This window comes from Pseudomonas sp. S3_B11 (assembly GCF_054667715.1).
In genome coordinates this window covers 3,147,706-3,262,746 of the sequence record NZ_CP162749.1, presented here as the reverse complement: position 1 = coordinate 3,262,746, position 115,041 = coordinate 3,147,706, and the positions used below count along the sequence as shown (strand labels likewise).

Genomic DNA, 115,041 nt, shown 5'->3' with positions numbered 1-115,041 from the left:
GTGGTGCCTTTGGGGAACACCGTGTCGCGATGGCCCAGCAACAGCACCGGCTTTCCAGAGGCGCCTGGCACTTCGGCGAGCATCACGTCGCCAAAATCACCGACCGGCATGCGCTTGAACAGGATGCCGTCGGCTTCCAGTTCCTCCGCGAGCAGCGCGCCCACCGCGTCGACGCCCGCCTTGTCATAGCTGTTGGAGTCGGTGTCGACGATACGCTGCAGCAGCGCTTCCATGGCGGGGCGCTGGTCGGCAAGCCAGTCCAGCGCCTGTTGTGGCGTGGCACTCATTGCGCCTGCTCCCGCAACTGATGCTCCTGAGTCAGGCGTGCCGCGTCGTTGCCCAGGTCCCAGAACAGACCGGCCATGATTTGCAGGCTTTCCTTGACCACCGGTGCCAGCAAGTGCTCGTTCGGCGCATGTTGCGAGCAGGCCGGGTACGAGTGCGGCACCCACAATGTTGGCAGGCCGAGCACGTCCGCGAACACGTCGTTGGGCAGCGAGCCCCCGAGGTTTGGCAGCAGCGCAGGTTTTTTGCCGGTGGTCTGCGTCAAGGAGCTGAGGGCCCAATTGACCCACGGGCTTTGCGGGTCCAGCCGAGTGGCATGCATCACATCGATGCGGCTTGGCTTGACCTCGACATTGCTGAAACCATGAGCATCCAGGTGGGTACGAACAGCCGGGATGAAGGTCGTGTAGTCGCTGTTCACCACGAAGCGGATATGGCAGTGGGCATTGGCTTTACCAGGGATCGCATGCACGGGGGCGTCCGGGTTGCCGGTCTTGAAGGCGATGACGTCGAGGGTGTTCCAGCCGAACACCTTTTCGCTCAGCGAGAGCTGCGGGTTACCCCAGTTGGCGTCGATGTCCGGATCGCCCGGCCCGCCACCCACGTCAATGTCGGCCAGCGCCTGGCGAACCGGCTCCGGCAGTGTCTCGGGCTGCAGGCCTGCCACTTTCACCCGACCGTGTTCATCGATCATGCTGGCGATGGCATTGGCCAGAATGATGCCAGGGTTGGCCAGCAAGCCGCCCCAGTTGCCAGAGTGATGGGCGCCTTCGCGCAAATTGACCACCAGCTCGAAGTTGAACACCCCGCGTGAGCCGAGAAAAATCGTCGGTCGGGATGCCGCCAGGCGCGGGCCGTCCGAGGCGATGAAAACATCCGCCGCGAGCTCTTCGCTGTGGGCGGCACAGAACGCATTCAAGCCCGGAGAGCCTTCTTCTTCGCCCATTTCCAACAGCAGTTTGACGTTAAAACCCAGCTTGCCGTCGCGAGCCTTGAGCGTTTGCTCCAGCGCGGTCAGGTTGATCAGGTGCTGGCCTTTGTTGTCCGCCGTGCCGCGGCCATACCAGCGATCGCCTTCGACCGTGACTTGCCACGGTGACAGGCCTTCACGCCATTGCGCCTCATAGCCGCGCACCACATCACCGTGGCCGTAGCTGAGTACGGTCGGCAGTTCTGGATGCTCGATGCGGGTGGCGATCATGAAGGGCCCACGCTCTGCCACCGGGTTGTCATAGATATTGACGCTGAAGCCCATCGCCTTGACGTGGGGGGTGATGAAGTCATTGAGGTAGCGATACAACTCGGGCTGGCTGTCCGTTGCCTGGCTTTCGGTGGGCAAGGCGACGCTACGTTCGAGCAGATTGAAAAAGGCGCCGTTGTCGAATTGCTCTGTGGTGTTGCTGATGGCCAATGAACGACTCATGAGTGGACAAGCTCCAGTGTTTGGGCAGGATTGTCGTGAAGGTGGCAACGCACGTTGCCCCCGATAATGGAATCATTGGCCGGGTAGGCCGTTTTGCACGGTGCGAAGCAGCTCGGGCAGCGCGGGTGGAAAGCGCAACCGGACGGCGGTGACATCGGATTGGGAAAGGTGCCGTGCAGGCCGATATCGGGAATGCCCAGGTGCGGATCGGGCGTGAGCACCGAATCCAGCAAGGCGCGGGTATAGGGGTGGCCGGGTTCAGCAAACAACGATTCGCGCGTACGCTCTTCGACGATGCGCCCCAGGTACATCACCGCGACCCGGTCGGCGAGGTGTTCGATGACCGCGAGGTTGTGGCTGATCAGCAGATAGGTCAGGCCGAATTCGCGCTTGAGGTCTTGCAGCAGGTTGAGAATCTGCGCCTGCACCGACACATCCAGTGCTGAGGTGGGCTCGTCGCAGATCAGCACATCGGGGCGCATGATCAGCGCCCGTGCTATCGCGACTCGCTGGCGTTGTCCGCCGGACAGCTGGCTTGGGTAGCTGTCGATCACCCGCTTGGGCAGACCGACCACATCAAGCATCGCTTCGGTCTTCTTGCGCCGCTCGGCGGGGCTGCCGATGTCATGCACGATCAGCGGCAGGGTAATGATCTCGCGCAGTGTCTTGCGTGGGTTCAGCGAGGAATACGGGTCCTGGAATATCGGCTGAATGTGCCGGGACATTGCCTTGCGATCAGTCGCCGCCAGGTGTTTGCCGTTGACCAGCACATCGCCGCTGGTAGGCGGCAGCAGACCGAGCAGCAGCTTTGCCAGGGTACTTTTTCCGCAACCGGACTCACCCACCAGGCCGAGGGTCTCGCCACGCATCAGGCGCAGGGAAACGCCATCCACGGCTTTCAGGGTGGCGGCGGGTTTGAAAAAGCCCTGGTTGATCCGAAACTCGCGGCGGATGTCACACAGCTCCAAAACGATGTCTTTTTTCATGACCGTGCACGCTCCTGAAGGCGAATCGGTGCTGGCGCCGGTGCAGCGAACAGGCAGCGCGCCATGTGTCCGTCCTGTTCGACTTCGGGGATGTTCTGCGCGCAGGTCGGTATCGCCTGAGCACAACGATTGCGAAACGCACACCCTTGCTGTTCGCCTACCAGGCTCGGCACCAGGCCTGGAATCGAACCCAGCGCCTCACCCGGCCTGGTCTGGCCAGGGATTGGAATACTGGCCAGCAGACCACGGGTGTACGGATGCTGCGGGTTCTCGAACAGTTGCAGGGCAGGGGCGGTTTCGACGATCTCCCCGGCATACATCACGGCGACCCGATCGGCGATCCGTGCCACCAGCCCAAGATCGTGGGTGATGAAGATCACCGCCAGGCCGAGTTCTTTCTGAATGTCGCGAATCAGGCGCAGGATCTGCGCTTGAATGGTCACGTCCAGTGCAGTGGTGGGCTCATCGGCGATGATCAGGTCCGGTTCGCACATCAACGCCATGGCGATGATCACCCGTTGGCGCAAACCGCCAGACAGTTGATGCGGATACTGCCGCAAGCGCTCGGTGGCATTGCTGATACCGACTTTCTCCAGCATCTGCCCGGCGCGAACCAGAGCATCCTTGCGCGACACCTTGCGATGCCGGGTCAGCACTTCGCTGAGTTGATCGCCAATGCTGTAGGCTGGGTTCAGCGAAGTCATCGGTTCCTGGAAGATCATCGCCAGGCGATTGCCGCGCAGGTCGCACATGTGCCGTTCGCTCTGGCCGATCATGTCGATACCGTCCAGCGTCAGCCGGGACGCGGTACGTTTGGCCTTGCGTGGCAACAGGTCCATCAGCGCCAGCGACGTCAAGGATTTACCGCAGCCTGATTCGCCGACGATGCACAGCATTTCACCGCGCTCGACTTCAAAGCTCAGACCGCGCACTGCATGCAGCGTGTCATCCGGCGTCGGGCTGTTGCCCATGGGGATATCCACGCGCAGGTTTTCTACATGGAGTAGTGCCATGTTCGGTACCCTCTATCAGTTACGGCGTCTATCAGCTACGGCTGTCTATCAGTTACGACCGTCGGGCAGGATCAGATCGCGCAGGCCATCGCCGACCAGGTTGATGCCCAGCACCAGAATCATCAGGGCGACGCCGGGAATGGCGATGACCCACGGGGAAAAGAACATGTAGGGTTTGCCTTCGGCGATCATCAAGCCCCAGGACGGCGTCGGCGGCTGCACACCCACCCCGAGGAATGACAGTGCCGACTCCAGCAGGATTGCGTGGGCCATTTCCAGCGTCGCGACGACGATCAGCGCGCCGACCAGATTGGGCAGGATTTCACTGGCCAGAATGCGCAGGGTCGAGCAGCCCAGCGCCTGGGCCGAGGCCACGTATTCCGCATCGCGAATCTGTTGCACCGAAGCCCTGACCACCACCGCGAAGCGATCCCAGAGCAGGCAGCCGAGCAGCACAATCACCACTTTCAGCGAGCCGCCCATCAGCGAGGCCGAGGCCAGCGCGACCATCACGACCGGCATCGCCAGCCGGGTGGTGATCAGGTAGCTGATGAATGCATCGACCTTGCCGCCGTAGTAACCCGCCAACAGCCCCATGACGGTGCCGATAAAGCCGGAGATAAGCGCCGCCGCAATGCCGATGAACAATGAGATACGTGCGCCGTAGAGCAGTCGTGACAGGTAATCACGGCCCAGCTTGTCGGTTCCCAGGAGGTATTCCCAGGTGCCGTTGGCCATCCATACCGGCGGTTTCATACGCAGCATCACGTCTTGCGCATAAGGGTCATAAGGTGCCAGCCACGGCGCGAAGAGCGCCCCCGTGAAGATCATCAGCAACAACACCGTGCCGATGGCGAAACCACGATGACGAAAGCTCTTGCCAAGTACGCGGCTCAGGCTGCTGGGGGGTGGCAGGTAGTCATTGATCGCGAGGGTAGTGGGGGTGCTCATGTAAGCCTCCTAGCGCACGCGAATGCGCGGGTCGAGCAGTGCGTTGAGCACATCGGCCAGCAAGGTGAGGATGATGTAGATCACTGCGATGAGCAGGACCACGGCCTGTACGACTGGAAAGTCATCACGGGCGATGGCGTCCCAGGCGAGTTGTCCGATGCCTTGCAGGGAGAACACGGTTTCGATCACCACCGAACCACCGAGCATGAAGCCAAACTCCACCGCCGCCAGGGCGACGACCGGAATCAAGGCGTTGCGCAGTGCATGCTTGAACAACACGCGGGCAGGGCGCAGGCCCTTGGCGCGGGCGGTGCGGATGTAATCGGAACTGAGCACATCAAGCATGCCTGCACGGGTCAGGCGCATGATTGCCGGAGTCGCGTAATAGCCCAGGGCAATGGCCGGCATGACGAAGTGCAGCAGGGTCGAGTTGCCGGATACCGGCAGCCACTTGAGCGTCACCGCGAACACTACGATCAGCATCAGCGCAAACCAGAAACTGGGCATTGCCTGACCCAGCACCGCGATGCTCAAGGCCAGTCGGTCAACCCAGGTGTCGCGTTTGACTGCGGCCAGCACGCCCAGTGGAATCGCTACCAGCAAGGCGATAGCCAGCGCCATGGCGCCTAACCCGAGGGTGATCGGCAAGCGGCTGGCGACGAGGTTGTAGACCGACTCCTGAAAGAAAAACGAGTTGCCCAGGTCCAGCCGCAACAAATCGCCCAGCCAGTTGAAGTACTGGGTCGGTAGCGGTTTGTCCAAACCGTACTGCACGCGGATCTGTTCGATCTGCTCGCTGGTGGCTTCCGGTCCGCCGATGGCCGTGGCCAGGTCGCCGGACAGGTGCAAAAGGGAAAAGCTGATCACCGATACGGTAATGGCAACGCAAATGGCGATGCCCAGACGGCGCAGAAGGAATCCAAGCATGGCAAGTTTCCTCATATCCAATGGATGACAGGTATGGGGACGTGTCCGTGGCGCGGGTCAGTCCGCAAGCCACGGCACCTCTCGATCAATCCGCTCGGTGGCGGATTACTTCCAACTGGACTGAACGAAACGCGGCAGCTCATCCGGGTACGACGTGAACGCCAGCTCGGAGGTGTAGGCGTAGTTCATCGAGTAGTTGAACAGCGGCGCCCAGTACGCCTGTTCGCTGATGCGCTGCAACGCCTTGCGGTAGTTGTCCTTGCGCAATTGCGGGTCGAGGGCGTTGTCAGCGGTCTGCAACCAGCTCTGGACTTGCGGATCCTTGATGTTGTCGTCCGGATTGCCCTTGAACCAGGTGCCGGCCGACGCCGAGGTGTCGAGGATCGAGAACGAGCCCCAGGCCTGAAACGACATGGGTACCTTGCCGCCACGTTGCTGATCGCGCAGGGCGGCGTACTTCAAGTAGCGCAGCTTGGCGTTGATGCCCACGGCCCGCAGGTTGCCGATGATGGCTTCGACGTAATCCCGGTCGCGATAAGCGAAGATTTCTGTCTCGAAGCCATTGGGGTAACCGGCTTCGGCGAGCAACGCCTTGGCCTTGGCCGGGTCGTAGTTGTAGACCGTGGCCGCGGTGGTATCGCAGCCGAACTGGCCTGGATAACAGGCCACCTGCAAGGGCTTGGCTTCGCCCCCCACCAGTTGCGTGGCCAGCGCGTTGCGGTTGATCGCATGGTTGATGGCCTGACGCACCTTGAGCTGCTTCATCGGCGAGTTTTCCGTGGAGGTGCCTCGAGCATCGAGAATCAGGAAGCCGATGCGCATGGTTTCGCCGCTGGTCACGGTCAGGTTCGGCATACCTTTAAGGTCGACTGCCTGATCCGGGGTCACACGCCACGTCCAGTCGACACCATCGGTCATCAACTCGGCCAGACGGGTTTCTGCATCCGGAATCACCCGGAACTTCAGGTGGCCGATATGCGGCTTGCCTTGTGGGCTGTCTGGAAAGTAGTCCTTGTTGATCTCCATGGTCACGCCTTCGCCAGCCACCACCGACACGGCTTTATACGGCCCGGTACCCACTGGCTTGCGGCTGAATTCAGCCAGGCCGACCTTCTCGAAGTACTGCTTGGGGAACATGGGAACGGCGTTGGACAGGTATTCCAGTGCCGGAGGGAAAGGTTTTTTCAAATGCAGGCGGACGCTGTAGTCACCGGTTTTTTCGGCGCTCTTGATCCAGTCTACGTTTTGCACGGTAACGACTTTCGCTTCGGGCGACACCACGTAGTTGAGGGTGAACACCACGTCGTCGGCGGTGAAGGCATCGCCGTTGTGAAATTTGACGCCTTTGCGCAGCTCAAAGTCGATGGTGGTGTCGTCGACCTGTGTCCAGCGGGTGGCCAACATGGGTTTGTATTCGCCGCTTTTGGGATCGCGGTAGATCAGGTTGTCCCAGATCAGCCGGCCGAGAATCACACCTTCGCGTAGATCGTTGTGATAGGGGCTGATGTTTTCAGGCTCGCTGTCGGAAGCGTAAACCAGGGTGTCGTTGGCTTTACCGGCATGCGCCGGAAAACTGCTGATGAGGCCCATCAGCGCAATACTGCAGGCGAAACCTTTGATGCCCATGCCGTCGTCTCCGTTGGCGAGAGTGGTTGAATCAAAGGGCAGCGAATCGCAAATGCGGTAAACGAGGAGGAGAAGCTCAGGCGTAGTTTTTTTTGGTCTGGACACGAATGTAGGGAAAGGCTATCAATGCCACAAGAATAATATTTCGATACTTGCGTTGCCGAAAAGGCAATCCATGGGGGCACCGATGCAACTGTATGGTGTGCAGTCCACGGCACTGCGTTATTTTCTGGAAGTCGCGCGATGCGGATCGATCAGCGATGCTTCCGTGCGCTTGAATGTCGCCGCGTCAGCAGTGAGCCGACAGATTGCCAAGCTCGAGTTGGCCCTGGATGCCAGCCTGTTTGAGCGTCGTGCCCGAGGGATGGTGCTCAGCGAGGCGGGGGCGCGACTGGCGGCCTATGCGCGCAAGTCGCAGCTTGAGGCTGAGCAGGTGGTGCTGGAGATTACCGAACTGCATGGCTTGCAGCGCGGCCATGTGCATGTTGCCTGTTCGGAAGGCTTTGCACTGGAATACATGCCCAGGAGCATCAGCGCGTTCAGGCGTGAGTATCAGGGCATTCATTTCACCTTGGAGGTCTGTGCGCCTGCCGAAGCGACCGAGAAGGTGCGTTCCGGCGAAGCCGATCTGGCGATGACTTTCAGCCTGACGCCGCAGAAGGAAATCAAGGTCGAACATGTCCTGAGCGGGGCGATTTTTGCCGTGGTTGCCAATTCCCATCCCTTGGCCGGACGTGAAGCGGTCAGCCTCGCCGAGTTACAACCCTGGCCCATTGCGTTACCCAAGGCCGACACCACGATACGGCAACTGTTCGACATCTGTTGCGGTGTACAGGGATTGTTGTTCGACCCGGTGTTGACCACCAACTACGTTGCCGCGCTCTATAGCTTCGTGCGCGAAGAAGGCGTTATCAGCCTGGCCAGCGAAATGACCTTGCAAAAGCAGGTGGCGGACGGGGTCCTGCAATGCGTGCCGATCCTTGACGAAGGCATGAAGGCACGCCGCATCGAACTGCAAAGCATGGCCGGCCGCAATCTACCGGCAGCGGTTTGTGCCTTCAGGGATTTTCTGATTGCGGATCTGGCGAAAGCGAAGCGCTGAGTCGGGTGAATTTTTGAACATCAGCCGCCGCGCTGTATCTGCTCCAGTATCAGGTTGTCGGTGATGTTCATGTCGTCCAGCAGCAGAAACATCTTGCTCAACACCTCGGCCATTTTCCTGTCGGTGTCGGCGAACGGCAGGTAGAACTCCGTGGAGCTGCTGCCTGCGGGCACGATGCACAGGTAGTTGCCAGGTTCGATATGGATGGCCGCGCTGCCCAGATGAATGCGGTAGTTCGCACGCTGGCCGGTAATGTGCAGAAAATGCCCTTCACATTTAACGTTTCGCAGCCCTAGCCCTTGAACCAACTCACCGACCAGTTCGGCGCGGCGTTGCAGGGTTTCTTGGCTGGTGCTGTAGTCGTCTGCGGTGTGGGCCACGGAGACCAGCAGGTCGGCGTCGCGCATGATTTCCGAGAACAGCAGCGGTGGTACTTGCTCAAGGGGTAGGGCTTTTTGGTCGCGGTGGAACGCAATCGTGTCGAAGGTAAAGTGTTCTGTTTCCGAGAGATAATGGCCGGTATCCAGAAAGTTGAACATGGCGTATATGCCGTGCTCTTTGCTCTCGTAGTAGATGTCCTCGACGCTTGAGATCGACCAGTTGCGGACCTGCAGCAACCGGGCGGCGACTTTGCCTTTGAGGCGGTGGCCGGCAAATCGGTTGGACCACAGGCCGGTGTCTCGCTCAGCAGGTGTTAACAGGTACAGCTCGCGAAAGGCCTGTTTGAACGGCTGCACGCGGCGCTGGGTCACCACTTCTTTCTGCCAGGCCGACAGTTGTCCGGCCGTGAACAGATGAAAAGGGTGAGCGATACGCAGAGTCTTTTCAACGACGTGTTGGCGGCCTTCCAGGTCAGTCACCGTCAGCGTTGCGGCATCGAGCCAGCCCAGCGCAGCGTCGTCGGCTTGCACAATCAGCTGTTCGAGCAGCAGGCGAACCGCGGGCATTTTCAACAGCGGCTTCAGGTCGTCCAGAGCCAGGATTTCGCCGCTGCTCATCATCGTTTCCAGGGTGCGGCAGAAGCGGGCGATCTGTTCCTTGAGCTGGGTCTGCTGCGTTTTGAGGGTGATGAAGTCTGGGTTTTTGCGCACCGCAGGCGGCGCGGTCTTGAGTGTCTTTCCGGCTTTGCAGATGTGCAAGGTGGGCGACAAGCCGTCGATGACGAGCGTGATGTCATAGCCATCGATGGTGGCGGTCGTCAGCGCGGATTCGGCGATCTGCGATTCCATGGCCCATTCCAGGCGAATCGCCGAGGGGTAACCGGCGACACGCGCCAGGTTTTCCAGGCCTGCCTGTACCGCTGCGTGGGAGTTGGCCTGGCGTTGAGCGCCGTATTTGCGCACCTCTTTGTGCAGTTTCTTGAGGGTCAGATAGCGTTGGCGTACGTCGTCCGCATCCTTGACGGGCAGCACGCCATAGATGCGCATGGCCGGCTGTGCGTGGCGGGTCAACTTCTTTTCCAGCGCCGGTCGACCGATGCCCTGGTAGGCGTCGAGCAGCACACGCGTCTCGGGAAATGCCCAGTGCGAGGGTTCAAGTGCCGCGAGGTATTCGCGCAGGTGGTCGGGGTCGGCTTCGGCCAGTGCCTTGCCCAGCAGGTAGCGGTCCACCACACCCACGGTTTCATCCAGCGTATTGGGCAGGTCAGTGCCCCAGCCGGACTGAGGTGCCAGGGCAATGTTCAGGTATTCACGCTGGAAGGCTTGCAGATCACTCCAACCGAGCGCGTCGAGCACCACACGGCTGGCTTGTCCGGCGTAGGGCAGGGCAGTCAGCAGGCTGTTTCTGGAAAAACCGGTCAGCGCCGGGAGCAGCTCTGCCGACGGGTGCTTGGGCAACGCCTGAAGCGACAGGAAGCGTTCGAGCACCGCGGCCGTGTAGCCGGATCCGTCGAGAAAGTTATCCGGCGTCATGCCCAGTCGTTCGACGACCGCCAGGGCCTGCAGCAACCAGCGGGTCTGATACACCTCGACCGAACGGAAGGTGTCAGCCAGCTTCTCGGCGTTAGCGGGCAATCCAGCCAGGGCGTCCTCGACATAACGAACGGTGAAGTTCACCAGTTCAGGGGGCACCGCAGCAGCTTCTTCAGTGGGGGGCTCACCGCTCTGGGACGACTCATCATCGAGGCCTTCGTCTTCCGCGGCCTCGTCGTTTGAATCGTTCTCGTCGAACGCTTCCTCGGCGTACCGATCCAGGTCCACATCATCGCTGTCCAGCCCGGCGTCGTCGGCGTAGAACATCATGGCGCGGCCCCAGGTATTGGCTGCCCGGACGAAGCGAGGGTAGTCGAGGCGGCCCGCTTCCAGCAGGCCCAGCGCGATGCGCTGGATTTCCTTGTGCCCGTAGATATACGCGTCGGCGATTTTCCTTTGTTCGTCACCGGGCGCCGAAGGGGGCTGCTCGCGGTTCCAGCTGCCGTCCAGCAACCATTCGGCGAAGGTCTGCCAGGCTGGGGTGGGCGGGTAATTGCTCAGGCGACTGATGCACGCCGGGACGTCAGGCAAGGCCCAGGCCTGGTCCGGGCTTCTTCGGTAATAGGCCGGGCCATCTTCGTCAGTGGGCAATGGATAGTCACTGTCCTCGAAGGCAAATTGCAGCATGTGCTGCAGCCGCGCGCAGATCTGCTCCAGTGAATAGGCATCCGGGTGAGCCGTGATCCAGGCATCGCAGAGTCGATACTGCAGGCCATAGCGCTGTTGATCGCGGCGGTCCTCCAGATCGTCCCAAACGGTCGGGAACACAAAACCATCAGCCAGCGCTTTGGGCCCCTCCTGGGGATGCTGCCTGACCCAGTCATCGGCTATGCGCAGGCAGTCGATGCCGTCCCAGAAATCGGGCTCGAATTGGTCATATGGGCTGAGCTCGGGATAGTCATCCAGCGCTCTATCACAGAATGCTCGCAGCGCAGCGAGGCGTGTGGCTTGTTCGGGCACAGGACGGCGTGATTGCATGAGGGTATCCGAGGAAGAGAGTGACGAGGATCAACCGCCAATCAGCGGCACCAGGCGGATAAACGCGAGGGTGGAAGGGGGGCTCAATTCGATTGTCTCATCGAGACTTTGCAGCATGACGCCGTTGTGCAGGACGCGGAACGCACGGGCCTCAAAACCCTTCAGGGCTCGCTCGACCTCAACGCCGACATCCAGGTCTGGAGGTGCGCTGGCTTGGGGCATGACCACCGCACCTTCACTGGCTTGCTGAAGAACGTCCCGCTCGTTCAGGTATTGGCGGTCGAGCACTTCACGCAGCGACACGTGTTCCAGCCAGTGCTGGACCGACAGCGCGGCGATCTGCTCGGCAACGGTCAGGTGAATGAGCTCGGCGACCGTCAAGGTCAACGAGCTTGGTGTCAGGGTGACAGGGGGCAGCAAAGGCTCCTGGCGTGCGCCTTTCAGGCAATAGCTATGAACCACGAACTCCATGACGCATTCCTTGCAAGCCAGGCCAACCGGGGGGATGGCGCCTTAGCATATCCGGCTCTGCAATAAATTTCATCGCGCCGCGCGCTCAGGCGTCGTAATAGAAGCCTGACAGGTGCTGGTTTACGACATTACTTTTTCACAATAGCCATCCGGCGACCACTCATGAAGCACAGCAGGCCTCCAATCGCGGTCAGCGCGCTCAACGCATAGAACATCGTCGGTGCCGGGGTGTGCATCAGCAGGTATCCGCAGATCACCGGGCTCAGGGCGCCGCCGAGCGCTGCCAGGTTTTGAGCTCCGTAGTAGCTGCCGCGCAGTTCTTCCGGGGCCAGGGTATCGACGAAAAGGAATTCGGCCGGGTAAATGATCATTTCACCGAGGGTGAAAATGAACATCGCCACGCACCAGCTCACCATGTCGTCCGCCAGGCTGAAGCCGATCAGGCCAAGCATGAACAGGCTGGTGCCCGCGGCAATCCAGTAGCGCAACTTCTCGCGATCGAGGAACCGGCCGATCTGGTATTGCAGCACAATTACGGTGATGGCGTTGCAGGCGAGCAGGGCGGCCATGATGTCCAGCGCGTGTTTGGAGTCGTGGGTCACCAGCAGGTATTGCGACAAGTAGAGGGTGAAGCGTCCATGCACCACGGTGCTGAGCAGGCAGCCGCACGTGAACATGATCAGGGTACGGTCGCTTTTCAGGGTCTTGAGCGTCTTGAGAAAACTGGGCGGTTGACCAATGGCCGCTGGCGGCGCGGCATCCCTGGGGATGCCGGTCATCAGGAAGATGCTGAAAAACGCGATGCCAGCGGCGATCAGGAACGGCGCTATCGGGTAGACACCGGCAATCACCACGCCGAGCATGGGGCCGGTGGCATAGCCGATGTTGGTCAGGGTGTAGCGCAGGGAAAATGCCTTGGCGCGCTGGCCCATGGGCAGGTTTTCGCTGAGGATCGCTTTCGAACCGATAAGGAACAGCGCTGACGCGGTCTCGGTGATCACCACGGTCATGGTGGTCAGGTAGAGGTTTTCGGCAAAGGTCAGCAGGATGAAACCGATGGCACTGGAGAGCATCGCCAGGATCAGCAGTCGGCGCTTTTCCAGGCGATCGATGACATAGCCGCCATACAGCGCCAACAGGGTGGCGATGAACACTGCGATACCGAGCAGCAAGCCGACATCCTGTTGGTTGAGGCCCAACTTGTTGCTCAAAAATAGCGTGAGCAATGGACTGGTAATGGCGCGGCTGACGACGATGGTCAGTGAAACGATCATCAAGCGTCGGATAACGAGCGAGTAAGTGGCCACGGTGGTGCAAATATCCTTATTCAGATGTTTGGCGTTCGCCGCAATACCGCGTCGCGGCTATCGCGGACAAGCCACCGATCCAGTGTGCGTACCGATTGCAGTTCTTCAATGCGCCGCAGTTGCTCCAGCAGTCCTTCAGCCTGTTCCCGCGGCATCACCCGCATCGCCAGGCTGAAAAACTTCTGTTCCAGCGCCACATCGGTCAGCGGATTGCCTGGTGCGCCCAATGGCACTTCTACGCACAAGCTCGCCTGCCGGCTATCCACGGTCCGCAGCGTCACCATGGGCTCGCCATCCTCGGACAGGCGCGGGTCGACTTCAAGGTGAATGCGCGACAGCCATCGGGTCATGCGCGGATCGTTACGTTGTGAATCGTCATACGCCTGCAATCGACAATGCCCTTGCACCAGTCGTGCGGCCAAGGCATATGACAGGCTCATTTGCGCCGCTGCAAGGGTGCTGACGTCCCGGCCGCCACACATGTTGTGAAGAAACCCGCTCAGCCGCACCTGCACGTCTTCAACCTGGTCGACCTGTGCATTCAATTGATCCAGCAGCAGCCCCAGGGCGTCGATGGCCGAATGGGTCCCGCGGCAGGAGGCATAGGGTTTGATCGAGCAGCGGGCGAGCTTCCAGGCCACGCCGAGGTCCGCATCCAGCGCTTCGGGCATGGAGGTCTTCGGGGCGAGGGTTCTCAAAAAACCACCCCAGACCTCATCGAACAACTGCGTCGGCCCGCTGATGCCCTGTTGGGCAAACCGCGCCGCCAGTAGCCCACCTTCTGCGGCACGTCCGCTGTGCAGCTTCTTGCTTTGCGAGCCGTCGTGGATGAAGGCCCACAGGCCACCGCTGAAGCTGCCGGCAATGCCTAGCGCCGCGAGGGTTTGCCGCGCATCCAGGCCCAGGATCCGCGCGCTGGCTGCTGCCGCACCGAACACTCCACAGGTCGCGGTGGAATGCCAACCGGCGCCGTTGTGGGCTGAATAGCCACCGCATGCTTCGAGCACCCGACGGCCCACTTCATAGCCGATCACTACGGCGCTGATGAGTTCACGACCACTCACTGGCCGTGCAAGCTGCGAGACTGCCGCCATCACCGCTGGCAGCACAACGGCACCGGAATGATCGCAGCCACCGGTGTCGTCCAGCTCCAGGGCATGGGCGGCAACACCGTTAAGCATTGCTGCCTGAGCCGCGCCAACCTGCAGATCAGTGCCCCAAACCGACACCTCACCCGTTTCACCGACAAACACCTTGCGCGCCTGTTCTGCGACACCGCTATCAGCTCCGGCCAGCGTTGCGCCGAACGTATCGAGAATGTGCCGCTTGGCTTGCGCTACCAACGCAGGCGGCAAATCTTCAAACCGCAGGTCCACACAGAATTGCGCGACACGTTGCAGACGTTCGCTCATAAAACGTAATCCCGATAATGTCGCTCGTAAACTGACGCCGGATGATCCTCGGCGACCGGCGTTGCGGTTTCTGCCCACCACTGCGCGACCTCGGCACCCGTGGCGATCCACACGTCATCGTGCTGTTGAATGCCCTCGATCAACTCGCGCAACACGCCTATCCGTCCCGGCGTGGCGATGATTTCCGGGTGCAGGCGAAGCACGTAGCACAGGCCAAAGCGATGAAACCCGGCGAAGTCCATTTGCAGATTGCCCAAGGTGTGGCTGTAGGACGCGATCCGCGATTGCCCCGGCGGCACCGCCGGGCTCAAGTTGAAGGCGAAGTAAGGCTCGTCTTCCAGTTCATAATGCAGAGGCAGTTCAATGACGCTGGGTGCCGTCGGGTGAGCGAATGGCAAGTCATCGCCGCGCCATGACGAGGACCAATGAATGCCCTGGGCTTTCAAGGCCTCGATGAACCCCGGCGCACCATTGCCCGCCGGGATTCTAAAGCCGAGCGGACGCTGGCCGGTCAGCCCGGCCAGGGCCTCACAGCCCTTGGCGATGTCATCGCTTTGCGCGGCCAGGTCCAGCGTGTCGTAGTCCTGATGACGATAGCCAGCGCAGGCGATTTCATGGCCGTCGGCCTGGATCGCCTGAATGTGTTCGGGGTTTTCCTGCGCAACGATACCGGGGACAAACCAACTGCTGGAGACCCCGAGTTCCTTGAACAGGCCGAGCAACCGCTCCACGCCGCGTTGGGTGCCGTAGCGCCATACCGACAAGGTCTTGTCACGTCCGGCGACTTCCGGGGCTTGGGTCAGGATGCCGTGGATGTCGTTGTAATCGACGGTCAGTACCACGGCGCAGCGATAGCCTTTGGGCCAGAGAGTGGAATCAGCCATGGTGATGCTCCTTCAGCCACCACTGGGCGACGTCGCGGCAGGTGGCGAACCACACGTCGTCGCGCTGGCGCATGTGTTCGAAGAGTTTTTCCAGCAGCAGGATGCGCCCCGGCTTACCGGTAATCTTGGGGTGGAACAGGGTGGTCAGGCATAACCCTTCGTCCATCGCGCCGTCGTATTCGCGGCACCAGTTATCCAAGGTCAGCGCGTAGCTGGCCGTGCGGTCCAGCCCGGATGGGAAGTTCGGCGCGCGGGTGTAGGCGAGGGAGGCGTAGTCGTCCATTTCCCAGCGGCCAGGGATTTCCACCAGCGGCGTATCGAACCCCGGTACGTTCACCAGGTACGGTCGATCATCACCGCGCATGCTGCTGGAGTAGGTAACACCGGCCTCCACCAGCATTGCCGGGGTTTCGGCACGCCAGTCGCCGGACGGCGTACGAAAACCTTCGGCGCGAATATTCAGGTGTTTCCAGAACACCTCGCGGGAGGTGTTCATCACCTCTTTTTGCTGATCCAGCGTCAGGGCGTAAAAAGATTCGTGTTTGTAGCCGTGATAAGCCACCTCATGCCCGCGCTCGACAATCGCCTGGCACTGTCTCGGCCAGTTCTCTACGACCCAGGCCGGCACGAAGAATGTCGTCGGGATACGGAACTCGTCGAGCAGATCGAGCAGGCGTGGTAGCGCCCGGTAAGGGCCATAGCCACCGAAACCGAAATACTCGGGCTTGCGCCAGATCGAGCCGTTGAGCATGGCGTCACCGGTCGGGCCATCGAGGTCGAAGGCCAGGGCCAGGCAGGCCTTGTATTCGTCAGGCCAGGTGGGTTGGGGCGAGGGGGACATCTGTAGTGCTCCAATAATCTTTCAAATACACAACCCATCCCTGTGGGAGCGAGCTTGCTCGCGATGAAGCCGGCACATTCAACATCTGCGCCGGCTGATACACCGCTTTCGCGAGCATGCTCGCTCCCACATTGGATTCAGGTTGCCTGCGCGGTTATTTCCCGGCGTTGATGGTCACGGTCTTGATCGCACCCAGTTCCAAGTCCCACTTCTTCAGGATCGCCTGGTAGCTGCCGTCATCGATCATGCTCTGCAGCGCAACTTTCACCGCTTCGCTGAGTTCGGGTTTTTTCTTGCTCACACCCATCCCGCTGAACTGCTTGGAGATCGGCAGGCCGACGGTCTTGTACATGTCCTTTTCCTGGGTCTTGAGGTAGGGCAGGGTTTCGCTGCCCTGCATGGCCGCGTCGATGCGGCTCTGGCGCAGTTGCGCACGGGCGTCGGCCGAGCCTTCGGTGCCGATCACATTGATCGCAGGCTTGCCGGCGGCTTCACAGTTGGCCTTGCTCCACTCGGCGATTTCCGTCGGGAAGGTGGTGCGGCGACTGGTGCCGACCTTCTTGCCGCACAGGTCGACGATCTCGTTGGTGTCCTTGTTTTTCTGCAGGGTGTAGAACTGCGGACCGCTGGTGAAGTAGTCGATGAAGGTCACGCTGGCCTGACGTTCGGCGGTGTCGGTCATGCCCGACAGCACCATGTCCACGCGGTCGGTGGTCAGGGCGTTGATCATTTGTTCGAAGCCGGTTTCCTGCCACTTGATCTTCACGCCCAGGCGTTCGGCCAGGGCATTGCCCAGGTCGTAGTCCAGGCCGGTGAGGGTGTTGGTGGCCGGGTCCTTGAAATCCATCGGCGGGTAGTTCGGCATGATCGCTACGACGATCTCGCCCTTGGCCTTGATGCTGGCCGGCAACTCGGCGGCGAAGGTGAAGCCGGATGCCATAACGCCTGCGAGCAATGCTGGAATAACGAAGTTCTTCATGGTCGTTCTCTTTTGAGTGTTGTGAGCGCCAACGGGCGCTTAGGTTCGAACGGCAGAAATGAAGCTTTGGGTGCGAGGGTTTTGCGGACTTATTAGTATTTCTTCGGGGCTTCCAGCCTCCACGATCTGCCCGCCGTCCATGAACACCATGCGGTTGGAAACCTCGCGAGCGAAGCCAAGTTCATGGGTGACGACGATCATGGTCATGCCGGTCTGCGCCAGATCGCGCATCACCGACAGCACCTCACCGACCAGTTCCGGGTCGAGTGCCGAAGTGGGTTCATCGAACAGCATCAGCTTGGGACGCATGGCCAATGCGCGAGCAATGGCGACGCGTTGCTGCTGGCCACCCGAAAGCTCGATCGGGTAGCTGTTGCGCTTGTCAGCCAGGCCGACGCGGGCGAGCAGCTCCAGGGCTTCTTCATTCGCCTCTTTGGGTGAACGCTTGAGTACCTGGCACGGCCCTTCGATGATGTTCTGCAGCACGGTCATGTGCGGGAACAGGTTGAAACGCTGGAACACCATGCCGGTGGACAGGCGTTGGCGGGCGATCTGCGTTTCGTTGAGTTCGTGCAGCTTGTTGCCGACGATCCGGTAACCCACCAGTTCGCCGTCGACCCACAGGCCGCCTTTGTCGATTTTTTCCAGCTGGTTGACGCAGCGCAGCAAGGTGCTCTTGCCCGAGCCGGACGGGCCGATGATGCACAGCACTTCGCCTTGCTCGACTTCGATGTCGATGTCCTTGAGTGCGTGGAACTGGTCGTAATATTTATTCAGGCTCACGGCCTTGACGATGCTTCTCATGTGGGGCTCCTCAAGAACGCTTGCCGGCACCGCGGGCGAAACGACGCTCCAGGCGGCTTTGACCAAAGGACAGGACAGTGACGGTGGCCAGGTACCAGATACCGGCGACGATCAGCAGCTCCATCACGCGGGCGTTGGCGTAGTAGATGTTCTGGGCGTTGTAGAGCAGTTCCGAGTACTGGATGACGCTCGCCAGCGAGGTCATTTTCACCATGCCGATGAACTCGTTGCCCACCGGTGGAATGATGATGCGCATGGCCTGGGGCAGGATGATCCGACGCAGCGCTTGCAGGCGCGGCATGCCGATCGACTTGGCGGCTTCATACTGCCCGGTGTCCACCGAGAGCAGGCCGGCACGCACCACTTCGGCGGTGTAGGCACCCTGGTTGATGCTCAAGCCAAGCAGGGCCGCCACGAATGGGCTCATCAGGCTCACGGTGTCCATTTCGAAAAGGCCCGGGATACCGATAGTGGGAAAGATCAGCGCCAGGTTGAACCACAACAGCAGTTGCAGGATCAGCGGCGTACCGCGAAACAGCCAGGTGTAGGTCAGCGCCACATAGCGCAGGATCGGGTTGGCCGACATGCGCATGATCGCGGTGATCACGCCGAACACGATCCCTAGCGCCATCGCCAGCACCGCCATGACGATGGTATTGAGCAAGCCCCACATGATCGCCTGGGAGGTCAGGAACTGGCCGATGTACGACCATTCGATCTTGCCTTCGGCGAAGGCGCGCACCAGGCCGATGAGTGCGATGACGATCACCGTGGCGAAGAAGATCCGCCCGTAGTAGCGCCGGGGCACATGATCGTACTGGGTGATGTCGAACTGGTTTTCCGCCAGCTTGCGCTCCGCCTGGAGTCGTTCTGCCTGTGTCTGGCTCATGTTTGGTTCTCCATACTCGGTTTCGGCGCTATCGCTGTGGGAGCGAGCTTGCTCGCGATAGCGGTGGGTCAGTCCACGTTGATGTTGAATGTGAAACCGTAATCGCGAGCAAGCTCGCTCCCACAGGTTTTGTGTGCAGCTTCAGAGGCGGAAGCCCTGATAGTCCTCGGTCCATTGCTGCTGGGCGGCGAGGGCGGTTTTCAGCCGGCCGATCTGTTCGCGCACCTGTTGTGGCGCGGTCCCGCCCCAGCCGCTGCGGGCAGCGATGGCGGCTTCGAGGGTCAGGCTTTCGCGTACTTGCGGTGTGAGGCGCGGGTCGATTTCCGCCAGCAGCGCGGGGGAGGCTTCCCACAATTCGATGTCGTGTTTCTCGCAAGCCTGGACCAACGCACCGGTGATCTCGTGAGCTTCCTTGAACGGCACGCCGCGCACCGCCAGCCAATCGGCGACTTCGGTGGCGAGGGTGAAGCCCAGCGGTGCCTGGCGACGCAGTTCTTCGACGTTGACCTTCATGGTCGCAACCATTCCGGCCATGGCCGGCAGCACCAGCAGCAGGGTGTCGACGCTGTCGAGCACGCCGTTCTTGTCTTCGCTCAAGTCGCGGTTGTAGGACAGTGGCAAGGATTTGAGGGTGGACAGCAGGCCGGTCAGGTTGCCGATCAGGCGTCCCGCCTTGCCCCGTGCCAGTTCGGCGATGTCCGGATTCTTTTTCTGCGGCATGATCGAACTGCCGGTGGCGTAGGCGTCATCCAGCGCGACCCAGCGGAACTGCCGCGACGACCACAGGCAAAACTCTTCGGCCAGGCGCGAGATATTGATGCCGAGCATGCTGGCGATGAACAGGAACTCGGCGACGTGATCGCGGCTGGCCACGGCGTCGATGGAGTTTTCGCAAACACCGCTGTAGCCCATTTCCTTCGCCGATTGCTGAGGCAGACGCGCGATAGCCGAGCCAGCCATGGCCGCCGCACCCAGTGGCGACAGTGACGTACGCACGTCCCAGTCCACCAGGCGCTGCACGTCGCGCAGCATCGACTGGGCGTGGGCCAGCAGGTGATGAGCAAACACGATCGGTTGTGCCTGTTGCAGGTGGGTGAAGCCGGGGCAGATGCTCTCGATGTGTTGTTCGGCCTGGTCCACCAATGCCTGCTGCAAACCCAGCACTTCAACGGCCAGGGTGCGCACGTGGTCACGCAGGAACAGCCGCAGGTCGTTGGCGGTCTGGTCGTTGCGCGAACGACCGGCACGCAGCTTGCCACCCAGGGCGCCGAGGCGTTCGGTCAGCAGGCGCTCGATGAAGGTGTGGACGTCTTCGTCATCCAGGGTCGGGGCGATGCTGCCAGCGCGAAAATCCGCGCCGATGCGTTCCAGGGCGTCGAGCATGGTCAGGGTTTCCTGCTCGCTCAGCAGCCCGGCGCGCTGCAATTCCCGGGCATGGGCCTTGGAGCCGGCCAGGTCGTACGGGGTCAGTCGGAAGTAGCGTTCAGGGCAACGGGACAGGGCCGCCAAGGCTTCGGAAGGGCCGCTTTTGAAGCGAGCACCCCAGAGACGGTCGGTGGGTTGGGACATTGTTGTTTTCCTCGTCGGTAACGCGAACTGAAATGGGTAATCCAGGCCGAAACGTCGCTGAAAAATAGGCGAGCGAAATCAGGCCAGAGCAGTTTTCAAGGGGGCAGTTGCAACGGAGCGAGAGCTGATCGAAGTGTCAGCTTTTAATGTTTCGAGATCAGTGGTTTGGCACTGATACCGGGGATTTATCGGCGGTTGCCAAGCCTGCTTTTCTGTGTTCATTATTATTAGGCCAGCTATTTTTTTTGTTGTTGGACACAGATTGTTGAATAGGGCGCCAGAGGTAAATAAGCATTATGGAAACCCCACTTTCCAATTCCGGAAACCCGCCGCCGAAACCTCAGCAACGGGCACCGTTAGCCCTCAGTGGGCTGGACTTCAAACTGCTCAAAGTGTTCAAGGCCGTGGTCGAGGCAGGAGGCTTCAGTGCTGCGCAAAATGAGCTGAATGTGGGGCTGGCAGCCATCAGCAAACAGATTTCCGACCTGGAGATTCGTATCGGCATGCGCCTTTGCACGCGGGGTCGAGAGGGCTTTCACCTGACAGAAGAAGGGCGTCTGGTGTATCAGGCGTCAATAGATTTATTTGCCTCGGTCGACAACTTTCGCGACCGTCTTAGTTTCGCGCAAAATGAACTTGTCGGCGATCTTGGTGTGGGGGTTATCGACAATACAATCTCCGACGATAATTCACCGTTAGTTGCCGCGCTTAAGCGTATAAATGAACAGTCGCCCAAGGTCAGGTTTCAACTTCAGGCCACGCAACTTGATGAGGTTGAAAGAGGTGTCGTCGAGGGGCGATTGGTGGCGGGAATTGTGCCGATTTATCAGAAGCGCGAAGAGTTTGATTACTACGCGTTATATGAAGAGCGCTCGGAGGTTTATTGCGCGCTCGGCCACCCGCTGTTCTCCATGGCGGACGCGGACATGGGGGAAAATGTGCTCAAGGATTACGAGTGCATCAACCATCGCTACGCGATTCATCGCGACAAACTGAAATTTGCCCACTACGACAGCTTTTCCGCCTCGGCAACCCAGGTGGAGGCCGTTGCACTGCTGATCAAGACGGGGCGTTTCCTGGGGTTCCTGCCCCAGCATTACGCCGCGTCGATGGTGGCGCGGGGAGAGTTTCGCGCGGTGCGCCCGGACCTGTTCAACATCGTCACGCCGTTCAGTCTGATACTGCGCCATAACATTGTGCGCAGTCCCCTGGTCAAGGCATTTGCCCAGGCATTGGGCGTGGACTTAAAAGCCCCGGTTTGATTGTTTTTCGCGTTAAGCACTAACGGACACTGATGGCGAACAAGAGCGATAGACCAGGCTTAAAGCTCCAGCATTTACAGCAATACTAACGCTGTACTATTGGGCCTATCTGTCGTGTCGACTGATTGAGTCCACAGCCGGTTGCTGTCAGTCAAAACGCGCCGATGGCTGAGCCTGCTTTCGCCTCGGATCGTCACAACGCTTAGACCCTCTTTTTATTTAGGCGGGACTTTAGGCGAGGTCCCCCCTGATCCGATCGTCAGACTGTCATTGCACGATTCATGGCGACAATTTGCTCATGTGTGAACTGACTGCCGGGAGCCATGAACTTGGCCAGAAGCCTGTCCCGGTTTCGAGGCGCTCTCATTTGATCAGCTGCACATAAAGCCGATTTCAGCTCCGGCAACGTGAGTTCCGTGCAGTACGCAGGCGTGCCTGGTTGCTGATGCCACGAGCTCTCGAGGCTACCAGCGGCAAGCGCGGTGAAGCCGGTATCCTCGACAAGATCCTGCGCGATTGCCTCAGCCTTGATGTCATTCCCAGCTACAGGCAAGGCGATGCGTGCTAAAGACCCGGCGGGTTGGCCTTTGTCGGCAAGCGTCGCTGCGAGAACGGCGTTCCATGCCTTAACGACCGGACGGCCAATTTGCTCGCTTACCCAGACACTCTCGGGTTTGCCGTCGTCAACCTCTTTGATCGCCCCGTCACGTCCGGGATAGTAATTGGATGTGTCAATGACGACGACTTTCTCGGGAGCATTACTCAATGTCTGTTTGAGATCAGGGTATTTAGCGAAGGGGATCGAGAGGATAACAACGTCCACCTCGGACACAGCCTCTTCCTTGGTCACCGCCTGTACACCGATTCCTTTGGCAAGATTCTGAATGCTCTGAGGGGCCTTCGAGTTTGCCAGTTTAACTTCGTGGCCGCATGCAGCGAGTTTACGGGCAAGGGTAGCCCCAATGTTGCCTGCGCCAATAATTCCGATTTTCATTTCAATAACCTCCTCGCATATCAACAACTATCCAGTTACCCGTTTGGCTGGGTGTGCAAATGAATTGAGCGTGTCGCGAAGATCCAGCAATTCTCCAGGCGTCAGCTGACAGGCGGATTCAATCTTTTCAGTAACGCCCCAAAGCTCATGCCGAAGCGCCTCGCCTGCGCGAGTGAGCGCGATGAGCACGCGACGCTCATCTGTTCGGTCACGCGTTCGAGTCACAACGCCGAGCAGCTCCAGCCTCTTCAAAAGCGGCGTGATGGTGCCGGTGTCCATGCCGAGCTTTGTACCGAGATCTCCCACGGCACGAGGCTCAGCAGTGAAAAGCTCCAGCATCACAAGGTACTGGGGGAATGTCAGGCCAAACGGCTCCAAAAGCGGCTTATGCAGCCGCGCCATTCGGTTCGCTGCGCTGTAGAGAGCAAAAGACAATTGCTGGCCTACCTCGCGTTTCTGGAAATCATCTTGTTTTGGCATTTGTCTAGTCGGCTATTATCTAGTGCGCTAGATAAGCTAGCGCACATGTCTCAACACATCAACCACACTGAGTAGGAATCTCCTTCAGGCGCTATTCAAACAAGCGGTGCCGTCGAGGCAGGTGCTGCCGACACGGTTAACATCATTCTGCCGGTGCTTTGTATCCCGCCAGCATGTTCAATACCTCATCATGTGCACCGTTCGCTTCGGCAAACCGTAATGGTTTGGCACGTTCGACGACAAGTTCGCGTGGGGTCGGGGTGTTCTCGAGTAGCTCGAAGATTTCATTCAAGAACTCGTCCAAAGGCATGGCGTGTTCGTCATTTTCCTGCCCAAGCAACGTGGTGCGCACACCCGGTGGCGCAAGCTCGATAACCTCGACTGACGAGTCCTCCAGCTGCACGCGAAGACTTTGAGTGAACGAATGAACGGCTGCTTTGGTCGCGCTGTAGGTCGGTGTCGCAGGCAGCGGGACGAATGCCAGAGCCGAGCTGACATTGATGATCGTTGCACTGGGCTGCTTGATCAGTTGGGGAGTCAATGCGTAGACCATGCGAATCGTGCCAAGCAAGTTCGTGGTCACGATGTCTTCGGCGGTGCTCAGGTTTTGCGGATCGGTAAGATCCTCCCAGTGCATGATGCCAGCGTTGTTTATGAGCACGTTCAGATTCGGGTGACTGATCGCCAGCGCTTCGCTGGTGCGCTGTATGGATTGTGGATCGCAGACGTCCAGCAATACCGATTCAATACCTGGATGTTCCGACATGATCTTGTCGAGCAGCGCCTTGCGACGTCCCGCGATGATGACGTTGTTTCCCGCCTTGTGAAGCCTGAGCGCCAGGCCAAGGCCTATGCCTGAAGTGCTGCCAGTAACCAGAATCGTGTTGCCTGTGCTGTTCATAGTAAACTCCGGTAAGGGTATTCAAGCGGACAGATGTCCACTTACAAAAAACTACCGGACAATTGTCCGCTTTGCAATGCAGCGAAGGAAAAAACTTTGCCCAGGAATGACGAATTGGCGATGCGTTCTGACGCCAGGAAAAACCGAGAACGAATTCTGAAGGTCGCAGTGGCAGAACTGACACTCGATCCCGCGGTCCCGCTGAGTGCGATCGCGAAGAAAGCCGGCGTGGGGCAGGGCACGTTTTATCGCCATTTCGCCAGCAGAGAGGAGCTGGTATTCGAGGTCTACCAATTCGAGATGCAGCAAGTGGCCTCGTTGGCGGAACAACTGCTCGCCACAAAACCCCCTAAGGAGGCCCTCCGAGAGTGGATGGACTGCCTCGTTGAATATGCAATGACAAAGTCGGGACTTGCGGCCGCGATACGGCAAGCAGCCTCTACTTACGAGTTCCCAGGGAAGTCGGGATACGCGCCAGTCCAGGCAGCGGCCGAGTTGCTTTTGAGGGCTAATGAAAAGGCCGGAACGATTCGTGGCGGGGTTACCCACGACGACTTTTTTCTAGCCACTGCCGGAATATGGCAAGTAGATTCCCAGAGCGAATGGCGCTCACGTCTTGCCAGATTGATGGACCTGGTGATGGATGGGTTATGCGCTGGCAGCCCCGAAAGCCTGAAGAAGAGAGACGTGTAGCATTCAAGTTAGCGGTCGGCGAACAGCGTGCCTACAACGAGCGATGCAAAGGCGCTAGCATGAGCGCTTACTCATAGTAGGGAACATCATGAGAAACCTCCCTCCTTCTTCGAGCCTGCGGGCCTTTGAAGCCGCTACCCGGCACGCCACGTTCACTGCGGCAGCAGAGGAGCTGCATGTCACACAGAGCGCAGTGAGCCACCAGCTCAAGCATTTGGAACAGCTCTGGGGATTGCAGCTGTTTCATCGCAGCAGCTCGCTGCACCTGACCTCGGCGGGAGCCGCGCTTGCACCCATCGTGCGGGAGTTCTTCATGAAGCTCGAGGCCACCCTGGCCGATTTGCGAGAGCAAAACGGCAGGCAGCGGCTGAGCGTCAGCACGACCTATTCCTTTGCCTTGAAGTGGTTGCTGCCCAGGCTGCCGGACCTGGCGCAAGCACATCCGGAAATTCTGCTGACGCTGGACAGTACCGATAGTGTCATTAACTTCTCGACGACAGACCCGGACGTTGCGATCCGCCTGGGCAGCGGTCATTTCCCGTCGCTGTTTTCAGAGTTTCTGTTTCGCGAGCAGATTTTTCCTGTCGCCAGCCCGGCTTTGCTTGCGCGCTTTGGTACGCCTCAAATGGCCGCCGAATTGCTGCGCTATCCGCTGCTGACGCGCGATGGTGCAGCGCTGGTGCCGAAATGGGAGCAGTGGTTTGCCCAGATGGGCGTCGAGGTCACGACCTTGAAGGAAAGCATTCGCTACGCGGACACCAATATGACCATCGAGGCGGCGCTGTTGGGACAAGGTATCGCGCTGGCACGCAGTGGGCATGTTGAGGCCGAGCTCAATGACGGCCGTCTTGAAAGACTTTTCGAACTGCCGTTCGCATCCCCTCTGGCGTATTACTTTGTCTGCCCCAAAGGGATCGAGACTCAACCTCATATTGCCAGCTTTCGTCGTTGGCTGGTCACGCAGGCCGTAGGTGCGCAACACGCTTATGCGTGAGGTTTTATTCATGCCTGGATGAAGAGACTTTGCTTTTATAGCCTGACTTGAGCGGTCTAGGATGATGCATGCCTCTATACATCATCTGCCTCGTCTTGTTCGCCGCGCTGCTGCACGCCAGTTGGAATGCCATGCTGCGCGGAGGCGCCGACCGTTTGTGGTCGATGACCATCATGTGCATGGCGATAGCCCTGGCGAGCCTCATCGTGGCGACGCTACTGCCTCCGCCCGCCCGTGCAAGCTGGTTCTGCGTCGGACTGTCCGCGGTGTTGCACGTGGGTTACAACCTGTTCCTGGTGCGCAGTTACAAGTCTGGAGACCTGGGCCAGACCTATCCCATTGCCCGCGGTGTCTCTCCAATCCTGATTGTCCTGGCCGCTTCGGTGTTCGCCGGTGAGCGGGTGTCGCCGAGTGGGCTGCTAGGCGTTGCGTTGGTGTCGACTGGAATCATCTCGCTGGCCTATACCGGGCGCCGGCGGGCGTTGCCTGACTTGCCCTACGCATTGGGAACCGGTTGTTTCATTGCCGCTTACAGCGTGGTCGATGGCATCGGCGTTCGCCTCTCCGGGGCGCCATTGGCCTACACCGCCTGGATGTGCCTGTTGTGGGGCGTGATGATGCCCGTGGTTTATATCGGACTGCGAGACGCCAAAAGCCTCTTTGCCTTGCGGCCAGGTATCGCCGTGGCCTCCGCTGGCGGGCTGGTTTCATTGCTGGCCTATGGGGTCGTGATCTATGCCATGGCCCATGCACCGATGGGGGCGGTGTCCGCCCTGCGGGAAACCAGCGTCATGTTCGCCGCTTTGATCGGATATGCATTTCTTGGCGAAGCATTGACCTTGCGCAAGCTGCTGTCCTGCGCAGTCATTGCCCTCGGTACGCTGGTTATCGGTTGACGTTGCTTGTTTTCATTTAGCCGTGAGGATTGATCATGAATGATGATTCGCAAAAGCCGGTGATCCTGATCACCGGAGGCGGGCGCGGGATCGGGGCGGCGACTGCCATGCTGGCCGCTGAGCAAGGTTACGACGTCGTGCTGACCTACATCGCCGATCAAGCGTCGGCGTTGGCGGTGGCAGAACAGGTCGAGGCCAGGGGCGCCCGTGCCTTGGCGGTACGTGCCGATAACGCCGATCCGGCACAGATCGCCGAACTGTTCGCCACCGTTGACCTGCGCTTCGGACGAATCGATGTGCTGGTCAACAACGCTTCGATCCTGGCACAGCAGTCTCGCTTGGAGGATCTCGGCTTCGAGCGCATGCAGCGAATATTTGCGGTCAACACGTTGGGCCCGATGCTCTGCGCGCAGCAGGCTACCCGGCGCATGGCCTATCGTTATGGCGGGCGTGGCGGTACCGTCATCAACATCTCCTCGGCGTCGGCCCGACTCGGTAGTCCGAATGAATACGTGGACTATGCGGCGTCCAAGGGAGCGGTAGAAACGTTCACGACGGGCTATGCCAAGGAAGTGGCTCGGGAGGGTATTCGGGTCAACTGCGTTCGCCCCGGGCATATCTACACCCAGATGCATGCCAGTGGCGGAGAGCCGGGCAGAGTCGACCGGGTGAAGGAAACGATCCCGATGGGGCGTGGAGGCCAGCCGGAGGAGGTGGCGAGGGCCGTTCTCTGGTTGGCGGGACCGGATGCTTCGTTTGTGACGGGTACCTTCCTGGATGTGACCGGAGGGAAGTAGACCGGCTATCAGGGCCGTCATTTCAAATGAAACACCCGATATTGCCGCTGCACTGCGGCCGGTCATGCCGTACTCGGCGTGGCATGACCGGGGCGCTTTGCGGACTACTTTTGCGCCAGCAATGCCTTTCTTGCTGCCTTGTCGTGTTTCATGGCGGCGATTTCACGCTCGCAGGCCTCGACATCGAACGAGTTGTCCCACTTGGCAATGGCGATGGTGCCAATGCCGTTACCGATCAAGTTGGTCACCGCCCGCGCTTCGTTCAGGAACCGGTCAATCCCCAAGAGCAAAACGAGGCCGACCAGAGGAATGGAGTGGATGGTTGTGAGCGTTGCGGCAAGCGTTACGAAGCCCGCGCCCGCCACGCCAGCCGAGCCTTTTGAGGTCAGCAGGAATACGCCCAGCAGAATCATCTGGTCCACAAATGTCAGCGGCGTATTGGTCGCCTGGGCGATAAAGATGGCGGCCATGGTGAGATAGATGCAGGTGCCGTCCGCATTGAAGGTGTACCCGGTTGGCAACACCATGCCTACGACGGATTTTTTGCAGCCAAGCTTTTCAAGCTTCACCATCATTCGCGGCAGTACGGCTTCGGTTGAGCAGGTGCCAAGCGTGATGAGAATCTCATCTTTGAAATAACGAAGAAATTGCATCAGCGGCATGCCCGACCATCGAGCAACCGAACCCAGCACGACCACGATGAAAATCAAGGTCGTGATGTAGAGCGCGACCAGCAATTGGCCGAGTGACAGCAAGGTTCCAATCCCGTACTTGCCGATAGTGAAAGCCATGCCGGCACCGGCACCAATCGGAGCCAGGCGCATGACCATTGCAACGACCTTGAACAAGCCTTGCAGGAACAGATCAATGGTGTTGATCAACGGCTTGCTGGTTTCGCCCATTTGAACCAGGGCTATACCCATCAATACCGAAAGCAGGATGATCTGAAGCATCACGCCATTGGAGAAGGCGCCGATGAAGGTTTGCGGGATGATATTGAGAAAGAAATCGATGGCGCCGCCTTGCTCACTGGCAGCTTGGCTGTATTTGCTGATGGCACTTCCATCAAGCGCGCTGGCGTTGATGTTCATACCGACGCCAGGCTTTACGATATTGACCACAATAAGGCCAACGACCAGGGCGATGGTTGAAAGAATCTCGAAGTAGATCAGCGCTTTTACGCCAATCCGTCCGACTTCTTTGATGCTGCCCATCTTGGCGATACCGACAACGACCGTACCGAAAATAATCGGCGCCAACAGCATTTTGATCAGTTTGATGAAGCCATCGGCAAAGGGCTGGAGCTTGGCTCCGATATCTGGCAGGAAGTAACCGATTGCTGCACCGATCACGATGCCGATGAGTACTTGCACATACAGCTGGCCATACCAGCGGGATTTGGAGATTTCCACGGAAGCACCTCATTTTATTTTTGTGATGGGCATGTGGCTTGACGTTGGTGGGTGACGCCTGCCTGGTGCTGCGGCCTCTTTCACAGAGACCGCAGATCGAGGGTGGTCAGCCTTCGCCCAACTCACGCATTACGGCGTACAAAGCGGACTTGGCTTCGAAGCCAACACCTGGAATATCCGGCAGCCCGACATAGCCGTTTTCCACCTGGATCCCGTCAGCGAAGCCACCGAAAGGCTGGAACACATCCGGGTACGATTCGTTACCCCCAAGGTGCAGACCTGCTGCGATGTTCAGGGACATCTGGTGACCGCCATGCGGAACTACGCGGCGAGAAGACCAACCCATTTCTTCCATCACCTTGAGGGTGCGCATGTACTCCACGAGCCCGTAGGACAGCGCGCAGTCGAACTGGAGATAGTCGCGATCAGGGCGCATGCCACCGTGGCGCAGCAGGTTGCGCGCATCCTGATGGGAGAACAGGTTCTCCCCGGTAGCCATGGGCAGTTCATAGTGATTTGCAAGTTCAGCCTGCAAGGCGTAGTCAAGCGGATCGCCGACCTCTTCGTACCAGAAGAGGTTGTACTTCTTGATGGCTTGCGCGTAAGCAATACCGGTCTGCAGATCGAAACGACCATTGGCATCGACCGCCAGTCGACGACCGTCGCCAACCACTTCGAGTACCGCTTCGATGCGACGGATATCTTCGTCCAGTGGCACCGCGCCTATCTTCATCTTGACGACGTCGTAGCCACGATCCAGATAGCTCTGCATTTCCGCCTTGAGCTTGGTCTGGTCTTTGCCTGGGTAGTAGTAGCCGCCCGCTGCATAGACCCAGACCTTGTCATCGGCCACGCCGTTACGGTAACGGTCGGCCAGCAGGCGATACAGCGGTTTGCCTTCAATCTTGGCGACGGCATCCCATACGGCCATGTCGATGGTGCCAACGGCAACCGAGCGCTCACCATGGCCGCCTGGCTTTTCGTTGGTCATCAAGGTTTTCCAGATGGCGAACGGGTCCAGGTTGTTGTTGGCATGGTCGATGAGCGTGTCTGGATCAGCTTCCGTAATACGCGCCAGGAAACGATCACGCATCAGTGCGCCCTGGCCATAGCGACCATTTGAATTGAAACCGTAGCCGATGACAGGCTTTCCGTCGCGAATCACATCCGTGATGACAGCGACAACCGAGCAGGTCATTTTCGAGAAGTCGATGTAGGCGTTAGCGATTGGGGAGGCAATGGAAACAGTTTTTTCACGAATGTCTACGATGCGCATGGCGGGGTCCTCTTGTTGTTTGTAGCCCCACGTTAGGCTTTGCGATGTCACCCGCCCAATGCTATTAATGCCGCACCCTATGCACAGGAGGCATGGCCCTTGGAACTCGTTTGGCTTGAGGATTTTTCAGCGCTTGCGGAGTACGGCAGCTTCGTTCGGGCGGCTGAAGCGCGGCACGTTACCCAGCCGGCATTCAGTCGCAGAGTGCGCTCGCTGGAGAGCTGGATGGGGGTGCAATTGTTCGTTCGAACGCCTCAAGGCGCGACACTGACTGAAGCCGGGAGGCAAATTTTGCCTAGTGCCCAGGAGGCTGCCAGGCGCTTGTACAGAATGCGCAACGAGGCTCAAGAGGTTGCTGGGATGGCTGCCAGGTCGCTTCAATTTGCGGCAACGCATTCCCTGTCGTTCACATTTTTCCCCAGGTGGCTTCGAAGCTCGGAGAGCGGTGCCCCCATCGAGGCTGTGCAACTGCACTCCGATAGCATGGCTGTCTGTGAGCAGATGCTGATACATGGCCAGGTTCAGTTTCTGCTCTGTCACCGTCATCCCGATGTTCCACCTTTGCTCGCCCCAGATCAGTTCATCGGCAAGAAGGTGGGTGAAGACGTGCTCGTTCCCCTGGCGAGTGCTTCTGCCAATTTCGGCACCTCGCCTGCGGCATTGCCATACCTGGCTTACACCCATGAGTCTGGACTGGGGCGTATCGTCGCCCACAGGCTGCGCGGCAAAGAAGATTACCTTCACCTCAAGCCACTTTTCAGCAGCCACCTTGCCGCGGTGCTGATGTCCATGGCCCTGGAAAGCAAAGGCGTGGCCTGGTTGCCCAAGAGCCTCACCGAGCAGGAAATGCTGGATGGGCGCTTAGTCAGGGCGCTCGACGAAAGCTGGGATATACCGCTGGAAATTCATCTGACCCGTCCGTCGGCACCGCTCAGTCAATCTGCCGAAGCGTTCTGGGCTCGGGTAGGGCCGTGACCAAGTGCGTTTCAGGTGACGCGCTGCATTGCTCAACAGGGAAGGGGGACGTGTCGCATGGCTGCCTGGCGACACGTCAACGGACCCAGAAGGTCAAGGCAATGAGGTTGGGCTATACGGACTGACCTCGAACTCCTCCAGAGCATCCAGCAGCGCGTCGTTGAAGTATTGCTTCGAGGCGCGATCCCACAGGATATGAAAAGCCGGTGCCTCCATACTTCCCGTATGGATCACGATCACATTGATCCGCGCCGCCGATGTCTGCGCCACCGCCCCTGGCTTGAAGGCCGGGAAGCTGAGGTCGACCCCGCAGAGCTTGGCCATCACCCGGGCAATCGCACCCCCGCTGAGCACCAGGCAGGCGTGACTGTCCTGGCGGGGCAGCAGGTAGTTGGCGTGGTGGTCGAGTTCCCAGCGTGCCTCTTCATTGGCAATCCGCTGACCCTGATCCTGGGGGCTGCCCAGCAACACATATTCGGTCTGGGACAGGCGCGCCACCCAGCTACCGTCGGCCTGGGCGGTGGCGCGGTTGGGGGCGTCCGGCAGGGTGAAGCCGCGCGCTGTGAGGTACTCGGCACTGTGGCTGCCACGAAAGCCGACTCGGGGCAGGTCGGTCTGGTCGACCAGGTGGTACGGTTGCGTGAGTGTCTCGTGGTCTTTCAGACTGGTCATGGCTTAACCCTCCTGGCGTTGGTTGGTGGGGTCGAAGAAGGGCAGTTGCACCACTTCGGCCTGGACGATGATGCCGCCCTCGACGCGAATCGGAATGTGCTGTTCCGGGGCACTCTGCTCGATACCGGCGTAGGCCAGGCCGATGATTCGGCCCAGCGTCGCGGAGTATTCGCAGGAGGTGACGTTGCCGCTGATGTCCGGGCCGTTGAGTACCAGGTGGCCTTCCAGCGGTTGTACGCTGCCCTTGGGCAAGGAGAAACCCACCAGTTTGCGTTTCAGCGGTTGGGCTTCGAGGATGTCCACCGAGCGCCGGCCGACGAAGAATGGTTTGTTGCGGCTGACCGCCCAGCCCATGTCGATTTCCGCCGGATGGGTCATGCCGTCGGTGTCCTGACTGATGATCACGTGGCCTTTTTCCAGGCGCAGCAAACGTTGGGTTTCGACGCCGAAGGGGCGGATGTCATGGGCCTTGCCGGCCTCCATCAGCGCGTCCCAGAGCATGAGCCCGTGACGCGCCGGCACGTGGATTTCATAGCCCAGTTCGCCGACAAAACCCACGCGCAGCAAACGGGCCTTGATGCCCGCCACGGTGCCCTGGCGCACGCCCAGATAAGGAAACGCTTCGGCGCTCAGATCCAGGTCGGTGCAGACCTGCTCCAGCACTTTGCGCGAATCGGGCCCGGCGACGTTGACCGCGCAAATAGCCGCGGTGACGTTGGCGACGTCCACGTCGAGGCGCCATTGCGCGTTCCACTTGAGCATCTGCTGGTAGATCCGGTCGACACCACTGGTGGTGGCGGTGACGTAGAAGTGATTTTCGGCCAACCGCGCGCAGACACCGTCGTCGATCACCACCCCGTGCTCGTTGGTCATCAGCGCATAGCGGGAGCGGCCGACCGGTTGCTTGAGGAAGGCAAAGGTGTACATGCGGTTGAGCAGCTCGGCGGCGTCCGGGCCGCGCACATCCAGGCCACCGAGGGTCGAGACATCAATGATGCCGACCTTGTTGCGCACGTGCAGGGCTTCGGCCTGCATGCAGGCTTCGCGATCCTTAGCGTTGCCATAGTAGGCCGGGCGTTGCCAGATGCCCGCAGGCATCATCTTCGCGCCAGCTTGCAGGTGACGAGCGTGCATCGGCGTTTGCCGGTACGGATCGAACGCGCGACCGGCGACATGCGCCAGTTTTTCGGCCACAAACGGCGGCCGTGCCGTGGTCACTCCGGTTTCGCTGATGTTGCGTTGGGTGGCCCACGCCACCAGCCGGGCGGTCGGCAGCGCCGAGTGACGACCCTGAGACGGGCCCATGCCGACGGTGGAGTAGCGCTTGACCAGTTGCACGTCGCGATAGCCGATCTTGGTCGCGTTGACGATGTCGGCCACTTGCAGATCCTCGTCGAAGTCGACGAAGTCCTTGCCTTTGGGATGCGGGAAGATCGGCCAATTGAAGTTGACCCGGGCTTCACCGCTGAACGATGCGCGTTGCGTGCCGACTGTCAGGCCCAGCGCGAGGGCGGCTTCGGCACCGGCATTCACGCCATCGGCAATCACGTTATCCAGCTGATGACGACCGTTGACCGAACCGGCGATATTCAGATTCCGTGGCAGGCCGCTGAGCGTGAACTCGGCACGTTGATCGTCGTAGGCCAGTTTGCCGCCGGCCTGGCACAGCAGTTGATAGACCGGCATGTAACCGGCGGACATGCACAGTAAATCGCATGCCAGATATTGCCCGCTCTCGGCGACCTGGCCCTGTGCGGTGATCTGGCGCACATCGACGCCGTTGATATGGCGCATGCCTTTCTCGTGCAGGGCCTCATAGACGGTGCTGTTGCCCTGACGATAGATCTTGCGTTGCGCCAGCGCGCGTAGCAGGGATTCGTCCGAAGGCCCTTGGCGCAGGTCCACCACCGCGACGACATCTACGCCCTGGTCATGCAGGTCCAGCGCGGCGAGGTAACCGTCATCGTTGCCCGTCAGCACCACGGCGCTGTTACCCGGTTTGACCGCATACAGCTTCATCAGCCGTTGCGCGGCGCTGGTCAGCATCACGCCCGGCAGGTCGTTGTTGCGAAAGATCACCGGCTGATCGAACGCGCCGCTGCAAACCAGGCATTGGCGAGCGCGCACTTTGTACAGGCGTTTGCCCTGGATCACTGGCAGGTAGTTATCGGTGAACCAGGCGTTGCACGTGGCTTCGGTCAGGATCTGGATATTGGTGTGTTGCTCGACCGCCGCGAGCAGTTCGCGGCGCAGGTTTTCAGCCTTGTTGCCGTCGATATCGAAGCGGGCGTAGGTGAGCGACCCGCCGAGAATCGGCTGTTGTTCGATGAGCAACACCCTGGCCCCCGCGTTGGCGGCGGTCAGGGCTGCGTGCAGCCCGGCGGGACCGGCACCGATCACCGCCACGTCGGTAAACAGGTAGGCCTTGTCGTAGTACTCAGGCTGGAACTTCAGGTCGAGCACACCGAGACCGGCCTTCTTGCGAATGATCGGCTCCCAGACCTTCCACATGCCCTTGGGCTTATAGAACGAGCGGTAGTAGAAGCCCACCGGCATGAATCTGGAGAACTTGCCCAGGTAGGCGTCGCGGTCGTTATCCAGCGAGCCGTTGACGTTCTGCGCCGTCACCTGCAACCCCGCGGACAAGGCGTGAGCATCGGCCAGCACATTGGGTTCCTGGGGCAGTTGCACCAGGCTGTTGGCATCCTGGCCGGCCATGGTCAGCGGGCCGCGCGGGCGGTGGTATTTGAACGAGCGAGAGATCAGGAAACGCCCGTTGGACAACAGGGCGCTGGCGATACTGTCGCCTTGCAAGCCTTGGTAGTGCTGCCCGTCGAAACTGAAATCCAGCGGCTGATCGCGGTTGATCAGCAGGCCCATGGGGGCGGGTAGGCGATTCATCCTGCTATCTCCTTGGGGGCGGCGTTGAATTCGACACGGCTGCTGAAGAGCTCCTTGGGATCGAAGGTCCGCAGGATTTCGTCAGTGACGGTGTGCCGCTCCGCGAGAAACCAGTAGCTGGAGGGGTTGTGCATCCACCACTCGCGCACCACGCCGGCGAGGTTGTCGGTGTTGAACACGTAATCAGCCCATTCGCCGTCGCTGCACGTAATCGGGTCGGGCATGGGTTTGAGTTCACCGCCATAGGTAAACTCGCTGATATTGCGCGGCCCGTTGAGCGGGCAAGTCATGATTTTCATAGTCCGCTCTCCGTCAGTGACTGGCCGCCGTAGCGCCCATTTCGTTGACTTGCTGGAAGGTCGAGAAACGTTCGAGGCCGAACGGCTTGATCAGGTCTGGCACCTTGCCGCCGCTGGCGACCAACTCGGCCATGGTCTTGCCGCAGATCGGCGTGGCCTTGAACCCCCAGGTGCCCCAGCCCGCGTCGAGGTAGTAATTCTTCACCGGCGACAGGCCCATGATCGGACTGTAGTCCGGGGTCATGTCGGTGATCCCGGCCCATTGGCGCATCAGCTTGGCGTTGGCCAGGAACGGGAACATCTCGATGGCATGGGCCAGCAGGCTCTCCTTCAAATCGAGCGTAGAGCGGGTATTGAACAGCGGATAGGGGTCGGAGCCGCCGCCAAACACCACCTCGCCACGACTCGTTTGCTGCACATAGCAGTGCAGGGCAGAGGAGCTCACCAGCGGGTCGAGGAACGGCTTGAACGGCTGGGTGACCATCGCTTGCAGCGGGAAGGTCTGGATCGGTGACCGGATTCCGGCCTTGGCCATCAGCAATGAACTGTGCCCGGCAATCGCCTGCACCGCGCAACCACACTTGATGGTGCCGCGGTTGGTCTTGACGGCGGTGATGGCGCCATTCTCGATGATCAGGTCCTGGACTTCGGTGAGCTGATGGATTTCCACACCGCGCTTGGCGGCTTGTTTGGCGTAGCCCCAGGCCACGGCGTCGTGGCGCGCGGTGGCGCCGTCGATGTGCCACAGGCCGGCGAGCACCGGCAAGTGGCCGGGATCGAGGTTGAGGCTGGGCACCAGTTCGCGGATCTGCTGGCGGTCGATCATCTCGGTGCGACCGCCGAAGTGCTTGTTGACCTCGGCCCGCTGGCGGAACGAGCGCACCGTGGCATCGGTGTGGGCCAGGGTCAGTTGGCCGCGCTCGGAATACATGATGTTGAAATCGAATTCGTTGGACAGCGACTGGAACATCCGCACCGACTCGGCATAAAAGCGCACGCCTTCGCTGGTCAGGTAGTTGGAGCGGATCACCGCCGTGTTGCGTGCGGTATTGCCGCCGCCCAGGTAGGACTTCTCCAATACCGCGACATTGGTGATGCCGTGGTACTTGGCCAGGTAATAAGCGGTGGCCAGGCCGTGGCCGCCGGCACCGATGATCACCACGTCATAGCTCGATTTGAGTTCCCGTGGTGGTGGCAGATCCACTTCCACCGGGTACTCCGAACTCAGCCCGTATTTCAATAGATTGAATGGCATAAGGCCTCCGATTGGCTGCGTAGGGCCCGGTGTTGCGCAAGGGCTGCGGTGACGGTGTTTTTCATCAGGAAGGCAATGGTCATCGGGCCGACACCACCGGGTACCGGGGTGATCGCCGCGACGTGCGCCAGGGCGCTGTCGAAGTCGACGTCGCCCACCAGACGGCTGCGGCCATCGTCGTCGATACGGTTGATGCCAACGTCGATCACCACGGCGCCAGGCTTGAGCCAACTGGCGTCGATCAACCGCGGGCGACCCACGGCGGCGATGACGATGTCGGCCTGCCGGCACAGCGCCTGGGGATCCGGGCTGCGCGAATGCAGGACGGTCACTGAGCAATCGGCCTTGAGCAACAACGCGGCCATGGGTTTGCCAACGATGTTCGAGCGGCCGATCACCACCGCGTGCTTGCCGCGCAGATCGCCGCAGGTTTGTTCGAGCAAGTACAGACAACCACTGGGGGTGCAAGGCGCGAGTACCGTGCGACCCTGGCTGAGGCCGCCGACGTTCTGACTGTGGAACCCATCGACGTCCTTGTCCGGCGCGATAGCCTCCAGTGCCCGTAATTCATCGATATGGGCAGGCAGCGGCAGTTGCAGAAGAATGCCGTGGATCGAGCGATCGGCATTCAGTCGAGCGATCAGGATGAGTAGCTGTTCAGTGCTGGTGTCCGCAGGCAGCCGATGTTCCAGCGAGCGGATACCCACCTCTTCGGCGCGCAGGATCTTGTTGCGCACGTAGACCTGGCTGGCCGGGTCGCTGCCCACCAGGATCACCGCCAGTGCCGGTTCAATGGCCTGCTCGCGCAGGCGCACCACGTCCTCGCGGACCTGTATCAGCACGCGGGCGGCGCTGGCTTTGCCGTCGATCAGTTTGTGCGTGTTCACCGGAAGATCACCGTTCTGTCCTGGTTGAGGAAAACCCGGTGCTCCAGGTGGTACTTGACCGCCTTGGACAGGGCCACGGTTTCGGTGTCACGGCCGGTGGCCACGAGATCGTCGGGCAGGTAGACGTGATCGACGCGCTGCACTTCCTGCTCGATGATCGGTCCTTCATCGAGGTCGCTGGTGACGTAGTGAGCGGTGGCGCCAATGAGCTTCACGCCACGCTGGTAGGCCTGGTGATACGGCTTGGCGCCTTTGAAACCTGGCAAGAACGAATGGTGAATGTTGATCGCCCGCCCCGAGAGTCGCTTGCACAGGTCATCGGAGAGGATCTGCATGTAGCGCGCCAACACCACGAGTTCGGTGCCGGTGTCGTCGACGATCTTCATCAGTTCGGCTTCCTGCCGGGCCTTGGTGTCCTGGGTCACCGGCAGGTAGATGAAGCGAATGCCTTCGCGTTCGGCCATGGGGCGCAGGTCGAGGTGGTTGGAAACGATGGCGGTGATGGTCATGTCCATCTCGCCCTTGTGGTAGCGGTAGAGCAGGTCGGTCAGGCAGTGGTCGAACTTGCTGACCATCAACAACACGCGCATCGGCTCGCGGGTGTCGTGCAGTTCCCAGGTCATCTCGAACGCCCTGGCGACGTCGGCGAAACCGTCCTTGATCTGTTGAATGTTGCCCTGATGACCGTCGTTGAAGCGGAACACCGCACGCATGAAAAACCGGCCGCTGAAATCATCATCGAATTGCGCCATCTCCCCGATGTAGCAACCGTTGTCCGCCAGGTAAGTGGTGACGGCCGCGACGATGCCGGACACCGCGGGACAGGTGATCTTGATGATGAAATGGTTTTTTTCGTGTTGCATGACACGTCCTCGGGATGATGGCGGCAGTTCATCGCATAGCGAAAAATGTCTGAGGACAGCAGGCTCATTCCTTGAGCGTATTTTCTTGTAGGGAATAAAATATTCCTGAAGTGGCTTTATAGGGGAGTGGAGGCGGGACGTCTAGGGGGTTGGGAAAGTTTTTTAACTGAGGGGAATTTTTTGTGGGGGGCGGCGACTCGTTTCCGTCGGTCGAACGCGGTCAAAAATGTGGGAGCGGGCTTGCTCCCACAGGTTGATCTTCATGCTTCGGGAGGGGGGCGTTATTCTTTGTCGTTGCCGTAGTTCATGATCGACAAAAGGCGGATAGGCACCTGCACCAGTTGCTCGGGGCCATGGGGGATTTCGCCTTCGAACGTCAGGCTGTCGCCAGCCTCCATGCGGTAAAGCTGATTGCCGTGGCGATAGATCAGTTCACCTTCCAGCAGGTGAAGGAATTCGGTGCCGGGGTGAGAGAAGGTCGGAAACTCTTCACTCGCGTCATCCATGCTGACCATGTAGGCCTCGAAGCTTTTCTTCGGCCCGCGGGTGTGGTTGAGCAGATGGTAGGTATGGCCTTTCTCGGTGCCACGGCGCACCACTTCCATGCCCTGGTCAGCCTTGACCAATAGCGCACTGCCGTCTTGCTGGTCGTATTCGCTGAACAACTTGGACAGTGGCAGGCCGAGCACGTCGCACAGGCGGCTCAGGGTATCGAGACTGGTGGACACCTGGGCGTTTTCGATCTTGCTCAACATGCCTTGGCTGATATCGGCGATCTTGGCCACGTCAGACAATTTCAGATCCTGAGCCTGGCGCTGGCGCTTGATCTGCAATCCCAGGTATTGCTCAAGCTTGAGGCGCGGGGCGGTTTCGGTCGACATAGTCATCAATCCTGCACACTTTCCGTTCAGTAATATTAGTTTCGCACTGAGAAAGTGCAAATAGCGGCGTTCCGCTCGCGTCTGTCGAGCGATATTCCCACGGGGAAAAGAATTTTCCCATATATACAGCACAAAAGCGCTTTCTGAAGAGCGTCGGCGTTTCACTCGCGAATCTGGCAAGGGCCTTGCATTCCTATTGGGAAACTAACTTTCTTTTTAGGAATAAAAAGTCAGTCCAGGCCCATCCACAATGTTTTGCCCTTTCGCGAGGAGTGACGAGCAATGTTGCCAGCAGAAACCCAGCGCATCATCGACAAGCACGCAATCAAATACGTGCTTGCGCAGTTTGTGGATATACACGGGGCGGCCAAAACCAAATCGGTGCCTATCTGTGGGCTCAAGACCGTTGCCGAAGAGGGGGCTGGTTTTGCCGGATTCGCGATCAGCGGCATGGGCATGGAGCCCCACGGGCCGGACTTCATGGCCCGTGGCGACCTGTCCACCCTGACCCCGGTGCCCTGGCAGCCGGGTTACGGGCGAGTAGTGTGCATCGGCCACGTCGACGGCAAGCCGCATCCATACGACAGCCGTTATGTGTTGCAGCAACAAGTGCAGCGCCTGGCAGAAAAGGGTTGGACGCTCAACACCGGCCTGGAGCCCGAGTTCAACCTGATGCGCCGCAACGAGCATGGCAAACTGCAACTGGTGGACCTCAGCGACAACCTGGACAAGCCTTGCTACGACTACAAAGGCCTGTCGCGCTCCCGCGTTTTCCTTGAGCGGCTGACCGAAGCCTTGCAGGCCGTGGATTTCGAGGTCTATCAAATCGACCACGAGGACGCCAACGGCCAGTTCGAGATCAACTACACCTACAGCGACGCCATGACCTCGGCGGATCGCTTCACGTTTTTCCGCATGGCCGCTGGTGAAATCGCCAATGACCTGGGCATGATCTGCTCGTTCATGCCCAAGCCGGACCCGAAACGCGCCGGCAACGGCATGCATTTTCACCTGTCGATCAGCAGTGCCGAAAACAAGAACCTGTTCCATGACGCCAGCGACCCCAGCGGCATGGGCCTGTCGAAAATGGCTTATCACTTTGCCGCCGGCTTGCTGGCCCATGGTCCGGCGCTGTGTGCCTTCGCCGCGCCGACGGTCAACTCCTACAAGCGTCTGGTGGTCGGCAATTCGTTGTCCGGCGCGACCTGGGCGCCGGCCTTTATCGCCTTCGGCGCCAACAACCGTTCGGCCATGGTGCGGGTGCCTTACGGCCGCCTGGAATTCCGCCTGCCGGACGCTGGCTGCAATCCCTATCTGGTCAGCGCCGCGATCATCGCCGCCGGCCTGGATGGCATCGATCGCCAGTTGGAAATCGACCACGTCTGCAATGAGAACCTCTACAGCCTGAGCCTGGAACAGATCGCCGCGCGGGGCATCAAGACCCTGCCGCAATCGCTCAAGGAAGCCTGTGACGCCCTGGAGGCCGACCCGCTGTTCGCCGAAGTGCTGGGCCCGCAGATCGTGGGCGAGTTCATCAAGCTCAAGCGCATGGAATGGGTGGAGTACAGCCGCCACGTCTCCGACTGGGAGATCCAGCGCTACACCGAATTTTTCTGACTCTCAGTGTTTTTACAACCATTCGGGCACCCGGCACGGCGTCGAGTGTTCAGTGCCTTCGAAGGAGACTTTGTTATGTGTGGGATCGTAGGTCTTTACCTGAAAAACCCGCAGCTGGAATCCCAGCTCGGCAAGCTGTTCGAACCCATGCTGCAGGCCATGACCGACCGTGGGCCGGACAGTGCCGGGTTTGCCATCTATGGCGATGAAGTGGCGGACGGTTGGGTCAAGCTGACCCTGCAGGCAACCACCGAAGGCTTCGATTGGAAAGCTCTGATGGGCGAACTGGAAGGGCGTCTCGGCTGTTCGCTGGACTGGTTTCAGAACGCCAGCGCTGCCGTGCTCAAAGTCAATGCCCAAGAGGCGCCGGTACGTCTGGCCCTCGCCGAACTGGCGCCGAGCGTGCGCATCATGAGCGCTGGCCAGAGCATCGAAATCCTCAAGGGCATGGGCTTGCCCCAGGAAATTTCCCAACGTTTCGGCCTGGCCGGCATGAAGGGCAGCCATATCATCGGCCACACCCGCATGGCCACTGAAAGCGCGGTGACCATGGAAGGCAGCCATCCGTTTTCTACCGGCGCCGACCTGTGCCTGGTGCACAACGGCTCGCTGTCGAATCACTTCCGCCTGCGGCAGGAACTCAAGCGCGAAGGCATTCACTTCGAGACCGACAACGACACCGAAGTGGCCGCCGGCTACCTGACCTGGCGCCTGCAGCAGGGCGATTCATTGAAAGAAGCGCTGGATCACTCGCTGGAGGATCTGGACGGTTTCTTCACCTTCGCCATCGGCACCCGCAACGGTTTTGCCGTGATCCGCGACCCGATTGCCTGCAAGCCGGCGATCCTCGCCGAGACCGACGATTACGTCGCCATGGCGTCCGAGTATCAGGCCCTGTCGAGCCTGCCGGGCATCGAACACGCCAAGGTCTGGGAGCCGGCACCGGCCACCATGTACATCTGGGAACGCGAGTCAGCTTAAGGAGCGCACACATGAAAACCATCGACCTTTCCACGGCCACCGTGCGTGAACTCAATCAGGCGTTGCACGACCAGGTCAACAGCGTTGAAGAGCGCGAATGGGTGGTGACTCATTCGGACGGCAAGCACAACCTCGCGGTCGGGGTGAACGAAGTGCTGTCCATCGATATTCAGGGGCACGCCGGCTACTACTGCGCGGGCATGAATCAAAAGGCCTCGATCACCGTCCACGGCAATGTCGGCGTCGGTTGCGCCGAGAACATGATGTCGGGCTACGTCCGCGTCAAAGGCAGCGCCTCCCAGGCGGCCGGCGCCACGGCCCATGGCGGGCTGCTGGTGATTGAAGGGGATGCCGGCGCGCGTTGCGGCATTTCCATGAAGGGCATCGACATTGTCGTGGGTGGCAGCATCGGCCACATGAGCTGCTTCATGGGCCAGGCCGGGCGTCTGGTGGTCTGCGGCGATGCCGGCGATGCGCTGGGCGATTCCTTGTACGAGACCCACATCTACGTGAAGGGCAATGTGGAGTCCCTGGGTTCCGATTGCGTCGAGAAAGAGATGCGCGCCGAGCACCTCCAGGAGCTCCAGGACCTGTTGAACCGTGCCGGTTTCGCGCACAAGGCGGCTGACTTCAAGCGCTACGGTTCGGCCCGTCAGTTGTACAACTTCAAAGTCGATAACGCGTCCGCGTACTGATCCGCGCGAGGAGAACAGATATGAGCGACCCGATTAACCAAAAAGCAGCCACTCCAGTACTGCGCGAGTCAGCCACCTTCGACCGCCTGACCATCCAGGAAATCCAGCGTGCCGCCGAGACTGGCATCTACGATATTCGCGGCGGCGGCACCAAGCGCAAACTGCCGCACTTCGATGATCTGCTGCTGCTCGGCGCCAGTGTTTCGCGTTACCCGTTGGAAGGTTATCGGGAGAAGTGCGGCACCGACGTGATCCTCGGCAACCGCTTTGCCAAGAAGCCGATCCACCTGAAGATTCCGGTGACCATTGCCGGCATGAGTTTCGGTGCGTTGTCGGCCAATGCCAAGGAAGCCCTGGGCCGTGGCGCGACCATCGCGGGCACCAGCACCACCACCGGCGACGGCGGCATGACCCCGGAGGAGCGCGGCCAGTCACAGCATTTGGTCTATCAGTACTTGCCGTCGCGCTACGGCATGAATCCGGACGATTTGCGCAAGGCTGACGCGATTGAAATCGTCCTGGGGCAGGGCGCCAAACCTGGTGGCGGCGGTATGTTGCTGGGGATGAAAGTCACCGAGCGTGTAGCCGGCATGCGTACCTTGCCCATCGGTGTGGACCAGCGCAGCGCTTGCCGTCACCCGGACTGGACCGGCCCGGATGACCTGGCGATCAAGATTGCCGAACTGCGCGAAATCACCGATTGGGAAAAACCGATCTACGTGAAAATCGGCGCCAGCCGGCCGTACTACGACGTCAAGTTGGCCGTGAAGGCCGGGGCGGATGTGATTGTGCTCGATGGCATGCAAGGCGGCACGGCGGCGACCCAGGAAGTGTTTATCGAACACGTGGGGATTCCGATTCTGTCGGCCATCCCGCAAGCGGTACAGGCTTTGCAGGAGATGGGCATGCATCGCAAGGTCCAGCTGATCGTTTCCGGCGGGATTCGCAACGGTGCCGACGTCGCCAAGGCGATGGCGCTGGGGGCGGATGCGGTGGCCATCGGCACCGCCGCGCTGATCGCGCTGGGCGACAACCACCCGCGCCTGGACGAGGAACTGAAGAAAATCGGCTCGGCCGCCGGTTTCTACGATGACTGGCAGAACGGTCGCGACCCGGCCGGGATCACCACCCAGGACCCGGAATTGTCCAAGCGACTGGATCCGGTGGAGGGCGGCCGCCGCTTGGCCAACTACCTGCGCGTGTTGGTGCTGGAAGCCCAGACCATGGCCCGGGCTTGCGGCAAGTCGCACCTGCACAACCTCGATCCCGAGGATCTGGTGGCGCTGACGGTGGAGTCGGCGGCCATGGCGCGGGTGCCGTTGGCGGGGACCAACTGGGTTCCGGGTTCCGGTACCGGTTATTGATGACGACGATCGTTCCCACGCTCTGCGTGGAAACCCTCTTGGGACGCTCTGCGTCCCACTTTTGTGACGCAGAGCGTCACGGGCTGCATTCCCACGCAGGAGCGTGGGAACGATCAGATCAAGGGGCCCACCAAGAGGTCCGTACATACTCACTTTGCTCGCTGCCCGACACCCACCTTTCTTTGCAGGAGCTTTGAACATGGTCAATCGTCTTCTCGGCAAATCCTCTCTCGGTTTATTGGCGGCCGGCGCACTTGCGCCATTGGCCCAGGCCGCCGACGCACCCACATTGAACACCGGCAGCACCGCCTGGATGGTGACCGCTGCGGTGCTGGTGCTGTTCATGTGTCTGCCGGGCCTCGCCTTGTTTTACGGCGGCCTGGTTCGCGCAAAGAACATGCTTTCGCTGTTCACTCAGTGTTTCGGTATCGCCGGCCTGGTCGGCGTGTTGTGGGTGATCTATGGCTACAGCATGGTGGTCGACAGCACCGGCATGATTGAGGGGCAGGTGACGTTCAACAGTTTCGTCGGTGGTTTGAGCCGGGCCTTCCTGGCGGGCATGACCCCGGAGAGCCTGGTGGGGGATATTCCGGAGGGCGTGTTCGTGACCTTCCAGATGACCTTCGCGATCATTACCCCGGCGCTGATTGCCGGTGCATTTGCCGAACGCATGAAGTTTTCGGCGGCGCTGTGGTTCATGGCGTTGTGGTTCACCCTGGTGTATGCCCCGGTGGCGCATATGGTCTGGGGTGGTGCAGGCGCGTTGATGCATAACTGGGGGGTACTCGATTTCGCCGGAGGCACCGCCGTGCACATCAATGCCGGCGTCGCCGCTTTGGCCGCGTGCCTGATCCTCGGCAAGCGCAAGGGCTATCAGAACACGCCGATGCCAGCCCACAACCTGAGCCTGACCATGGCCGGTGCGGCGATGCTCTGGGTGGGGTGGTTCGGCTTCAACATCGGTTCCGGCGGTGGCCTCAACGGCACGTCTGGCATCGTCATGCTCAATACCCAGTTGGGGGCCTGCGCCGGCATTCTCGGCTGGATGTTCACCGAGTGGTTAAAGGTTGGAAAACCTAGCGCTCTGGGCCTCGCCAGTGGTGCCTTGGCCGGTCTGGTCGGCATTACCCCTGCGTGTGCCTATGTCGGCGTCGGCGGTGCGTTGGCCATCGGTTTGCTGTGTGGGGTGTTCTGCTACTTGAGCGTCACCGTGCTCAAGCGTCGCTTTGGTTATGACGACAGCCTCGACGTATTTGGCCTGCACGGTATTGGCGGGATGATTGGCGCGGTGCTGACTGGGGTGTTCTGCGTGCCGTCGGTGGGAGGATTGGTCGAAGGCGTGACCATGGGTGCCCAGGTCGTGGCGCAAATCAAAGGCGTGTTGCTGACGACGGTCTACTGCTTTGTCATCAGTTGGCTCATTCTCAAGGTGATCAACGCGGTGATCGGCTTGCGCGCCAATGAGTCGGTGGAGGAGATGGGGCTGGACCTGGCTGAACACAACGAGCGTGCCTACAACCACTGATCGTTGCTGTTGATCGACACGGTTCACCTTCGAGTGTTCACGTAGAAAAAGTGGTGCTGTATCTGCTTGCTTTGGTGTGTATATCCGTTGCTGCGGTAACGGCTGCTTAGGGTTCCGCCCTTACGGCGGCTCACTTTTGAAAAGCGCAAAAGTAAGCAAAACGCTCATGCCCCACCACTTGGTGCCTCGCCTAGGCTCGGCATGCCCGCACGCAGCCCTTGCTCCGTGGGCCGCCGCGAAGGGCCATCCATGGCCCAGCGCGGCTACCTCGGCATCCATGCCGAGGTGCCCACTCCACAATGCCTGCGTTCGGCCAGCGTGGTTAACGGGGCGCCGAGATCAAAATCCAAAGCAAAGCAAGAGCCTATGTGGCTGAACCACCGCCATCGCGAGCATGCTCGTTCCCACAATGGTCCTGCTGTGAACACAAGACTCAAGAAAACCCAAGATCCCTTGTGGGAGCGAGCTTGCTCGCGATGAGGCCCGCACATCCAACATCACCGCAAACTGACCCACCGTCTTCGCGAGCAAGCCCGCTCCCACAGGGGAACGCGATCACCCAGAGCCAGGTCGGCTATCAGGCCGCCTCGGTTCTGTTTTTGATCTGGGGCGCCCCATTAACCACGCTGGCTGAACGAAGGTATTGCGCAGTGGGCAACCCGGCATGGATGCCGGGTTAGCCGCGCTGGGCCATGGATGGCCCTTCGCGGCGGCCCACGGAGCAATGCCTTCGTTCAGGCACACCGAGCCTAAGCGAGGTGCCGAGTGGTGGGGCAAAAGCGTTTTGCTTACTTTTGACTGGGCCGGCTCCCGGGCTTTTCAAAAGTGAGCCGCTGTAAAAGCGGAACCCTAAGTAGCCGTTACCGCAGCAACGGATATACACACCAATCTCACCCAAAAACACGCTAGGAACGGAAGATCAGAATCTCCGGGAACGGCTTAAGTGAACAGCACTACACCCTCGAGTGGGCTGGCAGATGTCTGCCCACGAGCCTGGGCCGCATGCTGCAACTGGCTGGCGATCAAGGTGTTCTTGAGCAGATAAGCAATGGTCATCGGCCCGACGCCACCGGGTACCGGCGTGATCGCGCTGGCGACGGTGCGCGCGCTGGCGTAGTCGACATCGCCCACCAGATGGCTGCCGGATTCGTCGGTAATACGATTGATCCCGACATCGATCACCACCGCCCCAGGCTTGAGCCAACTGGCATCGATCAGCCCTGGACGGCCTACCGCTGCGACGACGATATCGGCCAGTCGACACAACGCCGGGGCATCGACGCTGCGTGAGTGCACCACGCTGACCGAGCAATGAGCCTGCAACAGCAGGGTCGCCATGGGTTTGCCGACGATGTTCGAGCGCCCGACGACCACGGCGTGCAAGCCGCTCACATCACCGCAGGTTTCCTGCAGCAGACGCATGCAGCCGCTGGGCGTGCAGGGCGTAAGGACTTCTATGCCTTGCACCAGGCCGCCGACGTTTTCCCGATGAAAACCGTCCACGTCCTTGATCGGGTCGATGGCATGAATGACGGCCGCCTCGTCGATATGCCCCGGCAATGGCAACTGCACCAGAATGCCATTCACCGTGGCATCTGCGTTCAGTTGGGCAATCAGTTCCAGCACCTGGCGCTGGCTGGTATTTTCAGCCAGACGGTACTCCAGTGAGCGGATGCCGACGTCCTTGGCTCGCAGCAGCTTATTGCGCACATAAACCTCGCTGGCCGGGTCTTCACCCACCAACAGTACCGCCAGGGCAGGGTAAATGTGCTGCTGCGCCAGGGTCAGAACCTCTTCTCGAACCTCGTCGAGAACCCGGGCGGAGATGGCCTTGCCGTCGATGTCGCGGGCAAGTGCGGGGGTGGTGCTGATCAAAAGAGTCACCGTTGTCTTGATGGATAGAGGGCCGAAATAATCATCGAGGCGTCGTTGCACCTCGATGATTCATCAGGGATCTGCAGGCAAGGGCGCTCAGACTACCAATTGATGGCTGCCGTACACCACAAGGACACCCGCAATCAGCGTGAGGTAAGGCAACCGGCCCGCGCGTTTCTGACCCGTGTCGGCCTGAACGTAGAGATCGTTGAGCATGGCTTCGGGGAACAGCCCCTTGTCCTGCACATAGTGGCGGTAGCAGAACACCGGCAGGATCAACAGCGCCAGCAGCAGGCCGGTCATCAGGGTTCCGGCGCCCCAGATATCGGCGCCCAGCCCCATGCAGGCCAGGTTGACGAAGCTCAGCACGCCACCGGCCACCAGGAGCACGGTAGGGGCCCTGTACGGGCGCGCCCAGTCGGGACGATCCAGGCGATGGATCCAGCCAGCGTTGAGGTTGAGGAAGTTGAAGATGATGTAGCTGACGTTGGACGCGGCGAGCACGAAGACATAGTCGGACATCAGCAACAGCAGCAGGTTGAAAGACAGGTCGGTCCACATCGCGGCGGTGGGCGCGCCGTGTTCATTGGTGCGGCCCAGGTACTTCGGCAGCCAGCCGTCCACCGACGCCTGGTACAAGGTGCGCGATGAGCCGGACATCGACGTCATGATCGCCAGCAAGGTGGCCAGGACCAGCATGATCAGCACGATGTTGGCGACCAGTTTGCCGCCGCCGATACTGTCCGCCATCACCTGGCCGACGCCCATGCCGCTGTAGATCGCGGGCGACAACAGGCCGCTGTAGACCGCCGGAGAAACCACTGCGCCGCTGGCGTCCAGCACCGCCGGTGTCACCAGTTGGCCGAGCCCCAGGCTGCCTTGGAACGCCAGGGGCACCAGGGTGAACACTAGGATGCACAGCAGGCCCGCATAGAAAATCGCCTTGAACGTGTCGCGCTTGGGGTCTTTGAATTCCCGGGTGTAGCACACCGCCGTTTCGAAGCCGTAGGTGGACCACGCAGCCATGAACAGACCGCCGGCCATCAGCGACCAGCCGGACAGATCCCAGGGGCCATCGATCACTTGCCCGGCCGCATCATGGGCCAGGGGGTACAACGGCAGGAAATTGGCCTGGGCCGAATCACCGGTGAACAACGGCACCACGCCCACCAGCAGCAAGGGGATCAGCGATGTCACGCCAAGCACCAGGGTCAGACGCGCCGAGCGCAGAATGCCGCCATGCTGCACGGCGAAAACCGTCAGCAGGATCAACAGACCGATGGCGAATGTCGCATTGATCCGCAGCGACAGGCCACTCTTGATCCAGCCCAGATCGAGCAGGGTCAGTTGCCAGGTATTGATCAGCGCATCGGCGGGGAACAGTGCGGTGAGTATGTAACCGGCTGCCAGCCCAGAACCGATCGACAGCACTGGCGACCAGGCCAGCCAGTTGCACCACACCGAAACCGGTGCGATCAGCTTGCTGTAACGCACCCAGGCGACCGCGCCATAGACCGAGGCACCGCCGGATTTGTGCGGGAATAGTCCGGCGATTTCGGCGTAGGTGAAGGCCTGGATAAACCCGAACAGGATCGACACGATCCAGACGATCCACGCCGGTTTGCCCACCGTGGCGGCAATCGCACCGATTGAAAACAGCACCAGCGCGGGTACGCCACTGGCAACCCAGAATGCCCCGCGCCAATCGATCTTGCGGTGCAGGCTGCCCACTGAGCTGGCGGCCTGCGGTACGGTCTCGAACGTAGTCGCTTCCATCTTCGTATTCCCATGTCTGAGTAGCGGAGTAGTGGGGGCAGTCAAAGTCAGGGTGGCGCTCAGGTCCGTCTGGTTGATCAACTGCGCACCCGGCTCTTGTCCGGGTCGTAGAAAATCGCTGCGGTGACCTCGGCGCTGATGCGCTTCTGCAGGCCATCGACTTTGCCGATCTCAAGCATGGTGCCGACGTCGGCGCAGGCCACATCGACCCGGCACAGCGCGATGTTGCTGGCCAGCAGCGGCGAGCGGCAGGCACTGGTGATGACCCCGACCTGGGCCCGGCCGCGATACACCGGGTCACCGTGGTGGGCGGCTTCGTTGCCACTCAGTTGCAGGCCCACCAGCTTGTGAGTGGGGTGGGCGCTGCGCCGCAACAGCGCATCGCGGCCGATGAAGTCGTCGGTTTTGCTTTTCATCGGCACAGAAAAGCCGATACCCGCCTCGAAAGGATCGGTCTGGTCGCTGAATTCGTAGCCGGCGAAAATCAGCCCGGCTTCGATGCGCAGCATGTCCAGCGCTTCCAGGCCCAGTGGCACCAGGCCCAGCGGTTGGCCCAGTTGCCAGATCCGGTCCCAGACCCGCTCGGCGTCTTCGGGCTGGCACCAGACTTCGTAGCCCAGTTCGCCGGTGTAGCCGGTGCGCGAGATCATCAGCGGGCAGCCGTCGTAACCGTCCAGGCGGCCCACCAGGAACCGGAACCAGCCCAGGTTTTCCAGGCTCGGTTGGGTCGCTGGGGTCCAGACCATCTGTTTGAGCAGCTCACGACTCATCGGGCCCTGGACGGCCAGGTTGTGAATCTGCTCGCTGGCGGATTTGACCCAGACCTTCATGCCGAGCTTTTGTGCCTGTTCGCGCAGCCAGGCCCCGGCGTAATCCTCACCGCAGATCCAGCGGAAATTGTCCGGGCCCAGGCGCAGCAGGGTGCCGTCGTCGAGCATGCCACCGTGTTCGTGGCACATCGCCGAATACACCACTTGACCCACCGCCAGGCGCCGTACATCCCGGGTCAGGCAGTACTGCAGCAAGGCTTCGGCGTCGGGGCCGATGATTTCGAATTTGCGCAGGGCGGTCAGGTCCATCACCGCGACGCGTTCACGGCAACCGAGGTATTCCTCGATTGCGCCATAGCCGTCGTAGCGCAACGGCAGCCACCAATTGCGGTAGTCGGTAAAGCTGCCGGTCAAGGCGCTGGTGCGTGAGTGGAACGCGGACTCACGGGTGAGGATCGGGTCGGCATCGGCCGTGGTTCGAGTGCTCATGGCGATGGAAAAACGCTCCTTTTCGCTGTAGATGCGGACCTGGATATCGGTCGGGTTCCAGCCGTTGGCCGGGTCGATGTCATCCGGGCATGAGGTGCTGCCACACAGCAGGTCGGTCATGGCCCGCAGGAGTACGTAATCGCCGGGACGCGACCAGGGCTCGTCCAACGTCATCTGCTGGTGAGCGTCGATCCCGGTGTTGAAGAACAAATTGATCGCCGGCCAACCGCTGCGAGCCTCGACCCCGTGGGGCGCCAGGGCCCGGCTCAGGTTGTCGCTGCAGTTGTCGTGCCCGAAGTAGCCATGGCTCTCGTAGTAGCGCGCGGCGCAGGCCAGCGCGAAGGAATCGTGGCGGCCGACGGTGTCACGCACCACCTCCAGCATCGGCTGCATCTGCCGGTCGAAAAACTTCGAGAACAGTCCCGGAGCCGGGTAGGCGCTGCCGTTCAGGGTACGGGTGACGGTCTGGTCCAGGTCCAGTTCCAGGCCGCGATCCAGTGCCCGTCGATCGAGGGCGACGAAGTCCGAGCATTGGCGACCGGCGACATCCAGCACCTGCACGTACTGCCCTTTGCCGACGGTGTAGCTGTGGGCGGTGCCGGCGTGAATTGTGAATTCGTCGAGTAACTCACCCAACGGTTCGGGTAACGCCGGGAGCAGCAGCGACGAGGGATTGGCTCGGGTCACCCACAACCGCAGTTCGCTGGGCCGGTACTGTCGATCGACGGATGTGGGTCCTGCGGGGGCGGCGACAATTACCAGCAGTTCATCGCTGGCGACGAAGTGGCGACTGAAGTCGGCAGGGCTGTCCTCGTCCCAGAGCGAAGCCGCGCTGGGCAGTTGGTAAGGCTCAACACCGCGTCGGCTCAACGCTTGGTTGATGCGCCGAGCTTGCACCGTCGGCTCGGCGAGCCGTGCGCCGATGAACCCGCAGGCCGCCGAACCGCTCAATGCCCAGGCCGCCAGCGCGCTACGACCGTTGGCGTCCACGGCCAGCAGTTCACAGGGTTGCTGTCCTTCAAGGTCGATCACTTGCAGGCTGTCGCCAGGCTGCAAGGCCACCAGCGTCAGGCCGCCGGCCGCTACCCGATAGCGCTCCAGGGCCGGGGCCCGGGCAAACAGTCCGGGCTCCCGGGGATGAGAGACACGAGGTGCGTTCATGAGAACCTCCCGGTCAGCCGACCGACGTGATGGACATTGGCGGCTCGGCAAGGTACGCCGCCATCGAGTCGTCCAGTGCATGCAGCCAGGGGGTGTGGTGCGGCGGTGACTGGGTGCCGGTCATCAACGAGCGATAGGACTTGTCGCGATAACCCATGATGTTTTCCGCTTTGTCATGCTTCCAGTGCAGGAAGGTTTCATTGACGGCGGCGATGTCGAAGTTCGGGTAGTCGGTGGCGTCCACCAGGTGCTGGATATAGGCACCCTGGTATTCGAACATCTGCTGATTGGTTTCCAGTGTCTGTTCCCGTTCGTGCCATTGCCGACTGTCGGCGATCATTGCAGCCTGATCAGGCAGTTGAACGCGCCCCAGGATGACATCGCGTGCGTACCAGGCTTGGGCGTCGAACATGTTGAAGGAGTACCACTGGTCCTGCATGCCGAGGTAGATCAGTTGCGGGTTGGACTCCCAGAAAATGCCTTTGTACAGGTTCATCGGCCATAGCCGGTTATCGGTCTTGAGGCACAGTTCGTCCGGCAGGAAGGGGAAGTGATGTTTGTAGCCGGTGCAAAGGATCACCGCATCGATGGTCTTGTGGGTGCCGTCGATAAAGTACGCGCGGTTTTTTTCCAGGCGCTGCAACAGCGGCTTTTCTTCCCAATTGGCGGGCCAGTCATAGCCCATGGGCGCGGTGCGGTAGCAGCTGGTGATGCTGCGGGCGCCGTATTTGTAGCACTGGGAACCGATGTCTTCGGCAGAATAGCTGCTGCCGACGATGAGCAGGTCCTTGCCCTTGAACTCCAGCGCCTCGCGGAAATCATGGGCGTGCAGGATGCGCCCGCCGAACTGCTCGAATCCGGGGAAGTACGGCATCTTCGGCGTCGAAAAGTGCCCGCAGGCGTTGATCACATAGTCGAACTCTTCCGAGGTCTGGGTATCGCTGCCGTGGTCGTGGGCGACCACCGTAAAGCGTCGAGTCGCTTCGTCAAAGGTGACCTGGCGCACCACGTTGTTGAAACGGATGTAATCCCGTACCCCGGCTTTTTCGACGCGGCCCTTGATGTAGTCCCAGAGCACTTCCCGTGGCGGGTAAGAGCCGATGGGGCGGCCAAAATGTTCTTCGAAGGTGTAGTCGGCGAACTCCAGGCATTCCTTCGGACCGTTGGACCACAGGTAGCGGTACATGCTGCCGTGCACCGGTTCGCCGTTCTCGTCCAGACCGGTGCGCCAGGTGTAGTTCCACATGCCGCCCCAGTCCTGCTGTTTTTCGAAGCACACCAGTTCGGGAATGGTGGCGCCCTTGTCGCGGGCCGACTGGAAGGCGCGAAGTTGGGCCAGGCCGCACGGGCCGGCGCCGATGATTGCTACGCGTATTGTCATGAGCGTGCCTCCTGAAGGGTTTCAGCGAAAGATCACTGTCTTGTCCTGGTTGATGAATACCCGGTGTTCCAGGTGGTATTTCAGTGCCTTGGAAAGGGCGACGGTTTCGGTATCGCGGCCGATGGCAACCAGCGAATCGGGCAGGTGCGTGTGATCGACGCGCTGGATTTCCTGCTCGATGATCGGCCCCTCATCGAGGTCGCTGGTGACGTAGTGGGCAGTGGCGCCGATCAGCTTCACGCCGCGGTCGTAGGCCTGGTGATACGGCTTGGCGCCCTTGAATCCGGGCAGGAATGAGTGATGGATGTTGATCGCACGCCCCGACAACTGCTGGCACAGTCCGTCGGATAGAATCTGCATGTAGCGCGCGAGCACCACCAGGTCGGTCTGGGTGTCTTCGACGATGCGCATCAGCTCGGCCTCCTGGCTGGCCTTGCTGTCCTTGGTGATGGGCAGGTAAATGAAACGGATGCCTTCACGCTCAGCCATGGCCCGCAGGTCCAGGTGGTTGGAGACCACGGCGGTGATGTGCATGTCCATCTCGCCCTTGCGGTGTCGATAGAGCAGGTCGGTGAGGCAATGGTCGAACTTGCTGACCATCAGCAGCACCCGGGTCGGTTGGCGCGAACTGAACAACTGCCACTGCATGTCGAAGCCGCCGGCCAGGTCGCCCAGGCCTTCGCGCAGGGTGCCTATATCACCGTCGACGCCGGTGTTGAAACGGAACACCGCGCGCATGAAAAACTGCCCGGTGAACTCGTCGTCAAACTGTGCCAGTTCGCTGATGTAGCACTGCTGCCGGGCCAGGCAGGCGCTGATCGCGGCGATGATCCCGGATGCCGCCGGGCAGGTGATCTTGAGAATGTAATGTTCGCTGGAGGCGTCCATTGAAGGCTCCTGATTAAATTAAGGGGCGGCTCAGCCCTTGGCCGTGCGTTTGGTTTTTTCCGGGTCGTCGAAGGGCAGGGCATGGGTCACGGCGCCCGCTTCAAGGCTGCCGCGCACCTGCAGTGCAATACCGGGCACGGAGCAGGCGACGCTCAGGCGGGCGATGGCCATCGAGCGTTTGCTCAGGCGCGAGTACATGCCGCAGGTGATCACGCCGACTTGCTGGTTGCCCTGCCACAGGGTGTCGCCGGCCTCGGCCGGGCGTACGCCCTCGAGCAGCACACCGGTGATCTTGAAACGCTCCTGACCGCGCAGGCGCAGGTGTTCCTCGGCGCCACGGAAGGTTTGTTTGCCGGGTGAGACGGTGAAATCCAGGCCCATTTCCCACAGGGTGTCGCCGGCCTTCTGGTCAGCGAAGGGGTACATCTGCGAGTTGTCATAGGGGAAAAACATCAGCGAGCTTTCCACCCGCAGCCAGTCCAGCGCGGTGAAGGCACACGGGATAATCCCCAGGCTGGCACCCTGTTCGAGGATGCTGTCCCACAGGAACGGTGCATCGGCCGCCTTGCAGAAAATCTCGTAGCCGCGCTCGCCGGTGTAGCCGGTGCGGGAGATCATCACCGGGCGTTCGAACAGGCGCGTCTGCAGGTGATGGAAGTACGGCAACTGGCGGACGCCGGGCACGTGCTCGGCGAGAAAGTCCACCGCCAGCGGCCCTTGCAGCGACAAGTCGTGCAGGTCGTCGTCGAACAGCACCGCCACTTGCCGGCCCAGGGCGGAACGCACCAGCATTTCATGCCCGGTGCCAGCGCCATGCACCACCATGAACGCATTAGGCCCGGTGCGGTAGACGATGCAGTCATCGACGAACTTGCCGTCCTCGTCGAGCATCGAGGCGTACACCGATTTGCCGGGGTAGAGTTTGGCGATGTCGCGGGTGGTCGCCCATTGCAGCAGGCTTTCGGCATGGGGTCCCACGTAATGGACTTTTTTCAGCCCCGACACGTCCATCAGGCCGGCACGGGTGCGGATCGCTTCGTGGTGGTCGGCCAGCGCGCTGCTGTAGGTCCAGGCGGTGCCCATGCCGTTCCAGTCTTCAAGGTTTGAACCGAGGGCACGGTGCCGCTCGGCCAATGCAGAAATACGCCATGAAAGGGTCATGTGAGGGTCCTTGTCGGGAAAGAGAGATCAGGCGTGCGGGTCGAATTGGCTCAGCCACTCGACCAGCGTGTGTCTGTAGCGGGTCATGCCCTTGTAGTCGGCGATAGGGCCGGGCAGGTCGCGCAGCACGCGATGCAGGCGACAACCCCAGCCGGGTTGAGTGACCAGTTCGTCCAGGCTGATCAGGTAGGTGCGGATGCTGAACATCACCGCGTTGCTGCGCGGCAGACGGGCCATCACCTGCAGCTCGACGCGCAGATGCACCTGTTGGCCGACGTTTTCGGCGGTGATGCGGCCGCGGTCGGCGCCCCATTCATGGAACGTCTCGGGCGAGGAGTCCAGGCGCGGCTTGATGGTCAGGGTCCAGTTCAGGCGCCGCACCGGCTGACCCACTTGCAGGTTGAGCAGATACTTCAGCGCACGGTCGAACACGCCCATCTGGTGGGCCATGGGCACCGGTGAATGCCACTGCTTGAAGCTCATGCCGGCGTCGAAGGCCAGGGACCAGTCAGCGGGACTGGTGACCAGGCCGGCGTCCATGTACAGATCGCTGTCACGTTGATCGAGCAGGGCGAAATCCCCCTGAACCTGTCGGCCGATGAACTCCAGCGGCGCGCAGGGCAGGCTGGTGGCATCACCGAAAATGAACGGCTGATCGATCTCCAGCAGGCGGTTGCGCCAATGCCAGCGGTCGCCGTCACGCACCAGGCTGAACCACTGCGGATAGTCGGCGGCCAGGTGTTCCATCAGCATCTGCAAGGCATCCCAGGCTGCTACTTGCATGTGCGGCATCACCAGGTAGCGGCGCGGGTCCTGATCCAGTACCAGGGCGCGTTCGGCCATTTCCGAACAGTAGTGCTCGTCGATGTCGAAGGCATGCTCATAGATCGAGCCGGGGTCGCGGGAGGTGGCCGGTTCGATATTGACCGAGTACAGGTAGCTGTCCTCGACAAAGGGGAAGGGGAAACGGCGGATTGCCGCAGGGCTGTTGCGAAAGCTGAAATCATCGCGATAGCTCAGCACGGGGCTCGCTTGCAGGGGCATGTCACTCACTCCTATAGGTCCAGCGAAATGCAGGGGCCGCTGCCGCGTGAGACGCAGGGCATCAGAAAGTCGGCCTGCTCGGCCGGGCAGAGGAAGCTGTCGCGGTGTTCGATGGCACCGCCGGTGTGGCGGGTGATGCACTGGCCGCAGACCCCGCCACGGCACAGGTTGGGCACTTGCAGGCCTGCGTGTTCGAGGGCTTCGAGCAGGCTCTGGTCGGCCTCCACCCGCAGGCGACGACCGCTGCGCAGCAGGTGCAGGTCGAAGGGTTGGCCGGGTTGCGCGCCTTTGAACGTTTCCGAATGCACGCGCTTGCGCGGCCAACCGAGGCGCGAGGCCTCACGCTCAACCGCGTCGAGCAGAGACTGCGGGCCACAGGTGTAGACATGGCTGCCCAGCGGCCGGTCGGCGAGGATCTGGCTCAGGTCGGGGCGATTGTCATAGGCATGCAGGCGCGCGCCGAGGCGCAGTTGCAGTTCGTCGAGGTAGGCGTCGCTCAGGCCCGGGCGGAACAGGTAATGCAGTTCGAGATCGGCCTGCTGCTGTTCCATCGCAGCAATATAGGCCATGAACGGCGTGATGCCGATGCCGGCGGCGATCAAGATATGCAGGCGTGCAGTGCCGTGGGGGGCGAACAGATTGGCCGGTGGTGAAATCTGCAACGTGTCGCCGACCTGCACCTGGCGATGCAGGTACTGCGAGCCGCCACGAGAAGCGTCCTGCAAGCGCACGGCGATGCGGTAGTGCTGGGTGTGCGCCGGGTCGCTGGTGAGCGAGTAGGCGTTGCGCACCTTGCCCTCGGCCAGTGGCAGATGCACCTGCACATGGCTGCCGGGCGAGAAGCCGGGCAGGGCGCCGTCGCAGGCCGTCAGGGTGAATTCGCGCACCACCGGCGTGAGCATTCTTGCCGCGCTGACCTGAACGTCGAGGACCGCGCTCATGGCTGGAATGCCGCATAGGGTTGGTCGGGGTTGATGCACACGCCGAGGTAAGCCCCCAGGCGCCGGGAAAAATGCGTGCGCACCTCCAGCCCGACGTGGCAACCGATGCAGTTCAGCGACGACTCCGGCCCGGCCGCCTGGGTCAGGCCACAGTGCGCGCAGTACACCTGGCGCAGGCCGGGCGTTGCGCAGGTCATGCTGATCTCGTCGTCTTCCAGGCCAGCGGCGCGAGCCTGCCCGTGAACACGCCAGACAAAAGCTTCATCGCCCAGCAGGTAGAGCCGACACCCCACGGTTGCGCTGGCCAAGGCCTGTTGCAGGTGCCGGGTGAAGTCGGCTTGTTCGCCGTTCAACAGCAGGGGATTGTCCAGTTCAGCGACAACCTCTGTGCAGACGGTTGCCGATTGCATCACCACGATGGGGCGGCTAAGGGTGGGCTTCATGCGGGCTCTCCAAAGTGCTTTTTTATTTCCTGTTGGGAGAGATACTTTCCTATGGGGAAAATTTTCTCAATCTGGAAAAAGGGCTATGCCTTTGGAGATAAGCCTTGCTACACGGCCGTCCGGGGCATGGAAGTTGCTGGTATTCGAGGAATGTCGAGCAACCGGACGGGGAGTTATCGAGAGTGCGAACACGACCGCAGTGGTGGCCGCTCTGGTTAGGGCCTGTGCGCCCTGAACAGGCCCGCAGCGTGCGTAAGCTGTTGGCCGGGTTGCCCTTGAGCCAGGCGCACGCTGACGGTGCCTTATCGGGTTTTCTGGACCGTTTCGACGCACTGCTGCCGCCTGCCAGGTTGAACCTGATCCTTGGCGGCGAGGACCTCAGCCCGACGCGACGCGGTTTGATCGAGGGCTGCCAGGACGTGGTGACTTGCCCCTGGCGCGACGCAAGCGCGGCAGACACCCCCCAAAGCTGCGGCCCGTGTCGGCAACGCGGCGTGCACCGACTAGTGTGCGCCTTGCCCGAGGGCCAGAAGGGCGTGTTGCTGCTCGATAGCCCGAAACGGGCCGGTGCCAGTTGGCGCCAGTTACTGGAAGAGGTGGCGCAGGCGGTAGGCATGGCTGTGCGCTTGCGCAGCTACAACCGTGAGCAGCAGCGCAAACAGGCGACGTCCCGCCACGGTGCCTTGGCCCGTGAGCTGCACGACTCGGTGGCACAGCAACTCGGTTACCTGTCGTTCCAGGCCCATGGCCTGCAATCCCAGTTGGGCGAGCCGGAACAAGCCTCTGCGGGTTTGCAGGACCTGTGCGCTGGCTTGAGCCAGTTGCAGCGCCAGGTGCGCGAGTTGATTACCAGTGCGCGTCTGACCATGGACGGGCGCTCGCTGCGCCAGGCACTGGCCGACTCGGTCGCCGAGTTCTCGCGGCGCTGCATCATCGTGTTCGAGCTGGACAACCGCCTGGCTGACGATGCTTTGAGCCCGGGAACCGAGTTACAGATTTTGCAGATTATTCGTGAAGCACTGGCCAACGCGGTGCGCCATTCCCATGCGCGGCATGTCCGCATCGAGTTGCGGCAAAACCAGGACGGTGATGTCTCCATTTCGGTGGAGGATGACGGCATCGGACTCAGTCCGGCGTCAGGGGAGGCAAATCATTTCGGTCTGGCGATTATCCGCGAGCGCGCCGCGAACATTGGCGCCCGATTGACAATTGAAGCGATCCGCCCGCATGGGGTCCGCGTACATCTTGGCCTTCGCTGCCATCAAGACCAGCCACAGGGGAGTTTCGATGGACTGCACAACCTTATTACTGATCGATGATCATCCGCTGTTTCGCAAAGGCCTGGCGCAGCTGTTCGGCGCCAGTGACGACTTCGATGTGGTGGGGCAGGCGGCCAGCGGTCGCGAAGGCATCAACCTGGCCGTGAGCCTGGCGCCGCAGCAGGTCTTGCTCGATTTGCACATGCCCGGCTTGAGTGGTTTGCAGGTGCTCGATGAACTGCGTCAGTTGCGCCTCGACTGTCAGGTGGTGGTGCTCACTGCGTCGATGGATCGCGCCGAGCTGTTGACGGCCTTGCGCCTGGGGGCCAGTGGTTATGTGCTCAAGGAAACCGAGCCCGATGCGTTGTTGAGCTACATGCGCAATTGCCACAAGGGCGCGATCGTTCTGGATTCAACCCTGGTTGCCCTGCTGGCCGATCAGGACGAATCGGTGAGCCGGCCTGCGCACGATCCGGACCTGCCAGACACAGGCAACCTGACCGAGCGCGAAGGGCAGACCCTGGCCCTGATCGGTGCCGGCATGAGCAATAAACAGATCGGCCGGGAACTGGGAATCAGCGATGGTACGGTCAAGATTTATGTGAGGAATCTGTTGCAGAAGTTCAGCCTGCACTCACGTCTGGAGTTGGCGGCGTGGGTGCACAACGGCGCGTCGGTAAGACACGAGGAGCGTCATTAGATGAGGGAAAGCCCGGAAGCTTTTGCACAGACACCGAGCGTGCACCTGATGGATCGCTTTCCCGCCGCCCTGCTGGAATTGCGCGACAACGGCCAGATCGCTCACTTCAACCTGGCCTGGACCGAGTTGATGGGGGCGCCGGGCGCGGAGCGCAATCTCATCGATTATGTGCACCAGGAAGACCGCCCGCTGTGGCGCAAGGCCTTGCATGAGCTGCGTCGGCGTCCCGAGACCTCGTTCAATCAACGCCTGCGTTTTGTACATCCTTCTGGTGAATTACGCTGGTTCGAGGTGAACCTCAAGCGCGGCCCGCAGGGGTTCTATCTGGTCGTCGGGGACGTCACGGCACACAAACGCCGCGAAATTGCCTTGCAGGCCAGTCAGCGCAGCAGCATGAGCCTGCTCGATAGCATGCCTGGGCTGATCTATCGGGGCCGTAACAACCGCGACTGGACCATGGAGTTTGTCAGTGCCGGCTGCCTGCAACTGACCGGATATCCTGCGGAGCGGCTGGTGGACAATCATGAGTTCACTTACAACAGCCTGATCCTGGCGCAGGATGCCGACTACGTCTGGCGCGAGGTGCAATATGCGTTGTCGCGCAACGAGCCGTTCGAGCTCAATTACCGGATTCGTTGCGCCGATCAGTCGATCAAGCACGTCTGGGAAAAGGGCATCGGGATCTATGCCGATACGCGTGAAGTGCTGGGTATAGAGGGGGCGATTTTCGAGCGAACGGCAGGTCAGGCCTCAGTTCGCTGAGTCGCCGCTGATCCCTGGCCGGGATCGCGGCGAAGTGTCGAGCGTGTCGCTACTTGTAATGTTGTTCAAACACCGCCAACTGCTCAGGCTTGATCAACTGAAAGGGCACCCAGACGTCCGTTTCCACCGGCTCTCCCTTGATCATCTTGAGTGCTGCCTGTACCGCGCTGGCCGCCTGGGCCTTGGGGTCCTGGAACACCGAGGCGACCAGCATCCCACGCTTGATCGCCGCCAGACCGTCAGGCAAACCGTCGATGCCGACAATCGCGATCTCGCCCTTGGCTTTGCCGGCCTGTTGCAAGGCCATGGCCGCACCGATGGCCATTTCGTCGTTGTTGGCAACGATGGCATCGAAACGGCTGCCCGCCAATAGCCAGTTACTGGTCAGGTCCATCCCTTTGTTGCGCTGCCACTCGGCGCTTTGCTGCTCGACAATCTTGATCCCGGGATAATCCTTGAGCACCTGCTTGACGCCTTCGGTGCGGTCGTGGGTCGCGTTTTGCGCCAGGTCGCCCATGATGATCGCGAGGTTGCCCTTGCCGCCGAGCTTTTCGGCCAGGTAGCGCATTTGCAGCTGTCCGGCCTCGATGTCATTGGACGCGACGGTGACGACGCCTTTGGGCAAGGTGCGCTCGTCCGGGTGACGGTTGACGTAGACCAGCGGCGTTTTCGCTTCGACTGCGGCGCGGGTGATATTGGCCGTGGCGGAGGTGTCCACCGGCAGGACAATGACCGCATCCACTTGCTGGTTGATAAAGCCCTGGACCTGGTTGAGTTGGCGCACCACATCGCCTTGGGCGTCCTCGAACTGAATCTGCACGTTTTCCTTTTTCGCGGCCTCGTCCAGGCCATTACGCACGTAGGTCATGAAGTTGTCGTCGACCCTGGCGATGCTGACGCCGATGCGATAGTCGGCGGCGGCCCATTGGCTGAAGAGCAATAGCAGGGTGGTGAAAAGCAGTGTGCAACGACGCATGATGGTTTTCCTTTTGTTGTTATGAGTTGTACGTCACCAAAAGATGAAAATCTGCCGCACGTTTTGAGTTCGACAAACGCTTTATCCATCAAGCGTGAAGGCCTGCCTGAAACGCTCAAGCGCAACCTCGCTGTCACCGCTGGCCCAGCCTTCGAGGCCGACGACACCGCTGTATCCCATGCCGAACAAGGCCCTGGCAATGGCGGGATAATGGATTTCACCGGTACCGGGCTCCATGCGCCCCGGGACGTCGGCAACCTGGATTTCGCCGATGGAGCTGCCGGCGCGCTGGATCAGTTCGATCAGGTTTCCTTCGCCGATCTGTGCGTGATAGAGGTCCAGGTTCATCTTCAGGTGCGGGCTGCCCACGGCCTCGATCAGCGCCAGGGTTTCGTCAGCGCGGGCGAACGGTGTGCCCGGGTGGTCGACTTCGGTGTTGAGGTTTTCCAGCAGGAAAACCCGACCCGCGTCCTCGCCCAGGCGGGCGATTTTTTCCAGCGTCTTGCAGGCGTTCAACCACATGCGGCCAGTGGTTTGGGCAACAGGTTTGACCGGCAACCCCTGGTCACCCAGGCCGGTGCCATGCAGGTTCAGGCTAGGGCAACCCAATTGAGCGGCGACGGCCAAGGATTCCCGGGCGCTGTCGAGCAAGTGTTGGATGTCCTCGGGATCGGTCAGGTTGCCGCAGATGTAGCCGGTCATGGAGGTGAAATCCGCGCCGGTCGCCGAGAGGGCCCGGATGTCTTTGGTCGTCCAGTTCCATATCTCGACGCTGAAGCCTAGTGCGTGGATACGTTTGACCCGCTCGGTAAAGGGCAGGTCGAGGAAGACCATCTCGGCGCTGATCGCCAGTTTGAACGGTGTGAAACTCATGACAGAGCTCCTTGCACACGCACCGCTTTGCCCTGCTGGAAGGACTCGATACAGGCACGGGCAATCGCCAGTGCTGCCCGCGCGTCTTCACCGCTGGCCAGAGGTTTTTCACCGCTGCGCACGCAACTGACGAAGTGGTTGAGCTCGGCCACATAGGCATCACGCAGCAGGTCGGTGTCCATGCGCTGGGTGTCGGCCTGGACCCCATTGGCCAGGTACCGCAGCAAGTCAGAGTCGTTGACGTTGCCCATGGTCAGCATGCCAGCGCTGCCGAACACTTCGCCGCGGACATCGTAGCCATACACGGCCTGGAAATTGGCCTCGGCCGTGGCGATGGCGCCGTTATCGAAACGGATCGTGACCACCGCGGTGTCGAGAAATCCTTTGTCCTTGTAGTCCGGTGCGATCAGGGCATCGGCCATCACAAAAACCTCAACCGCTTCGGCGCCCGGATTCAGGTAGCGCAGGGTATCGAAGTCATGGATCAGGGTTTCGAGGAAGATTACCCATTGCGGCGACGCGGCCGGGTTGTTCAGCGCTGGGTCGCGGGTCAGCGAGCGCAGCAGTTGTGGCGTACCGATCCGGCCGCCGACCACGTCCAGGTGAGCGGTGCGGAAACTTCTGGCAAAGCGACGGTTGAAGCCGACTTGTAGTGTCACCCGTGCGTCGGCAGCGGCGGCGATGGCGCGGTCAGCTTCGTCCAGGGTGATGGCCATCGGCTTTTCACAGAACACCTCTTTGCCGGCCCGGGCCGCACTGATCACCAATTCGGCATGGCTGCGTGCCGGGGCGGCAATCAGCACGGCGTCGATGTCCGGGTCATCGAGTAATTGCTGTGGGTCGGTATAGACCTTCTGCACGTCCAGTTCTGCCGCCAAGCGTGCGGCTTGGCCGGGGGTAGGGTCGGCGATGGCGGCGAGGCAGGCGCCGGGGATGTGCCGGGCGGCGGTCAGGCCGTGAAAACTGCCCATGCGGCCGGCGCCGATGAGGCCAAGGCGAAGGGTCTTGGATGTGCTCATGAACATGACTCCCTTTATTGTTTTTACGACTCGGCGGTAAGAATGTCCTCGTCTGTGCAAGCAGGGAGCAAGCGTTGTGCCAAAAATTAACTGATTGATATTTAAGGTTTTTTATCTTCATGTTTTTGAAATGATGTTCATTTTGATGACATGTCTATACTGACATGTCGAAAATATGAACATGTGGCCGGATAATGAACCAGCAACCTGCAGCATTGAGCGCCGAAGACCGTGACTACCTCACCACGCTGGGCCCCGCGTCGTTGAACGAAGGGCCAGGCACTGCGCTGGATGAGGCTTGGCGCGCGTGCTTGCAGGGAGCTATCGAACGGCCTGTCGGGATCCGCCGGGTGATTTGGGAGTCCTGGTTGCGCAGCGTCGCTGCCGGCCTCGATCCGGAAGACGGCGAGTACCGTTTTGTCGCGCCTGCCGACCTGACCGCGACCCTGGCAGCCAACCGGGTGCTGATCGCCGCTGCGGCGCAAGTCATGCGCGGTTTGCTCGCCTATAACCCCAGGGGCCATATCAACCTGACCGATGCCGAAGGCACGACTTTGTATTTTTGTGGCCTGGACCTCACACCCATTGGCAGTCGACTGCTGGAGTCGGTACAGGGCACCAATTGCACCGGGCTGGCGATCGTCGAAGACCGTTTGGTCTATGTGCTGGCCGAGGAGAACTTCGGGCTTGGCCTGCGCCAGCGCCGCATGCATTGCGCCGCCGCGCCAATCCGCGATGCCCAGGGCCGGACGCTGGGTATGTTGACCTTGACGGCAGAACCCGGCTGGTTTCATTTCCATACGCTGGGCACGGTCCAGGCCGCGGCCGAGGCGGTCTCCAGGCAGATGGCGCTGCAAGCCTTGCTGGAAGAACAACAGACAGTCCTTGAGGTGCTCAACGAGGGCTTGGTGGTTTTGGATGAGCAGGGCCGCATCAAGGCGCTCAACCATTACGCACGGCAGTTGTTCCGCGTCGGCCGTGACTTGCTCGGCAGCCCGTTCAAGAGCCTGGGCCAGAGCGAATTGACCGATGCAGTCCTGCTCGCGGGTGGGGAAGGCGTGCGCGACCTGGACTGCACCTTTGAACTGCACGACCGCAGCCATCTGGCCTGCCTGGTGTCGGTCTGCCCGCTGGAGCAAGGCGGGCGGATTGTGTCGTTGCGCGAGAACCGACGCATCCGGGAAATCACCCGGCGGATCATTGGTACCCAGGCCAGCTACACCTTCGAAACCATCCTCGGCCGCTCACAGGCGATTGAGGACGCACTGCACCTGGCGCGGATTGCCAGTCGCAGTGATTCGACCACGCTGATCCTCGGTGAGAGCGGCACTGGCAAGGAGCTGTTCGCCCAGGCTATCCATAATGGCAGCGACCGATGTGGCGGGCCTTTCGTGGCGGTCAATTGCGGCGCCATTCCCCGTGACCTGGTGCAGAGCGAACTGTTTGGACATGTTGAAGGCGCTTTCACCGGAGCGGCGCGCGGTGGGTCGGCAGGCAAGTTCGAATTGGCCGATGGCGGGACGATCTTCCTCGATGAAATCGGTGACATGTCCTTTGATGCGCAGGTCAGCCTGCTGCGTGTCCTGCAGGAGGGCGAGGTGACACGGGTGGGGGCGAAAAAATCGCTGCGGGTCAACGTGCGCATCATCGCCGCCACCCATCGCAACCTGAGCCAGGCAGTGGCCGAGGGCGCCTTTCGTGAGGACCTTTACTATCGGCTCAACGTGCTGAACTTGACGGTGCCGCCACTGCGGATGCGTCGCGAAGATGTGCCGTTGCTGGCGCGGCATTTTCTTGCGCGTTGTGCGCGGTCGCTACGCAAGTCGATGCAGGACCTTTCGCCCGCGGCGCTGGACATGCTTGGCGCCTATCACTGGCCAGGCAATGTCCGTGAGCTGGAAAACGTCATTGAGCGGGCCACCAACCTGGCGATGACCGAACTGATCGAGCCGAGCGATCTTGCCTTGGAAATCAGGCAGCGAGGGCGCCCATCGACATGGGGAAGTGTCCCTGAGCCGCGGATGGCGCCGGACCTTGGCACCCATGAGATGAATGCCATCATCGCCGCCCTCAAGGACACGCGCGGAAACATCCGTCTGGCTGCTCAACGGCTGAATGTGTCGCGGGGTGGGTTGTACAACAAAATGAGCCGGTTTGGGCTCAAGGTTGAGGCGTTTCGTTCTTAGCGGGATGCTGTCGTAATAAGCGGGGATTGTTTCGACCCCAATCGAGAATCTGGCAGCGGGATGGGCGCAAAACCCAAGGCCTTTGGGGCGGGAAATGATGCGCAGGAATTGAGCCTTGTGGGTCGCGACGAAAATAAACGAGGCCGCGAATGCGGCCTCGTTCTGTATTTATTCCTTACGCAACAACACCCTGGTCACCCGACGCTCCTCAACCTCCACGACCGTCATGCTCCATCCCTGCCAATCAAGAGTGTCTCCAATCACTGGCAAGCGATCCAGCAGGCTCATTACCAACCCGGCAAGCGTCTGGTAATTTTCCGTGGCGTTCGCCTGGAAGCCGATGTGTTCGCGAATCTGGCTGAGATTCAGGGCGCCGCTGATGAGGAAACCTCCATCCTGGGCGACAATGTTCGGACCTTCGATTTCACTGGCATCCGGCAATTCACCGGCAATGGACTCCAGGATGTCGGTCATCGTGAGAAGACCCACGAAGTCACCGAACTCGTTCACCACGAACGCGATGTGGGTCGACTCCTTACGCATTTGCTCCAATGCGTTAAGGATCGTGAAGCTGTCGAGCAGGTTGATGGCTTTGCGCGCCATGGCCTCCAGATTCGGCTGATTGCCCGCCAGTATTTCCTTTAGCAGTTCTTTCTTATGGACAAAGCCCAGCGGCTCATCCACGCGTCCTTCTCGGATCAACGGCAAGCGCGAGTAAGAAGAGTGCATCAGCGCCGTACGGATTTCTTGCGGAGCATCTGCCAAATCGAGGTGGTCAATTTGCGCACGAGGCGTCATCACACTGCGTATCGGCCGCTCGGCCAATTGCAGCACGCCACTGATCATGACCCGTTCGCGCCGATGGAAAACCTGCTCCGGTTCGTCGCCTTCCAGCATGTCGGCGATTTCCTCGCCGACTTCATCGGCCCCCAGCTTTTGACCGCCCAGCAGGCGCAACACCGCATGGGCGGTACGCTCGCGCATCGGCCGAAGACCTTGCAGGCTTTTCTTGCGACGCGAGCGCGCCAACTGGTTGAACAGTTCGATCAGGATCGAGAAACCAATTGCGGCGTACAAGTAGCCTTTCGGAATGTGGAAACCCAGGCCCTCAGCAGTGAGGCTGAAGCCGATCATCATCAGGAAACCCAGGCACAGCATGATGACGGTAGGGTGGCCGTTGACGAATTTTGTCAGCGGCTTGCTCGCGATCATCATCAAGCCGATCGAGAACATCACCGCGATCATCATGACCGACAGGTGCTCCACCATCCCCACGGCCGTGATCACCGCATCCAGGGAAAAGACCGCGTCCAGTACCACAATCTGCGCCACGATAGGCCAGAACATCGCATAGGCGGCATTGCCGGCACGTTGCGCCACGTGGCCTTCGAGTCGCTCATGCAACTCCATGGTTGCCTTGAACAACAGGAACACGCCGCCGAACAGCATGATCAAGTCTCGACCCGAGAATGTCTTGCCAAAGACCTCGAACAGCGGGTTGGTCAATGTCACCATCCAGGAGATGCTGGCGAGGAGGCCAAGGCGCATCAGCAACGCCAGGGACAGGCCGATGATACGGGCACGGTCGCGCTGCTCGGGCGGAAGTTTGTCAGCCAGGATGGCGATGAATACGAGGTTGTCGATGCCGAGCACCAGCTCCAGCACGATCAAGGTCAGCAGGCCCAGCCATGCCGTGGGGTCAACGATCCATTCCATGGGTTATTCGTTCCCTCGGACGATCAATGCCGGGGAAGGGGACTGCAACGAGGGTATGCAGGGTGCTGCTGGAGCGCTGGAGGGAAAGCGGTTCTTCGAAAGGCGACTGGGAGGTTCCTGAAGGGTGTTCATACAGACCTGGAAATAATTTTGGGAAGAAATCCTACAACGGTTTTTAAGAATTCATACGAGGTGATTTATTACAGGATCTGACAGGGCCACGCCACCGTGAGAGCAGCGTGTCGTATCTGCGATGGACAAGAGGCCGCATTTGCGGCCTCTTGTCCTATGGCATTACTCGTGCGAGTGCCCATGATCCGAGCTTTCGGATTCAGCAGGCTTCTCGGTGCCACCGCAGGCGGTCATCAGGCCGATAAAGCAGATCAGAAGCACGGAGCGGAGCAGTGTGGTTGAGGCGTTCATTGAGTTTTCCGTAGGAATCTAAAAGTGTGTTTCGACTGGAGTCAGCGCTTCACACTCAGGTAGTCGCCCGTCGTTTTCAGCGAAATGGTCACGTCGTTATTCGTGCGATTACGCCAGAACCAGCCATGAGTGCCGTCAAACAGAGCAGTGAATTCGCCCTTGTCGCCTTTGACCTGCTTGGCTTTGGAGTAGCTATGGAAATAGCCCTTTTCGCCGTTGTAGGGTTCGCCATGGGTGTCATGGTTAACCGGCCCACCAGAGGCCGCCCATTCATAGCTGACGGTGGTGTTCTTGAGCATTTCCAGCTTGATTTCTGTCCCTTCACCCGGTTTTAGCGTGACGGTCATTTCATCTGTCTTCAGGGTTGGGTCGGGTTGAGCTGCGGGTGGAGGCGCAGGTTGAGCCGCTGGGGTTACAGCTACAATTTGCGGAGCCGGAGCCTCTTGTACTGGCTGCGGCGCTGCATTCGCCAACGCCTCTTGGGCGAGCGTGATCTTCATTTCGCCCATCTGCGTCAGGCCCAGTGCGCGGCCCACGCCTGTGGGGTCAATCGCATATTCCGCAGGCATGACGACCGTGACCAGCAGACCGGCCGCGGTCACCAATGCGATGACCGTCGAGCGTACCAATCGACGAGTGCTGGGCAATTCATTAACAGTGGGAAGTGGCGTATTGAACATGGTCTGAATTCCTTAGGCTGAGACAAACAGGCCGGTGATCTGGTAACCCATCAAAAGGAAACCGGCACTCATCATGGCAACGTTGGCGGTGTAGGCATGGCGCCAGAAACTGCCGGTGCGCCGCCAATATCCCATCAGAATGAGAATCGCGCTGAGGGCCAGCAACTGGCCGATCTCGACACCAACGTTGAAGGCGATCAGGTTGGGAATCAGGCCGTCGGGCGAGATTTCGTATTCCTGGATCTTCGTTGCCAGGCCAAACCCGTGAAGCAGGCCGAAGATCAGCGTGGCGACCTTGGTATTGGGTTGGAAGCCGAACCAGCGCTGGAATGCGCCCAGGTTATCGAGCGCCTTGTACACCACCGAGAAGCCGATGATGGCGTCGATGATGTAGGCGCTGATACTGACCTCGGTCAGCACGCCGAGCAGCAGCGTGACCGAGTGTCCAACGGCGAACAATGTGACGTAGAGCCCTACGTCCTTCAGGCGATACAGGAAGAAAATCACCCCGAACAGAAACAGCAGGTGATCGTAGCCCGTCATCATGTGTTTGGCGCCCATGTAGATGAAGGGCAGAAACATGACACCCGAGCTTTCCTGGATGAAACCTTTATCGCCTTCAGCGACGGCGTGGGCGAGAGCTTCGGGCATTCCGACAAGAAATGACGCAAGCAATAGAAACAACAGCAGTAGTGGGCGATGCGAAGGCGCAGCGAACGCGCCGACGCCACTCATTGAGTGCGAATGCATGAATAAGATCCTTCGTTGCAGTGATCAAGGGTCGCAGCGCGACCATGTCAGGAGGCAAGCGAAGGACGAGGTGGACGTTCGATCAGAAAAATGGGCGCACGAGGAACGGTGTAACCGAGAACCTCGGTTTGTGGAGAGCGTTGTAGCTGGGCCGCCAGGATCAGCGTGGCGGCGAGTTGCGGCGTCTCGTGCTGATGGTCGGGCGTCAGGGGAGAGTGATAGTGATCCGAGCAGTTTGAACAAGACACGTTGGTCTGCTCATCATGGGAATGGTGATGAGCATCTTGCGCGACATCCCAGGAGGGCTGTTGCGACATCATGGACAACGTACGGGTATGCCCGGCCCAGGCCATGAACATGGCGAAAGCCAACGCCAATACCACCGCCGTTGTCAGTGTTCTGCTGAACATAATGATCGTGTTTCGACTCGTTATTCTGGGTCGTGATACGTTTGCCATATCCCCTATGGGGGGATAGGATTGTCAGCGTAATTCATTGAAGTCCGAGACTCAAGTCATGAGTGACGAGCACGAACACAGTCATCCCCATACCCACCAAAGCCATGATGCGATCATCAAGCGCCTCAAGCGGGCGGACGGTCACCTGCGCAGCATCATCCTCATGATCGAAGAGGGACGTGAGTGCGTGGATATCGCCCAGCAGCTGCATGCGGTGGAAAAAGCGGTGTGCCAGGCCAAGCGGACCTTGATTCAGGATCACATTGATCATTGCCTGGAAGACACCGTTTCGGCGCTGAACAAGGGTGAGCGCGCGCCGCTGGAAGCCTTCAAACAAATCACCAAGTACCTCTAAGCCCCCCATGCCCAATTTTGCCGAATTGCTGCAACAGGGTGGCGCTAACGCCTGGCTGTATTTTCCCAGCGCAATCTTGCTGGGCGCCTTGCATGGCCTGGAACCCGGCCATTCGAAAACCATGATGGCGGCATTTATAGTGGCTATTCGGGGCTCGGTGAAACAGGCAGTTTGCTGGGTTTGGCGGCGACGCTGTCCCACACGGCCGTGGTATGGTTGGTCGCCATCGGTGGCATGTACCTGGGCCAGGGGCTGGATGCCAAAACCACGGAACCTTACTTCCAGCTCGCATCGGCTGCGCTGATCATCGTCATTGCGCTATGGATGTTGTGGCGTACCTGGCGTGGCGAACAGATGTTCAAGTTCGAGCAGGCTGATGAGCATCATCACGGCGAACATGACCATGGACATCATGATGAAACCCATCGCATCGATACCGGCCATGGCCGTGTCGAACTTTCGATCTTCGAGCAAGGCATGCCACCCCGCTGGCGCCTGAAAACGTTGACCGGACATGCCTGGTCCGCCGAGGACGTTTGCCTGACGACCACTCGCGCCGATGGAGGCGTTCAGACGTTCTCATTTGTCGAACGCGATGGATTTCTGGAGTCGACGGTCGATATTCCCGAGCCCCATGAGTTCAGCGCTCGCTTGAGCCTGGGGCATGGGGGGCATTCCCACGATTACGACCTTGAGTATCAAGAGCATGATCATGGGCATGAGCATTCCGAACTGGAGGGCCTGGAACTGTCATTGGAGGGTTACCAGGACGCCCACGAACGGGCGCATGCCAACGATATCCGCAAGCGCTTTACCAATCGCAAAGTGACCACGGGCCAGATCATTGTGTTCGGCCTGACGGGTGGGCTGATTCCTTGTCCCGCCGCGATTACCGTGCTGCTGCTCTGTCTTCAGGTCAAGGAGGTTGCGCTGGGCGGCATGCTTGTCTTGTGCTTCAGCATCGGCTTGGCTATCACCCTGGTTACCGTGGGAGTGGCCGCGGCCATTGGCGCACGACAGGCCTCCAATCGCTGGCCATGGCTGGGCACCGTTGCGCGGCGGGCTCCTTATTTGTCCAGTGTGTTGATCATTGGTGTCGGTCTGTACGTGGGCATTCACGGCTGGAGCGGTTTGAACGCATAAGGCTTATGACTGAGACTTGCCCAGTTCTGAATCCCTCGTTGAAAGGTCGCAGCGCCAGCCTTGATCTGATCAAATGGTTGGCGATGCTGACAATGGTCATCGATCATTTGCGGTTGGTGTGGCCGGAGCTGAGCACGCCGTTCATTCCAGGGCGGCTCTCTTTCCCGCTGTTTTGTGTCGCCATAGCGGCCAACGTCGCGCGGTCCAGACGTGGTGAATGGCTGACTTACAAGAACGGACGCTATCTCGCCTTGATGTTGTTGTTCGCAGCCATTTCGCAGGTGCCTTATCGCATGATCAGCACCTCGGGCTCATACAACGTGTTGCTGACTCTGGCGCTGGGGCTGGTTGTGGCCTGGGGGGGCCACCATCGGACATTCTTGAGTGGCGCCATGGCGTTATTCGCTGGCGCCATCGCGAGTGCGCTGGATGATCCGCTGATGTTTGGTTTCTACGGAGTCCTTGTCCCGGCCTCGGTCTTGTTGGTGATCAACAAGCCTACTGTGCTGTGGCTGTTGCCAGCGACTCTGTGTGTGTTGATCAATACCCGAAGCAGCATTGTCAGCCGGGCGCTGGATTTTGAACTCTATTCGTTATTGGTTCTGGGCACGGCTTTTGCGGCTCCGCTGATCGGACTCTGGCTGTTTCGCCAGAGGTTAAGCTTCAACGTCTGGCCAGTGGGGCAATGGGGGTACTGGTTTTACCCAGGCCACCTTGCCGCCCTGCAAGCTGTGCGTTTACTGGTTTGACGGCGCCCGGCCAGTTTCTGAAGATCGTTGAACTCATGATCAGTTATTTGGCCACCGGCGATGCTGATCATCAATCACGTATGGGTGTTCGTGCTCAATACCCTCACCGCCCAAGTGGGAGTGATCCTGCGCAAGGTTTTCGTGAGTGTGTTTGATCGAGTCCTGATCATGGACAGGACGCCAGATCACCACGCTGACTAACAATGCGCCACCGGCCACCAGGGCTAGCCCGAAAAATGCAGCCGTCAAGCTGACGTCGGCGCCCAGCCACCCTGCCAATGGATAGGTAATCAACCAACAGGCATGGGACAACGCGAACTGGGCAGCAAAGAGCGCAGGGCGGTCTTCAGTATGTGCCGAGCGACGCAGCAGCCGGCCACTCGGGGTCTGTGCCAGCGAATAGCCTACCCCCAGCACCATCCAAAGCGGCAGCAGGAAATTGTAGGTGGTCAGGTTGATGCCCATGGCCAGACCGATAACCAGTATCCCACCGCCGAACAGCATGGCTGTTCGGTCCTTGATATCTTTCAACAACCGAGGCAACACCAAGGCAGCGATCATGGAGCCGCCACCGAACGCGGCCAGCGCCAGTGCCGTGGAAGTTTGAGGCAACGCGAAACGCGATTGGACCAGCACCACCGTATTGACGATGACCATGGCGCTGGCGGCCGCTACCGTCAGGTTCAACGCCAACAGTCCGCGCAAGCGAGGCGTCGCCAGGAAGATGCGCATGCCGCGGGTGGTTCGTTCGTAGATGCTGCGTTTGGGTGTTGGCTTCGCTTTCGGTAGCGATACTGTCGCGACCAGGGCCGCCGAAGCGAGGAAACCGATAACGGTGCCGGCGAACAGATTATGGAAACTGATCACGGTCAGCAATGCAGCGGCGAGCATAGGGCTGGCAACACTTTCGAGGTCATAGGCCAGTCGCGACAAAGACAAGGCCCGGGTGTATTCGTCCTCATCGGGCAGGATGTCGGGAATGGTCGCTTGAAAGGTTGGAGTGAACGCGGCCGAGGCCGATTGCAGGATGAAAATCAGCACATAGACCTGCCAGATCTCCGTCACAAACGGCAGGGCAAGGGCGACCAAAGCACGTACCAAGTCCAGCGAGACCAGCATTGCCTTGCGTGGCAGGCGTTCTGCAAAAGCCGCAGCAATCGGTGCAACGCCAATATAGGCTGTCATCTTGATCGCCAACGCTGTGCCGAGGACTGCACCCGCTTGGGCTCCCGCAAGGTCGAAGGCCAGCAGCCCCAATGCAACGGTGGCAAGCCCCGTACCTACCAACGCAATGATTTGAGCCAGGAACAGATGCCGGTAGGTTCGATTGGCGAGTATTTTCAGCATGGGGCATCTCACAGGGGAGGGCGTGTGATCACTTGATTGTCGAGTTACGCTTGAGAAAAGTGTTCGTTCTCAAGGAACGCAATATCCTCCTAGGGAGGATATGAGGCCATCCTAAACCAGAGGCCCTGGTGGCTCAAGAAGTAGCTAAACGAACCTTTCGTCGAACACTCGACAGAGGAATGAAGTAGCTGCATTTCTGTCACTGCCTTCGCCCATAGTGGTGGCACTGATGCAAAAGGTTGTCACCGCAACCACAAGACCAACGATTACCACTGCCACTAAAGATAAAAAGCCCAGCGTCAGGCTGGGTGTCGGTACGAACTGGCCTCCTCACATGTGCGGAGGCCAGTTATGTGATTCGCCCAGAAAATCCTTAGGCGGGTGGTCTGGCAGGTCCAGTGCCTGCCAGAGATAGTCAGTCAGTCTCCCGTGCTCTAGCGCAACAGATGCACGGCCAAGCCGACAAGTGCACAGGCCATCAAAACCCAGGACGGCAGCCCCCGAAGCCTTTAGGGCGCGCCAAGCGGGCATGCGCTTCGTCGCGTTTGCGGTTGGCAGTGACCAGGTGAGCTGAGCATCAGGTGTTTGTCTAGGCGCTCCCAACTGCCCTAAACACGGAAAATGAAGCGAATTGAGAGCTTGCAAAGTAGGAAAATCCCTACACGACCCTCTGTATTTCCTAGCCCTAAATAAGATTGCTCCGATTATATAGTTGATGGCACCTGGCTATTATTCAAGCGCTAGGGTGGCATCCTGGTGCGTATCCAAGACAATCGCGCTTCGGGCAATTCAGGAAGCGGTTGCGGACAGAGGAGGATCTGTGTCGTGTTGAGGCATATCGGTGTAACCGATCTTTGCGTAGGAATGTATGTCCAGGAACTCTCCGGTTCCTGTGTAGAGCGTCCATTCTGGAACAAAAGCTTCCTGATTCAGAATGAGGAGGTGCTGGAGAAAGTCCTTGCCTCGGACATTGTTGGTGCGTGGATCGACCTGTCCAAGGGGGCGGACGTGCAAGCCTCTGCGCCTGATGAAAACACTGTGCAGGCTCAGCAGCCCCCACGCTTGTCGACCCGATCATGCACCGAAGTACCCAGGCCGCGTCCGAGGGTGGCAATGAGCGAAGAGTTGTTGAGGGCGGTCAACCTTTGCTCCAGTTCCAAGGCGGCGGTCATGGAGATGTTCGGCGACTTGCGCATGGGACGGATCGTTCAACTGAATCAAGTCACGGACATGGTTGGTGAAATCTCCGACTCGCTGTTACGTCATCCTGATGCACTGCTCAGCCTGGTGCGTCTCAAGACTGCCGATGAATATACCTACATGCATTCCGTAGCGGTCTGTGGGTTGATGATTGGTTTGGCACGTCAGCTGGATTTACCGCCGCAACTGGTACAAGAAGCCGGGCTGGCGGGCTTGCTGCATGACGTGGGCAAGATGGTGATACCCACCGCCATCCTGGCGAAACCATTGCCCTTGAATGACACCGAACACATGACGATGCGCACACATCCCGAGGCGGGTGCCAGGCTGCTGGCGGACAGCAGACATTTCACTTCCCGGGTGCAGGACGTTTGCCTGCATCACCATGAGAAGGTCGACGGCAGTGGCTATCCCCATAAGTTATGTGGCACCCAGATCAGTCTATTCGCGCGCATGGCCGCTGTCTGTGATGTGTATGACGCCGTGACGTCTGACCGTCCTTATCGGGATCGCTGGGGCCCCGCTGAATCGATTCGTAAAATGGCGGGATGGAACGGGCATTTCGATCAGAAAGTGTTTCACGCCTTCGTCAAATGCATTGGTATCTATCCGGTTGGTGCTTTGGTACGCCTTCAAAGTGGCAGGTTGGCGGTGGTAATGGAGCAACACGCCGATTATTTGCTCACGCCCAGGGTGAAGGTTTTCTACTCGGCGGCGAGTCGTACGCCGCTGCCTCCCGAATCTATTGATCTGGCCTGTGGGCAGGACAGCATCGTCAGCATTGAGTCGGAGAGGACCTGGGGCTTCAAGAGCCTTGAAGCGCTCTGGGTGGGCACGGGGCAGGGCAGCGAGTCGCGATTCGGATGACGCCTGCGAGTTCGAGTTTTTTTACCAGCGCCTGTCGCTGGTTTTTTTTGCTGTCGTTTTGGGGGCCTGTCACTGTCGGGTAGGAATTCTCCTACCGCACCAACCGCAATCCTTAGGTGTAAATCAGGATGCTCCGATAGTTTCACGGCCATCACTTGGCCATTATTTCTCCAGGCCAACAAAAACCGGGCATCCCAATCGTGGATGTCTTGCGCGGGGTCCCGTCGGATCCGCACTGAACTGGAGAGATGAAGGTGAAAGGACAGGTAATTTCCTCCCCCCTGATCTTGATGCTGCCCGCGGGACTGACGGGAGTTTTCGGTTGTGTCGCGATTCTGGTCAGCACGGACTTCAGTCTGCGCAGTGCAGCCAGTTGCGCGCTGGTCTTGCTTGGCGCGTTGCTGATGGGTGTGTGGAGCCGGCGTTTATTGAGCAGTCGGCAGCACGCACAGCAAGGCGATGATCAGCCACTTCACCTTCCGCTGACCGCTTCGCCGGATGAAGGATTGGGCGAGGTATGCGCACAGGTACTGCCGATCTGGAGCCAGCAGATCGATGCAGCGCGCATCCTCAGCGAGGAGTCGATCCTCAAGCTGAGTAACCGCTTCGCGACGCTGTCGGGAGACATCAGTGCTTCTGCTTCCCAAGGGGCGAGCCAGAGCTCGGGTACACGGTTGCTGGAAATTCTTGAGGTCGGCCAGCGGGACCTGGACTCGATCATGGTTGCCCTTCGCGATGCGCTGTTGCGCAAGGAGTCGCAACTCAAGGAGGTATTGCTTCTTTCCGACTTCACCTCTCAATTGCAGGAGATGGCCAAGTTCGTCGGTGATATTGCCCAGCAGACCAATCTGTTGGCACTCAACGCCGCGATTGAAGCGGCGCGGGCAGGGGATGCCGGACGCGGCTTCGCGGTAGTGGCGGATGAAGTGCGCAAGCTGTCCAGTCTATCCGGGGAGACGGGGCAGAAAATCAGCGAAACGGTCAATGCCGTCAACGCTGCCATCTCTCGCACCGTCGAGCTGTCTCAGCACCAGGCGCAGCAGGATTCGCAAACCCTGGCTCATTCGGAGCAACTGGTGTTCCAGGTGATCGAGCACTTCCGGCACAACGCCCAGGCCATTGTCGATACCAGCAGCAGTCTTCAGCAGCAGAGCGAAAACGTTGCCACCGAGATATCGGGGGTACTGGTCGCCCTGCAGTTCCAGGATCGAGTCGGCCAGATGCTTTCCCTGGTCAACAACGACCTTGGCAAGCTGCATGGGCATATCGTCGAACGCCAGCAATTCGCGCTCGCCGGCGGCACACCGGCCCCAATCATCGCGGATGCCTGGCTTGAGCAATTGGCGAGCACCTACACCATGCCTGAACAGCATGCGATCCATCACGGTAAGCCTGTGGTGAGCAGCACTTCATCCGAGATCACTTTTTTCTAGGGAGTTTCCCCATGAGCAAAACCATCCTGATTGTCGATGACTCTGCCTCCATTCGCCAAGTGGTGAGCATCACCTTGAAGGGCGCCGGATACGAGGTCATCGAAGGTGTTGACGGTCGTGACGCCCTGACCAAGCTCGACGGACGCAAGATCCACTTGATTGTAAGTGACGTGAACATGCCGAACATGGACGGCCTCAGCTTCATCAAGGCAGCTAAACAACTGCCGGCCTACAAGTTCACGCCCGTGATCATGCTGACCACCGAAACCGGAGAGGCCATGAAGCAACAGGGCCAGGCCGTCGGTGCCAAGGCCTGGATGGTCAAGCCCTTCCAGCCGGCCCAGATGCTGGGTGCCGTCTCCAAACTGATCATGCCGTAGCGCCGCCCAGAGTCCCTGGAAAGGAGGTTGTCATGACAAATACCACGGCTTGTCTGCGTCGGATTCTGGTTCTCGAAGGGCCACTGACCATTTACACCGCCGCTGAACGCAAAGACCTGTTGCTGGAGCTGTTTCCGTTGGCTCAGGAAGTCGAAATGGATCTGGGCGGCGTGGACGAAATGGATACCGCCGGGCTCCAGCTGTTGGTGCTGATCAAACAGGAGTCGCTGCGCCATGGCTCCAACCTGCTGCTGAGCAACCCCAGTACGGCGGTGCTTGATGCACTGGACATGAGTGGGTTGCACAGCTTTTTCGACCAGTCGGCTCCGTCCCTTCAGCAGAGAGGTTGAAGCCATGAGTTCGCCCATGAATCTGGACGACGTGCTACGAACGTTCATCGCCGAAAGCCAGGAGCTTCTGCTCCTGATGGAAGAGGCGTTGCTGCAGATCGAACAGGCGCCGGATGATGTCGACACAATCAACGCCTTGTTTCGCGTCGCCCATACCATCAAAGGTTCTGCCGGCCTGTTTGGCTTCACGCCGATCGTTGCCTTTACCCATGTGGCAGAAAGCGTGCTGGATCGGGTCCGTGGACATGAACTGCGGGTCGACGAATCGCTGAGTGCCCTGTTCCTGGAAGTGCGGGACCACTTGTGCACGCTGATTGAATTGCTTGCCAGCCACGGTGACCTGCAAGGCATGACCGCAGAGCATGAGCGGCAGGGCGCGGCGTTGGTCGAGCGTCTTAACGGCTACCTTGAGCACCGTCACGAATCGGCGCCGTCCCTGGCAATGAGCGAGCCGCTGCAATCGACTTGTGCCGCCCGCTGGCACTTGTCCCTGCGCCTGTGTCCCGACGTCCTGCGCAACGGTATGGACCCGCTGTCGTTGCTGCGTTACCTCAACAGTTTCGGCCAGATCAGCACGGTCGTGTGCATCACCGATGGCATGCCGGATATTTCGACGATGGATCCGGAAACCTGTTACCTGGGGTTTGAGCTGGGGTTTGTCAGTGATGCCGAGCAGGCCACCATTGAAGGTGCGTTCGACTTCGTTCGTGAGGGCAGCCAGATCTGCGTGTTGCCGTGCAACGGCGACCTGGCAGGCTTCCGGGCGTTGATCGGCCGTCTCGATGCGGAGCCCGATGCCATGGTCGAAGCCTTTATCGCCTGTGGTTCCGTGCCACGTGACGGTTGGCAGGCGAGCCCGTCTTCAGATGAATCGACGACTGTCGCGGTGTCCGCCGTGGTACCAGACCAGGCGGCTCGCGATGATGTCACCAAGAACCGGGGAGCAAAAGAGGCCCGTCCGGCCGAAGGTAATCTGATTCGTGTCGACGCCGGAAAACTGGATCAATTGATCAACCTGGTGGGCGAACTGATCATCGCCGGTGCTGGTGCCAATCTGGGGGCGATCCAAAGCGGCATCAGCGAGCTGATTGAAGCGACAAGCTCGCTCTCGCGTCTTGTAGAGGAGGTGCGCGACTGCGCCCTGACCCTGCGAATGGTGCAGATCGGCGGCACATTCAACCGCTTCCAGCGGGTGGTGCGCGATGTCTCCAAGGAACTGGGCAAGGACATCGCCTTGCAGGTGCTCGGCGCCGAGACCGAGCTGGACAAGACCGTGGTCGAACGCATCGGCGATCCCCTGACCCACCTGGTGCGCAACGCCATGGACCACGGCATCGAACCCTCCCAACTGCGCCGCGAGCGCGGCAAGCCTGAACAGGGCACCGTTCGCCTCAATGCCTATCACGAGGCCAACAGCATCGTCATTGAAGTCAGTGACGACGGGGGTGGCCTGAACAAGCAACGCATCCTTGCCAAGGCGATTGAACGCGGCCTGGTTGCCGAAGGGCAACAGCTGGCCGACGGCGACATTCTCAATCTGATTTTCGAGCCAGGCTTCTCCACTGCCGATCAGGTCAGCAACCTGTCCGGGCGCGGCGTGGGAATGGACGTCGTCAAACGAAACATCGTCGCCCTGCGAGGCTCGGTCAACCTGGAAAGCGAGGAAGGGGTGGGCACCACGGTGCGTATCCGCCTGCCGCTGACCCTGGCCATCATCGATGGCTTTCTGATCGGGGTGGGCAATGCCTCTTATGTCTTGCCTCTGGACGTGGTTGAGGAGTGCATCGAGCTATCGACCGACGACTGCAGCGATCAGGACTTCCTGGACCTGCGGGGCTCGGTACTCCCAGTCCTGCGCCTGCGCGAGATGTTCGCCATCGATGAGCCTAACCATGGCCGTGAAAACATCGTGGTCGTGCATTACGCAGGGATGCGGGTGGGCCTGGTCGTCGATCAATTGCTCGGTGAGTTCCAGACAGTGATCAAGCCGTTGGGCAAGATTTTCGGTACAGCTCATGGACTGGGCGGCTTCACCATCCTGGGGAACGGAGCAGTAGCGTTGATCCTGGATATTCCAAAACTACTCGGGCAGGTCCCTAGCCGACAGAAGCACGGTGCGACCCTCAGCCCTGAATTGACTTAATCGTTCTCCCTGGAGTACAGCATCATGACCGTCAAAAAAAATATCTCGCTGCTGGTCGCCTCAGCTGTGTTGGGCATCCTGATCCTGGTCAGTCTCAGTCTTTATCTGATGGGTGGGGTCAGGACCACTGCCAGCTATGCACAAGTCAATACAGTGCCCAGCCTGCAGTTGCTGGATCAAGTGGCCCTGGCCCTGGCGGATAGCCGCAGCCGGCAATGGCAGAGTCTGTCCGGACCGGCCGGTAGTCCCCTGCAAAGCGACAAGGATACGGTGATCCAGGCGCTGGATCGCTACCAGAAAGAGTTCGTCTCCGATGATCATGATGCGACGCTGCTCAGCGCCTTGCGCAGCACGGTCAATGAATACAACCGAGGCATGGAACGTTTCGATAACGCCTTCAAGAATGCCGCCCCTGAAGCCCGTAGTTTATTGCTCGACCTGGAGGTGACGCGCGAAAAGGTCACTTCCGCCTTGAGCGATATCCGTCAGTACAACCTGGACCTGGGGCGTAAAAATGCGGTGATCGCGGCATCGACCGAACAGACGGCGATCTACAGCATCGCCTTGGTTGGCGGCGCCACCTTGCTGGTCATCTGCTTGATCGGTTTCTTCCTGGTACGCCGGCTGCTCCACACATTGGGTGGCGAGCCCGATGATCTTCGGCTGCTGGCCGAGCGGTTGGTGGCCGGGCAACTGGATGTACAGGGCAGCAACAATGGCCCTGAACGTACCGGGCTGATGGGCTCCATGGACCGGCTGGGCGGGACCTTGAATCAACTGATCGGCGAAATGAATCACATGTCCGCAGAGCATGACAAAGGCGACATCGACGTACAGATCGATGCGGCACGTTTTGCTGGCAGCTATGGGCTGATGGCCCAAGGCATCAACGATATGGTCAGTGGCCATATCAGCGTCAAGAAGCAAGCCATGGCCTGTATCAAGTCAATCAGCGAAGGCGATCTGCAGGCATCCCTGCAAGCGTTCCCCGGCAAGAAAGCCTTTATTAACGTCACCATCGAGCATCTTCGCAGCACCATTACGGCGTTGATCGAAGAGATGCGTCACATGTCGGACGAGCACGAGAAAGGCGACATTGATGTGCAGATCGACGTACAGCGATTCCAAGGCTCATACCGTCAGATTGCCCAGGGCATCAACGACATGGTCAATGGCCACATCAGCGTGAAAAAACAGGCCATGGCTTGCATACGTTCCTTCGGCGAAGGTGACCTGTCGGCACCCCTGGCCCGTTTCCCCGGCAAAAAAGCTTTCATCAACGACAACATCGAACAGTTGCGCAGCAACGTCCAGGCGCTGATCGAAGACACCCAGATGCTGAGCGAGAATGCCATGATCGGCAAGCTCGATACCCGTGCGGACAGCACCCGCCATCAAGGTGACTTCCGCCGCATCGTGGCGGGGATCAACAGCACCCTGGACTCTATCGTTGCCCCTCTCAACGAGGCGATGGCGGTCATGGTGGCCCTGTCCAGTGGTGACCTGACCCGCACCGTCAAAGGTGATTACCAGGGCAGCCTGCAAGACCTGAAGAATGCGGTCAACGAAACGGTGAGCAAGCTTTCGCAGATCATTGGCGAGGTGCGCAGTTCCGCCGATTCGCTGTCCAGTGCCTCGGAAGAAATTTCCGCCACGGCCCAGAGTATCAGCCAGTCGGCTTCGGTACAGGCAGCGTCGGTTGAAGAGACATCGGCGTCGATGGAACAGATGTCGGCGTCGATTTCCCAGAACACCGAGAATGCCAAAGTGACCGATGGCATGGCCGGCAAGGCGAGCAAGGAAGCGAGTGAAGGTGGACAGGCCGTCAAGGACACCGTCTCGGCCATGAAAACCATCGCCGAGAAAATAGGGATCGTCGACTCGATTGCCTACCAGACGAATCTGCTGGCGCTCAACGCGGCCATCGAAGCTGCCCGTGCCGGTGAGCACGGCAAAGGTTTCGCAGTCGTCGCCGCTGAGGTGCGCAAGCTCGCCGAACGCAGCCAGGTCGCGGCGCAGGAAATCGGCCAAGTGGCCAAGAACAGTGTTGCCCTGGCTGAGCGGGCCGGCAACCTGCTTGATGAAATCGTACCCTCGATTACCAAGACCTCTGATTTGGTCCAGGAGATTGCCGCTGCATCTGAAGAGCAGTCCATCGGCTCGGAGCAGATCAATACCGCCATGTCGCAGATGAGCCAGATCACTCAGCAAAACGCCTCGGCGTCCGAAGAGTTGGCTGCTACCGCCGAGGAAATGAGTAGCCAGGCCGAGCAGTTGCAAGAGTTGATGGGCTTTTTCACCCTGCATGGTCGGGTTGCGGTTTCTGCCGTACCACGGGCCGCATCTTCCAGTCTGGGCGGCATGCAAAGCAGTGAGCATGCCCAGGAAGGCGGTTTCATTCGCTTCGGGAGTTGAGCCATGGAACCTGCAGTCTTGAGCCATTTCGAGCGCGCACCGCAGAGTCCGTGTGACAGCGAATTCCTGCAATTCCTGACGTTCGTATCCGCCAGGGAGCTTTATGCGATCGATACCTTGTGCGTGCGAGAAATCATCGAGTACGGCCAGGTTACAAGCGTACCGATGATGCCGGATTTTATCCGCGGAGTGATCAATCTGCGCGGTTCGGTGGTGCCGGTGATCGATCTGCAGGCGCGCTTTAGCAGGGGCGCCACGCAGCAAGGCAGCAGGACCTGCATCGTTATCCTGGAACTGGTTCAGGAAGGCGAGCCGCAAGTGCTGGGTATCGTAGTCGACTCGGTGAGCGAGGTGATCGAAATCGAGTTGGCCGACATCAAGGCCGCTCCGGCGATCGGAAACCGGATCCGTGAAGACTTCATTCGAGGGATGGTCAAGGTGCGGGGTGCGTTCCTGACTGTGCTTCAGATCGACCAGGTGCTGTGTGTCAGTGAGATCGCCAGCCAGTTGCACTGAGTGGTAGCGCTCAGGCATGCCTACGTTGTCTTGAGATGGATGCTGCCGTCTACGGTGGATCCCGAGGAATGAACCATGTCCATATCTGCCTCGCGCTTGCCGGCCCCAGGGACGGCAGCGCCACAGTACCTGACCTTCAGCGTAGGCCAGGAGATGTTCGCGATAGGCACCCTGTGTGTACGGGAAATTGTCGAGTACGGTCCGATTACGCCGTTGCCGATGGCGCCGCCGAAGGTTCGCGGCATCACCAATCTGCGCGGAGCGGCCATTCCCGTGCTGGACCTCGGGCTATGTTTTGGCGGCGCCCAGACTTTGGAAAACCCACACACCTGCATCGTCATGCTGGAGGTCCACGGCAGCGGCGGCGCAGGCCTGGTGGGTATCATCGTGGACGCAGTCAGCGAAGTGCTGGAGATACCGGCCGAGCAGATCGAACCGGCTCCGGCACTCCAGGGGCGCCTTAGCCCTGCATTTGTGGTGGGGGTCGGCAAGCTCAGTGATCGTTTCGTCTTGTTGCTGGACATCGAGCACATGCTCAGTAGCGAGGACTGGTCGGCGCTGCTCCCTTCGAACGTCAACGCTGACGGGCCGAGACCATGAATGTCGTGCTCTCCGACAACGAGTTCCAGCAGTTTCGGGCAATGATTCACGAAATCGCCGGGATCAGCTTATCCGTTGCCAAGAAACAGCTGGTCAGTGGCCGCCTGGCCAAGCGCTTGCAGTTTTTCAACTTGACCACCTACGGCAGCTATTATCGCTTGTTGATGAAGGATCGGAGCGAGTTGCAAATGGCGGTGGACTTGCTGACCACCAACGAAACCTACTTTTTCCGCGAACCCAGGCATTTTGAGTTTCTGCGCCATGTGATTCTCCCCGAGCTGCGTGGCAATGGCCCGGTGCGCATCTGGAGTGGGGCCTGTTCCACGGGAGAAGAACCCTACACCCTGGCCATGGTGCTGGCCGACAGCCTGGGCACCCGGCCATGGGAGATCCTCGCTTCCGATATCAGCAGCCGGGTGCTGGAAAAAGCCCAGGGCGGACGCTACCCACTGGACGGTATCCGCGGCATTCCCGAGGCGCTGCTGAACAGGTACTGCCTGAGGGGCGTGGGCAGCAACAACGGGGTTTTCATGGTTGATCGCGCGTTGGCGTCACGTATCACGTTCACTTCGATCAACTTGAATAATGCACTGCCTTCGGTGGGGCAGTTCGACGTGATCTTCCTGCGCAATGTGATGATCTATTTCGATAACCAGACCAAGTCTGAGGTGGTGAGACGCTTGAGCAAACACCTGCGGCCAGGCGGCTACTTCATCGTGAGTCATTCAGAAAGCCTGAATGGCATCAGCGATGAATTGCAGTTGGTCAAACCGTCTATCTACCGCAAACCGGACGCTTGAGATGGCTCGGGTGATCGAATATTTCCTGCAACCCGGAGACGTGGTGTTTGGAGGGCACCAAATGCGCTTGTGTACCGTCCTGGGGTCCTGTGTCGCACTGGTGTTTTGGCATCCGCAACGCTTGTTCGGCGGCATGTGTCATTACATGCTGCCGCGGCAACGGTCGCAAGGCGCGGGCAACCTGAACGGTCGTTACGCAGCCGATGCGTTGGCGCTGCTGTTGGAGTGCATTCATCGCGCGGGGGCTCGGCCCGAACAGTTCGAGGTGAGCCTTTTTGGCGGGGCTGACATGTTTCCCGGGATCAAACGGTGCAACGGTATCGGGATTGGCCAACAGAACGTCAATGCCGCCAGAAGCCTGATCCAGGCCCATGGGTTGCAATGCCAGGTTTATCACGTAGGTGGCCGGGGGCATCGCCACCTGGTGTTCGATGTGGGCACCGGACGCCTTCAACTCAATCATGCCGATTCCGTGCGCAAAGTATTCGAATCGCCCAAGAGTAATGCCAGATGACGGATATCAAGGTGTTGATCGTTGATGATTCGGCGGTGGTGCGCCAGGTGCTAAGTGCGGCCCTGAACCAGGCCAGCGGTATCCAGGTTATCGACGTTGCCGTCGACCCGGTGTATGCCATGGAGAAGATGAGTAGGCAATGGCCTGACGTCATCGTACTGGACGTCGAGATGCCACGGATGGACGGCATTACCTTCCTGAAAAAACTGATGGCGCAAAAGCCTACGCCGGTGGTGATCTGTTCGACGCTGACCGAGAAGGGCGCCAAGACCACCTTGCAGGCACTGGCGGCAGGTGCCGTCAGCATCGTCACCAAGCCGCAGTCCAACCTTCGACAGTTCCTGACTGAAAGCGCAGACGATCTGATCCAGGCCGTCAGGGCCGCAGCAAAGGCCAACATGCGGCGCGTAGCGGGCGCCCGGGTGCCTGTTGACGTGCCGCCCCGGCTCAATGCCGACTCGATCTTGCCCCCTTCGTTGGTGGCCATGGCCCGCACGACTGAAAGCATCGTTGCCATTGGCACTTCCACCGGGGGCACGCAGGCTCTGGAACAGGTACTCCAAGGGTTGCCGCGGGTATGTCCGGGCATTGTCGTGGTGCAGCACATGCCAGAGAAATTTACCGCCGCATTCGCCGAGCGCCTCAATCACGTTTGCGAGATCGAGGTCCGGGAGGCTGTACAGGGCGATCGAATCATCCCCGGGCGTGCGCTGATCGCACCGGGTGGCACCCATATGCTGGTCAAGCGCAGCGGTGCCCAGTATCAGGTGGATATCGTGCAGGGGCCTGCGGTCAGTCGGCATCGACCCTCGGTGGATGTCCTGTTCCGTTCGGTCGCTCGTAGCGCCGGCAGCAATGCCCTTGGAATCATCATGACGGGCATGGGAGATGATGGTGCTCGTGGCCTCAAGGAAATGCGCGATGCCGGCGCCAGGACCCTGGGGCAGGATGAAGACTCTTGTGTGGTGTATGGAATGCCACGGGAGGCCTTCAAGCTGGGAGCGGTCGAGCGCGAGTTGCCATTGGAGCAGATTGCTTCGGCCATCCTTGGCGTTCGCGGACATCAGCCCTGAGATCGTGCCGTCGTTTCAGACCAGTCCTTCATTCAAGGCGTAGCGCACCAGGTCTGTGCTGGTGGCAAAGCACATCTTCTCCATCAGCCGTGTCTTGTGGGTGCTGACGGTTTTATTGCTGATCACCAGTTGTTCGGCAATCTGGTTGACGCTCAGCCCTTGAGCCAGCATGCGCAGGATCTGGAATTCACGTGAGGTCAGGCTCTGCGCAGCGTTTTCGGGCGTTACACCGCTGCTCTGGAGTGCGATCTGCTCGGCCAGTTGTGGATCCAGGTAGCGCGCCCCGGTGCTCACCTTGCGGATCGCTGCCAGCAGCGCTTCCGGGTCGCGGTCCTTGGTCATGTAGCCTGAGGCGCCGGCGCGTAGCGCACGTTGGGCTATATGGGCTTCATTGTGCATGCTCAAGATGAGCATCGGCAGCTTGGGGTAATGGGCGTGGATACGGCCAATCAAATCTTCGCCACTTGAACCGGGCATGGTCATGTCGAGCAGTAGCACGTCTACGTCTGTGTGGCGCAGCAACTCCAGGACCTGGACACCATTTTCCGCTTCCGCCACCACGGAAAAATCCTTGACCAGCGCGAACAACTGCTTGAGGCCTTCGCGCATGATCGTGTGATCGTCGGCCACCATTAAACGGATCATGAGTCGTGACTCCTTGAAACAGGTACGCGCAGTTGAACGGTAGTACCGCTGCCGATGCTGCTGGATATGGTGGTGGTCCCTCCCAAAGTCAGGCCCCGTTCGCGCATGCCCAGCAAGCCGAGGGTCCTGGACGATTGTTCACGTTGCTCAAAGCCTTTGCCGTTGTCGGTGATTTCCAGCGACCAGCCATTGTCGCCTTGCTCAAACGTGATGTTGATCCGGGTGGCTTCGGCGTGCCGGGCAATGTTGGTCAGCGACTCCTGGGCGATTCGAAATGCAGCGGTTGCACTGGCATCGTCCAGACGGATTTGCGGCGGATGAATCTGCAGGTTGCAGTCGATGCCCCATTGCTGCTTGAACGTGTCGGTCAGCCATTCCAGTGACGCGGCGATACCCATGTTGAGGATGGAAGGGCGCAGGCTGGTGGAAATATCCCTGACCACTTGCACCGTCTGGTCGATCAGTTGCAGCAGGCGTGCGACTTGTTCACTGAGCTGGGGCAGTTGCTCGCCGTACTGGAAGCGCAGCAGCGACGTGCCCATGCGGATTGCGGTCAGATGTTGCCCGAGTTCATCGTGGATCTCCTGGGCGATCAGCTTGCGTTCCTCTTCCCGCGCACTTTCCCGACTGGACATCAATTGGCGCAATTGCTTGTTGAGCGATGCCAGGCGCAGTTCGGCTAGGCGCAGCTGTGATATATCGCGAACGACAGCCAGCACGGTGGCAATTTTTCCCTGGATGTCCTGCTCGGGAACGAGACTGATGTGATACACGCGTTGCAGTCGATGCTGCTCGGTGAGCACATACTCATGCTCCAGGGGCTGGCCCTTTTCCACAGCTTCGATGACGGCTGCACGGAATAGTTGGCTCTGCAGGTTTTTCGGCAGGATCTCGAGCAGGTCCTTGTGCAGCAAGTCGATCTGCGGACGATCCAACCAGATTTCCAATGCCGGATTGATGAACAACAGTTCTCCTGTGCGACTCAGTCGTGCAATGCCATCAGGAGAGTTTTCAACCAATGTGCCGAGTTCCTGCTGCCGGGCCAATTCGTTGCGCCGGGCTTCCCGGATATCGGTGATGTTGCGAGCAATGCAGACCAGGCGATGCAAGCGCCCATTTGAATCGGCTACGGGCACCAGGTTGAAGTGGACAACGATCGAGCGTTGACTGCAAGGCAGATGCGCATCCAGCTCGATGGGAGCACCCACGGCGATGCAGTGCAGGCAGATAGCCTCGACAATACTTGCGGCTTCTTTTTCCAGGCATTGGCCCAACGGTTGGCCGATCATGTCCGAATGACTCTTGGCGAGCATCTCGCACAGCTTTGGATTGGCCTCCAGGCAACTGAGTTGCTGGTCGGCATCCACGGCGAGCAGGCAAAGCATGTCTTGCGAATGATCGAAGACTTCGCGGTAGCGACGTTCGCTTTGGGCCAGGTGGCTGTGGGCTGAGCAGCGCTCCCAGGCGATGGCGCCGATATGACTGGCCATTTGCGCATGCTTGCGGTCCTGCTCGCTCAGCTGGGTTTCACCGCCGACGAACAACAGGATGACGCCTAGCGTGACGCCGGTCTTATTGATCACCGGTTCTACCCAGCAACCCCGGTAGCCTGCCTGCAAGGCGGGCTGGCTGAAAGCAAGGTCAGAGGCATCGCGCCTTAAATCACGTATGAAGCGAGGGTGCTCGAACAGCCCGGGATGTCGGCCAAGGTCTTCGGCCAGGCAGGTTTCAATCAAGGATGTGTTCGTCGAGGGCGCGCGAAGGGAATCGTCGCCGGGTACGGCCTTGAAAGCCATGGCGTTGCGAAACTCGGGTGTCAGGATTTCCAGGTAGGCGCTGAGCAGCGGCAGCACCTCAAGCAGCGTGTCGTTAGTGACCATCTTCTGGAAAATGGCAGAGCGCGCATTTTCGGCGCGCTCCTGGCGGCGCAACGCACTGATATCCTGGGCCGTGACAAGCGCTCCGCAAAGCTCGCCTGTTTCGTCATGCTCCGGCGTCAGGTTGCACAGGAAATCCACGGAACGACCTGAATACGGGTCCTTGCTTTCCAGCAGGAACGTGTTTGCTGCGCCGGTTGATAACGTGAGTTTTACTTGCGTGCGAAAGTACTCGTCGAGCTGATCGGGTGTCGAGGTGCGTTCAGTGATGTGAGTGTTGGGAAAGCCACGAGCGCGTTCAAGCTCGGGGTTGGCATAGATTTGTTGTCCCAGCCGGTTGTAGCGAAGGATGATGTTTTGTGAGTTCTTGGCCAGTGACAGGTACTTTTTTTCGTTATCGAACAAGGCCTGGCGCAGGGCAAGATGTTCACTGATGTCTTCAAGCTGCGACACAAAGTAAAGCGCCTTTGCATCGGGGGTTCGGGCGATACCTACCGTTAATCGTGCCCACAGTGTGCTGCCGTCTTTACGAATGTAGCGTTTTTCCAGTGTGAGGCTGGTGCGCTGCCCCTGGATGAGCCTGTTTAATTCGTCCTTGCTGACATCGGTATCGTCCGGATGTGTCAGCCGCTGGAAAGACGTCGCGCGAAGTTCTTCTTCGGTGTAGCCAAACATCTGGCACAACATTCGATTGGCCGCGATCCATTCCCCGCTCATTCGCAGCAGGGCCAGGCCCGTACCGGCGGAGTCGAACGCCAGGCGATAATCCTGCTCGGCAAGGTGGATGTGTTCGGCGCGGTGGATTTTTACCAGGTACGTGGATTGTTGCGCTTTGTAGTCGAGCTTCACACTCAGCGTGTCGCCACCGGCCGACATGCCCTGGAAATGCCAGCTACCCTTAAGCCGAGCATTAGTGATGTGCTGTTCAAAAGTCTGCGGCTTGAGAGAAAACAGGGAGGGTAAGGGAACCAGGGAAGCGGCGGTCTCGGTTAACCCCAGCAATCCGCTGGCGCAGTCATCCATGATGAGCAGCGCCCCCTGGGCATCCAGCAACAAGACGCCCACGTCGTCCGCATCCTGCGTGTCCGGTGTTGCTACCGCAATGGCTGAATCCATTCGCCCATCCTCTGGCAACTTGTTCTTGAGCATAGCTTAAGTCTTGAGAGCTAAATCGAGTGGTCGACTATGGTCATAGGGCTGCCCACGGGTATTGATCGATGCTTGGTATACCTGCTGGGTTTTGCCCACGGACGAAAGGAAGGGGGTTACCTTGGACAGATATCAAGTATGAGACCACACTGATGTCGCTGTGATATCGATTGTATGGCCAGCGCAACGAGCGTACCTATGCAAGCAGCTTCAAAGAAGAGGGTCAGTTTGCGCAGATGGATCTGGCGGGCGTTTGCCAGTACCAGCCTGTTGCCGCTCGTCCTGGTGGAAGGCGTGCTGATTACCACTTATTTCATCACGAACCAGTCCATTCGAAACTCCCAGATCGAGCACCTGCATCAAAGTGCAACACGAGACATTCAGGTATCGGTTCAGCAGAATGCGCTGTTGGTGCAAGGACAATTGGAGCAGGTTCACAAAGCGATCAGTCTTTATGCCAAGTCCACTGAGCATGAACTCACCGAAAACCAGCCTCCCGTGGCGGCATCGCTTTCAGTAAGTGCCGATGGTGTCCGTTACAGCGCAGCAAACGACGGGGCGTCCGCCTCGTATTATTCGAATGTCACCCCGTTGAAAAAGCAGGACCTCTACAAGATATCGCTGCTGGCGAATCAGGACTTCATGATGAAGCAGTTGAAGGACGGGGATCCTCTGATTGCCAGCATCTATTTCAATACGTGGGACAGCTATAACCGGATTTATCCCTGGTTCAATACACTCGAGCAGTACCCACATGATATGGACATCACCCAATACAACTTCTACTACTTGGCCGATGCAAAACATAATCCTGATAAAAAAGTAGTCTGGACCGATGTCTACCTGGATCCCGCCGGCCAGGGATGGATGATGTCTGCCATCGCGCCGGTCTACAGCGGCGACTTCCTGGAGGGCGTAGCCGGGGTCGATGTAACGGTCGATGGCATCTTGAAGCAAATAGAGCAGTTGAAGATGCCTTGGGGTGGCTACCTGATGCTGGTCAACAATAAGCTCGATATCATGGCCGTGCCCAAGGCAGGGCAACGTGATTTTTCCCTGCAAGCCGCTGAGAACCAGCCCGCTGGAGAGCCTGTTGATCACGAGCGCTTGCAATCGCCGGATTTGAACCTCGCTCGTTATCGGGACCTCGCCAGTCTCAATAAGAGCTTGCCGGGCCATCCAGAGGGCATCGTTGCGCTGACGTTGAATGGACGGCCTCACCTGGTCGCCTGGAGTGAGATCCCCACCACCGGCTGGCGCTTGTTGGCGGTAGTGGACGAAGCGGCGGCGATGCAGGAAACCAATCTGCTTGCCAGTCATTACCGCGAAGTGGGGTACCTGTTGGTCGCGGGGCTGGTTGTGTTCTATGCCTTGTTCTTTGCCTTCATGTGGTGGCGTACACGTGACCTCAGTCGCCAGTTGAGTACGCCGGTGCAAGGGGTCTCACGCATGATGCGAGAGATCGGCCGGGGTAACTGGCAACCAGCGGCAAGTCCTTCCGATATCACCGAACTTTGGTCAATGTCTGACCAGGCACTGGGGATGGGCAGGCAGTTGGCCCAGGCCGAATTCATTCGCAGCTCCACACAGCAGCGTCTGGAGTTGGTCATGGAGAGTTTTGCCGAAGGGCTCTGGGAGTACTACCCGAAACGGCAGCGTTTTATTCTCAAGGGTGCCCTGAGCCAGCGCTTCGGCTTTGCCGTCAATGAAGTGCCGATGGCGAGATTGCTGGAGAACATTCCCGTTGAAGATCGGCAAACCTTCACCCAGTTTCTGGAGGAGGCCAGGGGCAGTGCAAGCGTGGCGCCGGAAGTGGAGTTCCGGATCAGGGACGTGCATGGAAAGCTGATCTGGATCCTTTGCCGGGGCCGTACGCTGGAACCCTCTCGGCTGGATGATTCCAGTGTCGTGGTCGTGGCGTGTGTCGACATCACGACACTCAAGCAGACCCAGTTGGATCTGCGGGAGAAAACCCTGGAGGCAGAGGCCGCCAGTACTGCCAAGTCCAAATTCATCTCCAGCATGAGCCATGAGTTGCGTACGCCATTGAATGCGATCTACGGGTTTGCCCAGTTGGGGCTCATGCAGTCGCCTGCCCCGGCATTGGAAGAGACGGCCAACCTGCAGGAAATCATCAAGGCCAGTGAACACCTCATGCAGTTGGTTGACGATCTGCTGGATCTCTCCAGCTTGCAGGCTGAAAAGCCACTGCTGGATCTCAAGCCCGTACACGTGGCAAGCCTGTTATCCAACTGCGCTGACATGGTCCAGCAGCAAGTCTCGGCGCATGGCCAGACCTTGCACATCAATGCTCCCCTGGATACATGGCATGTCTGGGCGGATAAGCGTCGCCTCAAGCAGGTCCTGATCAATCTGTTATCCAATGCAATCAAGTACAACCGGCCCGGTGGAGGCGTCACTCTGGGGGCCTTGGTTGTCGAGGGCGGAGCCAGGCTTCGTCTTTATGTGACGGATACCGGCATGGGGATTTCCCCGGCTTTGCAGGGCGAGCTTTTCAGACCCTTCCAGCGTTTGGGTAAAGAGAACTCGTCCATCCAGGGGACTGGCATTGGCTTGGTGTTGTGCCGAGATCTGGCGCTCCTGATGCACGGCACCATGGGCTTTGAAAGCCACGTCGAAGTCGGGACGACTTTCTGGATCGACCTGTGCTCGGCGGCGTTTCCTGTGCCGGGGAACGAGTCCAAAATGTCGGCGATAGCCTTGCCACGCGTGTTGTTGGTGAGTAACGACCCCAAGGATGCTGAGGTGGTTCGAGAGGCGTTAATCGGCGACTTCGAGCTGGAACGGGTTGATACCTTGCCCGAAGCGGGTCTCGTGCTTGATGCCACGGCGGTCAGCGTATTGATCGTCGCCACTGCCGACCCAGTGCCGGTGCTGAACACTTTTTTCAGCGGCTTGCGCACGCGTATCGCAAAGACTGCCATGTCGATCATCGTGGTCCGTGCGGCCGTCGATCACGCTTCGGTTGGCCAGCTTGAATGCCAGGCCATCGTTTCTTCTCCATTGGAGAGGCAGAGTATTCGTAGTCTGGTATTGACGCTCGCCACGGGGAGGGCGGATGTATGTTTGCCAAAGTAGATGCGCAAAGCAGGATCGTCATTATCGACGACGTGGCCACCAATCTCCGGCTTCTGGATTCATGCTTGCGAGCCGTGGGCCTGCAGAACATCACCACATTCAGCGACTCTGCCAAAGGACTGGACTGGTTGCTTGCGAACGCCTGGGACCTGCTGTTGTTGGACCTGGACATGCCCGCACCCGACGGCTTTGAGATCCTTGATCGCCTCAATGCACGTGACCGCACGGAATCACCGGTCATCATCGTGACGGCCTTGAGTGATCAGCAGAACAGGCGCAAAGGACTGGAAATGGGCGCCAACGACTTCATCTCCAAACCCATTGATCTGCCTGAAGTGCTGCTCAGGGTGCGTAATTGCCTGGAGCTGGCGCAGGCGGCCAAGCTCCTGCGCGACGTCAATGCTGAACTTGAGCGCAAAGTGGAACTGCGCACGGCCCAGCTGGCTTCCAGCTACAGGGCGATCAGCAGCAGCTTGAGTCGAGCAGCCAGCTATCGCGATGACGACACGGGGCAGCATATTGTCCGTATTGGCGAGTCCGCGGCTTTGTTGGCCAAGGCAATCGGCATGCCCGCTCAATGGTGTGACCTCATGAGGATGGCTGCACCGATGCACGACGTTGGAAAAATTGGCATTGCAGATGCCATTCTGCAAAAGCCTGGAGCGTTGACGCCGCAGGAGCGGGCGATCATGCAGGAGCATGCCCGTATTGGGTATGAAATCCTGCATGACCCCGAGGGCTCTCCGTTGACGGACCTGGCAGCGGAAGTGGCCCTGGCGCATCACGAACGCTGGGATGGCACCGGCTATCCAAAGGGATTGCGGGGCAAGGAGATCCCGTTATCGGCAAGGATTGTGGCGATATGTGATGTGTATGACGCCATAAGGATGCCTCGAGCCTATAAGCAGGCTTGGGATGTCGAGCGTTCCAGGCGTTTCATCATCGAGCAAGCCGATACCCAGTTCGATCCTTTCCTGGTGGATGTCTTTTGTAATCTCTTTGACGAAGTAGATCGCTTGCGCCTGCCTGATGCGCGGGAGGGCTGATGTTCAGCGTGCTGCCTGGCCAAGGGGAGCCGGTCAGAAAGCGGCTTTCTTGAAGGGGCGAGCGGATACGCCCCGATAGAACGACCAAATGGCGAGCCCCTGCACGACGACCGCTGCTGTCACGACGGCGACGATGGCCTGATTCGGATCGCTGAAGAGCGAGCGCACCAGGCCGAAAAAGGCCGGGGCGAAGGCGTAGGTGGCTTGGCTGATCGCGACCATCAGGGCGATCACCCTGGCGGTTTGTTCACGGCTGAACTCGGTCTGGGCTATCAGTGGCGGCAAGGAGGTGGCGTTGCCAATGCCTGAACCGATCAATATCACAGCTATCCAGGCCACTGTCGGGTGAAGGTCCAGGCCCAGAAGCATCAGCGTGCCCAGCATCTGGATGACATAACCGAGGCAGGCCAGTTGTCGGCGGTTCATGCCTTGGATCATCAAGCGTGCGGCGACGTATCGCCCGCCCATCGCACTGGCAGTGGCCAGACCCATGGCGAATGAGGCGTCATGCGCCCCCATGCGTCCCGCCAGGATCGAGTACAGGTGCGTGATCAAGCCGATCTGGGCAAACAGCCCCAAGGACATGCCGGCTGCCAGGGTGCGGAAACTTGCCGACCTGAGGGTCTGCTTTGCGGTCCACGGCGTGGCGCTGGCGCTGATCGGCACGGGTTCCGGTTGGTCTGCATTGTCGGGATGTTGCCCCAGGCTTCGTGGGGTTTTGTTGAAGACCAGGAAAGCGAAGGCGCCTATGAGCAACACCGCGACAATGCTGATCATCAGCGCCGCCATGGCAAAGCCGAAACGCTCGATCAGCAACACCCACAGCGGCGAAAAGATCACCCCACCCAGGCTGGCGCCGTTGTAGGCCTTGCCCAGGGCCTTGGGTCTTTCCTTGACGTACCACGGCGCGATCAGGGTGTTAACGGCCGCAGCACCCAATGTCACCCAGCCGATACCCGAGCAGAGGGCGCCGGTATACAGCACCCATAACTGGTTGGCGTGAGCCCAGATGTTTACGCCAATGCCCAGGACGATGCTGCCCAGCAGAGTGATGGCGGGTATCCCGAAGCGCGCGTAAAGGCGCGGCAGGTTGGCGATGACAAGCGTGCCGCTGAGAAAGTGCAAGGTCACGGCAGCCGAGACCTGGGCGATCGGCCAACCCGTGCGCTCCATGACGGCTTGCATGTAAATCGGCGGGCCATAGAAGCCGATCCCCCAGCCGATAATCGCCAGGATGAACGTGCAGGCCAGTACGTTTTTTCCAAAAAAGCGGGTGTGTGTCATCGCCATCTCCTCCAGGGTGGCTCACAGACTATGGGATCGACCGGTTCTTCACTTCGGGGTGCGTCGAACTGTGGATGTCGAGCGCATTGCTTCTTGGATTACATTTCATCCATCCGCTACGTTGAATGGAGCTGAGCTTCGATCGCTTGCTTGTCGATAATCGACCAGACCTCGCGGATCCTGCCGTCCTCGAACGCATAGAAGACGTTTTCGGTGAAGGCGATCCGTGTCCCATTAACCGCAAGACCCAGGAACTCCCCAGCCGGCGTGCAATTGAATCCCAGGCGAGCCGCCAACTTGGGTGGGTCGATCACCAGGAATTCGACTTCAAAGCGCAAGTCGGGAATGTCCCGATAGTTCGCTTCCAGCATGCCTTGATAGCCATGCAATCCTAATCGTCTCGCGTTGTGAACCACTTCCTGGTGCACAAAAAGGCCCAGGTTTTCCCAATCCTGTGCATTCAGGCAGGTTATGTAGTCGTTATAGATATCGGCAAGATTCGAAGTCATGGGGACTGATCTCCGCTACGTGTCTGTTCCAAAAAGCATAGTCATGCTGCCGCTTCGGCCTGCTCTCCGTGACGTTGGCAGATCCATTGAGTGTGCCAGCGGCGTGGTCTACGGCGTATCGAAAAAAATAATCACATCAGCCTGTCGATTTCGGCCAATGCCATTCGATTAACCCATAGAGCCGCCACACGGACGGCCTAATCCATTCACTCTCAGGAGATCAGAGCATGCGATTTATGGTGATCGTCAAAGCCAGCCCGGAATCGGAAGCCGGAGAAATGCCCAGCGCGGAACTGCTGGCCGCCATGGGTGCCTACAACGAAGAGCTGGTCAAGGCCGGGGTGATGCTCGCCGGTGAAGGTCTGCACCCCAGTATCGAGGGCGTGCGCGTGCAGTTTTCCGGCAAGGACCGGACGGTGATCGACGGGCCCTTTGCTGAAACCAAGGAGCTGATCGCCGGCTTCTGGATCTTCAAGGTCCAGTCATTGCAGGAGGCCATCGACTGGGTCAAGCGCTGCCCGAACCCGATGGTCAGCGACAGTGAAATCGAGATCCGCCAGATCTTCGAGCTCGAGGAGTTCGGTGAGTCCTTTACTCCCGAGTTGCGCGAGCAGGAAGAACGCTTGCGGGCGCAGATGTCTGGTCAATCGTGAAACCGACTACAGGAGACCCCACCATGAGAATCATTCCTTACCTGACCTTCAACGGTAACTGCAAGCAGGCCTTCGCCTTGTATAAGGAGGTACTGGGCGGCGATCTGTTTTCCATGTCTTTTGCCGAGGCCCCGGAGGAAACCGGGATGCCCAAGGATCCCAACCTGATCATGCACACCTGCCTGACCGTCGGCGCTTTCAGCCTGATGGCCTCCGACTGCCCACCGGGCCAACCGTTTCGCAAGCCGCAAGGCGTGTCGGTTTCCCTCAACGTCGACAGCGTGGAGGAGGCCGAGCGGCTGTTCAATGGTTTGAGTGCAGGTGGCAGCGTGTACATGCCCCTGGAGAAGACCTTTTGGGCGGAACGCTTTGCCATGTTCGAAGACCGTTTCGGGATTGCCTGGATGGTCAATTGCGAGGGGGAAAAATAAGTCGCGCACAGCCCCATGGATGGACGACTCGGATGAGCACGCTCCAGGGTTTGCCTCTGTCAGGTGAACCTTGCGCCAATACTGCGTTCACTTATTGAGTTGCCGTTTCAAGTGGTCCTGTGGGAGCGAGCTTGCTCGCGATGGCGGAGTGTCAGTCTCTATCTCTGTAACTGATCCACCGCTATCGCGAGCAAGCTCGCTCCCACAAGGGATCAGTCTGAATCTGGCGGCTGCCCTCCCAGTGCCGACAAGGACTTCGCATGCATCCAACCTCGTCCACATTCCCCTTGAACACCGCCGTCGAACGCGAGCTCAGTCCACGTGCGGTCAGTACGGGAATCGTCCTCGGTATCCTGTTGACACCTTCCAATGTCTATGCCGGGTTGAAGATCGGTTGGTCGTTCAATATGTCGATCATTGCCTTGCTGGTTGGTTATGGCATCTGGCAAGGCTTGGCGAGTCGATCGGTGGGGCGACTGCCCTGGACGCTGCACGAAAGCAACATCAACCAGACCGTGGCCTCTGCCGCTGCGTCGATCATTTCCGGTGGGCTGGTCGCGCCCATACCGGCCTATACTTTGTTGACCGGCCAGCAGTTGGACGCCATTCCCATGGTGGCCTGGGTTTTTTCGGTGAGTTTCCTGGGGATTTGGATTGCCTGGTACCTGCGCCCCTCACTGCTCAATGACAAGGCGCTGAAATTTCCCGAGGGCATGGCGACCCTCGAAACCCTGCTGCATATCTACAACCACGGCCACGAAGCCGCGACGCGCTTGAAGGTGCTGCTCAGCGCCGCGTTGCTGTCCGGGCTGGTCAAGGCGGTCGACACGTTCATGTGGACCGTCCCGCGCTGGTCTCCGAGCGCCCAACTGGAGCGCCTGACGTTTACCGCTGACCCTTCGCTGTTGTTAGTGGGGTTTGGCGGAATCATCGGTATTCGCGTGGGCCTGACCCTGCTGCTCGGTGCCTTGCTGGCGTGGGGCGGGTTGACGCCGTGGCTGCTGGCGCAAGGCTTGGTGCGGTTGCCGCACGGCGGCAGCGGTCCGCAGTTCGCTGCGTTGGTGGAGTGGTTGCTCTGGCCGGGGGTGAGCCTGATGGTCTGCTCGACCCTGGCCTCGTTGGCGATTCGCTTGTGGGCATTGCATCGGTCCACCAAGGCGGGCGGCGGGGCGATCTGGACGATACCCAAGCCTGGGCCTGCCGTCGGTTTCGTACTGTCGATCATCCTGGTGGTGAGCCTGCAAGTGCTGTTGTTCGGCATCAATCCGTGGATGGCCTTGTTGACCATTCCCTTGGCGATCTGCCTGGCGGCGGTGGCCGCCCGAGTGGTCGGCGCCACGGGCATTCCGCCGATCGGGGCCATCGGCCAATTGTCCCAGTTGAGTTTCGGCATCGTCGCCCCGGGGCAGGTGCCGATCAACCTGATGAGCGCCAACACCGCCGGTGGTTCGGCCGGGCAGTGCACCGACTTGATGAACGACTTCAAGGTAGGCCGGGCGATCGGTGCCACGCCGCGCAAGCAGTTGATCGCCCAGACCCTGGGGATTTTCGTCGGTAGCATCGTCGGGGTGTTGGCTTACCTGGCCCTGATCCCGGACCCGCAAACCATGCTGCTCACCGAAGAGTGGCCGGCCCCGGCAGTGGCTACCTGGAAGGCCGTGGCGCAAACCCTGACCCTGGGCCTGGATTCATTGTCAGCGAGCATCCGCTGGGCGATTTTCATCGGCGGCCTGGTCGGCTTGTTGTTGGGGATCCTCGACAGCCTGCTGCCGGCGCATCGGGCCCGCTACCTGCCAAGCACGGCGGCCTTGGGCCTGGCTTTTGTCTTGCCGGCCTCGGTGTCGCTGATGATGGCCCTTGGTGCGGTGCTGACGTGGTTGGTGAGCTGTCGCTGGCCGAGCCTCACGGAACGTTTCGCCATCACCGCGGCGGCGGGGTTGATTGCCGGGGAGAGCATTACCGGGGTGGGGGCGTCGTTGTGGCAGATGCTTGGGGATGGGTGAGATGAGTAACTATCGACGGTTGGTCTCGTCAATGCGATGGGCGCGCTTCATAGTGGTGTGTATATCCGTTTCTGCGGTAACGGCCACTTAGGGTTCCGCCCTGACGGCGGGTCACTTTCGAAAAGCCCGGAAGCCGGCCCAGTCGAAAGTGACCCGCTGTAAGAGCGGAGCCATAAGCCGCCGTTACGCAAAAAACGGATATACACACCAAAGCAACTAAACACCGTGCTTTCTAAAAAAACAAAAAAACGGCACTTTCCATTTCTGAAAAGAAGCGCCGTTTTTCCTAAGTGAACAGCATTACAGTCGTGCCGGGGCGTTCAACCCACCTCATGCAGTACGACCACCGAGCACTTCAGCCACCCAATCGGCAATGTACTGACCAGCATTGATACTGTTATCGAAACTCGAATGCTGCACGCCGCCCTCACGTTCAGTGAAGATTTTCAGCTCGAGCTTCGGACTGTTGACCAACTGCTCGTAGGTGCGGTGTGCCCACTTCAGCGGAATCTGCGAATCCTTTTCACCGTGGGTGACCAGGAATGGCACCTTGATGCGATCCAGGATGCCGTCCAGATGAACATTCTCGGCGATGGCCATGAACTCATCGGTGTCTTTGGCGCCCCATACCCAGGCCACATGCGACCAGTAATGCGGCACCGGAAAACTGCCTTCCTTTTCCAGGCGACGCTTCTGTACATCACGCCAGTCATGGTTGGCACCCCACACCACGCCGCAAGCGAAGCGCGGCTCAAAGGCGACAGCGCGCGGGCAGTAATAGCCGCCCAGTGACACACCTTCCAGGCCAATGCGTTTGGCGTCGACATCGTCGCGGGTTTCCAGCCAGTCCACCACGCGGCTGGCCCAATGTTCGCTGTCAAAACGCGCCGTCAGGTGATGCAGACGCAGTGCTTCGCCTGTTCCCGGTTGGTCGATGATCAACGACGACACGCCCCGTTTGGCCAGCCAGGCGGGCAGGCCGACGCGGTATTTCATTTCTTTGGTGGAGTCCAGACCATTGACCTGCACCAGGATCGGCGCCCGGCCGCTGACGCCCTCGGCACGGACCAGCAGGCCGGAAATGTGTTTGCCTTCGTAAGGGATTTCAACGTGCTCGCAGTTTTCTCGTGCCAGTTCGATACCGCGTTGGAACGTGTGCAGAAAGCGCTGGTACAGCTCCGTGCGGCCAGGGGCACCGTGGGCCTGCAGGCGTTCGCAGCTCAGGTAATAGGTTGCGGCGCGGTTGTATTTTTCACCGGCAGACAACATCCGCCCCTTACTTTCGTCTTCTTCAGCCAGGCCGCACAGCTTGTCGGCCATGTTCGCCCAGGTCTCACGGAAGGCCTTGCTACCGGCGGCGTCTGGTTGTTTGGCGGCCTCTTGCAACGGCGCGCACATCTCTTCGATTTCGCCGATGCGGGCGCCCATTTCAATGGCCAGGTCGACGGAAAGATTCCACACGTAGTTGGTCGGGAAGTAGCGAAACATGATTGTTATTGTCCTTGTGCGAGCAATGGCAGGCGGCCAGGTCTGGCGCGGGGATTGCCAGGCGACGGTTCGAAGCAGGCTAAGGGGAGGCCAATGTTTTGGCCAATCGCGAGTCGGGATGGGAGGTATTGCGAACGCTGATAGAGCGTATGTGCGCCGTGGCCTAAGGGTTTTCTACTCACTGTTCAAGCCGCAAATCCGGATACCTATCATCGTACTTTGCGATTGCTCATAACGCGGGATGCGATTGGTGTCGTCGAGGTACGACTCATTAGAGTTGCTGCTACACCGCGCTATTGGTCGGAGTCCGGGCGCGCACAACAACAAGAATAAGGTATCGGCAGATGAGTGAGTCCAAACCCGGCACAGCGATCAGCCTGGTCGCCAAGGGCAGGCTGTTTTTCCACGACCGTGCGAGGAGTTGGACATGCCCGTACTGAGCCGTGTGTTTGGCAACCTATCGGTGGGGGCCAAGCTGTCGCTGGGTTTTGGCCTGGTGCTGCTGGTGACATTGGCGGTGGCAGTCACTGCTTTTCGTTCCCTGGGTGTGTTGCAGCAGCGCGGTGAACAATCGCGTCAGGAGTCGTCGATCCAAGCACTGATCCTGCGCGCGCGTATCGCCGAGAAAGCATTCGCCCTGGACCTTGCTCCACAGCGCCTGGAGCAGGTCCGCGAGGCGATCGGCACACTGAACCGGCAACTCGATGCTGAGCGCGCCAATAGCGCAGTGCGCACGGCCGCTGGCACATATCTGGAGCAGTTTCTCGGCTATGCCGATTCGTTGCGTCGGGCTCGGGAGGCGCGCTTGCGCATGCAGGCACTGGCGCAGACGGCTGGCGACAGTTTTACCCTGCTGTTTCTCGATCAACTGGATGCGCTTAACACTCGGTTAGGGCAGGGGACGCCACCGAGCAGCGATCAGATGGTGTTGCTTGAGCAGACGGCCGCATTGCGGGACAAGCTCGCCAAACTGCGTGACAGCGAGCTGTACTACTCGCTCGATGGCGAGGAGCGTTACCGCAGCGATTGGGAAATGAGCATGAGTGACCTGCTGGCCGCCATGCAGGCGCTCGCCCTGGATGAGCAGCAAGGCGAGTCGCTGCAGGAGGCGAGCAGGGCTTTGGGCGACTATCGCAAGGCCTTCCTCGAGTTCGTCGTCAGCCGTCAGCAAAGCGCGCAAAGCAGCGCGGCCATGAACGCGCAAACCGAGCAGGTAAGTCAGTTGCTGACCCAGGCCGATGAGCAGCAAAGGCAGGCGGTCCTGGACGATAATCGCAATGCCGATCGCCAATTGGGTTTGATCACTGTTCTGGCGCTCGCGTTGGGCATTGGCGCCAGCCTGCTGATCCGCCAGTTGATTGTGCAACCGTTGCGCCAGGCTGTGCAGTTGGTCCAGCGCGTGGCGGCGGGGGACCTGAGTGATCCGCCGTCAGACAGTGGTCGTCGTGATGAGTTGGGCCAACTGTTGGGCACCGTGGGCAGCATGCTGGGCAGTCTGCGGGGATTGGTCGGGCGCATCGACCGTGGTGTCGGCTCGCTTAACGGCATGGCCGGCAGCTTGGCCGAAGTGACCTTGAGCAACAGCCGTGGTGTCGAACACCAACGTCAGGAAACCGAGCTGGCCGCCACCGCCATGCAACAGATGGCCGCCACAGCGCAGGAAGTCGCGCGCAACGCGGGTCAAGCCAGCGAAGCGGTGGCGCATGCCGACCAACAGGCGCGTGAAGGCGATGAACTGGTGCGTCAGGCGGGTGGCAAGATAGACCACCTGGCGTTGGAGATGAGTGGTTGTGCCGGGGCCATGCGGTCCTTGCTGGTGGAGAGCGCGGCGATTGGTGGTGTGCTCGATGTCATCAAGGCGGTGGCCGAGCAGACCAACCTGCTGGCGCTCAACGCTGCCATCGAGGCCGCGCGGGCGGGTGAGCATGGTCGTGGCTTCGCTGTGGTCGCCGATGAGGTGCGTGGTCTGGCACGACGCACACAGCGCTCGACCACGGAAATCGAAGGGTTGATCGTTCGTCTGAGCAGTGTTGCCCAACAAGCCGCCGAGCGCTTGCAAGGCAGCCATGTGCTGAGCGATGAAACGGTGGTGCTTGCCGCACAAGCCTCCCAGGCACTGGCGCGGATTACCCGGGCGGTGTCCCGCATCGAGCAGATGAACCAGCAGATTGCCGCGGCGGCCGAGCAGCAGAGTGTGGTGGCCGAGCAAGTCAGCCAGAGCATGACACGGGTGCGCGAAGTGGCCGAGGGCAGTGCCAGGGAAAGCCTGCAACTGCAAGTCTCAACGGCCGACTTGCAACAGGTTGGCGGCGAGCTCAAGGCGGCTGTCGGGCACTTTCGTACCTGACCTCGCCTGCGAGTAATGGTCGCTACTACTGCTCCAGCTCGTTGATGATCTGACTGATTTTCGCCCGCAGCCAACGGTGCATCGGATCCCCCTCCATGGTCCGGTGCCAGAGCATGAACTCCCGCATCACCGGGATTTTCACCGGTGGTTGCAGGATGCGCAGCGGCAGGTAGTTGGCGTAGAGCCTGGCCATGCGCTGGAGCATGGTAGCGACGCGTTGGGTGCCGACGATCAACTGCGGCAGGGTGTTGAAGTCATGGGTCACCACTTCCATGCGACGGGTGAAACCGTACTGGCTCATCAGCCATTCTTCGACGCTTAACTGCCGGTTGCGGCCAAAAATCACCGAGACATGACCCATCTCGATGTACTGATCGAGGCTGATGCTGTCGCCCACTTGGGTGTTGCCGTCCCACACCACGCATACATGCTCTTCTTCGAACAGCAACTGCGATGGGTGGCCTTCAAGGAGGTAGCGCTCAGGCACGATCATCATGTCGGCCTCGCCGCGCATCAGCATTTCGGTGGACGTGTCGCCGGGGCCCAGCAGCTCGAAGGTTATGTGCGGGGCTTCCAGGGAGATCTTCTGGATCACCCGGGCAAACAGGACGCTGATCAGATAGTCCGAAGTGATCAGGCGAAAATGGCGCTTGCTGGTGGCGGGGTCGAACACCGGTTTGGCGGTGATCGAGGACTGGATCGTCAGCAGCACCTGGCGCACGGGCGCTGCCAATTCACGGGCATAGGGCGTGGGCTGCATCTTGCGCCCGACCTGCGCCAGCAGTTCATCTTCGAAGTAGAGCCGCAGCCTGCCCAGTACGCCGCTGGTGGCGGATTGGGTCATGTGCAGGCGTTCGGCGGCGCGGGTGATGTTCTGCTCTTCCAGTAACACATCCAGCGCCACCAGGAGGTTGAGATCCAAGTGGTTAAAACGCATGGCGGTCTCGATTCTTGTATTTATTTTGTAAATACCTTCCGGCCTTCCTATCGCGGCGTCAAGTCCCGCGAGTGGGTGAATCAAACGATGACTGTTCGATTTTTCAGGCCATTTGCGCTGTGCAGCCAGGTATCGCGTTTGCCGATAGGTCGCATCCCGACAAGCGATTAGTCAGTGAGTTTGTCCCCCTTCAGTATCAGCCCACAGTCGGTTGGCGTGACGCTTGATCGACTCCAAGACCAGCCTCGGCAGCGCTTCGCCTGGCACGGCTCCCGTAAGCGGGGTGCTGGCCTGCGCTGAATAATTACAATGGAGTGGTAACTCAATGAACATCATTGGCCTTGATGCCTTGATTTTTGGCGTCGACGACATTCAAGCCTGTACCCATTGCCTGCGTGACTACGGCCTGCTGCCTGTCGATGTCGACAGCGAGGGCGGGCGTTTTGAAGCACTCGACGGCACGGCGGTGATTATCCGTCGTGCGGACGATGCCCGTCTGCCGGCGGCTATCGGGCCTGCCCCCTCGATTCGTGAAACCGTTTATGGCGTGGCCAGCGCAACTGATCTTGAGGCCATCGCCGATGAACTGGGGCGCGATCGCCTGGTGACCCGCGGTGCCGATGGTTCCGTGCACAGCGTGGACGACATGGGCTTTGCCATTGGTTTCCAGATCAGCGTGCGGCGTGCGTACAGCGCGCCGGCGGACCTGACCAATGCACCGGGCCATGCCCCCCAGCGCCCGGTCAACCAGCCGGGCATCAACCCCGATATGCAGGCCCTGCCGCGCACCCTGTCCCACGTGGTGTATTTCGTGCCGGATGCGGCCAAGGCCGAGGCCTTTTACAAACGCCTGGGCTTCGTGACCACCGACACCTTTGTTGGCGCGGGTCCGTTCATGCGTCCCGCCGGTTCCGATGACCATCACTGTTTGTTCATGATCCAGACGCCGCCGCATATGAAGGGGTGCGAGCACTTTACCTTTCACATGGGCAGCGGTACGGAAGTGCTGTTGGCCGGGCGTCGCTTCGAGCAGCAAGGCTGGACCAGCTTCTGGGGGCCGGGCCGTCACCTCTTCGGTTCCAACTGGTTCTGGTACTTCAACAGCCCGCTGGGCTGCCACATCGAATACGACGCCGACATGGACAAGCACGATGACGCCTGGCAGGCGCGCCAGGCGCCGTTGTCGGCGGATAACTCGCAATTGTTCCTGTTCACTTCCCGGGAAAAATGGTTCCCGAGCGGCCCACCGCCCAAGCAGGCCTGAGTGCGTATTTCGTCCATGAGCCACGACGCGATTGTTCTCAGTCGATTGGATGAATTGGTCGAAGGGCAGGCCCGCGGGTTCGATCCTCTGGGTACAGGCAAGGACAGCGTGTTTGCCCTGCGCCATGACGGCGAGGTGCGCGTCTATCGCAACAGTTGCCCACACTTGGCGGTGCGCCTGGAGTATCGCAAGGACCGTTTTCTCAGCGTCGATGGCCGCCAGATTGTCTGTTACGCCCATGGTGCGCGGTTCCTTCCTGACACGGGTCTGTGCGTGTACGGCCCGTGCCTGGGGGAAAGCCTGAGTGCGCTGCAATGGCATGCAGAAGCCGATTGGCTGGTGCTCGAAGCGGGTCAGTTGGAGGCGTGTGAACCTTAGTTAACGTATCGCGGTTGCTGATACATCGTATCCCTACATGCGATTAGTCAAACGCCTGCTTTGCCGAGAAAGTGAACACAACGCGGTAGCGAATGCGTGCAGAAACAGCCGGCCGTGAAGCCTGGGAACGTTCCGGCAGAACGCTTGCGTGAATAACAAGAATAAGAGTGAGACGAGCATGAACGCAGTGAAAAAGGTGCTTATCGTCGGTGGTGGTATCGGTGGCCTGTGTGCCGCAATCGCTTTGCGTCGCAAAGGCATCGTCGTCGACCTAGTCGAGCTCAAGACGCAGTGGACCGTCTACGGCGTTGGCATCATCCAGCAGAGTAACGTCGTGCGTGAGATGGCCAAGTTGGGTGTGCTGGAGGGCTACCTGGGCGCGGCCTACGCGTTCGAGGATCTGACCATCAATACCACGGCCGGTGAGCAGCTGGCGCGAATCCCCGGTCAGCGCCTGGCTGGACCCGAGTATCCGGCCAACGTTGGCATCTCGCGCCTGGCCCTGCATCAAGTCCTCAGCGAAACCACCATTGCCTTGGGCGCCTCGATTCGCTTGGGCCTGAGCGTCGAGACTCTGGAACAGGTGGATGCGGGCGTTGATGTGCTGTTCACCGATGGCAGTCGCGGCCGTTACGACCTGGTCGTGGGCGCCGATGGCCTGTACTCAAAAATGCGCGGCTTGCTGTTCGGCGACCAGTACCCGCCGCGCTTCACCGGCCAAGCGGTGTGGCGCTACAACTTCCCACGCGCCGCCGGGATCGATCATCTGGCCACCTTCCAGGGACCTGCCGGTAATGCCGGGCTGGTGCCACTGGGTCGCGACCAGATGTACCTGTTCATGACCTCCCACGAGCCCGCCAACCCCAGGGTGGATGCCGCCACGCTGGCGACCCAGATGCGCCAACGCCTGAGCGGCTTCACCGGGCTGATCGGCGAACTGCGCGAGCAAATAATCGACAGCGAACAGGTGGTCTACAAGCCGCTGGAGGTGGTGTTCGTCAGTGAGCCCTGGTACCGCGGCCGTGTCGTGTTGATCGGCGACGCGGTACACGCCACGACACCGCACCTGGGCCAGGGCGCCGGCATGGCCATTGAAGATGCCGTCGTGCTTGGCGAAGAGCTGGTCGCCGGCGGCAGCGTCGAACAGCAGCTCGAGCGCTTTATGGCGCGCCGTTATGAACGCTGCAAATTCATCAGCGAAAGCTCGGTGCTGGCCGGTGACAAGGAAATGGCCCACGACAGCAGCTTCGACCGGATCGGCCTGGTCAGGCGGATGCTTGAGCTCACGGCAGAGCCTATCTGAGACGCCGACAAAACCAAATTCGCTTCCCATGGATGTTTCATGCCTGTGCAGGCTTGGCCCGGTTGGACTGCGGGCGCGGTTTCACCAGAAGAGCTGACATACAACAACAATAAAGAGGGTTACTTCGATGGCTACTCGCAAGATCGCTGCGTCGCGGCGCGTCCCCTTCACCCTGACCCTTGCGGCCAGCCTCGGGCTTGGCGCCTCGGCAGCCCAGGCGTTTCAGATCGACACCGGCAATCCCGATCTCAGCTTGCGCTGGGACAACACGCTGAAGTACAGCGCGGCCTGGCGCCTGAAGGAGCCCAGCAGCAAGCTCAGCGAAGGGCAGACGGCGTTGAACCAGAACGACGGTGATCACAACTTCGGGAAGGGGTTGATCTCCAATCGCCTGGATATTCTTTCCGAGCTGGACATCGGCTTTCACAACTTCGGCGCTCGTCTGAGCGGTGCCGCCTGGTACGACACCGTCTACCAGGACCGCAACGATAACAACGACGCGGCCAGTGCCAACCAACGTTCGGTGGGTTTCAACGAGTTCACCAGTGATACCCGTCAACTGCACGGCGGTGACGGTGAACTGCTGGATGCCTTCGTCTACTGGAACGGTGAGCTGGCCGACCGTACCTTGTCGGTTCGCGCCGGGCGCCACGGCCTGATCTGGGGCGAGAGCCTGTTCTTCGGCGGCAACGGCATTGCCGGGGCCATGGCGCCGGTGGACGTGGTCAAGGCGCAATCGGTGCCCAATACCCAGTTCAAGGAAATCACCCGGCCGGTCAATCAACTCTCGACCGCCTACCAACTGACCGACGATGTGTCATTGGGCGCCTTCTACCAGCTGGAGTGGGAGGCCACCCGCCTGCCGGGCGCCGGCAGCTATTTCTCCACCAGCGATACCATTGGCGATGGCAATGAAAGGCTGATCACCGGCGGGCCGTTCCCGGACTTCCTTGGCGGCAATGCCAACAGCCCGGCCGCGTTTTTCCATGGCAAGGACAAGAAAGCCAGGAGCTCCGGCCAAGGCGGCCTGCAGCTCAAGTACAACACCGGGACGGCGGATTACGGCCTGTATGCGCTGCAGTATCACGAGAAAACGCCCACGTTGTATTTGAAACCGAATGCCACCGGGCCGAACTTCAGTACCGGGCAAGTCGGCGAATATTCCTGGGTTTACCCGGAAGACATCCGTGTCCTGGGCGCCAGTTTCGCCACTTCCGTGGACGAGTACAGCTTTGCCGGCGAGGCATCGATGCGCTGGAACATGCCACTGGTATCCAACGCCCAGACCGTCCTGGCGGGCGTCGAGGCGGACAACAACGATGACGCTCTCTACGCCGTCGGCCGAACGGCTCACGTCAACCTCAACGTCCTGGCATCGCTGGGCCCTTCCTTTGTCGCCAATGAAGCCAGCCTGGTAGGGGAGATCGCCTGGAACCGTCTGCTGGCGGTGACCAGGAATCGCGCCGCCCTGGACCCTAACGCCACCGATGACGGCCTGGGCTTGAAGCTGGTGTACACGCCCACCTATCGCCAGTTCTTCCCGGGCGTAGATATCAGCGTGCCCGTGGGCATCAGCTATTTCCCCATGGGCAAGTCGGCGGTGATCAGCGGGTTTGGTCCCGACCGGGGAGGGGACATGAACATCGGCGTCTCCGCCACCTACCTGGACCAAGTGACGGTGGGGCTGACCTACACCCACTTCTACGGCCCCGAGGACACCAGCCTCAACGCCGCCAACCAATTCAATTACAAGCAGTCGTTGAAGGACCGGGACTACCTGGCTTTCTCCGTCAAGACCACGTTCTAAGAGGATTTGCGCATGACCATTCAGTTCACTCTAAAGGCCTTGTGCTTGACCCTGCTGGCCGCCGTCGCACCGATGACCCTGGCTGCCAGCGCCGAACAAGCGGCCGCGCTGGGCAAGACCCTGACGCCCTTCGGTGCCGAGAAAGCCGGCAATGCCGATGGCAGTATTCCGGCTTGGGATGGCGGCTACACCAAGGTCGATCCTGCCTATGTGCCGGGCGGCAAGCGCAGCGATCCGTTTGCCGCGGACAAACCCTTGTACAGCATTACTGCGCAGAACCTGGCCAAGTACGCCGACAAGCTCAGCGACGGCACGAAGGAGTTATTCAAGCGCTTCCCCGACACCTATCGCATCGATGTCTATCCGACCCGGCGCACGGCGGCCGCGCCACAGTGGGTCTATGACAACACATTCAAGAATGCCACCCGCGCCAAACTGGTCGACAGCAGCGCCGGCCTGATCCCCGACGGTGCCTACGGCGGGATCCCGTTTCCGATTCCACAGAACGGCACCGAAGCGATCTGGAACCATTTGCTGAACTGGCGCGGGACCTCGGTGGCGGGGCATTTCCGCCACTATCTGATGACTGCCGACGGCAACCAGGTGATGACCAGCGACGGCCTGTTGACCCAGGAAATGCCCTACTACTTCCAGGAGGGCGGCCCTGAAAATTACTCGGGCGACTACTGGCTGGTGCACTTCGTCAATCTTGGCCCGGCGATTCGTGCCGGCGAGCAGATCCTTGGGCGTGAAAACATCAACGGCGACAAATCCCAGGCTCATGTCTACCTGAGCGGCCAGCGCCGGGTGCGCACGCTGCCCAACGCTTGCTGTGATACGCCGACGCCTTCCACCGCCGGGGTCATGTCCTTCGATGAGCTGAGCGTGTGGGGCGGGCGCACGGACCGCTTCGACTGGAAGCTGGTTGGCAAGCAGGAGATCTATGTCCCCTACAACGCCAACAAGGTGCAGAACGCTGCCCAGCCGCAGGACCTTCTGGGCAAGCACCATCTGAACCCCGATTACGTGCGCTGGGAGTTGCACCGCGTCTGGGTGGTCGAGTCGACGGTGGCCGCCGGCAAGCGCCATCAGTTGCCCAAGGGCCGTTACTACCTCGACGAGGACACTTGGCAAGCCCTGCTCGGCGATCGTTGGGACGCCAGCGGTCAACTGGCCAAGACCCTCTGGTCGCTGCCTTCCGTGCTGCCCGACCTGCCAGGCCTGGTGCAACTGTCTTCCGGTTTCTACGACCTGACCTCTGGTGCGTGGTTTATCCAGAATCTCTATGCGGGGTTGCCGGATCAGTATCGCGCGGTTGATCGCTACAAGGCCTCGGAGTTCTCGCCGGCGGCGATGGCTGGGCGCGGCGTGCGTTAGACCTGAGCCGAGAGTGAGGGGCAGGCCTGTCGGGCTGCCCTTGGGATACGAGTGTTTGTCCGAGGTAGGTTATGAACAGAATCAGTCAGGCGAGCGCGTTGCTCCTGGCCCTGCATTTGCCCTTCGCCACGAGTGAGTGCCTGGCCGGCACGGCTGTCGTGGACGTGCCGCTGAATACCCCTGCCATGCAGGTATCGGCTGCGCAGAACGGCGTGTTGATTGGCCTGGCGCGTGCCGGTACACGTCTCGTTGCGGTGGGCGAGCGCGGCCTGGTGCTACTCTCCGACGACAACGGGCAAAGCTGGCGCCAGGCTTCGGTGCCGGTGTCGGTCAGCCTGACGGCGGTGCAGTTTGTCGATGCGCAACAGGGCTGGGCGGTCGGCCACGCAGGCGTGGTGCTGACGACGCATGATGGCGGCGAGCACTGGACGCTGCAGCTCGACGGCGTGCGCGTGGCACGGCTCGAACTGGATACCGCCAAGGCTGAGCAGGCCACGGCAGCCAACCCGGACGACGCCCTGGCACGGGTACAAAATGCCGAGCGTCTTGTTGCCGATGGGGCGGACAAACCCTTCCTGGCGCTCCAGTTCATCGATGCACATCGAGGGGTGGTTGTTGGGGCCTACGGCTTGGCGCTGCAGACCACCGATGGCGGTGCGACCTGGCAGTCATTGATGGGGCGCATCGCCAACCCGAACGGCTTGCACTTGTACGCCATCAGTGTTCAGGGACCGCGTTGGTTCCTGGCGGGCGAGCAGGGCTACCTGGCGCGCTCGGACGACGACGCGATGTCGTTCAGCCAGTTGAATAGCCCTTACGAAGGCAGTTTCTTCGCCCTGCGGAATCGTGCCGATGGCGCGCTGGTGGTTGCCGGCCTGAAGGGCAATGCCTTTGTCTCCCAGGACGCTGGTGCAAGTTTCCAGCGCCTGTCAGTTCCCGTACCCATCTCCTTCAACGATGCCACCCGTTTGGCCGACGGCCAACTGCTGCTGGTCAACCAGGGCGGCATGCTGTTTCGCAACAGCGAGCAGACCGGAGCGGCGCTGCTGCCATTGGGCAAACCCTTGGGCAAGCCTGTTTCAAGTGTGATCGAGGCCGCCGATGGCAGCCTGATCGTTGCCGGTTTCACCGGGCTGCAGCGTCTCGCGCAGCCAGCCACTGCCGCTTCGGAGTGAGGTTATGACGTCCCCTGGTAAGTTTTTCCAGTCCCCTAAGAATGCGTTCGACGACTTTGATCCGCGTTCCGGCTCGGTGCTCGAACGAGCATTGTTCAACCATCGTCTGTGGGTGTTGCTGCTGTGCCTTGCGACCACGCTGGTGCTGGGTTGGCAGTCCAGCCGTGTCGAGCTCAATGCCAGTTTCGAAAAAATGATTCCCACCCATCATCCCTATATTGCCAACTACCTTGAGCACCAGCAGGAGTTGAGCGGGCTGGGTAATGCCTTGCGCATCGCCGTGGTGAACAAACGGGGCGAGATCTATGACGCTGACTATCTCAAGACCTTGCAGGCATTGAGCGACAAGATCTACCTGCTGCCCGGTGTCGATCGCGCCTATATGAAGTCGCTCTGGACGCCCGCCACACGCTGGGTCGCGGTGACCGAAGCGGGCCTGGAGGGTGGGCCGGTTATTCCGGATAACTACGATGGCGGCGCTGCGAGCCTTGCGGCATTGCGGCGCAATGTGCAGCTGTCCAACGAAATCGGTCAGTTGGTAGCGTTTGACCAGGCTTCGAGCATCATCCAGGTACCGCTGCTGCAGCGAACCCCCGATGGCCGACCGTTGGACTACACCCAGCTATCGCAACAACTGGAGTCGTTGCGCAGCCAATATCAGAGCGACAACATCGACATCCGTATCACCGGTTTCGCCAAGAAAGTCGGTGACCTGATTGCTGGCCTGCGGCAGATCCTGATCTTCTTCGCCGTGGCGATCCTGATCACCACCGTGGTGCTTTATTGGTACACCCGCTGCATTCGCAGCACCCTGTTGGTGGTGTTCTGCTCATTGGTGGCGGTGGTCTGGCAGCTCGGTCTGCTGCCGCTGCTGGACTATCAACTGGATCCCTACTCGGTGCTGGTACCGTTCCTGGTGTTTGCCATTGGCATGAGCCATGGGGCGCAGAAGATGAACGGCATCATGCAGGACATCGGGCGGGGCATGCACCGGGTCGTCGCCGCACGCTTTACCTTCCGCCGCCTGTTCCTTGCCGGTCTTACCGCACTGCTGTGTGATGCGGTCGGTTTCGCGGTGCTGATGATCATCAAGATCCAGGTGATCCAGGACCTGGCGATGATCGCCAGCATCGGTGTGGCGGTGTTGATCTTCACCAACTTGATCCTGCTGCCGATATTGCTTTCCTATGTTGGGGTCAGCGGCCGCGCGGCGCAACTGAGCCTGAAAAGCGAGCACGCCGAACAAGCAGGCCAGCATCGCCACGGGTTCTGGCGCTTCCTCGACCTGTTCACCCAGCGCCGGTGGGCGGCGTTGTGCATTGCCCTGAGCCTGGCGTTGGCGACGCTCGGCTTCATCGTCAGCCTGCAATTGAACGTCGGTGACCTGGATGCGGGCGCGCCGGAGCTGCGGGCCGACTCTCGCTACAACCAGGATGATGCATTCCTGACCCGGCATTACGGCGCCAGCAGCGACCTGTTCGCGGTCATGATCAAGACCCCCGCCAGCGCCTGTTCGCGTTATGACATCCTGAACAAGGTCGATGCCCTCGACTGGCAGTTGCGCACCTTGCCAGGAGTGGATTCGACCAATTCCCTGGCGTTGCTCAACCGCCGCATGCTGGTGGGCCTCAGCGAAGGCAGCCCGAAATGGTATGAGCTGCAGAACAACCAGGCGATGCTCAACATGGTCACCGCCGGGGCACCGCGCGGGCTGTACAACGAAGACTGCAGCCTGCTGACGCTGTACGTCTACCTCTCCGATCACAAGGCGCAAACCCTGAGCCGCCTGGTGGATCACGTCGAGCAATTCGCCGTGGCGAACAATACCGACGACGTTCAGTTCCTCCTGGCCGCTGGCAATGCCGGGATCGAGGCGGCGACCAACATTGTCGTCAAGCAGGCCAATCGGGAAATGCTGTTCTGGGTCTACGGTGCGGTGATCCTGCTCTGCCTGATCACCTTCCGTTCCTGGCGCGCCACGATTTGCGCGGTGATTCCGCTGATGCTCACCTCGATCCTCTGTGAAGCGCTGATGGTCTGGCTGAATATCGGCGTCAAGGTCGCGACCCTGCCGGTGATCGCCCTCGGCGTGGGCATCGGCGTCGACTACGCGCTGTATGTGATGAGCATCCTGCTCGGCCATATGCGTCAGGGCACCAGCTTGTCGGAGGCGTATTACCGGGCGCTGCTGTCCACCGGCAAGGTGGTGATGCTGACCGGTGTGACCCTGGCGATCGGCGTGGCCACCTGGATGTTTTCGCCGATCAAGTTCCAGGCCGACATGGGCGTGCTGCTGGCCTTCATGTTCGTCTGGAACATGGTCGGTGCTCTGGTCCTGTTGCCGGCCCTGGCGCACTTCCTGTTGCCGAGCAAACGTGTCAGCACGGGGCAGGCCGAAGCCAGACCCAACCCCCCGACGAGCCTGCCGCTGATGCCGGCCGTAGCCGAGGAGGGGACCTGCGTGAAGCATTCGCTGCGCCTGACTTCGAAGCACGATCAAACGACAACAACGGCCGCTAATCCGGTCGCGTCATAACAACAAGAAAGGAAGTAACCATGCCTCGTGTCTATTTGTCCCAGCAGTCCCTATGGCTTGATTTCATAGCCGGCCTGAGCGCCTTCGGCATGGCGTTCTGCGCGACTCAACCACTGGAGGTGCGCGATGAACATTGAACGCCAGGCGCGGCTGCCGCAATCCTTGTTGCTGTTGCTTGGCAGTTGCCTGCCGGTGCTCGGTGCGGTTCTGCTGGCCCCCATCCTGCCGCGCATGCAGGAGCACTTCGCCGAAACGCCGGGTGTGGCGGTGCTGGTGCCCATCGCCCTGACGCTGCCGGCGTTGATGATTGCGCTGTTGGCACCCGTGGCCGGGATCATCACCGATCGGCTCGGGCGCAAGCCGTTGCTGATCGGTGCGATGTTTCTCTATACCGTCTGTGGCGTGCTGCCGCTATGGCTGGAGTCGCTAGAGGTCATTGTGATCAGCCGCGCCGGCATCGGGGTGGCCGAGGCGGCGATCATGACCTGCTGCACCACGATGATGGGTGACTACTACAGCGGCGCGCGGCGTGAACGCATGTTTGCCCTGCAAATGGTCGCGACGTCGTTGTCGGCGGCGATTTTCATTGCCGTCGGTGGCGTGCTCGGCGAGCACGGCTGGCGCACCCCGTTTGCCCTGTATGGGTTGGGGCTGGTGTTCCTGCCGCTGATGGCCTGGTTGCTCTGGGAACCGCGTGGGCATGCGGCCATCGAGAAGAAACCGATGAGCAGGGCATTTCCCTGGCGCACCTTGGCACCGTTGTATGGCTTGTCTTTCCTGGCGGGCTTGAGCCTGTTCATCGTGCCGGTACAAGTCGGTTATCTGCTCAACCTGTTGCACGTCGTAGGGTCTCAGCAGATCGGCATGACCATGGGCGCCAGTCAATTCGGCGTGCTGGTCGGCGCCCTGAGTTTCCGTCTGTTGCGTGGTGTCCCTGCACACCGGCAGATGCTCCTGGCTTTCGTCGCGGCCGGGATTGGTGGCGGGCTGCTGGCGGTAGCCGACAGTCACGGGCTGGTGGTGATCGCCGTCCTGATCAACGGCCTGGGCATCGGCCTGATGATGCCGACCCTGCTCACCTGGATCATGAGCCAGGTCGACTTCCAGCAGCGCGGCCGCGCGGCCGGCGGCTTCACGGCGATGTTCTTCGCCGGTGAGTTCGCCAGCCCGCTGGTGGTGCTGGCGATCACCGGCGGGGTAATCGGCGCCTTGCCAGCCGCATTGGGCATCGTCGCGGGCGTTCAACTGGTGGTAGCCCTGGCCTGTCTTCGGTTGCGGGGCAGCGGGGCTGCTTTTCCCACTGCGGTTGCTGCAGACCCTGAGCACTGACCTGCCCATTCGACGTTTCATCAAAATAAGAACAACGAGGAGAACATCATGAGTTATTTGCTCAACACCTGGTACATCGCTGGATGGGCAGACGAGCTGGCGCAAGGTGGCATGCTGGGCAGAACCATCGTCGAGCAACCCATCGTGTTCTTTCGCAATAGCCAGGGTGTGATCCAGGCGCTCGCCGATCGTTGCCCGCACCGTTTTGCCCCGCTGCACATGGGCAAGATTGTCGGCGACAGCGTCCAGTGCCCGTACCACGGTCTGCGTTTCGATGGCAGCGGCCAATGCACGCACAATCCCCATGGCGATGGGGGTATCCCCAAGGCTGCCTGTGTTCGTGCGTTCGCGGTCGCCGAGCGCCATGGCGCGATCTGGGTCTGGCCTGGCGATTCGAGCCTGGCCAACGATGCGCTGATTCCTGATTTTTCCTTCCTCGACCAGGCGCCAACCCACGCCAAGGGGCATGGGTATCTGCCTACGCGCGCGCACTACGAACTGCTGTCCGACAACATCATGGACCTGAGTCACGTTGATTTCCTGCACCCCGATACGCTCGGTGGCGGGGCGTTGTCACGCACCCGCGCCACCATCGAGGAGTTGCCCAACGATCGCGTACGCATCAGTTGGTGGGCGCCGGACGATGTGCCGCCACCGGCTTTCAGCGCTCACCTTGAAGACCCGACCCGGGCAGACGTCTGGGCTGAAGTCATCTGGCACGCACCTGGCCTGATGCTGCTCGGCAGTGGCGCCACGCCTCCAGGGCGTCCCAGGGAAGAGGGGCCCGTGACATGGAACCTGCATCTGATGACGCCGCAGGACGCGACCAACACCCATTACTTCTTTGCCAACACGCGCAGTTTCGAGCAGGACAATGCGCAGTTGAATGCCTTCGTCCAGGACATGTTGATCGGTATTTTTGCCGGTGAAGACAAACCCATGGTCGAGGCCCAGCAGCGCCAGATTGGCGAGGTCGACCTGCTGGGTCTTAACCCTGTGTTGCTGCCAGTCGATGCCGGGGCCGTGCGCTGTCGACGGGTGCTACGTCGATTGATTGAAGCCGAGCGCGCGACGACGCACGCCAGCCCGTCGTCAAGCTTTGAAAAAGAGGAATCGCGATGAGCTTTCTCCGCAACGTCTGGTACGCAGCCGCCTGGGGCACCGAGGTCAAGGCCGGGGAGCTGTTCCAACGGACCCTGCTCAATGAGCCCGTGGTGTTTTTTCGCGACACCCAAGGTAACGCCCAAGCCATTGCCGATCGCTGCCCCCACCGTTTCGCGCCCCTGGGCATGGGAATCCTCAAAGGCGATGCGGTGCGTTGTCCGTACCACGGCCTGGAATTCGATGGCAGTGGCGCCTGTGTGCATAACCCCCACGGAGATGGTGCAATTCCCAAGGCGGCAAAGGTCAAGGCCTACCCGCTGGTTGAACGCTACAGCCTGCTGTGGATCTGGATGGGTGATCCACACTTGGCCGATGCGACGCTGATTCCGGATTTCAATTGCATGGATGAAGACCATTGGTATGTCGGCAAACGCTACCTGCACGCGAGAGCCAACTATGTGCTGGAAACCGACAACATCATGGACCTGAGTCATATCGAGTTCCTGCATCCGTCTACGTTGGGTGGCGATGGCGTCAAGGGTGCATTGACTAGCGTGCAAGAGGAGGGCAACACCGTTTGGTCCAACCGCCAGACGGTTGCGGAAATCATGCCAGAGTTCCTCTACACCGCCTGGAACATTCCC

The 115,041-nt window shown here is 60.1% G+C and carries 98 protein-coding genes and 4 pseudogenes (2 of these 102 cut by a window edge); 49 read left to right on the top strand and 53 right to left on the bottom strand.

Annotated elements, in window-relative coordinates; all coding sequences use genetic code 11:
- The 7 genes from AB4O22_RS14725 to AB4O22_RS14695 all read right to left on the bottom strand — a co-directional run.
- Nucleotides 1-287, bottom strand: partial view of a M20 family metallopeptidase gene (locus tag AB4O22_RS14725; protein ID WP_460096608.1) — the 5' end (the start) only. 859 nt of this gene lie to the left of the window's left edge; 287 of the gene's 1,146 nt are visible here — the first part of the coding sequence; its start codon is at nt 285-287; its stop codon lies off the left edge, out of view.
- A complete protein-coding gene (locus AB4O22_RS14720) occupies nt 284-1,708 on the bottom strand; it encodes a M20 family metallopeptidase (protein ID WP_460096607.1) in 1,425 nt (474 codons plus the stop codon). Before AB4O22_RS14720 ends, AB4O22_RS14725 begins: the two co-directional genes overlap by 4 nt.
- Nucleotides 1,705-2,694: an ABC transporter ATP-binding protein gene (locus AB4O22_RS14715; protein WP_057447900.1), complete on the bottom strand. Its 990-nt coding sequence runs from the start codon at nt 2,692-2,694 to the stop codon at nt 1,705-1,707. The genes AB4O22_RS14720 and AB4O22_RS14715 overlap by 4 nt, the downstream gene beginning before the upstream one ends.
- Nucleotides 2,691-3,707 carry an ABC transporter ATP-binding protein gene (locus AB4O22_RS14710; RefSeq protein WP_003200501.1) on the bottom strand — a complete coding sequence of 339 codons (1,017 nt, stop codon included), beginning with the start codon at nt 3,705-3,707 and terminating at the stop codon, nt 2,691-2,693. Before AB4O22_RS14710 ends, AB4O22_RS14715 begins: the two co-directional genes overlap by 4 nt.
- Nucleotides 3,708-3,755: 48 nt before the next feature.
- Nucleotides 3,756-4,658 (bottom strand): ABC transporter permease, encoded by a 903-nt coding sequence (locus tag AB4O22_RS14705; RefSeq protein ID WP_460096606.1) that lies wholly within the window; start codon nt 4,656-4,658, stop codon nt 3,756-3,758.
- Between the two features lie 9 nt (nt 4,659-4,667).
- Nucleotides 4,668-5,585 carry an ABC transporter permease gene (locus AB4O22_RS14700; protein ID WP_223470455.1) on the bottom strand — a complete coding sequence of 306 codons (918 nt, stop codon included), beginning with the start codon at nt 5,583-5,585 and terminating at the stop codon, nt 4,668-4,670.
- Nucleotides 5,586-5,690: 105 nt separating this feature from the next.
- On the bottom strand, nt 5,691-7,211 hold the full coding sequence (locus AB4O22_RS14695; protein WP_039011547.1) for an ABC transporter substrate-binding protein: 1,521 nt from the start codon (nt 7,209-7,211) through the stop codon (nt 5,691-5,693).
- A 187-nt stretch (nt 7,212-7,398) separates the two neighbouring features.
- On the opposite strand from AB4O22_RS14695, the gene AB4O22_RS14690 reads away from it, so the two are divergent.
- Nucleotides 7,399-8,313: a LysR substrate-binding domain-containing protein gene (locus tag AB4O22_RS14690; protein ID WP_460096604.1), complete on the top strand. Its 915-nt coding sequence runs from the start codon at nt 7,399-7,401 to the stop codon at nt 8,311-8,313.
- Nucleotides 8,314-8,333: 20 nt separating this feature from the next.
- Here AB4O22_RS14690 and AB4O22_RS14685 read toward each other — a convergent pair whose 3' ends face one another.
- From AB4O22_RS14685 to argH, 10 genes are all read right to left on the bottom strand, one after another.
- Complete coding sequence (locus tag AB4O22_RS14685) at nt 8,334-11,264, bottom strand: DUF4132 domain-containing protein (protein ID WP_460096602.1); 2,931 nt, start codon at nt 11,262-11,264, stop codon at nt 8,334-8,336.
- 30 nt (nt 11,265-11,294) lie between these two features.
- Nucleotides 11,295-11,735, bottom strand: coding sequence for a hypothetical protein (locus AB4O22_RS14680; RefSeq protein WP_223470451.1), 441 nt, complete (start codon nt 11,733-11,735; stop codon nt 11,295-11,297).
- A gap of 128 nt (nt 11,736-11,863) precedes the next feature.
- A complete protein-coding gene (locus tag AB4O22_RS14675) occupies nt 11,864-13,042 on the bottom strand; it encodes an MFS transporter (protein WP_223470449.1) in 1,179 nt (392 codons plus the stop codon).
- A gap of 20 nt (nt 13,043-13,062) precedes the next feature.
- Complete coding sequence (locus tag AB4O22_RS14670) at nt 13,063-14,454, bottom strand: MmgE/PrpD family protein (protein ID WP_460096599.1); 1,392 nt, start codon at nt 14,452-14,454, stop codon at nt 13,063-13,065.
- Nucleotides 14,451-15,338, bottom strand: a complete 888-nt coding sequence (locus AB4O22_RS14665; protein ID WP_460096598.1) for a polysaccharide deacetylase family protein — start codon at nt 15,336-15,338, stop codon at nt 14,451-14,453. Before AB4O22_RS14665 ends, AB4O22_RS14670 begins: the two co-directional genes overlap by 4 nt.
- Nucleotides 15,331-16,179, bottom strand: a complete 849-nt coding sequence (locus AB4O22_RS14660) for a polysaccharide deacetylase family protein (protein WP_460096596.1) — start codon at nt 16,177-16,179, stop codon at nt 15,331-15,333. Before AB4O22_RS14660 ends, AB4O22_RS14665 begins: the two co-directional genes overlap by 8 nt.
- Before the next feature lie 154 nt (nt 16,180-16,333).
- On the bottom strand, nt 16,334-17,158 hold the full coding sequence (locus AB4O22_RS14655; protein WP_003200526.1) for an ABC transporter substrate-binding protein: 825 nt from the start codon (nt 17,156-17,158) through the stop codon (nt 16,334-16,336).
- Nucleotides 17,159-17,197: 39 nt separating this feature from the next.
- On the bottom strand, nt 17,198-17,962 hold the full coding sequence (locus tag AB4O22_RS14650; RefSeq protein ID WP_003200528.1) for an amino acid ABC transporter ATP-binding protein: 765 nt from the start codon (nt 17,960-17,962) through the stop codon (nt 17,198-17,200).
- A gap of 10 nt (nt 17,963-17,972) precedes the next feature.
- A complete protein-coding gene (locus tag AB4O22_RS14645; protein ID WP_003200529.1) occupies nt 17,973-18,851 on the bottom strand; it encodes an amino acid ABC transporter permease in 879 nt (292 codons plus the stop codon).
- A 141-nt stretch (nt 18,852-18,992) separates the two neighbouring features.
- Entirely contained in the window at nt 18,993-20,420 is a 1,428-nt protein-coding gene (argH, locus tag AB4O22_RS14640; RefSeq protein ID WP_003200531.1) for an argininosuccinate lyase, read from the bottom strand.
- Between the two features lie 296 nt (nt 20,421-20,716).
- On the opposite strand from argH, the gene AB4O22_RS14635 reads away from it, so the two are divergent.
- A complete protein-coding gene (locus AB4O22_RS14635; protein WP_460096594.1) occupies nt 20,717-21,682 on the top strand; it encodes a LysR family transcriptional regulator in 966 nt (321 codons plus the stop codon).
- 259 nt (nt 21,683-21,941) lie between these two features.
- On the opposite strand, the gene AB4O22_RS14630 is transcribed toward AB4O22_RS14635, so the two are convergent.
- The 3 genes from AB4O22_RS14630 to AB4O22_RS14620 all read right to left on the bottom strand — a co-directional run bounded on the left by AB4O22_RS14630 (nt 21,942) and on the right by AB4O22_RS14620 (nt 24,057).
- Nucleotides 21,942-22,676, bottom strand: a complete 735-nt coding sequence (locus AB4O22_RS14630) for an NADPH-dependent F420 reductase (protein WP_460096592.1) — start codon at nt 22,674-22,676, stop codon at nt 21,942-21,944.
- A 27-nt stretch (nt 22,677-22,703) separates the two neighbouring features.
- Nucleotides 22,704-23,156 (bottom strand): MarR family winged helix-turn-helix transcriptional regulator, encoded by a 453-nt coding sequence (locus AB4O22_RS14625; protein WP_027912410.1) that lies wholly within the window; start codon nt 23,154-23,156, stop codon nt 22,704-22,706.
- Nucleotides 23,157-23,298: 142 nt separating this feature from the next.
- Complete coding sequence (locus AB4O22_RS14620) at nt 23,299-24,057, bottom strand: SDR family oxidoreductase (protein ID WP_027912409.1); 759 nt, start codon at nt 24,055-24,057, stop codon at nt 23,299-23,301.
- 120 nt (nt 24,058-24,177) lie between these two features.
- On the opposite strand from AB4O22_RS14620, the gene AB4O22_RS14615 reads away from it, so the two are divergent.
- From AB4O22_RS14615 to AB4O22_RS14600, 4 genes are all read left to right on the top strand, one after another.
- Nucleotides 24,178-24,750, top strand: coding sequence for a TetR/AcrR family transcriptional regulator (locus tag AB4O22_RS14615; protein WP_027912408.1), 573 nt, complete (start codon nt 24,178-24,180; stop codon nt 24,748-24,750).
- An 88-nt stretch (nt 24,751-24,838) separates the two neighbouring features.
- Nucleotides 24,839-25,744: a transcriptional regulator GcvA gene (gene gcvA / locus AB4O22_RS14610; protein ID WP_460096590.1), complete on the top strand. Its 906-nt coding sequence runs from the start codon at nt 24,839-24,841 to the stop codon at nt 25,742-25,744.
- Between the two features lie 68 nt (nt 25,745-25,812).
- On the top strand, nt 25,813-26,640 hold the full coding sequence (locus AB4O22_RS14605) for an EamA family transporter (protein ID WP_460096589.1): 828 nt from the start codon (nt 25,813-25,815) through the stop codon (nt 26,638-26,640).
- A gap of 35 nt (nt 26,641-26,675) precedes the next feature.
- Complete coding sequence (locus AB4O22_RS14600; RefSeq protein ID WP_460096587.1) at nt 26,676-27,437, top strand: SDR family oxidoreductase; 762 nt, start codon at nt 26,676-26,678, stop codon at nt 27,435-27,437.
- Nucleotides 27,438-27,541: 104 nt separating this feature from the next.
- On the opposite strand, the gene dctA is transcribed toward AB4O22_RS14600, so the two are convergent.
- Together dctA and AB4O22_RS14590 are read right to left on the bottom strand one after the other, a co-directional pair.
- Nucleotides 27,542-28,849 carry a C4-dicarboxylate transporter DctA gene (gene dctA, locus AB4O22_RS14595; protein WP_027912405.1) on the bottom strand — a complete coding sequence of 436 codons (1,308 nt, stop codon included), beginning with the start codon at nt 28,847-28,849 and terminating at the stop codon, nt 27,542-27,544.
- A gap of 106 nt (nt 28,850-28,955) precedes the next feature.
- Nucleotides 28,956-30,125: a mandelate racemase/muconate lactonizing enzyme family protein gene (locus AB4O22_RS14590; RefSeq protein ID WP_027912404.1), complete on the bottom strand. Its 1,170-nt coding sequence runs from the start codon at nt 30,123-30,125 to the stop codon at nt 28,956-28,958.
- 99 nt (nt 30,126-30,224) lie between these two features.
- Between AB4O22_RS14590 and AB4O22_RS14585 the strand changes: the two genes are divergently transcribed.
- Nucleotides 30,225-31,100, top strand: a complete 876-nt coding sequence (locus AB4O22_RS14585) for a LysR family transcriptional regulator (protein ID WP_027912403.1) — start codon at nt 30,225-30,227, stop codon at nt 31,098-31,100.
- Between the two features lie 93 nt (nt 31,101-31,193).
- Here the strand turns inward: AB4O22_RS14585 and AB4O22_RS14580 are convergent, their stop codons facing one another.
- The 7 genes from AB4O22_RS14580 to AB4O22_RS14550 form a co-directional block, all read right to left on the bottom strand.
- Nucleotides 31,194-31,772: a sarcosine oxidase subunit gamma gene (locus tag AB4O22_RS14580; RefSeq protein ID WP_223523778.1), complete on the bottom strand. Its 579-nt coding sequence runs from the start codon at nt 31,770-31,772 to the stop codon at nt 31,194-31,196.
- A gap of 3 nt (nt 31,773-31,775) precedes the next feature.
- Entirely contained in the window at nt 31,776-34,673 is a 2,898-nt protein-coding gene (locus AB4O22_RS14575) for a 2Fe-2S iron-sulfur cluster-binding protein (protein WP_460096586.1), read from the bottom strand.
- A complete protein-coding gene (locus tag AB4O22_RS14570; protein ID WP_223470433.1) occupies nt 34,670-34,972 on the bottom strand; it encodes a sarcosine oxidase subunit delta in 303 nt (100 codons plus the stop codon). The genes AB4O22_RS14575 and AB4O22_RS14570 overlap by 4 nt, the downstream gene beginning before the upstream one ends.
- 13 nt (nt 34,973-34,985) lie before the next feature.
- Nucleotides 34,986-36,227 (bottom strand): FAD-dependent oxidoreductase, encoded by a 1,242-nt coding sequence (locus AB4O22_RS14565; RefSeq protein WP_003200563.1) that lies wholly within the window; start codon nt 36,225-36,227, stop codon nt 34,986-34,988.
- Complete coding sequence (gene folD / locus AB4O22_RS14560) at nt 36,209-37,114, bottom strand: bifunctional methylenetetrahydrofolate dehydrogenase/methenyltetrahydrofolate cyclohydrolase FolD (RefSeq protein WP_223470431.1); 906 nt, start codon at nt 37,112-37,114, stop codon at nt 36,209-36,211. The genes AB4O22_RS14565 and folD overlap by 19 nt, the downstream gene beginning before the upstream one ends.
- Nucleotides 37,111-37,977, bottom strand: coding sequence for a formyltetrahydrofolate deformylase (purU, locus tag AB4O22_RS14555; RefSeq protein ID WP_003200567.1), 867 nt, complete (start codon nt 37,975-37,977; stop codon nt 37,111-37,113). Before purU (AB4O22_RS14555) ends, folD begins: the two co-directional genes overlap by 4 nt.
- 281 nt (nt 37,978-38,258) lie before the next feature.
- Nucleotides 38,259-38,858, bottom strand: coding sequence for a helix-turn-helix domain-containing protein (locus tag AB4O22_RS14550; protein ID WP_003200568.1), 600 nt, complete (start codon nt 38,856-38,858; stop codon nt 38,259-38,261).
- Between the two features lie 282 nt (nt 38,859-39,140).
- Here AB4O22_RS14550 and glnT point away from each other — a divergent pair, with 282 nt between their 5' ends.
- The 5 genes from glnT (at nt 39,141) to AB4O22_RS14525 (ending at nt 45,040) form a co-directional block, all read left to right on the top strand.
- The gene (gene glnT, locus AB4O22_RS14545) at nt 39,141-40,475 is read left to right on the top strand and encodes a type III glutamate--ammonia ligase (protein ID WP_223470429.1); all 1,335 of its coding nucleotides are present in this window, start codon (nt 39,141-39,143) and stop codon (nt 40,473-40,475) included.
- Nucleotides 40,476-40,550: 75 nt separating this feature from the next.
- Complete coding sequence (locus AB4O22_RS14540; RefSeq protein WP_003200573.1) at nt 40,551-41,456, top strand: class II glutamine amidotransferase; 906 nt, start codon at nt 40,551-40,553, stop codon at nt 41,454-41,456.
- A gap of 11 nt (nt 41,457-41,467) precedes the next feature.
- Nucleotides 41,468-42,151 carry a GltB/FmdC/FwdC-like GXGXG domain-containing protein gene (locus tag AB4O22_RS14535; protein WP_003200575.1) on the top strand — a complete coding sequence of 228 codons (684 nt, stop codon included), beginning with the start codon at nt 41,468-41,470 and terminating at the stop codon, nt 42,149-42,151.
- Nucleotides 42,152-42,171: 20 nt separating this feature from the next.
- Nucleotides 42,172-43,515 (top strand): FMN-binding glutamate synthase family protein, encoded by a 1,344-nt coding sequence (locus AB4O22_RS14530; protein WP_060742973.1) that lies wholly within the window; start codon nt 42,172-42,174, stop codon nt 43,513-43,515.
- Nucleotides 43,516-43,714: 199 nt separating this feature from the next.
- Nucleotides 43,715-45,040: an ammonium transporter gene (locus AB4O22_RS14525; RefSeq protein WP_460096583.1), complete on the top strand. Its 1,326-nt coding sequence runs from the start codon at nt 43,715-43,717 to the stop codon at nt 45,038-45,040.
- A 939-nt stretch (nt 45,041-45,979) separates the two neighbouring features.
- On the opposite strand, the gene AB4O22_RS14520 is transcribed toward AB4O22_RS14525, so the two are convergent.
- The 9 genes from AB4O22_RS14520 to AB4O22_RS14480 all read right to left on the bottom strand — a co-directional run bounded on the left by AB4O22_RS14520 (nt 45,980) and on the right by AB4O22_RS14480 (nt 56,969).
- Nucleotides 45,980-46,924 (bottom strand): bifunctional 5,10-methylenetetrahydrofolate dehydrogenase/5,10-methenyltetrahydrofolate cyclohydrolase, encoded by a 945-nt coding sequence (locus AB4O22_RS14520; RefSeq protein ID WP_223471293.1) that lies wholly within the window; start codon nt 46,922-46,924, stop codon nt 45,980-45,982.
- Between the two features lie 87 nt (nt 46,925-47,011).
- Complete coding sequence (locus tag AB4O22_RS14515; protein WP_223471291.1) at nt 47,012-48,691, bottom strand: APC family permease; 1,680 nt, start codon at nt 48,689-48,691, stop codon at nt 47,012-47,014.
- A 77-nt stretch (nt 48,692-48,768) separates the two neighbouring features.
- The gene (locus AB4O22_RS14510; RefSeq protein ID WP_223471289.1) at nt 48,769-51,111 is read right to left on the bottom strand and encodes a DUF1989 domain-containing protein; all 2,343 of its coding nucleotides are present in this window, start codon (nt 51,109-51,111) and stop codon (nt 48,769-48,771) included.
- Between the two features lie 13 nt (nt 51,112-51,124).
- Entirely contained in the window at nt 51,125-52,492 is a 1,368-nt protein-coding gene (locus AB4O22_RS14505; RefSeq protein WP_223471287.1) for an NAD(P)-binding domain-containing protein, read from the bottom strand.
- A 21-nt stretch (nt 52,493-52,513) separates the two neighbouring features.
- The gene (purU, locus tag AB4O22_RS14500; protein WP_003200587.1) at nt 52,514-53,380 is read right to left on the bottom strand and encodes a formyltetrahydrofolate deformylase; all 867 of its coding nucleotides are present in this window, start codon (nt 53,378-53,380) and stop codon (nt 52,514-52,516) included.
- Nucleotides 53,381-53,410: 30 nt separating this feature from the next.
- Entirely contained in the window at nt 53,411-54,541 is a 1,131-nt protein-coding gene (locus tag AB4O22_RS14495) for an aminomethyltransferase family protein (protein WP_460096580.1), read from the bottom strand.
- A gap of 27 nt (nt 54,542-54,568) precedes the next feature.
- Nucleotides 54,569-55,585, bottom strand: a complete 1,017-nt coding sequence (locus AB4O22_RS14490) for a heme-dependent oxidative N-demethylase family protein (RefSeq protein WP_003200591.1) — start codon at nt 55,583-55,585, stop codon at nt 54,569-54,571.
- 11 nt (nt 55,586-55,596) lie between these two features.
- Nucleotides 55,597-56,526, bottom strand: a complete 930-nt coding sequence (locus AB4O22_RS14485; protein ID WP_460096579.1) for a PDR/VanB family oxidoreductase — start codon at nt 56,524-56,526, stop codon at nt 55,597-55,599.
- Nucleotides 56,523-56,969: a dimethylamine monooxygenase subunit DmmA family protein gene (locus AB4O22_RS14480; protein ID WP_013692966.1), complete on the bottom strand. Its 447-nt coding sequence runs from the start codon at nt 56,967-56,969 to the stop codon at nt 56,523-56,525. The genes AB4O22_RS14485 and AB4O22_RS14480 overlap by 4 nt, the downstream gene beginning before the upstream one ends.
- A 248-nt stretch (nt 56,970-57,217) precedes the next feature.
- On the opposite strand from AB4O22_RS14480, the gene AB4O22_RS14475 reads away from it, so the two are divergent.
- From AB4O22_RS14475 to AB4O22_RS14465, 3 genes are read left to right on the top strand one after another with little or no spacing between them, the layout of a single operon-like run.
- Nucleotides 57,218-58,288, top strand: coding sequence for an ATP-binding protein (locus AB4O22_RS14475; RefSeq protein ID WP_114731068.1), 1,071 nt, complete (start codon nt 57,218-57,220; stop codon nt 58,286-58,288).
- Nucleotides 58,257-58,928, top strand: a complete 672-nt coding sequence (locus AB4O22_RS14470) for a response regulator (protein WP_460096578.1) — start codon at nt 58,257-58,259, stop codon at nt 58,926-58,928. The genes AB4O22_RS14475 and AB4O22_RS14470 overlap by 32 nt, the downstream gene beginning before the upstream one ends.
- The gene (locus AB4O22_RS14465) at nt 58,929-59,690 is read left to right on the top strand and encodes a PAS domain-containing protein (protein WP_123350809.1); all 762 of its coding nucleotides are present in this window, start codon (nt 58,929-58,931) and stop codon (nt 59,688-59,690) included. It begins immediately after the preceding gene.
- A gap of 49 nt (nt 59,691-59,739) precedes the next feature.
- Here AB4O22_RS14465 and AB4O22_RS14460 read toward each other — a convergent pair whose 3' ends face one another.
- The 3 genes from AB4O22_RS14460 to AB4O22_RS14450 form a co-directional block, all read right to left on the bottom strand.
- On the bottom strand, nt 59,740-60,666 hold the full coding sequence (locus AB4O22_RS14460) for a sugar ABC transporter substrate-binding protein (RefSeq protein ID WP_223471285.1): 927 nt from the start codon (nt 60,664-60,666) through the stop codon (nt 59,740-59,742).
- Between the two features lie 81 nt (nt 60,667-60,747).
- The gene (locus AB4O22_RS14455; RefSeq protein WP_460096576.1) at nt 60,748-61,539 is read right to left on the bottom strand and encodes a TIM barrel protein; all 792 of its coding nucleotides are present in this window, start codon (nt 61,537-61,539) and stop codon (nt 60,748-60,750) included.
- Nucleotides 61,536-62,558, bottom strand: a complete 1,023-nt coding sequence (locus AB4O22_RS14450) for a Gfo/Idh/MocA family oxidoreductase (protein WP_460096574.1) — start codon at nt 62,556-62,558, stop codon at nt 61,536-61,538. The genes AB4O22_RS14455 and AB4O22_RS14450 overlap by 4 nt, the downstream gene beginning before the upstream one ends.
- Before the next feature lie 194 nt (nt 62,559-62,752).
- Between AB4O22_RS14450 and AB4O22_RS14445 the strand changes: the two genes are divergently transcribed.
- Nucleotides 62,753-64,744: a sigma-54 interaction domain-containing protein gene (locus tag AB4O22_RS14445; protein WP_460096573.1), complete on the top strand. Its 1,992-nt coding sequence runs from the start codon at nt 62,753-62,755 to the stop codon at nt 64,742-64,744.
- A 168-nt stretch (nt 64,745-64,912) separates the two neighbouring features.
- Here AB4O22_RS14445 and AB4O22_RS14440 read toward each other — a convergent pair whose 3' ends face one another.
- The 5 genes from AB4O22_RS14440 to AB4O22_RS14420 all read right to left on the bottom strand — a co-directional run bounded on the left by AB4O22_RS14440 (nt 64,913) and on the right by AB4O22_RS14420 (nt 68,723).
- Complete coding sequence (locus AB4O22_RS14440; protein ID WP_460096571.1) at nt 64,913-66,460, bottom strand: TerC family protein; 1,548 nt, start codon at nt 66,458-66,460, stop codon at nt 64,913-64,915.
- Nucleotides 66,461-66,754: 294 nt separating this feature from the next.
- Nucleotides 66,755-66,883, bottom strand: a complete 129-nt coding sequence (locus AB4O22_RS14435) for a hypothetical protein (RefSeq protein ID WP_460096569.1) — start codon at nt 66,881-66,883, stop codon at nt 66,755-66,757.
- A 41-nt stretch (nt 66,884-66,924) separates the two neighbouring features.
- Nucleotides 66,925-67,563, bottom strand: coding sequence for a transmembrane anchor protein (locus AB4O22_RS14430; RefSeq protein ID WP_460096567.1), 639 nt, complete (start codon nt 67,561-67,563; stop codon nt 66,925-66,927).
- A 12-nt stretch (nt 67,564-67,575) separates the two neighbouring features.
- Nucleotides 67,576-68,313, bottom strand: coding sequence for a HupE/UreJ family protein (locus AB4O22_RS14425; RefSeq protein WP_013692976.1), 738 nt, complete (start codon nt 68,311-68,313; stop codon nt 67,576-67,578).
- Nucleotides 68,314-68,360: 47 nt separating this feature from the next.
- The gene (locus AB4O22_RS14420; protein WP_013692977.1) at nt 68,361-68,723 is read right to left on the bottom strand and encodes a hypothetical protein; all 363 of its coding nucleotides are present in this window, start codon (nt 68,721-68,723) and stop codon (nt 68,361-68,363) included.
- A 106-nt stretch (nt 68,724-68,829) separates the two neighbouring features.
- Here AB4O22_RS14420 and AB4O22_RS14415 point away from each other — a divergent pair, with 106 nt between their 5' ends.
- The 3 genes from AB4O22_RS14415 (at nt 68,830) to AB4O22_RS14405 (ending at nt 71,018) form a co-directional block, all read left to right on the top strand.
- Entirely contained in the window at nt 68,830-69,126 is a 297-nt protein-coding gene (locus AB4O22_RS14415) for a metal-sensing transcriptional repressor (RefSeq protein WP_013692978.1), read from the top strand.
- Nucleotides 69,127-69,297: 171 nt separating this feature from the next.
- Entirely contained in the window at nt 69,298-70,269 is a 972-nt protein-coding gene (locus tag AB4O22_RS14410) for a nickel/cobalt efflux transporter (RefSeq protein WP_460096565.1), read from the top strand.
- Nucleotides 70,270-70,274: 5 nt separating this feature from the next.
- Entirely contained in the window at nt 70,275-71,018 is a 744-nt protein-coding gene (locus AB4O22_RS14405; RefSeq protein WP_460096564.1) for a TraX family protein, read from the top strand.
- 39 nt (nt 71,019-71,057) lie between these two features.
- Here the strand turns inward: AB4O22_RS14405 and AB4O22_RS14400 are convergent, their stop codons facing one another.
- Nucleotides 71,058-72,365, bottom strand: coding sequence for an MFS transporter (locus AB4O22_RS14400; RefSeq protein ID WP_013692982.1), 1,308 nt, complete (start codon nt 72,363-72,365; stop codon nt 71,058-71,060).
- Between the two features lie 192 nt (nt 72,366-72,557).
- On the opposite strand from AB4O22_RS14400, the gene AB4O22_RS14395 reads away from it, so the two are divergent.
- The 13 genes and pseudogenes from AB4O22_RS14395 to AB4O22_RS14335 all read left to right on the top strand — a co-directional run bounded on the left by AB4O22_RS14395 (nt 72,558) and on the right by AB4O22_RS14335 (nt 84,656).
- The gene (locus tag AB4O22_RS14395; RefSeq protein WP_100264172.1) at nt 72,558-72,647 is read left to right on the top strand and encodes a YHYH domain-containing protein; all 90 of its coding nucleotides are present in this window, start codon (nt 72,558-72,560) and stop codon (nt 72,645-72,647) included.
- Between the two features lie 543 nt (nt 72,648-73,190).
- The gene (locus AB4O22_RS14390) at nt 73,191-74,432 is read left to right on the top strand and encodes an HD-GYP domain-containing protein (protein WP_223471279.1); all 1,242 of its coding nucleotides are present in this window, start codon (nt 73,191-73,193) and stop codon (nt 74,430-74,432) included.
- 830 nt (nt 74,433-75,262) lie between these two features.
- Nucleotides 75,263-75,865: pseudogene (locus AB4O22_RS14385) on the top strand (methyl-accepting chemotaxis protein); the annotation flags it as partial.
- Nucleotides 75,866-75,876: 11 nt separating this feature from the next.
- Nucleotides 75,877-76,245 (top strand): response regulator, encoded by a 369-nt coding sequence (locus AB4O22_RS14380; RefSeq protein ID WP_013692986.1) that lies wholly within the window; start codon nt 75,877-75,879, stop codon nt 76,243-76,245.
- Between the two features lie 32 nt (nt 76,246-76,277).
- Nucleotides 76,278-76,595, top strand: coding sequence for an STAS domain-containing protein (locus tag AB4O22_RS14375; protein WP_013692987.1), 318 nt, complete (start codon nt 76,278-76,280; stop codon nt 76,593-76,595).
- Between the two features lie 16 nt (nt 76,596-76,611).
- Entirely contained in the window at nt 76,612-78,738 is a 2,127-nt protein-coding gene (locus tag AB4O22_RS14370; RefSeq protein WP_223471278.1) for a chemotaxis protein CheA, read from the top strand.
- A 24-nt stretch (nt 78,739-78,762) separates the two neighbouring features.
- Nucleotides 78,763-79,767, top strand: a pseudogene (locus AB4O22_RS14365) (methyl-accepting chemotaxis protein); the annotation flags it as partial.
- Nucleotides 79,768-79,800: 33 nt separating this feature from the next.
- A pseudogene (locus AB4O22_RS14360) lies at nt 79,801-81,153 on the top strand (methyl-accepting chemotaxis protein); the annotation flags it as partial.
- 3 nt (nt 81,154-81,156) lie between these two features.
- Nucleotides 81,157-81,669: a chemotaxis protein CheW gene (locus tag AB4O22_RS14355; RefSeq protein ID WP_013692990.1), complete on the top strand. Its 513-nt coding sequence runs from the start codon at nt 81,157-81,159 to the stop codon at nt 81,667-81,669.
- A gap of 75 nt (nt 81,670-81,744) precedes the next feature.
- Nucleotides 81,745-82,269 carry a chemotaxis protein CheW gene (locus AB4O22_RS14350; protein ID WP_013692991.1) on the top strand — a complete coding sequence of 175 codons (525 nt, stop codon included), beginning with the start codon at nt 81,745-81,747 and terminating at the stop codon, nt 82,267-82,269.
- Nucleotides 82,266-83,069: a CheR family methyltransferase gene (locus AB4O22_RS14345; protein WP_367859556.1), complete on the top strand. Its 804-nt coding sequence runs from the start codon at nt 82,266-82,268 to the stop codon at nt 83,067-83,069. The genes AB4O22_RS14350 and AB4O22_RS14345 overlap by 4 nt, the downstream gene beginning before the upstream one ends.
- A 61-nt stretch (nt 83,070-83,130) precedes the next feature.
- A complete protein-coding gene (locus AB4O22_RS14340; protein WP_460096563.1) occupies nt 83,131-83,583 on the top strand; it encodes a chemotaxis protein CheD in 453 nt (150 codons plus the stop codon).
- Nucleotides 83,580-84,656, top strand: a complete 1,077-nt coding sequence (locus AB4O22_RS14335; protein ID WP_367859558.1) for a protein-glutamate methylesterase/protein-glutamine glutaminase — start codon at nt 83,580-83,582, stop codon at nt 84,654-84,656. Before AB4O22_RS14340 ends, AB4O22_RS14335 begins: the two co-directional genes overlap by 4 nt.
- 15 nt (nt 84,657-84,671) lie before the next feature.
- Here the strand turns inward: AB4O22_RS14335 and AB4O22_RS14330 are convergent, their stop codons facing one another.
- Both AB4O22_RS14330 and AB4O22_RS14325 read right to left on the bottom strand, forming a co-directional pair.
- A complete protein-coding gene (locus tag AB4O22_RS14330) occupies nt 84,672-85,301 on the bottom strand; it encodes a response regulator (protein ID WP_013692994.1) in 630 nt (209 codons plus the stop codon).
- Nucleotides 85,298-88,294, bottom strand: a complete 2,997-nt coding sequence (locus tag AB4O22_RS14325) for a sensor histidine kinase (RefSeq protein WP_460096561.1) — start codon at nt 88,292-88,294, stop codon at nt 85,298-85,300. Before AB4O22_RS14325 ends, AB4O22_RS14330 begins: the two co-directional genes overlap by 4 nt.
- Nucleotides 88,295-88,525: 231 nt before the next feature.
- Here AB4O22_RS14325 and AB4O22_RS14320 point away from each other — a divergent pair, with 231 nt between their 5' ends.
- Together AB4O22_RS14320 and AB4O22_RS14315 are read left to right on the top strand one after the other, a co-directional pair.
- Complete coding sequence (locus AB4O22_RS14320; protein ID WP_460096560.1) at nt 88,526-91,426, top strand: sensor histidine kinase; 2,901 nt, start codon at nt 88,526-88,528, stop codon at nt 91,424-91,426.
- Nucleotides 91,411-92,472 carry an HD-GYP domain-containing protein gene (locus AB4O22_RS14315; protein ID WP_460096559.1) on the top strand — a complete coding sequence of 354 codons (1,062 nt, stop codon included), beginning with the start codon at nt 91,411-91,413 and terminating at the stop codon, nt 92,470-92,472. The genes AB4O22_RS14320 and AB4O22_RS14315 overlap by 16 nt, the downstream gene beginning before the upstream one ends.
- 33 nt (nt 92,473-92,505) lie before the next feature.
- On the opposite strand, the gene AB4O22_RS14310 is transcribed toward AB4O22_RS14315, so the two are convergent.
- Entirely contained in the window at nt 92,506-93,756 is a 1,251-nt protein-coding gene (locus AB4O22_RS14310; RefSeq protein WP_460096558.1) for an MFS transporter, read from the bottom strand.
- 116 nt (nt 93,757-93,872) lie between these two features.
- Nucleotides 93,873-94,265: an ester cyclase gene (locus AB4O22_RS14305; RefSeq protein WP_100264146.1), complete on the bottom strand. Its 393-nt coding sequence runs from the start codon at nt 94,263-94,265 to the stop codon at nt 93,873-93,875.
- Nucleotides 94,266-94,492: 227 nt separating this feature from the next.
- On the opposite strand from AB4O22_RS14305, the gene AB4O22_RS14300 reads away from it, so the two are divergent.
- From AB4O22_RS14300 to AB4O22_RS14290, 3 genes are all read left to right on the top strand, one after another.
- Nucleotides 94,493-94,918 (top strand): YciI family protein, encoded by a 426-nt coding sequence (locus tag AB4O22_RS14300; RefSeq protein ID WP_460096556.1) that lies wholly within the window; start codon nt 94,493-94,495, stop codon nt 94,916-94,918.
- 23 nt (nt 94,919-94,941) lie between these two features.
- Nucleotides 94,942-95,349: a VOC family protein gene (locus AB4O22_RS14295; protein ID WP_003200614.1), complete on the top strand. Its 408-nt coding sequence runs from the start codon at nt 94,942-94,944 to the stop codon at nt 95,347-95,349.
- A 260-nt stretch (nt 95,350-95,609) separates the two neighbouring features.
- Nucleotides 95,610-97,352 carry an OPT family oligopeptide transporter gene (locus tag AB4O22_RS14290; RefSeq protein WP_460096553.1) on the top strand — a complete coding sequence of 581 codons (1,743 nt, stop codon included), beginning with the start codon at nt 95,610-95,612 and terminating at the stop codon, nt 97,350-97,352.
- Between the two features lie 330 nt (nt 97,353-97,682).
- On the opposite strand, the gene AB4O22_RS14285 is transcribed toward AB4O22_RS14290, so the two are convergent.
- On the bottom strand, nt 97,683-98,840 hold the full coding sequence (locus AB4O22_RS14285) for an alpha/beta hydrolase family protein (protein ID WP_460096552.1): 1,158 nt from the start codon (nt 98,838-98,840) through the stop codon (nt 97,683-97,685).
- A 427-nt stretch (nt 98,841-99,267) separates the two neighbouring features.
- Here AB4O22_RS14285 and AB4O22_RS14280 point away from each other — a divergent pair.
- A pseudogene (locus AB4O22_RS14280) lies at nt 99,268-100,329 on the top strand (HAMP domain-containing protein); the annotation flags it as partial.
- A complete protein-coding gene (locus AB4O22_RS14275; protein WP_460097823.1) occupies nt 100,324-101,187 on the top strand; it encodes a methyl-accepting chemotaxis protein in 864 nt (287 codons plus the stop codon). The pseudogene AB4O22_RS14280 and the gene AB4O22_RS14275, both read left to right, overlap by 6 nt.
- A 25-nt stretch (nt 101,188-101,212) precedes the next feature.
- Here the strand turns inward: AB4O22_RS14275 and AB4O22_RS14270 are convergent, their stop codons facing one another.
- Nucleotides 101,213-102,124, bottom strand: a complete 912-nt coding sequence (locus tag AB4O22_RS14270) for a LysR family transcriptional regulator (protein WP_223471259.1) — start codon at nt 102,122-102,124, stop codon at nt 101,213-101,215.
- A 325-nt stretch (nt 102,125-102,449) separates the two neighbouring features.
- Here AB4O22_RS14270 and AB4O22_RS14265 point away from each other — a divergent pair, with 325 nt between their 5' ends.
- The 10 genes from AB4O22_RS14265 to AB4O22_RS14220 form a co-directional block, all read left to right on the top strand.
- A complete protein-coding gene (locus AB4O22_RS14265) occupies nt 102,450-103,388 on the top strand; it encodes a VOC family protein (RefSeq protein WP_460096550.1) in 939 nt (312 codons plus the stop codon).
- Between the two features lie 15 nt (nt 103,389-103,403).
- Nucleotides 103,404-103,766 carry a Rieske (2Fe-2S) protein gene (locus AB4O22_RS14260; protein WP_027912453.1) on the top strand — a complete coding sequence of 121 codons (363 nt, stop codon included), beginning with the start codon at nt 103,404-103,406 and terminating at the stop codon, nt 103,764-103,766.
- 178 nt (nt 103,767-103,944) lie between these two features.
- A complete protein-coding gene (locus AB4O22_RS14255) occupies nt 103,945-105,069 on the top strand; it encodes an FAD-dependent oxidoreductase (protein WP_460096549.1) in 1,125 nt (374 codons plus the stop codon).
- Between the two features lie 127 nt (nt 105,070-105,196).
- Nucleotides 105,197-106,876 carry a DUF1302 domain-containing protein gene (locus AB4O22_RS14250; RefSeq protein WP_367859570.1) on the top strand — a complete coding sequence of 560 codons (1,680 nt, stop codon included), beginning with the start codon at nt 105,197-105,199 and terminating at the stop codon, nt 106,874-106,876.
- A 12-nt stretch (nt 106,877-106,888) separates the two neighbouring features.
- Entirely contained in the window at nt 106,889-108,253 is a 1,365-nt protein-coding gene (locus tag AB4O22_RS14245) for a DUF1329 domain-containing protein (RefSeq protein WP_223471251.1), read from the top strand.
- A 71-nt stretch (nt 108,254-108,324) separates the two neighbouring features.
- Complete coding sequence (locus AB4O22_RS14240; RefSeq protein WP_460096548.1) at nt 108,325-109,428, top strand: WD40/YVTN/BNR-like repeat-containing protein; 1,104 nt, start codon at nt 108,325-108,327, stop codon at nt 109,426-109,428.
- A 4-nt stretch (nt 109,429-109,432) separates the two neighbouring features.
- The gene (locus AB4O22_RS14235) at nt 109,433-111,964 is read left to right on the top strand and encodes an efflux RND transporter permease subunit (RefSeq protein ID WP_460096547.1); all 2,532 of its coding nucleotides are present in this window, start codon (nt 109,433-109,435) and stop codon (nt 111,962-111,964) included.
- A gap of 126 nt (nt 111,965-112,090) precedes the next feature.
- Nucleotides 112,091-113,293: an MFS transporter gene (locus tag AB4O22_RS14230; protein ID WP_460096544.1), complete on the top strand. Its 1,203-nt coding sequence runs from the start codon at nt 112,091-112,093 to the stop codon at nt 113,291-113,293.
- Between the two features lie 48 nt (nt 113,294-113,341).
- Nucleotides 113,342-114,415, top strand: a complete 1,074-nt coding sequence (locus tag AB4O22_RS14225) for an aromatic ring-hydroxylating dioxygenase subunit alpha (protein WP_028236599.1) — start codon at nt 113,342-113,344, stop codon at nt 114,413-114,415.
- On the top strand, nt 114,412-115,041 hold the 5' portion of the coding sequence (locus tag AB4O22_RS14220) for an aromatic ring-hydroxylating dioxygenase subunit alpha (RefSeq protein WP_223471244.1). It continues 414 nt past the right edge of the window; 630 of the gene's 1,044 nt are visible here — the first part of the coding sequence; it begins with the start codon at nt 114,412-114,414; its stop codon lies off the right edge, out of view. Before AB4O22_RS14225 ends, AB4O22_RS14220 begins: the two co-directional genes overlap by 4 nt.

Coding starts and splice junctions, on each gene's coding strand:
- AB4O22_RS14720 (WP_460096607.1), bottom strand. CDS start 1,708: ATGAGTCGTTCATTGGCCATCAGCAACACCACAGAGCAATTCGACAAC.
- AB4O22_RS14715 (WP_057447900.1), bottom strand. CDS start 2,694: ATGAAAAAAGACATCGTTTTGGAGCTGTGTGACATCCGCCGCGAGTTT.
- AB4O22_RS14710 (WP_003200501.1), bottom strand. CDS start 3,707: ATGGCACTACTCCATGTAGAAAACCTGCGCGTGGATATCCCCATGGGC.
- AB4O22_RS14705 (WP_460096606.1), bottom strand. CDS start 4,658: ATGAGCACCCCCACTACCCTCGCGATCAATGACTACCTGCCACCCCCC.
- AB4O22_RS14700 (WP_223470455.1), bottom strand. CDS start 5,585: ATGCTTGGATTCCTTCTGCGCCGTCTGGGCATCGCCATTTGCGTTGCC.
- AB4O22_RS14695 (WP_039011547.1), bottom strand. CDS start 7,211: ATGGGCATCAAAGGTTTCGCCTGCAGTATTGCGCTGATGGGCCTCATC.
- AB4O22_RS14690 (WP_460096604.1), top strand. CDS start 7,399: ATGCAACTGTATGGTGTGCAGTCCACGGCACTGCGTTATTTTCTGGAA.
- AB4O22_RS14685 (WP_460096602.1), bottom strand. CDS start 11,264: ATGCAATCACGCCGTCCTGTGCCCGAACAAGCCACACGCCTCGCTGCG.
- AB4O22_RS14680 (WP_223470451.1), bottom strand. CDS start 11,735: ATGGAGTTCGTGGTTCATAGCTATTGCCTGAAAGGCGCACGCCAGGAG.
- AB4O22_RS14670 (WP_460096599.1), bottom strand. CDS start 14,454: ATGAGCGAACGTCTGCAACGTGTCGCGCAATTCTGTGTGGACCTGCGG.
- AB4O22_RS14665 (WP_460096598.1), bottom strand. CDS start 15,338: ATGGCTGATTCCACTCTCTGGCCCAAAGGCTATCGCTGCGCCGTGGTA.
- AB4O22_RS14660 (WP_460096596.1), bottom strand. CDS start 16,179: ATGTCCCCCTCGCCCCAACCCACCTGGCCTGACGAATACAAGGCCTGC.
- AB4O22_RS14655 (WP_003200526.1), bottom strand. CDS start 17,158: ATGAAGAACTTCGTTATTCCAGCATTGCTCGCAGGCGTTATGGCATCC.
- AB4O22_RS14650 (WP_003200528.1), bottom strand. CDS start 17,962: ATGAGAAGCATCGTCAAGGCCGTGAGCCTGAATAAATATTACGACCAG.
- AB4O22_RS14645 (WP_003200529.1), bottom strand. CDS start 18,851: ATGAGCCAGACACAGGCAGAACGACTCCAGGCGGAGCGCAAGCTGGCG.
- argH (WP_003200531.1), bottom strand. CDS start 20,420: ATGTCCCAACCCACCGACCGTCTCTGGGGTGCTCGCTTCAAAAGCGGC.
- AB4O22_RS14635 (WP_460096594.1), top strand. CDS start 20,717: ATGGAAACCCCACTTTCCAATTCCGGAAACCCGCCGCCGAAACCTCAG.
- AB4O22_RS14630 (WP_460096592.1), bottom strand. CDS start 22,676: ATGAAAATCGGAATTATTGGCGCAGGCAACATTGGGGCTACCCTTGCC.
- AB4O22_RS14625 (WP_027912410.1), bottom strand. CDS start 23,156: ATGCCAAAACAAGATGATTTCCAGAAACGCGAGGTAGGCCAGCAATTG.
- AB4O22_RS14620 (WP_027912409.1), bottom strand. CDS start 24,057: ATGAACAGCACAGGCAACACGATTCTGGTTACTGGCAGCACTTCAGGC.
- AB4O22_RS14615 (WP_027912408.1), top strand. CDS start 24,178: ATGCGTTCTGACGCCAGGAAAAACCGAGAACGAATTCTGAAGGTCGCA.
- gcvA (WP_460096590.1), top strand. CDS start 24,839: ATGAGAAACCTCCCTCCTTCTTCGAGCCTGCGGGCCTTTGAAGCCGCT.
- AB4O22_RS14605 (WP_460096589.1), top strand. CDS start 25,813: ATGCCTCTATACATCATCTGCCTCGTCTTGTTCGCCGCGCTGCTGCAC.
- AB4O22_RS14600 (WP_460096587.1), top strand. CDS start 26,676: ATGAATGATGATTCGCAAAAGCCGGTGATCCTGATCACCGGAGGCGGG.
- AB4O22_RS14590 (WP_027912404.1), bottom strand. CDS start 30,125: ATGCGCATCGTAGACATTCGTGAAAAAACTGTTTCCATTGCCTCCCCA.
- AB4O22_RS14580 (WP_223523778.1), bottom strand. CDS start 31,772: ATGACCAGTCTGAAAGACCACGAGACACTCACGCAACCGTACCACCTG.
- AB4O22_RS14575 (WP_460096586.1), bottom strand. CDS start 34,673: ATGAATCGCCTACCCGCCCCCATGGGCCTGCTGATCAACCGCGATCAG.
- AB4O22_RS14570 (WP_223470433.1), bottom strand. CDS start 34,972: ATGAAAATCATGACTTGCCCGCTCAACGGGCCGCGCAATATCAGCGAG.
- AB4O22_RS14565 (WP_003200563.1), bottom strand. CDS start 36,227: ATGCCATTCAATCTATTGAAATACGGGCTGAGTTCGGAGTACCCGGTG.
- purU (WP_003200567.1), bottom strand. CDS start 37,977: ATGCAACACGAAAAAAACCATTTCATCATCAAGATCACCTGTCCCGCG.
- AB4O22_RS14550 (WP_003200568.1), bottom strand. CDS start 38,858: ATGTCGACCGAAACCGCCCCGCGCCTCAAGCTTGAGCAATACCTGGGA.
- glnT (WP_223470429.1), top strand. CDS start 39,141: ATGTTGCCAGCAGAAACCCAGCGCATCATCGACAAGCACGCAATCAAA.
- AB4O22_RS14540 (WP_003200573.1), top strand. CDS start 40,551: ATGTGTGGGATCGTAGGTCTTTACCTGAAAAACCCGCAGCTGGAATCC.
- AB4O22_RS14535 (WP_003200575.1), top strand. CDS start 41,468: ATGAAAACCATCGACCTTTCCACGGCCACCGTGCGTGAACTCAATCAG.
- AB4O22_RS14530 (WP_060742973.1), top strand. CDS start 42,172: ATGAGCGACCCGATTAACCAAAAAGCAGCCACTCCAGTACTGCGCGAG.
- AB4O22_RS14525 (WP_460096583.1), top strand. CDS start 43,715: ATGGTCAATCGTCTTCTCGGCAAATCCTCTCTCGGTTTATTGGCGGCC.
- AB4O22_RS14515 (WP_223471291.1), bottom strand. CDS start 48,691: ATGGAAGCGACTACGTTCGAGACCGTACCGCAGGCCGCCAGCTCAGTG.
- AB4O22_RS14510 (WP_223471289.1), bottom strand. CDS start 51,111: ATGAACGCACCTCGTGTCTCTCATCCCCGGGAGCCCGGACTGTTTGCC.
- AB4O22_RS14505 (WP_223471287.1), bottom strand. CDS start 52,492: ATGACAATACGCGTAGCAATCATCGGCGCCGGCCCGTGCGGCCTGGCC.
- purU (WP_003200587.1), bottom strand. CDS start 53,380: ATGGACGCCTCCAGCGAACATTACATTCTCAAGATCACCTGCCCGGCG.
- AB4O22_RS14495 (WP_460096580.1), bottom strand. CDS start 54,541: ATGACCCTTTCATGGCGTATTTCTGCATTGGCCGAGCGGCACCGTGCC.
- AB4O22_RS14490 (WP_003200591.1), bottom strand. CDS start 55,585: ATGCCCCTGCAAGCGAGCCCCGTGCTGAGCTATCGCGATGATTTCAGC.
- AB4O22_RS14485 (WP_460096579.1), bottom strand. CDS start 56,526: ATGAGCGCGGTCCTCGACGTTCAGGTCAGCGCGGCAAGAATGCTCACG.
- AB4O22_RS14480 (WP_013692966.1), bottom strand. CDS start 56,969: ATGAAGCCCACCCTTAGCCGCCCCATCGTGGTGATGCAATCGGCAACC.
- AB4O22_RS14470 (WP_460096578.1), top strand. CDS start 58,257: ATGGACTGCACAACCTTATTACTGATCGATGATCATCCGCTGTTTCGC.
- AB4O22_RS14465 (WP_123350809.1), top strand. CDS start 58,929: ATGAGGGAAAGCCCGGAAGCTTTTGCACAGACACCGAGCGTGCACCTG.
- AB4O22_RS14460 (WP_223471285.1), bottom strand. CDS start 60,666: ATGCGTCGTTGCACACTGCTTTTCACCACCCTGCTATTGCTCTTCAGC.
- AB4O22_RS14455 (WP_460096576.1), bottom strand. CDS start 61,539: ATGAGTTTCACACCGTTCAAACTGGCGATCAGCGCCGAGATGGTCTTC.
- AB4O22_RS14450 (WP_460096574.1), bottom strand. CDS start 62,558: ATGAGCACATCCAAGACCCTTCGCCTTGGCCTCATCGGCGCCGGCCGC.
- AB4O22_RS14445 (WP_460096573.1), top strand. CDS start 62,753: ATGAACCAGCAACCTGCAGCATTGAGCGCCGAAGACCGTGACTACCTC.
- AB4O22_RS14440 (WP_460096571.1), bottom strand. CDS start 66,460: ATGGAATGGATCGTTGACCCCACGGCATGGCTGGGCCTGCTGACCTTG.
- AB4O22_RS14435 (WP_460096569.1), bottom strand. CDS start 66,883: ATGAACGCCTCAACCACACTGCTCCGCTCCGTGCTTCTGATCTGCTTT.
- AB4O22_RS14430 (WP_460096567.1), bottom strand. CDS start 67,563: ATGTTCAATACGCCACTTCCCACTGTTAATGAATTGCCCAGCACTCGT.
- AB4O22_RS14425 (WP_013692976.1), bottom strand. CDS start 68,313: ATGCATTCGCACTCAATGAGTGGCGTCGGCGCGTTCGCTGCGCCTTCG.
- AB4O22_RS14420 (WP_013692977.1), bottom strand. CDS start 68,723: ATGTTCAGCAGAACACTGACAACGGCGGTGGTATTGGCGTTGGCTTTC.
- AB4O22_RS14415 (WP_013692978.1), top strand. CDS start 68,830: ATGAGTGACGAGCACGAACACAGTCATCCCCATACCCACCAAAGCCAT.
- AB4O22_RS14405 (WP_460096564.1), top strand. CDS start 70,275: ATGACTGAGACTTGCCCAGTTCTGAATCCCTCGTTGAAAGGTCGCAGC.
- AB4O22_RS14400 (WP_013692982.1), bottom strand. CDS start 72,365: ATGCTGAAAATACTCGCCAATCGAACCTACCGGCATCTGTTCCTGGCT.
- AB4O22_RS14380 (WP_013692986.1), top strand. CDS start 75,877: ATGAGCAAAACCATCCTGATTGTCGATGACTCTGCCTCCATTCGCCAA.
- AB4O22_RS14375 (WP_013692987.1), top strand. CDS start 76,278: ATGACAAATACCACGGCTTGTCTGCGTCGGATTCTGGTTCTCGAAGGG.
- AB4O22_RS14370 (WP_223471278.1), top strand. CDS start 76,612: ATGAATCTGGACGACGTGCTACGAACGTTCATCGCCGAAAGCCAGGAG.
- AB4O22_RS14355 (WP_013692990.1), top strand. CDS start 81,157: ATGGAACCTGCAGTCTTGAGCCATTTCGAGCGCGCACCGCAGAGTCCG.
- AB4O22_RS14350 (WP_013692991.1), top strand. CDS start 81,745: ATGTCCATATCTGCCTCGCGCTTGCCGGCCCCAGGGACGGCAGCGCCA.
- AB4O22_RS14345 (WP_367859556.1), top strand. CDS start 82,266: ATGAATGTCGTGCTCTCCGACAACGAGTTCCAGCAGTTTCGGGCAATG.
- AB4O22_RS14340 (WP_460096563.1), top strand. CDS start 83,131: ATGCGCTTGTGTACCGTCCTGGGGTCCTGTGTCGCACTGGTGTTTTGG.
- AB4O22_RS14335 (WP_367859558.1), top strand. CDS start 83,580: ATGACGGATATCAAGGTGTTGATCGTTGATGATTCGGCGGTGGTGCGC.
- AB4O22_RS14330 (WP_013692994.1), bottom strand. CDS start 85,301: ATGATCCGTTTAATGGTGGCCGACGATCACACGATCATGCGCGAAGGC.
- AB4O22_RS14325 (WP_460096561.1), bottom strand. CDS start 88,294: ATGGATTCAGCCATTGCGGTAGCAACACCGGACACGCAGGATGCGGAC.
- AB4O22_RS14320 (WP_460096560.1), top strand. CDS start 88,526: ATGCAAGCAGCTTCAAAGAAGAGGGTCAGTTTGCGCAGATGGATCTGG.
- AB4O22_RS14315 (WP_460096559.1), top strand. CDS start 91,411: ATGTTTGCCAAAGTAGATGCGCAAAGCAGGATCGTCATTATCGACGAC.
- AB4O22_RS14310 (WP_460096558.1), bottom strand. CDS start 93,756: ATGACACACACCCGCTTTTTTGGAAAAAACGTACTGGCCTGCACGTTC.
- AB4O22_RS14305 (WP_100264146.1), bottom strand. CDS start 94,265: ATGACTTCGAATCTTGCCGATATCTATAACGACTACATAACCTGCCTG.
- AB4O22_RS14300 (WP_460096556.1), top strand. CDS start 94,493: ATGCGATTTATGGTGATCGTCAAAGCCAGCCCGGAATCGGAAGCCGGA.
- AB4O22_RS14295 (WP_003200614.1), top strand. CDS start 94,942: ATGAGAATCATTCCTTACCTGACCTTCAACGGTAACTGCAAGCAGGCC.
- AB4O22_RS14290 (WP_460096553.1), top strand. CDS start 95,610: ATGCATCCAACCTCGTCCACATTCCCCTTGAACACCGCCGTCGAACGC.
- AB4O22_RS14285 (WP_460096552.1), bottom strand. CDS start 98,840: ATGTTTCGCTACTTCCCGACCAACTACGTGTGGAATCTTTCCGTCGAC.
- AB4O22_RS14275 (WP_460097823.1), top strand. CDS start 100,324: ATGCTGGGCAGTCTGCGGGGATTGGTCGGGCGCATCGACCGTGGTGTC.
- AB4O22_RS14270 (WP_223471259.1), bottom strand. CDS start 102,124: ATGCGTTTTAACCACTTGGATCTCAACCTCCTGGTGGCGCTGGATGTG.
- AB4O22_RS14265 (WP_460096550.1), top strand. CDS start 102,450: ATGAACATCATTGGCCTTGATGCCTTGATTTTTGGCGTCGACGACATT.
- AB4O22_RS14260 (WP_027912453.1), top strand. CDS start 103,404: ATGAGCCACGACGCGATTGTTCTCAGTCGATTGGATGAATTGGTCGAA.
- AB4O22_RS14255 (WP_460096549.1), top strand. CDS start 103,945: ATGAACGCAGTGAAAAAGGTGCTTATCGTCGGTGGTGGTATCGGTGGC.
- AB4O22_RS14250 (WP_367859570.1), top strand. CDS start 105,197: ATGGCTACTCGCAAGATCGCTGCGTCGCGGCGCGTCCCCTTCACCCTG.
- AB4O22_RS14245 (WP_223471251.1), top strand. CDS start 106,889: ATGACCATTCAGTTCACTCTAAAGGCCTTGTGCTTGACCCTGCTGGCC.
- AB4O22_RS14240 (WP_460096548.1), top strand. CDS start 108,325: ATGAACAGAATCAGTCAGGCGAGCGCGTTGCTCCTGGCCCTGCATTTG.
- AB4O22_RS14235 (WP_460096547.1), top strand. CDS start 109,433: ATGACGTCCCCTGGTAAGTTTTTCCAGTCCCCTAAGAATGCGTTCGAC.
- AB4O22_RS14230 (WP_460096544.1), top strand. CDS start 112,091: ATGAACATTGAACGCCAGGCGCGGCTGCCGCAATCCTTGTTGCTGTTG.
- AB4O22_RS14225 (WP_028236599.1), top strand. CDS start 113,342: ATGAGTTATTTGCTCAACACCTGGTACATCGCTGGATGGGCAGACGAG.